This window comes from Thalassospira sp. GB04J01, assembly GCF_000751115.1.
Taxonomy (GTDB): domain Bacteria; phylum Pseudomonadota; class Alphaproteobacteria; order Rhodospirillales; family Thalassospiraceae; genus Thalassospira; species Thalassospira lucentensis.
The window spans coordinates 403,700-519,042 of the sequence record NZ_CCDX020000012.1 but is presented as its reverse complement, the minus strand read 5'-3'; the positions used below and the strand labels follow the sequence as shown (position 1 = coordinate 519,042).

The window sequence follows — 115,343 nt, the reverse complement described above, 5'->3', positions numbered from 1 at the left end:
AACCCCGCGATAACGTTTGAGACAACATATGGTCTCAAACCGCAGTGGGTCCACAGCAGGTTTTATTATTTTGGGATGTTTTCCGCATTATGGAATGCTGTCCATAAGATGCGGGAGTGGCGAAAGAACGTTGATTTTCCTGACATTGGCCCAAAAAGGCCGACCTGTTCTCGCGCAAAAAGCACGGGCACGGCGCTGTGGCGCGCCATGATCGAACGGCAGCCGGGCACGTATTAAACATGCCATTACATATGGTTATGTAAACACCGAATAGCGGTGATGTCTCAATTATAATTCAGGCTGCATCCCGATTTGGGACTGCAGCCTGATAAATCTCGTTCTTATTTCGTTTCTGGTTTCGCGCTTTCGTCATCCTCATCGACTGCGACATGCCCATAGTCGTCGGGATGTGCTGTGCCATCCGGCGTCAAAAGGTCGCTGACTTCATCGGTCTCTTGCGAAGAGTCCTTTGTGGAGCCGTCCGCGCCGTCTTCGGGAACTTCATCGGTAATCGATGACAGCTCAAACGCCATAGGGGTTGTGCGCGGAACCGCAACGAACTGACCTTGCTCCTCGAGAGAGATGCGACGACCAAACCCAGCACGGTAAATGGCAAATCCGGCAACCAGAATCCCGATCACGGAAAACAGGAATGGCAGTGCCCAAGGGCCAAAGTACCCGATTGCGCTCGACCCTAGCAATGGACCCGCTGCGGCTGAGCCGCCATAAATAATCAAAAGGCCGCCCGATGCAGGCACGATGTCTTCGGGTTCGAGGTAATCATTCACATAGGCCACAGCCAATCCATAGATTGGCATGATGAAGACCCCGGTGATCCCGCCCCAAAGTGTCAGGTTGTCTTTGATCACGTCGGGAATGACAAGCGGGATCAGCCCGCAAACAGCAAGACCAAGTAAGACAACAATCATCACGTATTGGCGCGGCACAATGTCAGAAAGCTTGCCGATCGGGAACTGCATAATCATGCCGCCCAGAATGACAAAAAACATGAAATAGGCGACGTTTTGCGTGCTTAAACCCAGTTCGGCGGCAAAGACCGGCCCAACACCGTAAATCGCCCCGGATAAGACCCCGGCACCGGATGCCGCGACAAATCCCAGTGGTGATATCTTGTAAAGACGACGAAACGTCATGCGTTCGCCACTAACCGCAGAAGGCGGTGGCTGACGGGTCAAAGCAAGTGGAACAAGAGACAGCGACAGCAAGACCGAAGCAACGGTAAACAGCTCAAAGCTGCTGATCGGTGACATGTTCAGCAGCAACTGGCCAATTGCCAGACCACCGAGTGACACCGTCATATAAATCGCAATTGTGCTGCCGCGTGACGTGTTGTCGGACTGCGCATTCAACCAGCTTTCCACCACCAGATAGAGGCCGGAAAGACAAAGACCGGTCATGGCGCGAAACAGCGACCATGTGAGCGGATCAACATACACAGCATGGAGCAACGTGATCGCCGAACCGGCGGATGCAAGGGCGGCAAAGGTCCGGATGTGACCCACCCGGTTCACAAGGCTGGCACCCCAGACAATCCCGGCGACAAAGCCGATATAGTAGGATGCCATGATGATACCAGTATAAACCGGAGAGAATCCTTCTGCCGAGGCGCGTAGCGCCAACAGGGATGATTGCAAAGATGACCCGCTGTTAAGCGCAAAGGCGGCAAACAACGTCGCAGACAATGCAATAATCAGGGCAACCGGCGAACGCGGCATGGAATCCTCAACTGAATTCTGGTGATGCAGGAACTACCCTGCGGCAAGGGTGGGAAAGCTGTCAATCATTACAACGTACTGAGCTAAAACGATTTACAGCCGTTCCCGAGATTAACGCTGCTTTGTGCGTTATGTTCCCTTGGGAATGCTTGTGTCCCTTTAAGCGTGAAGCCTGGCCGCGAATAGCGTCGGTTTTGCACAACTGCCATGTGAAAACGGACCCGTTTGGCGTAAGGTTTACATCTCTGACAGGCTGTGAAATCGCATAAGCAGCTTGACCTTCATGTACTTCATGCTTTCTATGGCCGTGAACTTGGGTCATTTTTGCCAAAACGCTCCTGAAACGGGACTGTATTTTGCGCTTATTGCCACCAACGAAAGGTTCGCTGCCAAGTTCGGCATTCAAAGCCGACAAAGCGGACTGCTCATACAAGGGGAGGAAGCCTTGAATATTCTGCGTACACTTGGCGTAATTACCGCCGGTATTATGGCACTGTCTGCGGCGTCTGCCGCACAGGCCGAAACCCGTGTCACCCTGAAATCAGCCAAAGCTGCGTCATCCTATTACCAGATGGCCGCACAGCTTTCTGAAGCGATGAAAACCGGCACCAATGGTGACGTGATTATTACGGTTGAAGAAAGCCAGGGTTCGGTTCAGAACGTCATGGAAGCCATGGTCCGTTCGGGCAACTATGTGTTTACCTCCCCGCCCGGTTTGGTCGGACTGGCCCAAAACAGCAAAGGCCCGTTTGAAGGGCGCCCGACGGAAAAATTCGAAGCGGTTCGTGCCCTGTTCCCAATCCCGTCCCTGACCATGCATTTTGTGATGCGCAGTGATTCTGGTGCCACGGACTTCGCCGGTCTTGAAGGCAAAACCATCCTTCTGGGCAAGGGATCCTTCGGGGCGAAAGAAGGTGAAAAATACCTCGACCTGTTTGGTCTTGGCGGTAAGGTTGAACTGGCTGATGCCGAACTTTCCAACGCAGTTGCCGCACTTAAAAACGGTCAGATTGATGGTTTTGTTACCGCGGGCTCCTGGCCTGCGCCGAACGTGATCGAAGCAGCGGCCGGAACGGACGTCAACGTCCTGTCACTTTCCGATGAGCAGCTTGCGCTGACCAAACGCGACAAAACGGTTATTCCTGCGGGCACCTATAGCGGTCAGGACGAAGACATCACAACCGCGTCGCTGTCGGTTGTGGCCTTTGCAACGACCGAGATGGATGACGAAACCGCCTACCAGTTGACCAAGACATTCTGGGAGCAAAAAGCCAAAATGGGTGAAAGCTCATCGTGGTGGAATGGTGTTTCCCCAGACATGCTGGGCAATATCGCGGGCAAAATTCATCCCGGTGCATTGCGTTATTATGCCGAGGCCGGTTTCCCGGTCCGCGATGATCAGCGCTAACACCTGATTGCTCATAAAACACAACAGGCCCGGCACATCCGCCGGGCCCGTCTTTATCCAACAAACTGAATAAACATGTCGGCCATTTCTCGCCCCATCTGGATTATGCTTGGTGCAATTTCGATTGCATTTCACCTTTGGCTGATTTTTTCCGGCCTCGTCCCCAATCTTGTCAGCCGTCCGATCCACATGGCGCTGGCTTTGCCATGGGCACTGATCTTTGTTGCCAAAACACGGGCGCAAAATATATCTGGCGCGATCCTGACTGTGATTGGCCTGATCGGGTGTGGCTGGATTGTTTTCAACCATGGCAGTCTTGCTGATCAGTATGGTTTTCTGATGGGCAATACCCAGATCGCCATTGCCGCCGCCCTTTTAGGGATTGTTCTGGAAATGGCGCGCCGCGCCATTGGCTGGCCCTTGCCGATGGTTGCGGGCATTGCCTTGCTTTATGCGCTGTTTGGCGAATATGTTCCGGGCGAATTTGGCCATGCCGGACTTCCGGTTGAAAGCATGTTGGGCACATTGACCATTGCCGAAGGTGGCCTTTGGGGCAGCCTGACGGGTGTATCGGTCAGCATTGTTGCTATTTTTGTGATTTTTGGTGCGGTTCTAAATGCTGGCGAAGCCGGGCAGGGATTCATGAATGTTGCCGGTGCGGCGGCGGGGCGTCTTAAGGGCGGTGCGGCAAAAGTATCGGTTATTTCATCTGCTCTGTTTGGCTCCATTTCGGGATCGGCATCGGCCAACGTGGCGTCAACTGGTGCGATTACTTTGCCCGCGATGACGCGACTTGGTTATCCTAAACGTCTTGCTGCGGCGGTTGAGGCAGTGGCCTCATCTGGTGGGCAGATCATGCCACCTTTGATGGGGGCTGGCGCCTTTGTCATGGTTGAACTCACCGGGCGACCGTATGTCGATATCATGGTTGCCGCGACCTTGCCGGCATTCTTGTATTTCCTTGCGGTATGGGTCGGGATTAACGCCTTTGCCATGCGGTTTGATCTTCCCGGTGTGCCAAAGGAAGACCGACCAACCATGCGCGCGGTTATCATCACGTCGTGCTTTTTCCTTGTCCCCTTCACCATTCTGCTTTGGGGTATGTTTGGTGGGGGGTATACGCCGCAATATTCGGCCTGTCTGGCCCTTGTTGTCGGGGCGGTATTGCTGTTCTTGGATGGCAATCTGTCGTTTGATCTGGCGCGCACGAAGGACCGTTTCACCGATGTCTGTCTGAATGCGGGGCGTCAGGTGGCGATGATCGGCTCGATCATTCTATGTGCATCGATTGTGATTGGTGTGCTTGGGCTAACCGGACTTGGGGTGAAAATCACATCGCTGCTTTTATCCGGTTCGGGCGGGATGCTCTGGCCAGCTTTGCTTCTGACCGCGTTGGCCTGTTTGATTTTGGGCATGGAAGTGCCAACAACAGCGGCCTATGTGATCTGCGTTTCGGTTGCCGGTCCTGCCTTGATCGAGCTTGGCCTTGATCCTTTGCAGGCACATCTGTTTGTTTTCTGGTTCGCACTTTTGTCGACCATCACACCACCGGTTTGTGGCGCGGTTTTCATTGCTGCGGGCATGGTCGAAGAAAACTGGCTCAAGGTTGCGGGCACCGCCATGGCGCTGGGTATTGGACTTTATATCGTGCCCTTGGCGATGGTGGCCAATGCATCCCTGATTGATCTTGGGTCTGAACCTGTATGGGCGATTGCAGCAGGGCTGAAGGTGGCTGTTGGTTTGACCGCCATATCGTATGGACTGATATCACCACGCCCAATGATTGTGCGGATTGGGCTTGCGCTGGCCGGTGCGATTGCGATTTTCGCGGCAGGTATTTGAAAATGAACAAAGCCCGACAGTAAACTGCCGGGCTTTGTCGTTTTAGATGCTGGTTTTAAATTCCAGCTGAAATCTTTCGGGCTTAGGCGCGCCCGCTACGCGGACCGGCAAACAGCCAGATGATCAGGCCCAAGACCGGCAGAACAAGAACAAGTACAATCCAAAGAACTTTTGACCCGGTGCTCGCACCACTGCCCAAAATATTAATGACCGCCCAGATATCGGCGATCAAAATGATTAAACCAAGTATTCCACCATATTCAAACATGTCCAAACCTCATTAATTTGTTGCTGCGGCTATTTGACACCGCGCTTGATCATGAAACGGCCAAGGACTCTATTTGTTCCCCCATAAGGAAACACACGCACTATATATGCGCTCAATGGTTGGGGTGTGTAAACGAATTTCGACCTCAGGCAACCTGCCCGGCAGACCAGCCAGACGACCAGGCCCACTGGAAATTAAATCCGCCAAGATGCCCTGTCACATCAACAACTTCACCGATGAAATACAGGCCCGGCACACTGCGGCATTCCATGGTTTTCGATGACAGTTCGTTGGTATCTACCCCCCCAATCGTCACCTCGGCTGTGCGGTATCCTTCGGTGCCATTTGGCATGACAGCCCACTGATTGACATCCATTGCCAGCTTGCGAAGCGCCTTGTCACCGGTTTCGCCAATCGGACGTTCAAGGTCATGACGTGCCGTGATCATTTGCGCCAAACGGTTGGGCAAAATACGCGACAGCACCGTGTGAACGGCCTGTTTCGGGGTTTCACTTTTGGCCGATTTCAAAAGATCAAAGGCGTCTTCTTCGGGGTTGAGGTTCACTACAATCCCGTCGCCTTCATCGCAATAAGATGAAATCTGTAAAATGGATGGGCCTGAAAGGCCGCGATGGGTGAACAGCAATCCTTCGCGGAATTGCTTTTTATTGCATTGAACCACTGCATCAACCGAAATGCCCGATAGCTGGCCCATTTGCGCGCGCAACTCAGGATCAAACGTCAGCGGCACCAAAGCCGCCCGGGTCGGGATGATGTTTAATCCGAACTGACGTGCAATTTGATAGCCAAATCCGGTTGCCCCGATTTTCGGGATTGAAAGCCCGCCACATGCGACCACAAGCGATGCACACGCCCATTGCGCGCCCGTGCGTGTCGTTACGTCAAACCCGCCATCGTCGCGACGGATGATATTGGAAATTTCCGTGTTCAGGCGAATGGTGACATCTGCAGCGTCACATTCATCAAGCAACATATCGATGATCTGAAACGAACTTTCATCACAGAACAACTGGCCCAGCGTTTTTTCATGCCAGCTGATTTCATGATGGTTCACCATTTCGATGAAATCATGCTGGGTATAGCGTTTCAGGGCGGATACACAGAACCGCTTGTTCTGCGACAGGAAGTTTTCCGGGCTGGTGTGGATGTTTGTGAAATTGCATCGCCCGCCGCCCGAAATACGGATTTTCTCGGCGGGTTTGTCGGAATGGTCGACCACCACAACAGACCGGCCGCGCTTGCCAGCTTCGATGGCGCACATCAGGCCCGCAGCACCCGCACCGATTACAAGAACATCAATATTTTTCACGCAGAACCGACCCGTTTGAATTTTTAAATACCGAACCGCTTATACGGATAAACGTGCCCTTTGTCAGTGCACATACATGCAAGGATGCAATCATGCTGCAACATAGTTTGGTTGTTTGACTACACCTGTTTGCATTTTTGAAACGCTTTCTATGGGATTCTAAGCGTTACGCGGGTAACGTGACCAAATCATAAAAAGAGGAACACGGGGATGGTGACACTGTCTTTACGGCGGGCAACTTTTGTTGCATCACTTTTGATATTGGCAGGCATTTTCGCCGCACAGCCGGGGTTTGCCCAAACGTCGGAGCCTGAAATCCGTCAGGATACTAAGTCGGGTGATGCATTCGATGCGGTGCCAGATGTCGATTTTAGCCCCGTGGATGCCAAAGAACGTACCAACATGCCGCCATTGATGGAACGCTATGTTCTTGATGAACTGAAAAGCCTGCGTACTGAAATGCAGGGCATGCGCGCGGAATTGATGCGTGAAGTCGTCAACCGTCAGCTTGAAGCCATTGACAAGGCGATTTCCTATTCATCCAATACCGTGACCTATTTCTTCTATTTCGTGGCCGCTGTCGGTGCGCTTCTGACCATGCTGGGCTGGCAGTCGCTGCGTGAGTTGAAATCAAGTGTGCGCAATCTTGCCAATACGGAATTGCAACGTTTGTCCGAAGAATTCGAACGACGCCTGACCTCGCTTGAGGATGAGTTGCGTTTGAAATCCAAGGTGATCAACGAGCATCAGCACGAAATCGAACGCACACAGGAAATCCATGCACTGTGGCTGCAAGCCAATCAGGTCACGAACCCGCGTTCAAAAATCGAAACTTATGACAAGATCCTTGAACTGGCACCGGGCGATCCGGAAGTCATGGCCTATAAGGCAGATGCCGCCCTTCAACTTGGTGATCGCGACTGGGCACTAAGCCTGTGCAATCGTTTGCTGGCCGAAGAACCCGGAAGTGCCAATGGCCACTATCAACGTGCTTGCGCAAATGCCGGACTTGGTTTCCGCGAAGGCGCCCTTGCTGATTTGCAGCGTGCGATCGAACTTTCTGAATCCATGCGTCAACCGGCCTGGACAGAAGAAGAATTCGAACCCCTGCGTGACATGCCGGAGTTTAACGAAATTCTTGGCGACAAAAATGACCTGCCGCCTGCTGAATAAACAGCAGTGTGGCACGGCCATCGGACCGACTGAAAACGCAAAAGCCCCGCAAAGAAAAATTGCGGGGCTTTTGTTTGCTTGCTCTATGAGGCGGTCTTACTGCGCAGGCAGTTCATTCCAAAGTGGGTGGATTGGTGCGACGTCTTCTTCGATCTTGGTAAAGCGCGCATCACAATCAAAGAAATAGTTATCGGCAAGATCATCATTAACCTGTGAAACTTCGCCGACAATAACCGGACCTTTGCCAACTTCGCCGTAAAAGCGGTGCACAAGGGTCCGCGGCAGGGTCACGCTTTGCCCCGGTTCGAGCACAACCTTGCCGCCCGCTGGCAGGATGTTGAGCTTACCATCGGTGCGCACCTGTACGTCATTGACTCGGTCCATCTGACCATCTTCGGTCAGGTTGCAAAGCTCAATCACAAGGTTGCCGCCGCCGCGCACAATGATGTCTTCCATTTTGACCTTGTGGTAATGCCATGGGCATTCCTGATCCTCACCGACAATCATGATCTTTTCGGCATAAGGCACCTCGCCGGGCTGACGCAGAATGCCGTTGCGCAGGCAAAACAGGATCAAACCGCGCTTGGCAAAATTACCTTCGCCATAATCCGTCACGTCCCAGCCCATCTGATGCCCGCGGCACCATTTTGCCAGATCGGGTTCTGCGGCCCACTGATCCGGGCCGTAATGGCCCCAAACAGGAAGTTTAAAGGAAATGGACGCGTAAAGTTCTTTTGCATGCTCGATGCAGGCGTTGATTTCCGAACGCAGCATGGGGACCTCTTGTGACGTGTGATTGTGACGGGGCAGTATATCCTACCCCTGACGGTATGCGGGGCTTTTATCATGGGCAATCAAAGAATGCGACAGTTTTTGAATGCATTCAAAGTCTGCTTTGATGATGAATTTCCGGCGAATACACTGCCTCTCTGTTGCCGCTTTTTATGTTGATAGATCATAATTAAAGGTATGATTTGCGCAGATATAAGTCATTTCGGCGCGCATTGGATTAGGAAGAGGCAAAGTCATGGTTCAGTCGTCTGGTTTGGTCAAGGTCGTCGCCGCCGTGATCGTTGGTGTGGCAATTGCCGGGGCGGGGTGGTTTGTTGGTAACGGTATCGCAAACATGCGATCGCTTGATCGCTATGTCACTGTTAAGGGATTGGCGGAACAGGATGTACAGGCCGACCGGGCGGTCTGGCCAATCACCTTTGTTGCAACCGATGATGTATTGCAAACAGCACAGGCCAAAATTGAGGCCGATACCAAGACGCTGCTCGATTTTCTGGCAAGCCACGGCATTTCAAAGGAAATGACCGAACTGCAAAACCTTCAGGTTACCGACCAGCTTGCCCAATCATATCGTTCTGGCCCGATTGAAAGCCGCTATATCGTCAATCAGACCATTCAGGTCCGTACCGACGACGTGAAGGCGGTTGTTGCCGCATCACAGGATATTGGCAAACTGCTTCAGGGCGGGATCGTTCTGGGTGGGCAGGGCTATAACCCCGGCCCAAGTTATATGTTTACCGGGCTTAATGACGTCAAACCCGAAATGATTGCCGCCGCGACCGCCAACGCCCGCGAAGCCGCCGCGCAGTTTGCCGCCGACTCTGGTGGTCAGTTGGGTGGGATCCGCCGCGCGACACAGGGACTGTTTCAGATTTTGGCAGCCGACGGCGCACCCAACATGAACGAAGCCAGCCAGATCAATAAAACCGTTCGAGTTGTGACCACGATGGAATATCTGATCCGCGACTGATGTTTATGCGTCGCGCGGTGGGCTAAAACGCGATCCTTTGCCGACAATTTGGCATTTGGCACGTGGGGATGTGTTGACAGCCGCCGCAAAGCTGGTTTTATGCGCGCCATGGCGCAACTGATCCTTTTGAACAAGCCGTATGGTGTTCTGACCCAGTTTACCGACCGTGAAAACGGTCGGGCGACGCTGGCTGACTATATCAAGCAGCCCGGTGTCTATGCCGCTGGTCGGCTTGACCGCGATAGCGAAGGGTTACTGTTGCTGACGGACAATGGGCCGCTCAATGCGCAGATCGCCCACCCCAAATACAAAAAGTCGAAAACCTATCTGGTGCAGGTCGATGGGGAGCCGACCGATGAGGCGCTTGATGCGCTGCGCGACGGGGTCGAGCTTAAAGATGGCATGACACTTCCGGCAAAGGTGCGCCGGATTGATGAACCGGCAAATCTTTGGGAACGCGATCCACCGGTGCGCTATCGCAAGGAAATCCCGACAAGCTGGATTGAGCTGACCATTACCGAAGGTCGTAATCGGCAAGTGCGCCGCATGACCGCAGCGGTTGGTTTTCCGACCTTGCGCCTGATCCGCCATGCAATTGGCGACTGGACGCTTGAAGGCATTGCGCCGGGCGAACATCGCGTGATCGAGGTTGATGCACCGCCCGCAACCCATCGCCGCCTGTCCCCCGGATCGGCCAAGCCGCCGCGTAAACATCAATCGGGTGCCAAGGCGGATGCCGTGCCAAACAAATCCAAATCCCAGAAACCCGGCCGCCACCGGTCACGTCCGAAGAAAGGATAAGCCGCGATGCTGAGTTATCTGCATGGCTATCACGCCGGAAATTTTGCCGATTTGCACAAGCACGCGGCCCTTTGGTTGATCTTGACGCATCTGCGCAAAAAGAAAAAACCGTTCTGCGTGATTGATACCCATGCCGGTTCGGGATGGTATGACCTTGGCAGCGACCAGGCCGCAAAAACCGGTGAGTGGCATGGTGGTATTGGTGCTGCACAGGCGGGCAAAAACGCGCCTGAAATGCTGCAAGACTACATGGATCACGTCAGCCGCTTTGATCCGATTGCCCACGGGCGCGAGTATGGTGTGCGGGACACGGATGAATATGCCGGTCCGTTCTATCCGGGATCACCGTTTATTGTGCGCGAAATGCTGCGTGATGAAGACGAACTGGTTCTGATGGAACTCCATCCACGTGAAAACGAAACCCTGTATCACCGGGTGAAACGCGATCCGCGCATTCATCTGCATAAACGCGATGGATACGAAGGACTGGTTGCCATGATGCCACCTGCCATCCGGCGTGGTCTGGTTCTGATGGATCCGAGTTACGACGTAAAACAGGATTATCAACGGGCGGCCCATTCCCTGCAAAGCGCATGGGATAAATGGCCGACGGGCACCTTTATGCTGTGGTACCCGATCCTTGAAGATGGCTTTGATGCGGACCTTCGCAAATCGATTGGCGCGATCAAATCGCAAGGCGGTGTTTTATGTGCCGAACTTGCCGCCGACCATGGTGGGGCCAAAGGACGCATGCGCGGGGCCGGACTTTTGGTGATCAATCCGCCGTGGCAGTTCGATCAGGACCTTGATGTCATCGGAAGCTGGCTGGCAAAAACATGCAAACTGCCGGGACCGGGGCATCACACAACACGCTGGCTGGTGCCCGCGGAATAAAATCGCAAACATGCTTTAAAACAAAAGCCCCGTCGGCAAGTTTGCCAACGGGGCTTTCTGCGTTGGGACGCAGTTGGATTTGGTAATCGTGCCTTAAATGCCAAAGAAAGGTTGTAGCAATTTTGGCAAAAACCCGCTGAATTTCATTGGAGCATCGGTGGCAATCAGGCAAATGCATTCTTCGGCAGTATCGGCAATCGGTTGATGATCAACATCATCATCCAGATCGGCCACATCACCCGCCCGGAACCGCCCGATATCATCGATATAGGACCCTTTAAGCAGCAAGGTCATCTCATGACCGTGATGGCCATGGTCGGGGATCGAAACGCCGGGTGCGATTTTCATCAGCCGTACCGTGCCTTTGCTCTCGACCGACTTCAGCTGAAAATGCTTAACACCCGGTGCAAGCGTCTTCCACGGCACATCTTCAAGTGACAGCACGTTGTCAGGCAAAAATTTGACCAACGGAGTGGGGATGGACGGCATGGCACTGCCGGTGATGCTTTCCCCAACGGCAATCCTGCGCGTCATTGGTAATTCTTGCACTGCCGGGTTTTCATTGGCCGTTTCACGTTCGAGCATTGCCATCACGTGATCAAGCGAATGATCGGCCATTTCCATGCGGGTCACATTTTCAAGAACAGCCCCGCCCATGGTTTCAAATTCGGCAACTTTGTCGCGGCAGTGCGGACACACGGTCATGTGCGTTGCCACAAGAAGTTCCATCGCCTGCGACATCGTGCCACTGGCGTAATCCATCAAGGTTTGGTCTGTTGGATGATGTTTAATATTCATGCGAGATCTTCCAGTCCGCCACGCATCTTGCCAAGAGCCAACCGCAATCGGGATTTTACCGTTCCGAGCGGGATATCAAGGCGTTCAGCAATTTCGCTGTGCGAGCAATCTTCAAAAAACGACAATTCAACAACGATCTTTTGGTCGGTTGGTAATTCTTCCATTGCAGCTTTGACAAGGACCGCGTGCTCATCACGGCTGACAACTTCGTCTGCCAGCGGGTCCGTATCAACAATCAATGCCGTGTCAGAATCATCAACCTCGATATGTTTGCGTTGCCGGAACCTGTCAATGCGAAGATTCCTGGCGATTGTGAAGATCCATGTACTTGCGGCGGCCTTTGAAGGATCAAACAGGTGTGCTTTACGCCAAACCTGCATCATTGCTTCCTGAGCCAGTTCTTCGGCGGTTTCGGAATTGCCACCAAACCGGAACATGTACGCTTTCACCCGTGGGGCAAAATGCGCGAACAGACGCGCAAACGCCTCCCGGTCACGTATCGCCGCAACGGAAACGATCCAATCGGCACATTTCTTTGCCTCGGCCGGGTCGGCCGGACCGGGGCGTTTGGTAACGGTGCCGCTCATTCTGGTTTCAGGTCCCCCTTGGGGCCGCGCCAAGATCATGTTCATCATGCAAAATCTTACGGCGGCCGCGAACGATCAGATCACTGCTAATTATACGTTTTTTGCCAGTCACTTACAAACTTGGTTGAGGCAAACGAACAAGTGATCCAGAACTTGGTGTCTTGCGTAGTTATATGTAGTTTTAATCATAACACTGCAAGCGGGCCAAACGCATATGAACAACGTCACGTCGGGGAAACTAAATGTAGCGGTTGTCGGGTCGGGTATATCCGGGCTTTCCGCCGCGTGGCTGCTAAGCCAGTCCCACAATGTGACGTTATATGAAAAGGATGACCGCCCCGGCGGCCATTCCAACACTGTTGATGCCGGGGATACGCCGGTTGATACCGGTTTCATTGTTTATAACACCCGTTGCTACCCCAATCTTTGCGCATTGTTTGATTATCTTGATGTGAAAACGACAGAAACCGATATGTCGTTTGCCGCCTCCATGGATAATGGCGGCCTTGAATATGGCGGGGCAGATTTGGCCGCGCTATTTGCGCAAAAACGCAACATTCTGCGCCCGCGTTTTTGGAAAATGGTGCGTGACATTTTACGGTTTTACCGTGAAGCCCCGGCCGCACTTGAGGATGGCACCGCAGAAACAACCAGTCTTGGCGATTATCTGCGTGACAATAAGTACTCGCAGTCCTTCATCAACGATCACCTTTTGCCCATGGGGGCCGCGATCTGGTCAACCCCGGTTGATACCATGATGGCCTATCCGCTCGCGGCTTTCGTGCGGTTTTGTCAAAATCACGGACTTCTGCAAATCAAGGACCGCCCGCAGTGGCGCACGGTTGTTGGTGGATCACGCGAATATGTAAAACGCATGACTGCTGGTATTTCCGGCGGTGTTGTTCTTGATCGTGCAATTGCAAAGGTCGGGCGCACCGCATCGGGCGGGGCATATGTCGAAGACCGATACGGCAAACGTGATGAATATGACCACGTTGTTCTGGCCTGCCACGGCGATCAGGCACTGGCACTGCAAGATGCCCCGGACCCTCGGGTGCGTGGGTTGCTGTCGGCCTTCAAGTACGAACGCAATCTGGCGATCCTGCATGATGATGAAAGCCTGATGCCAAAGAATCACAAGGTTTGGTCAAGCTGGAACTATCTGGCTGAAGAACAGGATGGTGAACAAAAAGTCTGCGTGACCTATTGGATGAACCGTTTGCAGCACCTTGATGATGCAAAACCGCTTTTCGTCACACTGAACCCGGCCCAGCATCCGCGCGACGGAAGTGTCATCCGGTCCTTCCTGTATGATCATCCGTTGTTTGATGCCGGTGCGATGGCTGCCCAGAAAGACCTGTGGTCGATACAGGGGGTGGATAACATCTGGTATTGTGGCAGTTACTTTGGCTATGGCTTCCATGAAGATGGCCTTCAGTCGGGCCTTGCGGTCGCCGAGGCCCTTGGTAACGTACGCCGACCATGGACGGTCGAAAATGAAAGCGGGCGCATTCACGTTACCGAACGCGCCCCTGTGCAAGGCAGCGAGGCCGCATGACGCAAACATTTGCCTCTGCCTTATATGAGGGTGTCGTCACCCATCACCGCCTGCGCCCCAAAAAGCATAAATTGCGGTATCGGGTGTTTTCCTTCCTGCTTGATCTTGATGAAATCGACGATATCGCGGCACGACTTCGATTGTTCAGCCGCAATCGGTTCAACCTGTTTTCATTTCACGATAGCGATCATGGCAGCATCAAAGGCGGCGGCATAGCAGCATGCGCAAAAACCGATTTGCGCACCCGGCTTGAGACGGTTTTAACCGCTAATAATCTGGGTGACTGTACGCATAAGATCGAACTGCTGTGTTACCCGCGATTGCTGGGGTTCGTGTTTAATCCGCTGTCTGTTTACTTTTGTCACCGGTCTGATGGATCGGTGGGGGCGGTGATCTATGAAGTGTCAAACACCTTTGGTGATCGTCATAGCTATCTGATCCCGGTCGGGGAAAACGATATTGATAAAAAAGGTGTGCTTCGTCAGTCCTGTGCCAAGGGATTTTATGTATCGCCCTTTATCGATATGGAGGCCGATTATCATTTCCGCATTCGTATGCCGGGCGACAATGTTGCCCTTGGCATTCGCGAAACCGATGCCAAGGGTGCGTTTCTAAATGCGGTGTTTGCGGGTGATCGAAATGAATTGTCTGACCGTAAACTATTAGGAGCGTTCATCCGTTATCCGCTGATGACATTAAAAGTTGTCGCGGGAATCCATTGGGAGGCCCTCCTTCTGTGGCGCAAAGGGATGACATTCCACAAACGACCAGCCCCACCATCACATCCGGTGACATACGTGCTGGCAACTGGGACGAAGGCGGCCCAAGCAGGAAAGAGATAACAAGAAATGCCCAACCGCAATCGTACTGCTTCTGTTTTTGGTAATCCCCTGCGTGACCGTCTCGTCCCGATGCTTGGCAGCATGACGGGCAGTCGCAGTATTTTGAAATCGATGCTACGCCATGTTCTTGCGCATCTGCATTACGGTCGACTGACGACCATTTTGCCAGATGGCGAAAGTCTGCATTTTACCGGCGAACAGGAAACCGACCTGCAGGCCGTTATTCAGGTCCACCGTTGGGATGCTCTGCGCCGGTTGGCAACGGGGGGGGACGTTGCCTTTGCCGAAGCTTACATGGATGGTGGCTGGAGCAGCCCGGACATTACCCGTCTGATGCGTGTTGCGATGCTCAATGAAGCCATCGTTCAGGCCCGGCTCGCGGGTGGTTTCTTGTCGCGTACGATTGCCCGCCTAGGCCATTTACGCAACAGCAACACGCTTGAAGGCTCAAAACGCAACATTTCCTATCACTACGATCTGGGCAACCGGTTTTATGAGGCGTGGCTTGATCCGGGCATGACCTATTCGTCTGGCTATTACACGAAATCCGACATGACGCTTGAAGCATCCCAGGATGCGAAATACGAACGTATTTGCGATTTGGCACGTCTTCAACCGGGTGAAACTGTACTTGAAGTTGGCTGTGGCTGGGGTGGGTTTGCCGAACTGGCAGCGGCGAAATACCGCTGCAATGTGACCGGTTTGACCTTATCGAACGAACAGCATGCCTATGCCCGCCGCCGTCTTTTGATGCAGGGGCTTAATGATCGCACAAACATTATCCTGCGCGATTACCGTGAGCAGGACGGAAAATTCGATAAAATCGTTTCGATTGAGATGTTTGAGGCCGTAGGCGAAGAACACTGGCCAAACTATTTCGACATGATCCGAAAACGACTGCGCCCCGGCGGCAAGGCGGTTTTGCAGATCATCACAATTGATGATGACCGGTTTGAAACCTACCGCAAGGGGGCTGATTTCATTCAGCGCTATATCTTCCCCGGCGGCATGTTGCCGTCCCCGACCGCGTTGGTGAAAGCGGTGAATGATGCCGGCCTGTATTTGCAACATTCTGAATTCTTTGGCCTGTCCTATGCCCGCACCTTGGCGGAATGGCAGCGCCGTTTCCAGCATGCATGGCAGGATATTTCAAAACAGGGGTTTGACGAGCGGTTTAAACGCATGTGGGAATATTACCTCGCCTATTGCGAAACCGGGTTCGAGCAGGGTTCGATCAACGTTGGTTTGTTTGTGATTGAGCACCCCAACAATGCCCCATCCTGATACCAGCAGACTTTCATCGGTTTTATATGCACTTCCGGCGATGGCGGCAGCCGTGCCGACAATTCCGGCGTATGTGTTGTTGCCAAGCTACTATGGCGACGATCTTGGTCTTGGGCTTGGCATCACGGGTGCTGTTTTATTGTTGGTGCGCATTATCGACATGATGACAGACCCGCTGGCGGGGTGGCTTTCGGACCGTAGTGGCCAACGCAAAATATGGGTTGGCATCGGTGCGGTGGTTGCGGGCATCGGGCTTTGGTTCCTGTTTACACCGCCGCCAAGCCCGAGTGCGGGTTACTTGTTCTTATGGGCCAGTATCCTGTTTCTTGGCTGGACCTTGTTTCAGGTGCCCTATCTTGCGTGGGGGGCGGATCTTTCTGGTGATTATAAAAAACGGACCTCGATAACCGCCATGCGTGAAGGGGCGGGATTGCTGGGCATTGTCCTCGCGGGCGGAATACCCGTTGTGATGACCCATTCCAGTCGGGCGGGTGAAGTTGAAACGCTTGCCATTGTGACAATCATTCTTGGGGCGATCTTTATTGCCCTTATGATCTGGCGGGTTCCTGACCGTGTTGCGCAGCATAGAACATCTGATGGCGGCAACCCTGACAGCCTTCAGGCTACAGTGCGCCTTGGAATCAGAAGCCTGCGTCAGAACGGTTTGTTCGTACGTCTTTTGTCTGCATGGATGATCAATGGTCTGGCGGCCGGGTTGCCTGCGGTCTGCTTCCCGCTTTTTGTGCGCTATTACCTCAAACTTGACCAGGAAACAGAAAACCTTCTGATCCTGCTTTATTTTGCTGCTGCCATCTTTGCCATTCCGCTGTGGGTGGTCTTGGCCGCCCGGATGGGGAAACACCGCATCTGGTGTGCCGCGATGGTGCTTGCGATCGTTGCGTTTATGTTTGTCCCTGTTCTCAATGCCGGGGATGCGCTTGGCTTTGCCGTGATTTGTATTTTTACCGGGGCGGCATTGGGGGCCGATCTTGCCTTGCCGCCGGCCATTCAGGCGGATGTTGATGACTGGGACCGCTTCCGGTTTGGTAAACGTCGCACAGCCCTTTTGTTCGCACTTTGGAACATGACCAACAAGCTTGCCATGGCGTTGGCTGCGGGCATTGCCTTGCCTATTTTAGGGGCGTTTGGTTTGACCGAGGGGCGTTCTGATAATTCTTCGGCATTGATCGTTCTGGTGCTGATCTATGCGGTGATCCCTATCGTATTGAAAGCAGGAGCAATCGGGATGATGTGGGGTTTTCCGTTGGACGCATCACATCAGGTTGCCATTCGTCGGCGCCTGTTACGCCGCAACGTTTGATCTTGGGTCTTTGAAAACAACAGGAGCAAGCTGATGCTGCGAAATTCTATGGTGCTGTTTTTTATCGTGGTGCTAACCGGATGTGGGTCGATGAAACCGCAGGATTTTGCGCAAAAACAACCCCGCTTCGATGTGTTCGACTATTTCGAAGGCGAAAGCCGGGCCTGGGGGATTTTTGAGGATCGGTTTGGGAAATTGCGCCGTCAATTTACCGTCGACATCACCGGGACCATCGAAAACGATGTTCTGACACTCGACGAGCGGTTTCTCTATGACGACGGCGAAAAAGACCAGCGCGTCTGGACCATTCGCAAAACAGGCGATCATTCCTATCAGGGTCAGGCTGACGACATTATTGGCGATGCCATCGGCAGTCAGTATGGCAATGCGCTTAACTGGTCATATGACATGGATTTAAAAGTAGGTGACGGGTCGTGGCGGGTGAGTTTTGATGACTGGATGTTTTTGCAACCCGACGGCGTTCTGGTGAACCGCGCCCGGGTGAAAAAGTGGGGGTTTGAGATTGGCGAAGTAACGCTTTTCTTTACAAAGCCGCAACCCGCCGTGCAAGCCGCCGAATAAACCAGCCCAGTACCGGGATTTTGGCATAGAAATTTTGCGAGGCATCCCAATGATCGACATGCGATGTTAGTAAGCTCTTGTCTTTATTGAATGTTAGCGCTGTCATTCCGGTGATATCCCACTGACCAATCACCCGCATTCTTGCGCTAAATGTCCAGCGCAGAAAGGCCATGTCGCCGTCAAAGGCCGTGTGCGTGACGTCAAATTTCGGGTTTTCGGTTTCGCTAAAGGTTTTGGCCAAATAGGCACAAACCTTGTCGGGGCCGATCACGGTTGTAAATGGATCTGTGAACGCGAAATCGGCCGTCACCATGCTTGATAACTGATCGACAGTATCAGGCGACAGATTTTCATAATAGGCACTATAGGCCGCGATCAGGTGGCGTTGACGGCCGGTTGTGTCGGTCATTTTTTCACCATTTTGCGCATCAGTTTGAAATACATCCGATAGGGCAAAATACGCGCTAGTTTTAACTGACGCACAAAAGCCGGTGGAAAAGCGATTTCAAAATCATTGCTTTCACAGAGCTCACGATACATGAAATCGGCGGCCTGCTGAGGTGTTTGTAAATGCGGCATGTCGAAATCATTCTTTTCGGTCAGGCGCGTTTTGACAAAACCCGGATTGACCAGACGCAATAAAACGCCACTTCCTTCCAGCTCGGCATGTAGTGTTTCACACAAATTGATCAATGCCGCCTTGGTCGGGCCATAGGCCCCGGCATTTGGCAGCCCGCGATATCCGGCAACAGATGCCATAACCGCGATCTCGCCCGATTTGCGGGCACGCATTTTGGCCAATAACGGCTCCAAACAATTCACGATGCCCATATAGTTGGTTTCAAGGTGATCCTTGATGGTTGCAGCACTAAATGCGCCAACTGCCATTGGTGAATAGATACCCGCTGCCAGAACGACCAAGTCTGGCAGACCAAACTCACCTTCGATTGCCTCCACGGCCGCCTTGACTGCATCGACATCGGTGATGTCTAGCGGCACGGCTTTCATGTCGGGTTTGTCGTCTGCCAGTTTTTGCAAGGAGTCTGCGTTTCGCGCCGAAATAATGACTTTTTGGTCTGCATCTGTTGGGCAACTCTGAAATTTTTCCGCTAAGGTCGCGCCAATGCCGGCAGATGCGCCGACAATCCAGATGGTTTTGAAGCTTTTTATCATCCCCGATCCTTTTGTCCGGTTCTGGTCATACAATTCATGCAGCGATATATGATGGTCGACCCATCACTTGCCTCAAACTGCAACCCGACCCAGCGCCCGTCCTGATCATACCATGCGTTGGTGATGAGATCGCCGCTATAGGTGAAATGCGTTGCCATGAGCATCCCGCTGGTCGTGCGCAGTTGTTCGTGGTCTTTGGCCTCAATTGTCACATCATTGGCATTGCCGGTTAGCGTGTTGAGAACAGATGTGCTGTTTAAAACACCACAGTTCCAGTGGTCTGTTGGGAAAATCCCGGCGGGAAGAGCCTTCTCACCGTCAGGGCCGGTTACAAGCAACTGTCCGTTGTTTTGTTTCGCGTTAATTGTTGTCTGATCACCATCATCGTCAACCTTGACCGAAAGTGCTGCAAGTTTGCCATCCTGCCACAGGCTTTCAGATCGGTAGCGGAAACTGTATGCGTTAAAGCCAAGGAACGAGACATCGATGTTACTTTGGGCGACGACCTGAACGCCGTCGGTGCCGCGATGGAATTGGACGATGTGATTGCCGACCGGGGAATCATTACGCCGGATCTGAAACCGCAGTTCATTGCCGTACCGCTCAATCGGGTCAAAGTTCCGACAGGTCTGTGGACTGTCAAATGCAGACGTCAGTGCTGAGACCTCTGCGACCTTCCCTGTTGCATTTGGCCCGGCAATGTCATCAGCACGGGCATTGGCGCTGATCAGCAGCCCGGTCAGGAGACTGATCGTGGCAACAGTCAAAGAGGCAGGCAAAGTTTTACGGACCGCAATCATGGCGTTTCCCGACAAATGTTGGTGTCACACGGTATTGGTGATCTCTTCTTGTTACGCACATCAGGGGAGTGTGGATCAAACGTCATGATCATTGCTGCAAATGTCTGGATGGGGTAAAGCAGGGGCAGATATGAAAGGCCACGCCATGCTTCACCCGATTGCCGAAGACCTCATCGCGCATGTATTGCATCGTGATTCAAACATCATAGTGCTGAACAAGCCGCCGGGACTGGCGTCTCATGGTGGGCCTAAGACCTATTTCCATGTCGATGCCTATTTGCCTGATTTGAAATTTGGCATTCAGCCCGAACCAACTTTGGCCCATCGGCTGGACCGTGATACGGCGGGCTGCCTGTTGCTGTGCCGTCATCCAAAATCATCGAAAAAAATCACCCGCCTGTTTACCGAGAAACTAATCGGTAAATCCTATTGGGCGGTGGTGCGTGGTGCGATGGCCGATGATCATGGCTTCATTGATGCCCCGATTGGGAAAACCAACGATGAAAGCGGCTGGACCATGCTGGTCCACGAAGACGGTCAACCGTCCAAGACCGAATACAAGGTGCTCGGGCGTGGCAAGGACGCCGATGGGGCCGATATCACATGGCTGGAACTTGTACCCCATACCGGGCGTACCCATCAGCTGCGCGTCCACCTCGACCACATCGGTCATCCGGTGATTGGCGACCCGTTTTATGGTCGTGGTGATGAACCGCCGATTTTTGGTGAACCCCCAACGCTCATGCTGCTATCGCGTCAGATCATCGTGCCGTTCCATGCCGAACGTGATCCGGTGATTGTCGATGCCCCACCGCCGGAACTGATGCGGGCTGGTTTGGCGGCGTGTGGCTATGACGGCGAGTATGCCGCGCATGCCGCCTCAATTGATGCTCAATACACCGGCGATGACAGCAACGCTGAAGGCGGAGAGTAACGTCTCAAGCGTGATAATGGACGCCATGGCATCGGGATCGCCATTCAACTGACGTGCGAGGATATAGGCATTCCCAGCACACGGCATGCCAGCATATAGAACCCCCATGGCCAAAACCATGCCATCGATACCGGCCAGATACAGGCAAACGCCGGTAATCACCGGCAGGACGGCAAGTTTGATGGTGGTGGCCAATGCAATTGCGCCTAATGCCTGCTTGTCCAGCACAAAGCGCAATCCGGCCCCAACTGATAAAAGGCTAAGCGGCAAGGCTGCGGTCTTGAACAGAGCCGCCGTATTTTCGATTGGAACCGGCACGTGAATATCACTGATATTCAGGACGGCCCCAGCCCCGGCAGCCAGAATGATCGGGTTTTTAATGATCCCGCCCAAGATGCGTTTCAGGTTGCTTTTGCCCCCGCTAAACGCGCTTAGAACCACAACACCGAGCATATTGGTGGCAATCACCATCACCGCGATAAAGACAATGGCCAGTGCAAGCCCCGCACTGCCGTAAAACGCATCGGCAACGGCGAGCAGCACATAGCTGTTATAGCGAACTGATCCTTGAAAAATCGACGTGAACAGCGGTGTATTGCGTGTAATCACTGGGCGCAACAGCAACAATACTGCTGACAGACCAAGGGTCGCAAACAGAGTGACGGTAACAGCTGTACCAGCATTACCGCGTGAGAAATCCGCCCGGTAAATCTCGACAATCAAAAGCGACGGCAGCAATAGATAATAGGTCAGCCGGTCAATCCCGGCCCAGATATCCGCCCCGGTGATCAGATAGCGTTTTAATGCGGCCCCGACCAAAATGGCGGCAAAGATCGGAAAGATGGCGGCGATCAGTTCATAGGCGACTTGCATGGGGCGGTCACAGTTGTTTGCTGTTGTGCAGCGGGTGGCGCGGCGCTTTGCGAAAATCTTTTGGGATCAGTCAGACCTTGCGATTGGTGTAATCGGCAAAGGCCTGTTCTGGGGAATGACCGCGATATTGTTCGCAGATTTCTTCAAAATTCGGATTGCTGATCAGAAGGTCGGCTGTACTGCGGTTACACGCAATCGGAACTTCATACATGTTGGCAAGCCGGATCAAGGCGCGTACATCGACATCATGGGGTTGGGGCGTCATCGGGTCGGTGAAAAAGAACATCGCCTGCAATTCGCCATGTGCAATCATCGATCCAAGTTGCTGATCTCCGCCAAAAGGCCCGCTTTTCAAGGCGACAATATCAAGATCGGGAAACCGTTCCTGAAGCACGCGACCCGTGGTGCCGGTTGCAAAAATCCGCGAGCCCGTGAACTGTGCCTTATGGGTTTCCAGCCAATCTGCCATTTCGCGTTTTCGACGGTCGTGGGCAACAAGTCCGATCGATAAAGTCATGGGATGCGATCCTCAGGCTGGAAAAGTTAAATCATCATACAAAATAAGCCGGTGTTTGGCAGGGCCAATTTATCCATCAGACAAAATAAAACGGCCGCCCGCAAGGGCGACCGTTTCGATCATCCGATGACGGATAGATTACATGTGGATTGCGCGTTTGTCCGCGTCCAGCGCCGCTTCCTTGACGGATTCGCCAAGAGCCGGGTGGGCGTGGCAGGTCCGCGCGATGTCTTCGGCGGATGCGCCGTATTCCATCGCCAGAACCACTTCGGCAATCAGGTCACCAGCAGCCGGGCCGACAATATGCGCGCCGACAACACGGTGCGTTTTCTTGTCTTCGAGGATTTTGACGAAACCTTCCGTGCTTTCCATTGCCTTGGCGCGACCATTGGCGGTGAAGGGGAATTTGCCGACTTTATAGTCAACGCCTTCTTCCTTCAGCTGCTCTTCGGTTTTGCCAACAGCTGCAACTTCCGGCCAGGTGTAAACAACACCGGGGACCTTGCCGTAATCGACATGGCCTTCTTCGCCAGCCAGCATTTCGGCAAGGGCAACACCGTCTTCTTCGGCCTTATGGGCCAGCATCGGACCGGCGATTGCATCGCCGATGGCAAAGATGCCACCAACATTGGTCTGGAAGTGTTCATCGGTTTTAACCCGACCACGTTCGTCAAGCTCGACGCCAGCTTTATCAAGACCAAGGCCAGTGATAAACGGACGGCGACCAATCGCGACCAGAACGACATCTGTTTTGATTTCTTCTGCGTCGCCACCCTTGGATGGTTCCACAGTCAAAGTCACACCAGACTTGGTTGATTTCGCACCGGTAACCTTATGGCCCAGTTTGAATTCAAGACCCTGTTTGGCGAAGATGCGCTGTGTCTGTTTGACCAACTCACCATCCATGCCCGGCAGGATACGATCAAGGAATTCGATCACGGTCACTTCGGTACCAAGACGACGCCAGACAGAACCAAGCTCAAGCCCGATCACGCCAGCACCGATGACAACCATCTTTTTCGGCACTTTCGGAAGAACCAGTGCACCGGTCGACGAAACGATGTTTTTCTCATCGATTTCAACACCCGGCAACGGGGTAACTTCCGACCCCGTGGCGATCACGATGTTCTTGGCGGTGATGGTTTCTTCGCCACCATCGAGAAGAGCAACCTTAACGGTGGTCGGCGACGTAATTTCGCCAGCACCTTTGACATAGGTAATCTTGTTCTTTTTGAACAGGAACTCGATGCCTTTGACATTTCCGTCAACAACCTTGTCCTTACGGGCCATCATCTTTTCGATGTTGACCTTCGGCTTGCTGACTTCGATGCCATGGGTATCGAAATGCTCGGTTGCTTCCTCAAACAGGTGCGAGGAATGCAGCAGGGCTTTGGATGGAATGCACCCGACATTCAAGCAGGTGCCGCCAAGGGTGCCGCGTTTTTCAACGCAGGCAACCTTAAGACCAAGCTGTGCGGCGCGGATGGCGCAAACGTAACCGCCAGGACCGCCACCGATCACGACAACGTCGTAGTTCTCACTCATGAGTTCTTTGATCCTTTTGTCTGATCAGATGTCGAGCAGAATGCGTTCTGGGTTCTCGATGCATTCCTTGACGCGTACCAGGAACGAAACCGCTTCGCGGCCGTCAATGACACGGTGGTCATAGGACAGTGCCAGATACATCATCGGGCGAATTTCGACTTTGCCGTCGATTGCGACCGGGCGCATCTGGGTTTTATGCATGCCGAGGATACCTGACTGCGGTGCATTGAGGATCGGGGACGACAGAAGCGATCCAAATACACCACCGTTCGAGATGGTGAACGAACCGCCACTCATTTCATCCATGCCGAGTTTGCCGTCACGCGCACGCTTGCCGAAATCGACAATGGTGCTTTCCAGATCAGCAAAGTTCTTTTCTTCTGCCGAACGGATAACTGGAACAACAAGACCCTGCGGGGTGCCGACAGCAACGCCGATATCGCAGTAGTTTTTATAGATGAAGCTGGTGCCGTCGATTTCGGCATTAACAGCAGGCCATTCTTTGAGTGCCGTGGTGCAGGCTTTGATGAAGAAGGACATGAAGCCAAGCTTCACACCGTGTTTCTTCTCAAAACCTTCTTTGTATTTGTTACGGCATGCCAGAAGGTTGGTCATGTCCACTTCGTTATAAGTGGTCAGCATGGCCGCGGTGTTCTGGGCTTCTTTCAAGCGGCGCGCGATGGTCTGGCGCAACTTGGACATTTTGACACGTTCTTCACCGTCGCGCAGGTCACGCTCAGGCTTCGGTGCTGCCGGGGCAGGAGCCGCCGCCGGGGCTGCAGAACGCGATGCCGATCCGCCGCCTTCAAGGAAGTTCAGAACATCGCCCTTGGTCAGACGACCGTCTTTACCCGAAGCCGGAATTTTTGACGGATCAAGATTTTTGTCTTCGACCAGTTTACGAACAGCAGGGGCCAACGGGTGGTCGCTGTTTGATGCGGTCGTCGAAGCAGGCGCAGCAGCAGGAGCCGGTTTGGCTTCTTCTTTCTTCGCCGGTGCTTCTTCTTTTTTCTCGGCTGGTGCCTCGTCCTTGGCTGGTTCCGCCGCAGCCGAACCTTCAGCGCCTTCGGTGATCATGGCGATCAGGGCGCCAACTTCAACCTCGTCGCCTTCGCCAACAACCAGTTCGGCAATCGCGCCGGCAACCGGTGAGTTGACTTCAACCGTCACTTTGTCGGTTTCAAGTTCGACAATCGGTTCATCGGCTGCAACAGCATCACCAACTTTTTTGTACCATTTCGCCACTGTGGCTTCGGATACAGACTCGCCCAGTGCGGGAACTTTAACTTCAGTCGCCATTTTTTCCTCGACCGTTTTTTCAATCAGGCAGTGTGGGCCTGCCGTGATGCGAATGAATTCTAAATGAACGTATCGGACGGGCGATTGCTCGCCCGTCCGGTAAAGTTATTTGACGCTTAGTGCCGCATCGACAAGTTCGGCCTGTTCACGCAAGTGAGCCTTAAGAAGACCCGTTGCCGGCGAAGCGGATGCTGCACGACCGACATAGACGGGACGACCCGTCTTGTGTTTGATGCTGGCAAGTGTGCCTTCGATACGACGATCGACGTAGTACCACGAACCCATGTTTTCGGATTCTTCCTGGCACCAGACAACATCAGCATTCGGATATTTGGCCAGTTCCGTGGCAAGTTCTTGTTCCGGCCACGGATAAAGCTGTTCGACACGCACAAGCGCAACATCTTCGATGCCACGGTTTTCACGTTCGGCGAGAAGGTCGTAATAGACCTTACCCGACGACAGAACGACGCGTTTGACCTTGCTGTCAGCGACCATTTTTCCGCTTTCGCTGATCACCGGCAGGAATTTGGTCCCCGTGCCGAATTCGGACAGCGAGGATACAGCCTGTTTGTGACGCAGAAGCGATTTCGGCGTCATCAGGATCAACGGTTTACGGAACGAACGGCGGATCTGACGGCGCAGGATGTGGTAATAGTTTGCCGGTGTCGTGACGTTCGCCACCTGCATGTTATTTTCACCACAAAGCTGCAGGTAACGTTCCAGACGTGCAGAACTATGTTCTGGGCCCTGGCCTTCGTAACCGTGCGGCAGAAGCATCACCAGACCCGACATACGCAGCCATTTGGCTTCGCCCGAGCTGATGAACTGGTCAATGATGACCTGTGCGCCGTTGGCAAAATCACCGAACTGGGCTTCCCAGAGAACCAATGAATGCGGTTCTGCAAGGGTGATGCCATATTCAAAGCCAAGAACACCTGCTTCAGACAGCGGCGAGTTGAGAACCTCAAGCTCGGCCTGACCGGTGCGGATGTTATTGAGCGGGGTGTATTTTGCTTCGTTGGTCTGATCAATCAGCTTGGCATGACGTTGCGAGAACGTCCCGCGCTGGCAATCCTGACCAGACAGACGAACCGGTGTGCCTTCGCACATCAAAGTTCCGAATGCCATGGCTTCGGCAGTTGCCCAGTCGATACCTTCGCCGGTTTCAAACATCTTGGCTTTGGCCTTCAACTGACGAAGGATTTTGCGGTTGATGTCGTAATCAGCAGGGGCGGTCGATAATGCACGACCAACTTCGGCCAGCAGATCGTCGGCAACGCCGGTATCACCGGTCCAGTCCGCATCTTCGCCGTGCGAGGATGCAAGACCCGACCATTTACCTTCAAGCCAGTCAGCCTTGTTCGGACGGTAATTTTCCGACGCCTTGAATTCGTCATCAAGATAATCCTGGAACGATTTGTCCAGTTCCTTGATGCGATCTTCGGTCAGAAGACCTTCCTTGATCAGCTGTTTGGCATAGATGTCCTTGGTGGTCGGATGTTTGCCGATCACGTCATACATCTTAGGCTGGGTGAATGCCGGTTCGTCACTTTCGTTATGGCCAAAGCGGCGATAGCAGAACATGTCGATGACGACGTCCTGTTTGAACTCCTGACGGAATTCAGTCGCGATACGTGCCGCATGGACCACTGCTTCGGGATCGTCGCCATTGACGTGCAGGATTGGTGCCTGAACGACTTTGGCAATGTCCGAGCAATAAGGCGAAGAACGGGAATCTGTTGGTTTGGTCGTGAAACCGATCTGGTTGTTGACCACAAAGTGGATCGTACCGCCGGTACGATAGCCTTTGAGGTGCGACAGATCGAAGGTTTCTGCCACAAGGCCCTGACCGGCAAAGGCCGCATCGCCATGCAGGAGGATACCCATAACCTGCTCACGTTCGGTGTCTTTGCGTTGGGACTGTTTGGCACGAACCTTACCAAGGACAACCGTGTTGACCGCCTCAAGGTGTGACGGGTTTGCCGTCAACGAGAGGTGAACAACATTGCCATCAAATTCGCGGTCGGCGGATGTCCCAAGGTGATATTTAACATCCCCCGAGCCCATCACGTCGTCCGGCTTGGACGGATTACCCATGAATTCCGAGAAAATCGCACGGAACGGCTTGCTCATGACGTTGGCAAGAACGTTCAGGCGACCACGGTGCGGCATACCGAACACAACCTCGCGGATGCCAAGCTGGCTCCCGCGTTTAAGGATCTGTTCCATTGCCGGCATCAGGGATTCACCACCATCAATACCAAAACGCTTGGTACCGACATATTTGGTGTGCAGATAGTTTTCGAACCCTTCGGCAGCAATCAGGCGGTCAAGGATGGCTTCCTTGCCACGTGCGGTAAACTGCGTCTGGTTACCGATGCTTTCGATACGCTGCTGAATCCATGCTTTTTGTTCAGGTTCCTGAATGTGCATGAATTCAATACCGATCGACCCGCAATAGGTTTTGCGTGCCATCGATACGATCTGACGGATTGTCGCGGTCTCAAGGCCAAGTACATTGGCAATGAAAATCGGACGGTCCAGATCGGCCTCGGTAAAGCCATAGGTCTTGGGATCAAGTTCCGGATGTGGTTCACGCGGGGCAAGGCCCAGTGGATCAAGATTTGCTTCCAGATGTCCGCGCACACGGAAGGATCGGATCAGCATCAGTGCGCGAATAGAGTCATTGGCTGCCGCACGAATGGCGTCGGAATTAACCGATCCACCAGCAGGTGCGGAATAGGCTGCCGGCGCATAGGCCGCTTGGACCGGACGTTCGGCATACCCTTGTGAGACGTCGTATCCCTCCATGCCGCCAACAACCGTGGTTTCCCGTGGTTGCCAGCTTGGCCCACGCATTTCTGCGAGGAGTGCGGAGGCGTCGTCCTGCAACCCGTCAAAGAACTCTGCCCAGCTTTGGTCAACCGCAGTCGGGCTTTCCGTGTAGCGCGCATAAAGTTCAGCGATGTAGGTTGCGTTCGACTCGTTCAGAATCGTATCGAGATCTTGAGGTTTCATTTGTGGTCTTGGAAGGCATGGTCCCCAAGAAGGACCACGCCCCCCCTTGCCTTTCCTCTGACTACCCAGATTAGCCCTTCAACGCCTTGAGCATGGTCGAACCGAGGCTCGCAGGCGAATCAGCTACAAGTACGCCAGCACTGCGCATTGCTTCCATTTTCGCATCCGCAGTGCCCTGACCGCCGGAGATGATCGCACCAGCATGGCCCATGCGTTTACCCGGAGGTGCAGTCACACCCGCGATGAAGCCAGCAACCGGTTTCTTGACAGCCGAAGCTTTCAGGAACTCACATGCTTCTTCTTCTGCAGTACCACCGATCTCACCAATCATGATGATGCCTTCGGTTTCCGGATCCCGCAGGAACAGGTCGAGGCAATCAATGAAGTTGGTGCCGTTGACCGGGTCACCACCAATACCGATACAGGTCGACTGACCCAGGCCAGCGGCCGTGGTCTGTGCAACTGCTTCGTAGGTGAGGGTCCCTGAACGCGACACGATACCGATTTTACCGCGGCGGTGAATGTGACCGGGCATAATGCCGATTTTGCATTCATCCGGGGTGATGACACCCGGGCAGTTCGGACCGATCAGGCGGGTCGAAGAACCTTCGAGCGCACGCTTGACGCGAACCATGTCGGCAACCGGAATGCCTTCGGTGATGCAGACAGCCAGTTCGATTTTCGCATCGATGGCTTCAAGAATTGCATCAGCAGCAAAGGGCGGCGGAACATAGATGACCGAGGCATTTGCTTCGGTAACGTGTTTCGCTTCGGCAACGGTGTTGAAAACCGGCAGGTCAAGGTGCTTGGTGCCGCCTTTACCCGGGGTAACACCGCCAACCATTTTCGTGCCATAGGCAATAGCCTGTTCGCTGTGGAAGGTACCCTGCGAACCAGTGAAACCCTGGCAGATAACTTTGGTGTTTTTATCGACGAGAACAGCCATAGTTACGCGGCCTCCTTCACAGCTTTGACCACCTTCTCGGCGGCATCGGCAAGGTTATCGGCCGAAACAATCGGCAGACCCGATTCTTCGAGGATCTTCTTGCCAAGTTCGACATTGGTACCTTCGAGGCGAACGACCAGCGGAACGTTCAGGCTGACTTCGCGGGCTGCTGCCACAACGCCGTCTGCAATCACGTCACACCGCATGATGCCACCAAAGATGTTGACCAGAATGCCTTCGACATTCGGATCAGACAAGATCAGTTTGAAGGCCGTGGTAACGCGTTCTTTGGTTGCGCCGCCACCAACGTCGAGGAAGTTTGCCGGTGCACCACCATAAAGTTTGATGATGTCCATGGTTGCCATGGCAAGGCCTGCGCCATTGACCATACAGCCAATGGTGCCATCAAGCTTGATGTAGTTGAGGCTGTGCTTGGCAGCTTCAAGTTCGGCCGGATTTTCTTCGTCTTCGTCGCGCAGGTCTTCGATGTCCTGATGACGGAACAGCGCGTTGTCGTCGAAGCTCATTTTGCAATCAAGCGCAATGATGTCACCATCGCCGGTCACGACCAGCGGGTTGATTTCAACCATTGCAGCATCTGTATCGAGGAAGCACTGGTACATTGCTGACATGAACTTGACAGCTTTGGAAACCTGCTTGCCTTCAAGGCCAAGTGCGAACGCCAGTTTGCGGCCATGGAAGCCCGAGAAGCCAGCAGCCGGGTCGATGTCAACGGTGACGATCTTTTCCGGGGTTGCTTCTGCAACTTCTTCAATGTCCATGCCACCTTCGGTGGATGCCATGAAGATGACGCGTGAGGAGGCGCGGTCAACGAGAACCGAAAGATACAGTTCACGTGCGATATCGCAGCCTTCTTCGATGTAAACGCGTTTGACTTCTTTGCCGTCCGGACCGGTCTGGTGGGTAACCAGGGTCGAACCGAGCATCTGTTCAGCGTTGGTGCCGACTTCTTCGACACTTTTGACAACACGAACACCGCCCTTATCGCCGGCTTTGTCTTCCTTGAAGGTGCCCTTACCGCGGCCACCTGCATGGATCTGGGATTTCACCACATAAACTGGGCCAGCCTGTGACTGTGCAGCTTCAATGGCTTCCTCGGCGGTGTAGGCAACTTTGCCGTTCGGCACAGTCACACCGTATTTGCGAAGAATTTCTTTCGCCTGGTACTCATGAATATTCATGTTAGGTCGCTTTCTTGCCTTCCGTACGATTTCCTGTGGGTCAGAAATCGGGATTTCAATGTCCCCGTAACTTGCGGGAGGGACTTTATTGCGAGGCCCGCGATCATTGAAGTTTGAAAAACAACAATGATTGAAAAACGGGCCGGTCACTGACCAGCCCGTTTCGCGTTCTTAGAGCATGCCCTTGGCAGCTTCGACGAGGCCGCGGACAGCTGCCACGGAACTCTCGAAGTTTGCCTTTTCGGACTCGTCGAGATTGATCTCGACGATGCGTTCGACACCGCCAGCGCCCAGAACAACCGGGACGCCAACGTAAATACCATCAACGCCGTATTCACCGCTCAGATAAGCAGCAACCGGCATGACGCGTTTCTGATCTTTCAGGTAGCTTTCTGCCATCGCGATTGCCGAAGCAGCCGGGGCGTAAAATGCAGAACCTGTTTTCAGAAGGGCAACGATTTCGGCACCACCATCACGGGTACGCTGAACGATCTCGTCGATCTTTTCCTGCGTGGTCCAACCCATTTTGATCAGGTCAGGAACCGGGATGCCTGCAACGGTCGAATAGCGGATCGACGGGACCATGGTGTCGCCGTGACCGCCAAGAACGAACGCGGTGACGTCCTTGACCGATACTTTGAATTCTTCTGCGAGGAAGTAACGGAAGCGTGCTGAATCCAGAACGCCTGCCATGCCAACAACTTTCTTCGGATCGAAGCCAGTTGCCTGCTGCATCACCCAAACCATCGCATCAAGCGGGTTGGTGATGACAATGACGAATGCGTTCGGTGCATGTTCCTTGATGCCCTGACCAACCTGGGTCATGACTTTGGTGTTGATGCCGATGAGATCATCACGGCTCATGCCCGGCTTGCGGGCGACACCTGCGGTGACGATGACGACATCAGCGCCTGCGATATCCTTATAGTCACTGGTACCCTTGAGGTCGGCATCAAACATGTCGACGGGGGAGGATTCAGCAATGTCGAGCGACTTGCCCTGTGGCATGCCATCAACGATGTCGAAAAGGACGACGTCGCCAAGCTCTTTCAGTCCGACGAGGTGAGCAAGCGTGCCACCAATATTGCCAGCACCGACGAGCGCGATCTTGTTGCGGGCCATTCCGTTACCTTCTTCCCTATTGCACTTCCTGGGGGTCGAAACTCAAGTTGGGAGCGCGATTGAAAATTTAAACCTGCGAACGCGAAATATTCGTTCGTAAACATCAAGTGTCGTAAACTGATTTGTCCTGATTTACAAGGGGAAACGCCGCTGTTTTTACGAGGAAAACCGCCGGTTCCCGGTTTGTTGCAACTATGGTCTAAACGCTCAAAAACCGGTCATGCTGCAATTGCGAACAAGTCAGAATATGCAGCAAAACCAAAGCCAGTTTGCGATTGCGCGATGCCTAAAGGAAAGGCAGTGCGCGCTTTTGCCGCGAATTCGGGCGCGAGATGATGTTCTGATCCGCACAGCATTGCATGAAACTGCTATCTGCCATGCGGTGATGCTGTATTCGAAAAATCGCGCGTTCGGTGAATTTTGCGCATTTGTGCGTTTGTGATCGTGCTCACGCAAGAATCGCCGCCCGAAAAGCTACTGCGTGGCGAATAATTGCAATCGTTTTAAACTCAGGTGGGTGGAGTCGTTTTTCCCATACGAAAATATGGTGTCCGATCATGGCGCGGGGCTGGTTAATCCGTTGTGATTTCCCCGTGAAACTGCCCGATGAAAGTATCCGGTAAAGCAAGGGATGCTGCTCATCAACTTTGCACCTGCGCGCATGTGTGATCGACAAGTACGTCAGATCAGGTCAGATGCGCCATATCAAGGTACTCCTGGCTGCGCATTTCGGTCATCCGCGACACAGTGCGCTGAAATTCAAACGAATAATCGCCATCGGTATAAATCTCGGTGGGGTCGCATTCTATCGCACAGATCAATTTTGTTTTATGTTCATACATCGCATCGATCAGGGTACCAAAACGCTTTGCCCAATCACGGCGCGCGTCAGGCAATTTCGGAATGAAGTCGATGACAATGGTATGGAAATGGGTTGCCAGTGCAATGTAGTCGCCCGGCCCAAGCGGGCGCGTGCACAGTTCTTCAAAGCTGAACTTGGCAACACCGGCCCCGACGGCCGAGATTTCGATCTTGCGGCCTTTAACAGTCAGGCTATCAGGGGTGACGCGTGCGCCTTCGGTCAGGGTGGTGAACATCGCGTCGATTTTGGGCAAGGCATCATCGTGCGATATCGGATAGACGAAAACGTCCGCCGCCGTCAGGTTGCGCATGCGATAATCGGTCGCACTCGCCAGTTCAAGAACATCAAGCTTTTGCTTGATCATCTCAATAAACGGCAGGAAATTCTGACGCTGAAGGCCGTCTTTATAAAGGTCATCAGGTTGGCGATTTGATGTGGTGACGATCACCACACCATGTTCGAACAGATGTTCAAACAGACGGCCGAGAATCATCGCATCGGTAATATCGGTGACCTGCATTTCATCGAAACACAATAGCCACGCGTCATTTGCCAGATCTTTTGCGATTGGCGGGATGGGATCGGCGTCGTCTTTTTCCTTTTGCTGACGATACCGGTGCATGCGGTTATGGACGTCTTGCATGAAGTCATGAAAATGAACGCGGCGTTTTTGTTCAATATCGATGGTTTCATAGAACAGATCCATCAGCATGGATTTGCCCCGTCCGACTTCGCCGTAGATATAAAGCCCGGACGGCGGGGTGGGTTCATCGCGGCGGCGCGTCAGGCCAAACCGTTCGCGCCAGCCACCTGATCCGGTTGCCGGTTCATAGTGTGACAGGGCGTTTTTGAGGCTCTGTAGTTTTTCCGCGCAGAGTTCCTGCATCGGGTCATGGGACAGCTCACCATTGGTGATTTTCGCGCGGTAACGTGAAAGCGGGCCGTCAGTCATTAACATATCTCGATTGCAGTGAAAGAAACGCGGGCGTTGGCAAAGTCATAGCGCCAAGCAGTACCGCATTGCAACAAGGTGCTGTGCAATTCAGCCACGGCCCATGCGCAGGCGGGACGGTATCATCTGTTCATATCAGCCGCATTTTTTTGAACAACCAGACTTCCAGCGCGACAAATGCGCTTAAGATAACGACCACACCGACAAATCCCCAAGGGCTGTCGGCGGCCGGGATGCCACCGACATTGATGCCCAGCAGCCCGGTGACAAAACTGATCGGCAGGAAAAGTCCGGCAATGACGGTCAACCAGTACATGGTTCTGTTCATCCGTTCGGTTTCAAGCGCCATCAGGTTTTCATTCACGATCTGAATGCGCTCGCGCAGGGAGTCGAATTCTTCGACCAGACGGATGGTTTTGTCGGCCAGTGCGCGCGCACGTCGTTTAAACCGTTTGTCGGCCCAGCTTGGTTTGTGCTCGACAAACTGGCCCAGTGCGTCGCGTTGTGGGGCAAGATGACGCCGCAAGCGCGACAGCTGGTTGCGAATGTCGGACCCGCGCATGCGCAAGGGCAATGTTTTGCCTTCGGTCACTGTTTCCTGATCATCTTCGATGGCTTCGACGTCTTCTTCAAGGTCACGCACGACATTTTCAACCCGATAGGCCAGCCGTTCGGCAACGGTCAGGATGAAATCATCGGGACTGCGCGGGGCCGTCCCCTGTGCAATGGCATTACGGATATCGTCAAACGCCTTAAGCGGTTGATTGCGCAATGTGATGATGATGTTTTCCGACAGCCAGAAACGAACGGAAATCATGTCGGCCGGATCGTTTTCCGCATTCAGGTTGACCCCGCGCAGGTTCATGGAAAAACCATGATCATAGAAGAACACAGACGGGCGTGTGCCACGGGTGGCAAGGTTGGTGGCAATTGTCGGGTCGATCCCGGCAATATCCATCAGCCAATCGTGGACCCCCTCTGTCATCCAGTCGAGGTGAACCCAAAGATAATGACCGTCGTCAAGGACGGGTATTTTGGTGGCAAGCTCGCCCCAGTCAATGGATTGCGCGGTACCGGTTGGGGCGATGTCGAATGCGTTGATCAGTCCCGATGTCGTCATCTTTGGTTCCCTTTGTGGCTGTGGCGCACAAATTTGAATGGTGGTTGGCGTGTTGTCGGGAACGAAACGTTGCGTGATTCGTTGTGGGCTTCAGTGTAACCTGTTTACAAATCGGGAAAAACGGTCAAATGCCGTTCCTCAAGGATCATGATGGAACATCAACTATGAATTCAGTGCGTCGTTTTCTTATCGGGTTTGCAGTCTGTTTTGTCTGGCTGGCTGCGAGTGCGCCCTTGCAGGCACAAGACGCCGACGAAGGTCAGTCCGCAACCCAGCGGTTTGAGGTCAAATACGCACAAGACCGCATTGCTGACTGGACCAAACAGCTTGACGATATCGAAAAAGAACTCGATGACAACGATGTGCCAAGCCGCTTACTGGTGGATGGACGGAGTATCACAGAACGCATTCTTGAAGCGGCCCGAACGCTTCAGGGCCGCGCAAGCGAACGGCTTGAACGCATAAAAGCCGCCAAAAGCAAACTGGGGGAAGCTCCGGCAGAAGGCCAGTCCGAAGTGCCGGCCGTTGCCGAAGAGCGTGATCGCCTCAACAGGGACATTGCCAATGTCAGTGGGGTCATCAAACAGATTGAGCTTTCCAATTTTCGGGCGACCGAAATTTCCGATCAGTTGAGCAGTCTGGCACGCGAACGGTTTACCCGTCGCATTCTGGGCCGGGTCGGTGTGCCGACAGACGCCAAGGTCTGGGTGGAGGGCTGGGACCAGCTTTTCCACATTCCCAGCATGGTTCAGGCCCGATACGCCAACCTCGCAATTGACGGCAAGGTCGAAGACCAGCTTGGCGAAATTGCGCCGGGGTTGGTTTTGCTGGCGTTTGTTGTTATCGCGGCCCTGATTGGCGGCGAGGTCATCGTCCTGCGCTATATTCCGTCGCGCTGGAAATCAATGCCGACAGAGGACCGGGTGGCGTTGGTGTCGGGAACGCGGTTCCTGTTTACCGCAATGGTGCCGGGAATTGCGCTTTTGATTGCCTATCAGATGGTTGATGGACAGCCCGATTTGTTAAGCGGAAGCATTGGTGATTTCATCCATCAATGTTTTGGGGCAGCTCTGTTTCTTTTGTTTGTTGGGGCGGCAATTCGCAGCATTCATTCGCCCTTTGCACCGTCCATGCGCCGGTCGGGCACGACGGATCACGGGGCGCGGGTTGTCGGTTTGTGTTCTCTTGCGGTCGCTTTGATCTTTGCCTGGGACATGATCCTGTTGCAAGGGGCGACCACGCTTGGTACCTCGCTTGATCTGGCGTTGGTGCAAAGCGTTTCAAATGTCATGATCATCTCGATCCTGTTGTTTGTATCCTCGCTCGGGGTTTTCTGGATACATGACGAGCGTGACCGACACGAATTCTGGGCCAAGCTTGAGCGCCGCAGCCGCCGGGGTCTGAAAATGATTTCGATTGCCTTGCCGCTTTTGATGGTGCTCGGCTATGTGGCGCTTGCGCGTTTTATCCTCGAAAACCTGATGATGGCAGGCGCGTTTCTGACGTCTTACTGGTTGCTGCGCGGTTATGCCCGTGCGTTGATGCATACCTATCTTGTCACCCCCGAAACCAGTGATGACAGTGCAAGTGCCAATGCGGTGCACGGCACGCTTTATTTCTGGCTGCGGGTGACGATTGATGTGGTGATGGTCGTCATTGCGGTGCCGATCGCGGTCATGATCTTTACCGACATTGCCTGGGTGGATCTGATTGATGTTGCCGGGCAGGCCTTTATCGGAATTCAAGTGGGTGGCTTCAATATTTCGCTGCGCACGATCCTGATTGCGGTGATGATGTTTGTCATTGTGCTGGGGTTGATGCGATTTTTCCAGCGCATGCTCAGTACCCGCGTTTTGCCCAATACCAAGCTTGACGAAGGTTTGCAGCATTCGGTTTCGGCAATTTTCGGGTATGTCGGGATTTGCCTTGCAGTGCTTCTGGCGATTTCGGCGGCTGGTCTGGATTTGTCCAACCTTGCGATCATTGCCGGTGCTATTTCGGTCGGTATCGGTTTTGGGATGCAAAGTATCGTGAATAACTTTGTGTCTGGCTTGATCTTGTTGGTCGAACGCCCGATCAAGGTCGGTGACTGGATTGTGGTTGGCGCAGATCAGGGGTTTGTCAAAGACATCCGGGTGCGCGCGACCGAGATCGAGACCTTTGACCGGTCCTCCATCGTGATCCCGAACTCGGAACTGATTTCCAATAGGGTTCTGAACTGGACGCTTAAGGAGCGCTCGGGACGTGGCATCATCAAAATTGGCGTATCCTATGGGTCGGACGTGGAAAAGGTCCGCGAAATCCTGATTGAGATGGCCGACAAGCGCCGGGAAATCCTGAGCTACCCGGCGCCACAGGTCGTGTTTATGGATTTCGGCGCCAGTTCGCTTGATTTCGAATTACGCTATTTCCTGCGCGATATCGGGGATGTTTTGGCGGTTGCCAGTTCGATCCGTTTTGAATTGGTGCAGCGGTTCCGCGACGAGGGTGTCGAAGTCCCATTCCCGCAGCGTGATCTCAATTTGCGTGATATCGACAAATTAACCGATGCCATCCGCGAAGCTGGTCAAGGACGCAAGAAGCCCGAACCTGAGGCTCCAAAAGGTGATGATTCTGCGCCGTCGACGCCATCATCGGATGACGGCAATGATACGGGTGAGATTGGCGAAGGGGCCGAAAAGAAGGCCACCCCGCCATCTGCGGCAAAGGATGTTTCGCGCGATGCAGATGCCGCAGGCCGGTCGATCCCCGATGCGGGCGGAGACCCCGACGGTGACGCACCGCGTTAGTGGGGGCGTTTGGGATTGTCTGGTTGGAAACCTAGATATCAAACAGTGCAGCGGTGATCTTTTGGCCCATGGGCGCCATGAGGTTCCGTTCGCGCGGGGTGAGCCAGCGCAGCTCGGCAATTTCGCGTGCCGGGGAAAGTGTGCCGCGATAGTCGGCGACAAAGCACGTCATGCGCACAATTGCGCCGTCGGGCTGCTTATGCCCCTGTCCGGCAAAGGTGCCCAACTCGCGGATGCTGTCAGGGATCAGATCAACGCCAAGTTCTTCGTTGATTTCGCGCATGATTGCGTCATGGGCAGTTTCGCCCGGATCAATTTTGCCACCCGGCAGGTAAAACCGATCCCGACCATGGCTGCGCACTGACAGGATTTTTGCTCCGTCGCGCAAAATCCAGTTTGCCGTTTCGATGACTTTAATGATGTCCGGTTTTGTCATTCCAGCATCTCGCGTGATTTACAGGATCGCGACATCAAGTCCGATATCAACCGCCGGGGCCGATTGGGTGATCCGACCGACCGACACATAATCAACGCCGGTGGCAGCAATGGCGCCAATGGTCTGAAGGTTTACACCGCCCGATGCCTCGGTTTTGCAACGGCCATCGACGATGGCAACCGCTTCGCGCAGCATCTCCGGACCCATATTATCAAGCAGGATGATATCTGCCCCGGCACTTGCTGCTTCGTGGACTTGATCAAGGGTATCGCATTCGACTTCGATTTTCGGCAGGTTAGCTGCCCGTGCGGCCTCAACACATTTGGTGATCGATCCGACAACGCCGATATGGTTGTCCTTGATCATCACCCCGTCATAAAGCCCCATGCGGTGGTTTTGGGCCCCACCCATGCGGGTTGCGTATTTTTCCAGTTTGCGCCAGCCCGGTAATGTTTTGCGGGTATCAAGCAGCTTTGTCGTCGTATCACCCATAGCAGCAACATAGGTTCGCGTGGTGGTGGCAATCCCCGAAAGGTGTTGCAGTGTATTAAGGGCTGTGCGCTCTGCCGTCAGGATGCCGCGCGCATTGCCCTCAACCACGGCCAAAACGTCTTTTGCCTTGATGGCGTGGCCGTCTTCGCAGTGCTTTGTGATTTTGGCATCCGGGACCAGTTTACGAAAACAATCCAGCGCAATATCAAGCCCGGCGACGACGATATCCTCGCGGGTTTCAAGCGCGACACGCAGGCGCGCATTTTCGGGGACGACATTATCCGATGTGATGTCACCGGGGCCGATGTCTTCGGCAAAGGCGCGGTCGATGAATTCTGAAATTTCAGCTTGGGTCAGGACGGTCATGATGGGCAGCCGTTTTGAAGTCGTGTGGGAATGAAAACAGCCCCGCAAAATGTGCGGGGCTGTTAAATGGTTCGGCTTAGGCCGCGTCGTCTTTTTTCAGTGGAATGCCTTTTGACATTTCCAGCATCCGTTCAAGCGGTTTGACGGCTGCGACGCGCAAATCTTCCGGCATGACGATCTGCGGGCCATTGTTGACCAAGCACAGATACAGTTTTTCAAGCGTGTTAAGCTCCATGAACGGGCAATTGTTGCACGCGCACGATCCGTCGGCACCCGGTACGGGAATGAATTCCTTGTGCGGGGCGGCTTTTTCCATTTGGTGGATGATGTGTGGTTCAGTCGCGATCAGATATTTTTGATCCGGACCGTTGATCACATATTCCAGAATGGCACGGGTGGACCCGATATGATCGGCATGTTTGAGAATGCCGTCATGGCATTCCGGATGGGCGGCAACCTTGGCGTCCGGGTTTTGCGTTTGCAAACGGATCAACTCACGTTCTGAAAACTGTTCATGCACGATGCATGAACCATTCCACAACGTCATGTCACGCCCGGTCTTCTTGGCAAGATATGCCCCAAGATGGCGGTCAGGCGCCCAAAGGATCGGTTTGTCTGCCGGGATCTGATCAATGATCTCGGCGGCATTGGACGATGTTACGATAATGTCCGATGCTGCCTTTACCTCGGCCGAGCAGTTGATATAGGTGATCGATACGTGATCAGGATGCTGTTCGCGGAATTTGCGAAACGGTTCAGGCTGACACGAATCTTCGAGCGAGCAACCCGCTTTGGAATCGGGCAGCAGAACGGTTTTGTTCGGGCTGAGAATCTTGGCAACCTCGGCCATGAAGCGCACGCCACAAAACACGATGACATCGGCATCGGTTTCGGCCGCCTTGCGCGACAGATCAAGGCTATCGCCGACAAAATCGGCAAGATCCTGAATTTCCCCATCCTGATAGTAATGGGCCAGAATAATCGCGTTCTTTTCTTTCTTAAGGCGGGCTATTTCCGCCTCAAGATCCAAAGTCGGATCAATCTGCATTTCCGACATTGCGTCCACCGAAGCTTCGGCAATTGTAATCATTTCATTCATGGCGTCGTCTCATCTCGCCTGTTGCAAGCCGGAGATAAGAAGCGGGGCCCAGCATTGCAAGTTAATGACAGTTTGAAACCTGAATATCGCCATTAGACCGCGATAGCAAGGAAATGGGGCGTCGTGCACGGATTCCCGAACTTTAAAAGGTGCATGGCCCTGTTTGCATTGTTTTGGTGCTTGGGAGGTATTCGGACTTTTCGGCAGAAACGTTGGTAAATTTCGCAACGCAGCAAAATATAAAAATATGTTCGTTGTAAAATATCGATAAATATTCATATAGTGAATACTGGATATGTTTTTAGTATTTCACATGTGAGCAGATATTTTTATTTTGATCGTCGCGGAATAAAGCATCCTTTTTAAAGCACCTAAAAGGTGACGCGGACTTGCACATGGCTGAAATGAAATCCCGCCTGATTAATGACGGAAATAATTATTTTCGTTTTTTCTAACCAACGCGCTTTTGCGCGGTAGGAGCTACTTTGACAAACCGTACAACATCTAAAATTCTGAATTTTGTAAGACCGTTTAGCTTGCGCGGTCTGGCCGAAGTTCTGCCTGCCGGGTCTTATAAAGTCATGACCGAAGAAATGCAGGACGAAAAAGTCACATATCCGACGTGGCAGTGGGTTTCCACTCAGATGCATTTGAACACCAATTCGGATCGCTCCGACGACGCACGTCTTATGACCGTCGATCCTCGCGATCTGGAAGTGGCGTATTTGCGTGATCAGAAAATGATCGATGCCCGCCCCAAAGTCGCCTTTTCCGCCAGAGGATCAAACACCCGGGCCAAGCGCGTCTTTTAATCGGTTTTCCCGATGATCCTGTTCCCGGTCAGGGCACCCTGACCGGAACGGTGGTCAAATCGTAAAGTCGTAATATTTCCACTCCCCCCTCCAGCCTTCAGTCCCCATTTCTCGTTCCCCCTGGCCTTTCGGGATCGGCCCTAAGCGGTCATTCCCGAACCAAAGATACAGGTCAGAAAACTGCCTCCTGCTGTTACATATCAGCGTTGCAGAATGAGAAATATACGTTTGCCCAAGATGAGATCATAACGCATCAAGCTGATGCAAATGAGAGTCTTTAATATGGATTGGATCCCTATCGTCTTTGGTACGTTTAAAGTTGTCGCACTGCTGACGGCCATGTTCTTCGCCATCAAGTGGCATTACGATCAAGGCGAAAAGGGCGGGACGCGCGCGGTAATGCTCGCGGGTGCCAAAGTTGCCGCAATCTTCGTGCTAGCGCTACTATGCCTGGGGTTCGTTACATTCTTCCTTAGCAGGTCGCTCGGTTTGAACCTGAGCTACTGATGATGGCATAGCAAAGACACCCAAAAGGGGAAATGGGGACAGATTTATCTTTCTGGGAACATAGGTTAGATCGAAAATCCGTAATATTCCCATTCTGCGGCTGATACCTTAAGCGCCATATGTTCATATTCCGCCTGCTTGATTTTGGTAAAGGCCTTATGGAATCTTGGGCCAAGCGTACGCTTGTTGAAGTCAGAGGCGCCAAACTGGTCAATCGCGTCCAGCCAGTGGCGCGGCAGGTCATTTGGGGCTTTGGCCTGACCGATTTCATCGGTACATGGCGTGCCCGGATCGATTTTACTTTCAATACCGTCAAGGGCTGCGCCCAGCGTGACGGCGGCCACCAGATACGGGTTGGCATCCACACCGGCAATGCGATGTTCAAAATGGCGGGTTTTGCCCGGCGTGCCGGGGACTCGCAATGCCACAGTACGGTTTTCAACACCCCAGTCATCGGATGCTGGTGAATACATCGCCGACGCAAACCGGCGCCATGAATTCATGAACGGGGCCAAAAGCAACATCGTCTCGCCAATCGTGCCGCGAATGCCGCCAATCGCATTCAGCATAAGTGGGCTTAACGATCCATCTGCCTGATCGGCAAACAGGTTGTTGCCCGCATCATCGGCCAGTGACAGATGCAAATGCATGCCCGATCCGGCTTCAGTGCCAAACGGTTTTGGCATAAACACGGCTTCTGTGCCAAAACGGCGTGCGACGGTGCGGATCAGGCGTTTGGCAATGATGACGTCATCAGCCGCCCGCATCAGATTGCGATAGCGGATCGTCATTTCATACTGGCCGGGGCCATATTCCGAAATCAGGGTTTCGAGCGTCAGATCAAGATGCTTGGCACCTTCATAGATCGCATCAAACAGCGGTGACATCTCATCAATTTCATCGACTGACATCGTGTTGCGCAAGGTGCTGCGGCGTTTGGTCAGGGCATAGGGCGCCGGGTGATAAAGCCCGCCTGCGTCGGCTTCGCGATCGACCAAATAAAATTCAAGCTCAAACGCCCCCATCGGGGTGAAGCCGAGTTTCCGGGCACGGGTTACCTGTGTGACAAACACATTGCGCGGGTCCACATCATGCGGCGTGCGGTCTTCGTCATACATGCTGATCAAAAGTTGCCCGCGCCCCGTATGAGGTAAATAACCCAGCGTTCCGGGTACAGGCCAGCACCGACCGTCACCGCCCCCACCAGTTTGCACCAACCCGCAATCATCAACGTCCTCGCCGGTCACATCCTGTCCAAAGATTGAACTTGGCAATCCGCGCCCGGATTTATAAATGGATTCAAGTTCATGACGCCGGATTGTCTTGCCCCGGCCAATCCCATGAAAGTCGGTCAGGATAATATCGATGGCTTCGACATCCGGGTATTTCGCAAGGAAGGCCTCGGCTTCGGAAATTTGTGAACCGCTTGGCGAAAGTGTTTCTGGTGTGCTCATTGTTTGCCTTGAACGCTATGCCCCGTGTCGAGGAAGGGGTTATTCAATTTTTGGGTGGGGTAAATATGTATTTTTCAGCTTCTGACGAAGACAGCGCATCTTTGGCGTAAGTAAAAGTTCCATGGTCTTTTACCTCGCGCGCGGCACGCATGAGGCCGCCAAGTGCCGCCCGGGCAAACGACCCGCCAACACTGATGCGTTTGACGCCTGCCTGTTCTAATTCGCTGACGCTGTAGGTCGGACCGGAAAGCCCCATCACAACATTAACCGGGCGGGTGACAGATGCACAAACCGTGCGTATTGCCGCGATATCAGGCAGCCCCGGTGCATAAAGAACATCTGCACCGGCCTTTTCGAATGCCTGAAGACGAAGAATTGTATCATCCAGATCGCGTTTACCATGCAGGAAGTTTTCAGCGCGCGCGGTTAACATAAAAGGATGTTTACGGGATTCTTCGACGGCGGCGGCAATGCGTTCTACAGCAAGGTTGAAATCAAAAATCGGGTTGTTGGGATCACCTGTTGCGTCTTCGATTGAGCCACCGACAAGTCCGGTTTTTGCTGCGAGTGAAATCGTCATTACGCAGGATTCTGGATCAGCGCCAAAACCGTTTTCCAAGTCGGCGGAAACAGGCAAGTTGGTTGCGTTGACGATATCTTGTGCATTCTGCAAGATGGCTTCGCGTGAAATACATGCCGCAGAATCTTGTTGGCCAATGGAAAAGGCCAGCCCGGCGCTGGAGGTTGCCAATGCTTCATACCCAAGTGCGGCAAGGATGCGGGCGGACCCTGCATCCCATGGGTTGGGGATGACAAACGCCCCGGTACGCAGATGCAATTGCTGAAAGAGCTGATACTTGTCCATTTGATCTGTCATGCCCCCATTAAAGGATTAACCTTGATACCGGCGGAAGAAATAGCGGTCTTTCGGGACCCCTTCGGGCAGCGGTTCTGCGATGGTGTTGGGCACGTCAATTTTCTGATCAGACGCAACAATGGCACCAGTCATAAGGGCCGTCGGCAGGGTCTGACCGATAAAGGCTGCGATCTTGGCGTTCAGGTCTTCGTCCCCGGTGCCAACATCGGAATGCACAAGTGCGACTTTACCTTTGAAACGCTCCGCGGCCATTGGCAGGGTTTCGAAAATATCGCCAAGGAACAGATGGTCATCATCGGGAATGCATTTCGGGTGAGCGGCAATTTGCCGGTCAAACACATAGATTTCCCGATCCGGCATGATTTCGCGCAAATGATCGAACGTGCGACCATTGCCAAGGCCAACTTCCAGCACGATCCCGTCCTGATCCTTGATCATTTCAGCCGCAGCATTCAGGCAATCGCGTTGGGCCTGCAGGCGGCGAATAACACTGTTTAAACGTGACATATCATTGGGTCTCCGGGGCTTGTTGGATCAAGATGGTCAATGGGTCGTATTTGGCACTAAAAACGCCGAACGCCATGACGCCCGGCGTTGATTTGCAAAATCAGCCTTTGAACTGGGTCGCATCGAATGCAGGCACGCGCGACCGGAATTCATCCAGCCATGTGACGAGGTTGCCGTATGTTTGTCGCCATTTTCCGTCAAACCGCAGGTCAAGATACCCCAATGCGCAGGCAATGCCGACATGGCCGATATGAAGATCAGCACCAAATGCCGGTGGGTTTGCGTCAATTTGATCTAGTGAGCGTTTGACCTTGTCCGCCTGATAGGACATCCAGCCGTCATCGCGTTTGTCCTCAGTGCGCATGCGGGTTTCATAGACCTGCAGGATTGAGGCATCAATAATGCCGTCGCCCAGTGCCTGTAAGGTAAGGGCATCCCAGCGGGCATCACTTTCGGTCGGATGCAGGGTCACGCCATCGGTCTGCGCATCCAAGTATTCACAAATCACGCGTGAATCAAAAATCTTGCGACCATCATCAAGAATAAGGATCGGGATTTTCCCCAGCGGGTTCTGCGTGCGAAGGCTGTCGGCCGGATCGTTGGTGTTTGACAGTTCGACCGACAGTTGGTCGTAAACACCAAGCATCTTGGCAACAATTTTGACTTTCCGGCCAAAAGGCGACGGGTCACTGGATCGCAGGATCATGATTTTTCTCCGGGTATTTTAACTGTTTGCGCGCAGTGTAAGGGGGAAAGAACGGCAAGACGAAGTGAATTTTTCCCAAATCAGATCGTCCAACGTCTTCATCCTTCTACCCGGCGGGGGGGCGGGCCTGATCCGTCGCGGTTTTGGCAGGAATGTTTTTATGGGAGCCTTGGCTTTCATCGTTATCATCGAGCCCGGCAAGATGAAGTTCGCGCGCCAGCCTTACGGCTGGACGTGCGGCAAAAAACACCGAACCAATGATAAATAGCCACGTGCCGGCGTAAACCGTTGCGTCATCCAAAAATAGGATACTGCCAACAATGAATAAAACCGCAGCCAGAAGGTCGATCACTGAATAGGCTATCTCATAGGCGCTGTAGACCGACCGGTGTTTGGGACTGGCATCAAAGCGGCGAGTTCGAAACAGTTTCATCGGGTTTAGGGCCATAAGATTTCCTTGCTGCTTTGTGTGATGATTGTCCCAACGCATCGCAAGCAGGATGGTTTCCATTCGACGATAATGTGCCGAAATTATCGCCGGGCGCGTGGATGGGTGCCGTTGTACACCGCCATCAATTGTTCACTATCCACGGCCGTATAGCGTTGGGTCGTTGAAAGCGATGCGTGACCCAAAAGGTCCTGAATGGTGCGTAAATCACCGCCGCCAGCCAAAAGATGGGTGGCAAAGGAATGGCGCAGCGCATGCGGAGTTGCAGTATCAGGAAGTTGTAAAAGATCGCGGACCTTGCGCATTTCGCGTTGGGCGACCTGGGCGACCAATCGTTTGCCACGCGCGCCGACAAAAAGTGCGTCATTGCCATGCGGTGCATAGGGACAGGCGCGCAGGTAATCTTCAATCGCATCGCGGATAATCGGCAAAACCGGCACAAGACGCTGTTTGTTGCCTTTGCCCGTGATGACCATCGAGTCCCCTGTCGGGCTTTGATTGGCGTTCAGATCAAGGGCCTCGGAAATACGAAGGCCACAGCCGTATAGAAGCGTGAAAAGTGCAAGGTTACGCTTGGCAAGCCAAGGTTCATCTTGCCAGACACCCGCATTTTCAAGAACGGCCAACGCATCGACGGGCGAAAGCGGCTTGGGGGCGGTTTGGGGCAGGCGTGGATTGCGAATGGAACTGACGGCGGCATTTTGTCCGCGTCCTGACCGATCAAGAAAACGATAGAAATTGCGTAGCGATGACAGCGCGCGGGCAGTGGATGTTTTGGCCATGCCATCCATGCTGCGCCGGGCCAGCCAGCTTCGAAAATCACGCGGGTTTAAGCGCAGAAGCGCGTTCAGGTCCGGGACACCATCAAGATGGCCATTGATAAAACCGAGAAAAGCATAAAGATCGGCCAGATAGTTTTCGGTGGTGTGATTGGACGCACGTCGCTCATCAGAAAGCCACGTGCGCCAATCGGCGATGGCTTCGCGCACATCGCTCGGAAGGGTGAGGGCGGTTAAACCGTTTGGGTGAGCCATCGACGCACACCAAATTCAATCACGGAGGCCAAAAACATGATCAGGTCATTGGCCTGTGCCGGACTGAAATATCCCGGCTCCTTGACGCCAAAGGCAACAATACCAACCGGATCACCATAAAATGGCGCAAGTCGGACGATGGCAGCCGACCGGATTTCGGATGCTTTCGGGCCAAAAATGGCCTCATCCCCGGCATCGTCGGGCAAAAGCCAGACGTCCTGCTCGTCGCCCAGAACCTGATCAACCGCCCCTTTAACAAGGCGGCGCACGCGGCCATCACAGCTTGGCACCGGCGCTTCGTCGCATTCTTCAAAGCACAATGCGATGGCATCAAGATCAAGCAGTTCGGGCACAAGGTCCTGAAGTGCTTCGACAAAGGTTTCAAACCCGCGTGCATTTAAAATGGCCAAAACAGCGCGGTGGATGCGGCTTTGGGTTTCAAGGTTGGATTTGGAAATATTGATCAGTTCGCTGGTGGCACCACGCAACTTTTCACGTTCATCGCGCAACCGCGCGACGACATATTGCTGCATGTCGGCGACACCTGATCCCATTTCCCGGACAGGCAACGCAAGACTTTCAAGCAAGTCAGGGCGCGAAGTGAAGAAATCAGGATGTTCGGCGAGAAAGGTCGCGACATCGTCGGCGCGCAGTACTGTCTTTTCCATCGGTTCCGGCTTGTACAGTGAGAAATAAAAAACCCGGCTGCCACAATGCGGGCAGCCGGGTTAAATGCATGTTAAAAACCGAACGCAATGTCGGCTTTTATCCGCCCATCAGGACAATGACCTGATAACAGGGGGATGACAGGCCAGATTACAGAATCGACTGGCCAGTTTTTTCCCAGTCAGCAAGGAACGTTTCAAGGCCCTTGTCGGTCAGCGGATGCTTGGTCAACTGGGTCAGAACCTGCGGCGGGATGGTGACAACGTCGGCACCAAGACGGGCCGAGTCGACAACATGTTGCGGGCCACGTGCCGAAGCAACGAGGACTTCGGTGGTCCAGTTCGGGTAGTTGCCATAAACGTCAACGATGTCAGCAATCAGCTGCATACCATCGGACGAAATATCATCCAGACGGCCAACGAACGGCGAAACGTAGGTTGCACCGGCTTTGGCCGCCAGAATGGCCTGACCAACCGAGAAGCAAAGTGTAACGTTGGTTTTAATGCCTTCGTCGGTAAAGGTGCGGCAAGCTTTAAGGCCATCAGAGGTCAGCGGCAGTTTGACGACGACATTGTCGGCGATCTTTGCCAGCTTGCGGCCTTCTGCGACCATGGTGTCGTAATCGGTCGCAGCAACTTCTGCGCTGACCGGGCCGTCAACGACGTCACAAATTTCCTTGATCAGTTCGAGAAACGGTCGGCCTGTTTTTGCTACCAGCGAGGGGTTGGTGGTGACACCATCCACGAGGCCAGACATGGCGATTTCGCGGATTGCGTCAATGTCAGCAGTATCGATGAAAAACTTCATTGGATTTCCTATTCGGACCTTTTGAAGATCGTCGTTTGAAGATCGTTGTTCGATGATGCGGTTAGCTGCTAGGTTCGGGCTCCATCCAATGGACGGTTCCAGATCCAAGCTGTGGGACCGTTTTCTATTATGCCATGGGCCATCGAGGGTGTTTTTTCGAGCAGCCCGAAAGGCATTCCGACGGGGTTTATAATATATGAGCGCGGCAAAGGCCACATCTGGAAATCTGTTTGCTGATGATCCGGCCTTTCAGGTAACTGCACAGACCATAAGCGTGCTTCCGCCGTTGCCGCTTGCTGGACCGTATGACTACATCGTGCCCGAAGGCATATCGGTGCAATTTGGCGATTTTGTGGAAATCCCACTGGGGCGACAAACCCAGCGCGGGGTGGTCTGGGGCGATGCCAAGGGCGACGTCGAGTCGAGCAAGTTGCGCGAGATTTATGGTGTTCTTCCCGCTGAGCCCATGCCCGAGGTCACCCGCAAATTTATCGATTGGGTGTCGGCCTATACCATGGCGCCACAGGGCGCGGTGTTGCGCATGGCCATGAGCGTGCCTGACGCGCTTGAGCAACCAAAACCGATTTTCCGGTTTACCTTGAATGCGGATTTCGACGCATCGACGTTGCGCATGACCCCGCCGCGCAAACGAGTTCTGGCGTTTCTGGGGGAAAATCCGGCGATGGAGCAAGGGGATATCCTGCGCGAAACAGGGGCCGGGGCAAGCGTGATCAAGGGGCTGGTTGAAGCCGGGGCGGTGCGACGCCTGATGGTCAAACCACCATCGCCATTTGATCTGCCTGATTTGACCATCCCGCGCCCGAACCTGTCAGATGAACAAACGATCGCAGCCGATGCATTATGTGACCGGGTCGATACAGGTGGATTTTCCTGCACATTGCTCGATGGCATCACGGGGTCGGGCAAGACAGAAGTTTATTTTGAGCCGATCCGTGCGGCCTTGGCCGAAGGTAAGCAGGTGGTTGTTCTGCTGCCGGAAATTGCCCTGTCGGCCCAATGGTTGCAGCGTTTCCGCGACCGGTTTGGTGTTGTCCCGGCCCTTTGGCATTCCGAAGTCGGGCAGGCGCGCCGTCGTGATACATGGCGCGCGGTGGCAGATGGTTCTGTGCAACTGGTTGTTGGCGCGCGGTCGGCACTTTTCCTGCCCTTTCGTGATCTTGCCCTTATTGTGGTCGACGAAGAACACGAACATGCGTTTAAGCAGGAAGACGGCGTGATTTATCACGCCCGCGACATGGCAGTCACCCGTGCGCATCTGGGCAATATTCCGATTGTACTGGCATCGGCAACCCCGTCGCTTGAAACCTTGGCCAATGTTGATGCGGGGCGCTACTACCGGGTCGAACTGGGCAGCCGTCATGGGGCGGCCGTCTTGCCAAGTGTTGAAGTTATCGACATTCGCCAAGACAAACCTGAGCGCCTGCGCTGGATTACGCCAACCTTGAAAAAACGGCTGGCGGAAACATTCGCCAATGGCGAACAGGCGATGCTGTTTTTAAACCGGCGTGGCTATGCGCCGCTGACCCTGTGCCGGGCTTGTGGTCATCGGTTCCAATGCCCCAACTGCACCGCTTGGCTCGTGGAGCACCGCGCATGGGGCAAATTGCAATGTCACCATTGCGGATATCAGGCAAAGGCACCTGATGCCTGCCCCGCCTGTGGCGAGGAAGGCAAGCTTGCCCCCTGTGGGCCGGGGGTCGAACGGCTTTATGAAGAAGCGGTCGAAACATTCCCCAATATCCGGATTGAGGTTGCGACATCCGACAATATCATGGGACCAAAGGCGGCTGCCGAGCTGGTCCAAAGGGTCCATAATCACGATGTCGATCTTTTGATCGGCACCCAGATTTTGGCCAAGGGCTATCACTTTCCTATGCTGACCCTGGTTGGGGTGGTTGATGCGGATCTTGGCTTGGCGGGTGGGGATTTGCGCGCAGCCGAACGCAGTTATCAGTTGCTAACCCAGGTAGCCGGGCGTGCTGGGCGTGGTGATCGTCCGGGTACGGTGATGCTGCAAACCGCCGATCCGGCCAACCGCGTGATCAAGGCAATTGCCGCAGGTGATCGCAATGCCTTTAACGAGGTCGAGCTATCGCAACGCATGACCCATGGCATGCCGCCACATGGGCGACTGGCAGCCCTTATTATAAGTGGCAAAAAAGAAAACGAAGTCGATGAAGCCGCATGGCGGATCGGGCGGGCGGCCCCGCGCGGGGATGGTTTGATGGTGCTGGGGCCTGCGCCCGCACCATTGTCCTTGCTGCGTGGACGCTATCGTCGGCGCTTTTTGATCCGTGCGGATAAAACGGTGAAAATGCAGGCCCTGATCCATGAGTGGCTGTCAAAGGTCAAAACACCGGGCAGCGTGCGCGTGCAGGTCGATATCGACCCCTATAGCTTCATGTAGCCGGGGCTTACTGTGGGGGGCTATCTTCTATTACGGTTGCCTAGTTGCCGTACTGCGATTTCCACCAGTCGACCCCGTCCGGGCCAAGATAGCGACGAAAAATTGTAAGCAGCCTGCCATCATGGCGCATGTCACGCAGGATTTTGTCATACTGGGCCAGAAAGACCTCTTTGTCCGGATAGTCGGATGCGCGCGAAAATGGATTGTAATAAGCAGCCCGCCGAAGTGGATTGTTCAAAAAGGCGATTTTGGCGCGGGATCCATTTTGGATCGTCTCATAGATAGTGCTGAGATAATTGACCGGGACAATATCAAACCGGTTTTCGAGCAGCATGGGAATCAAAAGATCATTTCGGGCAACCGTTTCGATATCCAGATCTGAATTCCAAAATGTCGGGGTATATGAATAGCCCGCAGCGGCCCCAACCCGATAGGCGCGCAAATCGGAATATTGATCAAAGTGAATGGTGCGCACGTCGTCGGCGCGAATGGCAAAGCGCCAATCCAGCAGCAGATGATTTTCATCAGGGTACAGCAGATAGGCTGACCGTTCGTCATTCTGTGACAGTGTCAGAACGATGTCGGAGTAACCGAGCCTGGCATTGTGAAGCAGTCGTTTGCCGCTATCGACAAAGCGGAACTCGTAATCCTTGATGTCCATTTCGCGCAAGACTTCGCGCATGATATCGACATCGATGCCGCGCGGGTTCTTACCCGAAAGCCATTTAAGCGGCGGCTCCGACAGTCCTTCAATCAGCAGCGTGCGGGCGTGTGCGGGTGCTTGGGCCATGATCAACCCTGCAATGACGGCAAGCAGCTGCACCGCCCGGCGAAGCGGCCAATGGGTTTTGCTGTCCTGCCTATGGATCATGTGCTTCTCATTAATTATGCTAAAAGCATCGTCAGCCAACTTACTTTATATGGGATGAATTCTTGTGAATAATTACAAAACAAATTCATCGAAGGCAGAAACGCAGCGCAGCATGTGCGACTGGGCCGAGGCAACGTTTGGGCCGGTCAGCGCACCGGTCTCACTGGTTGATCGTGCAATGCTTGAGATGGAAGAGCTTAAAGAAGCCGTTGTCGCGCAAGATCACGCCGAGATTGGCAAGGAAGCTGCCGACGTCTTAATTCTACTCTATCGGCTTGCCGATCAGTTTGGCCTTGATCTTGATCAGGAGGTCGCCGGAAAAATGGCGATCAATCGGTCGCGGACATGGGTGCAAAAGGGCGACGGTACCGGGTCACATATCTGAGCCTAACCTCCCATTCACTTTCAGGCAGACATTATGAGTTACACGCTTTTTTATGCGCCAGGTGCTGCGAGCATGGCAGTGCATTGGATGTTAATTGAGCTGGATGTGCCGTTTGAGGCGGTACTGGTAGACATTGACGGCAATCAGCAACGCAATCAGGACTATCTGCGCCTCAATCCGACGGGGCGAGTACCGACCCTTGTCGTAGATGATACACCATACGGTGAATCTGTTGCTTTGATGATGTTGCTGGCCGAACGGCATCCGGGGTCGGGCTTGTTGCCAGAACCAGAAACCGCGCAACGCGTCGAATGGTTGCAATATTGCCAATACATTGATGCCAGCGATGCGTGACTGGCTATATGCGGCCAAGGATGGCGACCCCAAAGGTGCCGCTGCGGTCAAAGCATTGGCTGAAAAGCGGATCAGCTCGGTGTGGGACGATTTCGAAGCACGGCTTTTGCGGGGCAAAACATATTTGATGGGCCCGACATTTGGCACGGTCGACATGTTCGCGATCATGTTAATGCGGTGGTCGCGTCATATGGGATGTGCCGCGACTGCCCGACCGGTGTTGCGCAGCTACATCAATCACATCTGCGCGCTGCCGTCTTATATTGAGGTGAATGAACGCGAAGGTCTTTCGGGATGGCCAAGCTAACGGCATTTGCATTTCCGTGGACGCGGTCGGCAAGGTCGCAAACCAGTTTGCTTATTCGTCTGGGCGTCTTCATTTTGATCCCAGAGCAAGTGCCTTGATCCGCAAAACAGACGCTTTGCCCGTTAAAATGTGAAGTCGATTACACATTTTTTGGGGAATCTGACCTTTTAAGGAAGGCGGATGTCGGAAGCCCCCATCAGAAAGTCGGGGGAATCGTACCTAAAAAGCGATTTTGCTAAGAGGAAATCCACGGAGTGCGGGAAACCGCTTGTTATAAAATAGTCGTAAGAAGTCGCGAAACGTCAGTGATTAGGCGCGGTTTTGCCACAACTTTAGGCAAGAATGAGAAAGTCCGTCCAAATGGGGTTGCGCGGGGGTTGCCCATGCAAAGGACATGTGATACCAAACGCTCGCTTCTCGGAAGGAAACCCTTTCGTGGAACCATTTTTTTATACGTATCCGAGTCGTTCTCATAACCAGAATTGAGGGCTTTCACCGGTGTCCCAAAATACTGCCGCGACCGGGCTCCAAGGGCGCTATGCCACAGCACTATTTGACTTGGCCAAATCGGCCAAGCAGCTTGATGCTGTCAAAAGTGATCTTGAATTGCTCGACCAAGCCATCGCAACAAGCGATGAGCTCCGGAATGTTCTCCGTAGTCCCGTGATTTCCCGGGATATGCAGGCCAAGGCGATGGCTGCTCTTCTTGATAAGCTCGGTGTTTCCGAGGTGACCAAGAAGACAGTTGGGCTTCTATGTCAGAAGCGTCGTCTGTTTGTCCTGCCGGGCGTAATCAATTCCTACCTTTCCATGCTCTCAGCTCATAATGGCGAAGTGACCGCTCAGGTGACCTCGGCAGCCGAGCTGAAGAAAGAGCAAATCGAAGCCGTTACCGGCGCTCTCAAAGAAGTTGTCGGCGCCACTGTAAAAGTGGACCTTAAAATTGATCCGGCGGTTCTTGGCGGTCTTATCGTCAAGGTCGGCTCCCGGGTTTTTGATGCCTCGCTTCGGACTAAACTTCAGAAGCTCGAGCTCGCTATGAAAGGGGTTGCGTGATGGAAATCCGCGCCGCGGAAATCTCCGCTATTCTTAAGGATCAGATTGCCAATTTTGGTGCTGATGCCGAAGTCGCCGAAGTCGGTCAGGTTCTGTCCGTCGGTGATGGTATTGCCCGTGTTTACGGTCTGGACAATGTTCAGGCTGGTGAGCTTGTTGACTTCCCAGGTGGTATTAAGGGCATGGCCCTTAACCTCGAAGAAGACAACGTTGGTGTCGTGATCTTCGGTTCTGACCGTACGATCAAGGAAGGTGACCAGGTTAAACGTACTGGCGCCATCGTTGACGTTCCGGTTGGTAAAGAACTTCTCGGTCGCGTCGTTGACGCACTGGGTAACCCGATCGACGGCAAAGGTGATCTGGGTGCAAAAGAACGTCGCCTTGCTGACGTCAAAGCACCGGGCATCATCCCGCGTAAATCGGTTCATGAGCCAGTACAGACCGGTATCAAGTCAATTGACTCCCTGATCCCGATTGGCCGTGGCCAGCGTGAGCTGATCATTGGTGACCGTCAGACCGGTAAAACTGCCATCATCATCGACACCATTCTGAACCAGAAGCCGGTGAACGATGCTGCGAAGAACGACAGCGAAAAGATGTTCTGCATCTATGTTGCTGTTGGTCAGAAACGTTCGACCGTTGCACAGGTTGTTAAGGTCCTTGAAGAACGTGGCGCGATGGAAAACACCATCATTGTTGCTGCGACCGCTTCTGATCCGGCACCGATGCAGTTCCTTGCACCGTTTGTTGCTTGCGCAATGGGCGAGTACTTCCGTGATAACGGCATGCACGCAACGATCTTCTACGATGATCTGTCCAAACAGGCAGTCGCATATCGTCAGATGTCGCTCCTGCTTCGCCGTCCGCCGGGACGTGAAGCATTCCCGGGTGACGTTTTCTATCTGCACTCTCGTTTGCTCGAACGTGCTGCGAAAATGAACGACGAAAACGGCGCTGGCTCGCTGACCGCACTTCCGGTTATTGAAACCCAGGGCAACGACGTTTCAGCGTTTATTCCGACCAACGTGATTTCGATCACCGATGGTCAGATCTTCCTTGAAACCGACCTGTTCTATAAGGGTGTACGCCCGGCTGTGAACGTTGGTCTGTCGGTTTCGCGTGTTGGTTCGTCCGCACAGATCAAAGCGATGAAGCAGGTTGCTGGCTCGATTAAGCTGGAACTCGCTCAGTATCGTGAGATGGAAGCATTCGCACAGTTCGCATCGGATCTTGATCCGGCAACCCAGAAACTTCTGGCCCGTGGCGCACGTCTGACCGAGCTGCTCAAGCAGCCGCAGTACTCGCCGCTTAAAGTCGAAGAGCAGGTTGTTGTGATCTACGCTGGTGTTAAAGGCTACCTTGACGGTGTTGCAATCAACAAGATTCGCGCCTTCGAAGAGCAGTTCCTGTCGGACATCCGTTCGAGTGGCGCTGACATCCTTGATGCGATCCGCACCGAGAAGGTTCTGTCTGATGACAGCGAAACCAAGCTTAAAGCGTTCCTCAGCAAGTTCGCGAAAACCTTCGCGTAAGTTTGAACTTTAGGCGAAGGAGGAAACGCAATGGCTAGTTTGAAGGATCTGCGCTCGCGCATTGCCAGCGTCAAATCGACGAAGAAAATTACTTCGGCGATGAAGATGGTGGCTGCCTCCAAGCTCCGCCGTTCGCAGGATGCAGCGGAAGCAGCGCGTCCCTATGCTGATCGCATGGGGACGATGCTGGGCCGCCTCGCAGCTGCGGTAGGTGGAGTGCAAGGGGCACCAAAGCTTCTGGCCGGTACTGGTAAGGATGACGTGCATCTGCTCGTCGTCTTCACCGCGGACCGCGGCCTTTGCGGTGGTTTTAACGCATCGATCGTAAAAGCATCACGTCTTAAAATTCGTGCCCTTAAGGCCGAAGGCAAGACCGTGAAGCTGATCTGTGTTGGCCGTAAAGGCGCAGATGCGCTTAAGCGTGAATTTGGTGGCGACATCGTCGCCCGGTATATCGGCATCGAAGGTAAGAAGGGGATTAATTTCTCTTCGGCTTCCGAAGTTGCTGACAAGGTTCTGGCGCTTTACGAAGAAGGCGAATTTGACGTCTGCACGATCTTCTACAACAAGTTCGTGTCGGCTATTTCGCAAGTTGTTACAGCGCAGCAGCTGGTTCCGTTCGCGGGAGCAGATGTTGAAGAGCAGGAAGAAGAAGTCACTGGTTCTTCTGCGGTTTATGAGTATGAGCCGTCTGAAGAAGCAATCTTGGCTGACTTGCTGCCGCGTAATGTTGGCGTCCAGATTTTCGGTGCCATGCTGGAAAGCAGTGCATCCGAGCACGGTGCGCGTATGTCCGCGATGGATAACGCAACCCGCAATGCCGGCGACATGATCGACCGACTGAGCATCCAATACAACCGCTCACGTCAGGCTCAGATCACCAATGAACTGATTGAAATCATTTCCGGCGCCGAGGCTTTGTAAGCGGGTCGCAGGAAGTTAACGGATAGTTTTGTCCGAGCAGGAGACAATACCTATGGCGAACAAGAAGGCGGGGAAAATTTCCCAGGTAATGGGCGCCGTCGTCGACGTTAAATTCGACGGCGAACTGCCTCCCATTCTGAATGCGCTGCATGTTGACAACAACGGTCAGCGTCTGGTTCTTGAAGTTGCACAGCATCTTGGTGAAAGCGCGGTCCGTACGATCGCGATGGACACCACTGAAGGTCTGCAGCGCGGTCAGGAAGTCACCGATACCGGTGACGCGATCTCGGTTCCGGTTGGTCCGGAAACCCTGGGTCGTATCCTGAACGTGATCGGCGAGCCGGTTGATGAACGTGGTCCAGTGAACACCAAGAAACGGTCCCCGATCCACCGCGAAGCTCCGGCTTTCATCGATCAGTCAACCGACACCGAAATCTTGGTTACCGGCATTAAGGTCATCGACCTTATCGCACCGTACACCAAGGGTGGTAAAATTGGTCTGTTCGGTGGTGCGGGCGTTGGTAAAACCGTCCTTATCATGGAACTGATCAACAACGTGGCCAAAGGCCACGGTGGTTATTCGGTCTTTGCCGGTGTTGGTGAACGTACCCGTGAAGGTAACGACCTCTATCACGAGATGATGGAATCAGGCGTTATCAATCTCGAAGGCGATTCAAAAGCTGCACTGGTCTATGGCCAGATGAACGAACCCCCGGGAGCACGTGCACGTGTTGCTTTGACCGGTCTGACTTTGGCGGAATACTTCCGTGACGAAGAAGGTCAGGACGTTCTGTTCTTCGTCGATAACATCTTCCGCTTTACCCAGGCTGGTTCGGAAGTGTCAGCCCTTCTCGGCCGTATCCCGTCTGCTGTGGGTTATCAGCCGACGCTGGCAACCGACATGGGTGCGCTGCAGGAACGTATTACCTCGACCAAAAAAGGTTCTATTACCTCGGTTCAGGCAATTTACGTTCCGGCCGATGACTTGACCGATCCGGCACCTGCAACTTCGTTTGCTCACCTTGACGCGACCACGACGCTCAACCGTCAGATTGCCGAGCTCGGCATCTATCCGGCAGTTGATCCGCTCGATTCTACCTCGCGTGCACTCGATCCGGGTGTCATCGGCAAGGAACACTACGAAACCGCACGTGAAGTTCAGCGTATTCTGCAGACCTACAAAGGTCTTCAGGACATCATCGCCATCCTTGGCATGGACGAGCTTTCGGAAGAAGACAAACTGGTCGTGGCACGTGCCCGTAAAATCCAGCGTTTCCTTTCGCAGCCTTTCCACGTTGCAGAAGTCTTTACTGGTAGCCCGGGCGTGTTTGTTCAGCTCGAAGACACCATCAAAGCTTTCGCGGCGATCTGCGCTGGTGAATACGACCATATGCCTGAACAGGCATTCTACATGGTCGGCACCATCGAAGAAGCCATCGAAAAAGCCAAGAAGATGGCCGAAGCTGCCTAAGGCAGTTTCGGTCCCCCTCCGGCTAAGGAGCGAGGATTGTCATGACTGATACGACTGTACTGGAACTTGTTTCGCCGTCTGCCCTGCTCAAATCCGAGCCGGTCGAGATGGTCGTTGTTCCGGGCATGGAAGGGAATTTTGGTGTGCTGCCAAAGCATGCACCAATGATCTCGACCATTCGTCCGGGTGTCATCGACATCTATGCAGGTGGTAAGGTTTCCGAGCGTATCTTCGTCGCCGGTGGTGTTGCAGAGGTTAATCCCGAGCGTTGCACCATTCTGGCGGAAGAAGCGGTTGCGGTTTCCGATTTGAAAGCCGACGACGCGCAGGCACGTCTTGAAGCAGCAGATGCTGCTCTTAAGGCCGCCAGCACGGCACACGACAAAGCCAATGCCGAGCGTGAGCTCGAAATTGCGCGGGCACAGATTTCCGCCCTGTCGAACTAAGAGTCGGTTCTACGATTTTAAAAAGGCCGCCTGTTTTTGCAGGCGGCCTTTTTGTTTGTTGGTGCTCGTAATGAGCATTGCAAGATAAGCGGGCGGTTGATTAACCGCGCCAACCTTGTTGCCTGCGTAGCGCCAAACGTTGCAAAAGTCCCCCTGCACCAAAGCCAAGCAGTGTGACCATCAGCATAGCACCCCCTGCCGCCATGCCCGGAAACGCAATGACCTCTGCCCCAATGGCATGTGCAGCCAAAGTCGCGATCCCCCCGCCCAGAAAAATGCCAACAAAGCCACTGCCAGCCACCGCAATGCCGGTTTCCCAGGCGGCAATACTGTTTATTTGACGCGGTCGCACGCCAAGGGCACGCAACATTGCAAGTTCCTGTGCCGTGCCTTGGCGTAGCGCAATAAGGCCACTGACCACCACCAGACATGCCCCCGCCGTTGCGAGTAGGGTCAACGCCATCATCGCGATGACCACCTGATCAAAAAGCGTTTCAAGCTTAACCAGAACGTCTTGCACTCGGATCGTCGGCACATTTGGAAACTGTTGCTGTAGCGTGCTTTGAACAGATGCGATTGTCTTGGCTTTGTCTAGCCCGGTATCGGCATCCCCTCCGAGGTCAAGGGTACTGATCAACCCGTGCGGTATTGGTTCCGTCGGTGGCGACAGGACGATCGGGAAATCAAGCGCAAGGCGTGTCCAGTCGATCTTGCGAAGATTTGCAATCGTGACCTGCTGCGGGTTGCCCAGCATATTAAGGGTGATTTGATCGCCGATTGTAATGCCAAGGGCATGCGCTATATCCGCATCCAGTGATGCGAGACGCCCTGCATCATGCCCCGTGCGCCACCACTCACCTGTGACTATGCGATTGTCCTGGGTTGCCTTATGCGGATGATCCGTCCATGAAAGGCCACGGTCGCCCCGTACGAACCACTGGTATCGCCGGGGAACATTAATCTGGCTGATCGGGGTTTGATTGATATGGGTGACCCGTCCATGCATAAACGGCATTTGATCAATGTCGGTGACTGCTGCCATGGCTTCTGCCGTCGCGCGAAAAGACGGGCTGTCTTCTGGCGGCAGATCAAAAAACACCAGATCAGGTGTGTCACTTGGCAATGTCGACGTCAGATGATGTCCAGCCTGAATAGCAAATAAAACGACCGCCATAAGGCAGGTCACGGACAGCCCGATTGATGTCATGACGGTCAATGTTGGCGCGCCGGGCCTGGCAATATTGCGCAACGCCAAACGAACTGACGGCGGCAGGTTGTAAGATCGGGTCGAAAGATATCGGCAGCCCCGACGTAGCCCGACGGCGATGACCGCAAAAAGCATCAGGCAACAGATCAGTCCGACAATCAGGACAACTGAAAACCAGCCAAACCCGATTAGTTTACTGGAAACCGACAGCAGTGCGGTGATGATGGCGCCATAAAGGAATGTTCTGATCGCCGTTTGACGGGGGTTGGCACCGGTTTGGGCCCGCGCCACCTGATGGCGAAACAATGCGCTTGGCGATGTGATGCTGGCCTTGGTTAGCGGGCTGATGGATATCAGGGCGATGAGAAGGACAACAAACAACGCCACTGCGCCAAAGCGGCTTAGGGATGCGGGGACAGAAACCGCAATATCAAGCCCCGCTATATTTGCAAAAACAGGTACAGCAAAATATTCAATCATCAGCGAAAGCACGCCGCCAGTGACCAAGGCGAGAAGGGTAACGCACCCGATTTGGGCGGCAATGGCGCCTAAAACCTGTTGGCGTGTGGCACCCATGCTGCGCAATACGGCAAAGCGCGGCTGGCGTTGGTCAATATCTGCGCGCAGGGCATTTTGCATCGCTGTTGCGCAAATTACAAAGATGGCAATGCCAATCAAACTGACAAACGCCATGGCGAAATCATTGATGCGCTCAATCCCCGGAATTCCATTGGTGGCATTGACGATTCGCCATCCTGCATCGGGGAACTTTGTTTCTATTGCCTCAATGATCTGACCGCTTTGGGCGTGTTTGTTTGGATCAAGGCGCAGCCGCGCATACCAGTAAACCTGGCTTTGTGTCGTGCCAAGGTTGGTAGTCTGAAAGGCGTTACTTGAAATGATGATCCGAGGGCCGAGTGAGAAAAGCCGGAAGCTGCGTTCAGGTTCGGTTTTGATCACATCGCGAATGATGAAAGCCTGCCCGCCAAGTGTAACCTGATCACCAAGGCGCAGATGCAATGCGTCCAGAAAGTTGCTGGCGACGATCGTACCGGGCATACCATCTTGCACCGCGAGTGCCGTCTTGATTGATGAATTTGACGACAGCACCAGATCACCATACAGCGGATATGTGCCGTCAACTGCCTTCATCTCGGCAAGGATTGAGGTGCCTTCGTTTTCGGAGGCAACCATGATCCGTTGTTCTGCCGTCAGGCTAAGCTGACCAAACCGTTCAAGAAAGGCGATTTCTTCCGGGGTTGGGGTGCGGTGAAACAACCGCAGTGAAATATCCCCGCCGATGGTTTGCTGAGCCGATTGCAAGGTGGCATCGCGGATGGTCTGGGTCAGGTTGGTGCAAACAGCAAGAACCGTGATGGCAAAGACCAATGTCGCGAATAACGACCAAAGCCCGATGCCGGGTTGGCGCAACTCGCGAAAGCAAAAGCGTAAGCTTGCCGGGATATGTCTGGAATATCGAGAAGTCTGCAGGGACAAGGCAGTCTCGCTGGCACGCGTGGTTTACGGCGTGGGGGTTAAGGCAAGTCCCAGCCAGAATGATTCGATCATTTTCATAAGATCAATGAACTCTGTCACATCGACAGGTTTGCGCAAATAACAGTTTGCACCAGCAGCGTAACATAGGTCGACATCGTGTTCCGCTCCGGATGTTGTGAGTACGATCACAGGGATGGACGCAGAGTTTGGATCATTGCGGATATCGTGCAGCATCTCGCGCCCGTCTTTACGCGGCATATTCAGATCAAGCAGGATCAGCCGTGGGCGCGGGGCATTGCGATAAGGGCCGTCTTGTTGCAGGAACTGCAGCGCTGTCATTGCATCCTTAACGTGGTGCAATTCGACCGGGTGTTTGAATTCCCTTAGTGCTTCGCGAACAAGCCGTGCGTCGCCCGGATTGTCTTCAATCAGAAGCAGGTTATTTGCCTTACCGCTTGTCGCAGGTGACATTGTCCCGATTATCCTTTTGGAGGGGTTTTTTCAAAGAAAATCCCATCTCTACGGCATATTACGATTGTTTTTTTAGTCAATGAAACAACTAAAAACCACCAGTTTCTGGTAATAATTGGCTCATGTATGCGTTGTACCTAATTTAGGTTGGGGCTGGAGTTAAGTGTCATTCTCACATTTTTACGCGAAAATCAATGCGCTTGGGTGCTGTATGGGTATAAATCCCTATTCGTGAGTATGATACATAATATCCATTAAGGGCGGTTAGAAGGGGGATTTGAAAATTTTTATGATCAAATTGCACCCCCTCATAAACCCCTAGTTGACGCGAAGACCAAGCTCGTCAGCCAGTGTTGTGAAGCGTGCAACCAGTTCCGAACGGTCCGCAAATTGGGTGGTCGCGCGGGTATAGGCGGCCTGCGCTGCGTCCATGTCCCCGATCACGCTATAGGCCCGTATCAGACGCGCCCAGCCTTCCGGATTTTCTGGCTCGGCTTCAAGGCGCTCGGCCAGATTGTTGACCATGGAGGCGATCATTTCCTGACGTTCTTGTGGCGTCATTTCCTCAGCAGCTTTGACGTCATCTTCGGTTGGCCCGGCCATCATCGGGGGAGATGGTTTGACATGAAGTCGCCCTTCAATATCAATGCCTTGCGCCAATGCGGCATCTTGTATGCGCGATACCACCATTGGAAGCCATCCCGCATCGGCCGGTGCGTTGTTGGCAAGGACGACCCACCGGTCAATGGCCGCGGGGTAATTGCCGTCCTGAATATCGCCAAGGCCAAGATAATACTGAATTCGGGGGTCGATACTTTCCGTCTGTGCCGCCTCGGTCAGCGCGCCGCGTGCGATGGCATTAATCTGGCCGTTATCGGCGCGAATGACACTTTCGGCATACATCGCCAGATAATCACCATCCCGACCTGACAGCTTGACCGCTTCAAGAAAGGCGGTTTGGGCCTCCGCCGGTCGGCCAAGCGCCATCAGGCTGGCACCGAGCAATTCCCATCCTTGAATGTTGTCGGGGTTTTCCAGAAGCTTTTGCGAAAGATCGCTTACGGCCCGGTTCAGGACGTCATTTCTGTCCTGGTCCATGGCTTCGGCCTGACGGGCGGCATTGATTTCTGCCGTTCGACTGGCAATCGGGCGATCGGGCAAGGCAGGGCTGCCAAGATCAAGATAAAGTCCAACCCCACCGATCAAAAACAGCGCGACGAGCCCGGCAATCAATGGGCGCAGGCGGGGCGATCCTTTGATGTTTATCTGGGCGGCCGATTGTTCTTTGATGCGCAGATCTGCGTTCAGGATACGTCGTTGCACTTCGATGCGTGCGGCACTGGCCTGCTCGGTCGTGAGAACACCACGATCAATATCACGATCAATTTCAGACAGCTGGTCCTGATAAACTGCAAGATCACGCAGAATCTCATCATCAGCCCCGAGTATATCGGGTGCAGTATCCGGTTTGCTGTCGGTGTTCGTGTCGCTCGGATTTTCTTTCGCGTCACTGCGAACAGACTGAGCTTGTTTTCTGTTTATCCAGATCGGCCACAAGACAAAACCCGCCACCAGCAGGGTAACTGCGCCAAGAACAATTGCGATGGTCATAAATATTTCCTGTCGTGACGCTTATTCTGCGGGGGCTGGTTTGGCGGATGCTTTGTGGGATCGGACCGGCGCACCAATGCGATAGCGCCGATCAGACAATGACATTAAACCGCCAAATACCATGACAAGGCCACCGGCCCACATCCATGGGATCATTGGTTTGACGTAAAAGCGCGTGATCCATTTGCCACTTTCATCCTGATCGCCGATGACGGCATAGATATCACCAGTAAAGCCCGAACGGATTCCGGCCTCGGTGGTTGGCATGCCTTCGACCGTGTAGACACGTTTTTCCGGTGTCAAAACAATGGTGCGTTCGCCCGGGGTGGTAATGGTCACTGTGGCTTCACGGGCAACAAAGTTCGGTCCCTGATATTCGCGAATATCAGACAGTGTAAAGCGATGATCGGCAATATGGGCACTTTCCCCAATGCCAAGCGATTGCACCGATTCTTGCGTCCATGCCTGTGATCCGGTGATCCCCGCAACCACAATCGCCACGCCAGCATGAGCCAGCATGGTGCCATGGGCAGAGCGCGGCAAATCGCGCATGCGGCGCAGACTGGTGGCAAAAGGTGCCCGGAACAGTTTGATCCGTCCCGCCCATTCAAGGATGGAGCCGATAAACAGCCACGCAGCCAGCCCCATGCCAAACAGCGCAAAGGCCGGACCACCCGAAAGCCAAAGCGTAACCAGTACGACCACGGCGGCAACCGACAGCGCAATCTTGAGTTTGCCCATCACGGCAAACAGATCGGCCCGTTTCCATGGCATCATCGGACCAAATGCCATGGCAATAATCACCGGCGTCATGATCGGAACGAATGTCGCATTAAAGAACGGCGCGCCAACCGAAATCTTTTCACCCGTAAGGGTTTCGAGCAACAGCGGATACAACGTGCCAAGCAACACCATAGCTGCGGCAATCGACAGCAACACGTTGTTGAAAATCAAGGCCCCTTCGCGCGAAATTGGCTGGAACAACCCTCCGCCCTTAAGGGTCGGTGCCCGCCACGCATAAAGCGTTAACGACCCACCAACGGCGATACACAGCAAGAACAGGATAAACACGCCGCGCGTTGGATCGGTGGCAAAGGCATGCACCGATGTCAGCGCACCCGACCGCACAAGGAAGGTGCCAAGCAATGAGAAGGAAAACGCCAGAATCGCCAGAAAGATCGTCCAGCTTTTCAACGCATCGCGCTTTTCAACAACGATAGCGGAATGCAGCAACGCAGTTCCAGCCAACCATGGCATGAAGGATGCGTTTTCGACCGGGTCCCAGAACCACCAGCCGCCCCAGCCAAGCTCGTAATAGGCCCACCACGATCCAAGACCGATACCTGCGGTCAGGAAGACCCATGCCGCCAGTGTCCATGGCCGTACCCAGCGCGCCCACGCCGGATCAACCCGGCCTTCAATCAGGGCGGCAACGGCAAAGGCAAAGGCAACAGAAAACCCGACATAGCCGAGATACAGGAAGGGCGGATGGATGGCGATGCCCGGATCTTGCAAAAGCGGGTTCATACCTTCCCCGTCAAGCGGCGGGTTCAAAACGCGCTCAAACGGGTTGGAGGTCAGAACGATGAATAAAATAAACCCGGCCGCGATCAGCCCCATAACGCCCAGAACACGCGCAAGCAATGTCGGCGGTAAATTGCGGCCAAAGGCGGCAACCGCCCCACCAAACAGGGTCAGGATCATCACCCAAAGCAACATGGACCCTTCGTGATTGGCCCAGACACCGGTGATTTTATAGATCATTGGTTTGGACGTGTGGCTGTTGGCCAGAACGTTCAAAACAGAAAAGTCAGACGTCACATAAGCATAGGTCAGTGCAACGAAGCTTGCCGCGACGAGTGCAAAACATGTGATGGCCAGACGCGGGGCAACCAGTAACAACACCGGATCACGGCGCGATGCCGCGATAAACGGAATGGTCGACTGGGCAACTGCCATTACAAGGGACAGTATCAACGCGTAATGTCCGATCTCTACAATCATCAGTTGGCCTATGGTTGTGTTTTATGTGCCTGAACGCGAGATATAATCGCTTGAATGTGGCTTGGAAACCTTGCGGAATATCAAATATGCGCTATTTGCGGCACAGTGACCTCGGAAAATATGGCAATAGACATTACATATTGCGTCCAAACAGGCTATAAAATGCCTGTTAGGCTGCGGAAATTGAATGCTAAAGGTCAGTTTATATGAGTCAATGTCCCGTCATTGACATTGCACAAAAAGAAATGTGGGCGCGTCGTGCAACGACGGCCTCCATTGTCATTGCTGCAACACTGATCGGGATTAAGGCCGTTGGCTGGTTCCTGACCGATTCTGTTAGCCTCCTGTCATCAATGGTCGACAGCATGCTTGACGTTGGCACCGCTGTTGTCAACTTTATGGCTGTGCGATCCGCATGGCGTCCGGCCGACCATGATCATCGCTTTGGTCATGGCAAGGCCGAACCGCTTGCCGGACTTTTCCAATGTGCCTTTATGATCGGGGCGGCGGTTTTTGTCGTTGCCGAAGCATCTTCGCGCGTGTTCGAACCCCAACCGATTCGCTTTGCTACCGAAGGCATCTGGATGATGGCGGTATCGATGGTCATGACTTTTGGGCTGGTATTGCTCCAGCGCAAAGCAGCCCGCGTTTCGGGCTCGGTCGCGGTTGAAGCCGATTCGTTGCAATATACCAGCGATATTCTGGCCAATGCGGCGGTGATCCTTGCCCTTGTTCTTGGCATGTCGGGCTTCCTGTGGGCCGACCCGGTGATTGGTGTTCTGGTTGCCGGGTTCCTTGTCGTATCGGCGATCAAGGTGGGCAGACATTCGATCAAGGTTCTGATGGATGCGGAACTGCCCGAATCCGATAGTCAGCGGATCATTGATCTGACGATGAAAAATGCATCCGTGATCGGCATTCACCGTCTGCGGACACGGTCATCGGGCGTGCATCGCTTTGCCGAGATTGAGTTGATCATGGATGGCGGCATGTTGATGCGCGAATCGCACACCATTTGCCATCAGGTGATGGACAGCATCCGGGCGGAATATCCCGATCTTGATATCACCATTCACCCGGAACCCCCCGAAGACATCCACCTTGATGAGTTCAGCGGATATACCGAAGACCCTGAATTTTGGCACACCGGTCGGGCAAAACGCGCCGGGCAGGATGGCATTCCGGTATCAAACAGCGGTGAAATTGCTGCGATGGGCCGGTAAAGCCGATCTGATATTCCCCAAAAAAAGTGGCGGACCCCCTCGGGCCCGCCTTTTCTTCTTTGGTTTGCTGCGTCGGATCTTGTTAAAGAACGGTCAACATGCTTGCGACCAGTGGGTGACGGACGATATCCTTGTCACGTAGTCGGACGCAGGCAATGTCTTCGACATTTTCCAGACGATCTGACATTTCCGACAGGCCCGACATTTCTGGCAGAAGGTCGGTCTGGTCCGGGTCGCCGGTCAGGATCATGGTTGCATTCCAGCCAAGGCGGGTCACCAGCATCTTAAGCTGCCCGTATGTGCAGTTTTGCGCCTCATCAATCACGACGAAGGCATTGTTGAGTGTCCGGCCACGCATATAGCCAATCGGGGCGATTTCAATCGTGCCGTCCGAGATATAGGTGCGAAGCCGTTTGGTGCCGAGACGATCATTCAGCGCGTCATAAAGCGGGCGCAGATACGGGGCCATTTTGGCTTCAACATCACCGGGCAGGAACCCGATGTTTTCGCCCGCCTCAACTGCCGGGCGGGCCAGAACGATGCGGCCAATTTCGCCTTTATCAAGCGCTTCAACTGCTTTGGATACCGCGATATAGGTTTTGCCCGTTCCCGCAGGGCCAAGTGCCAGCACAAGGTTAAAGTCATCGATTGCCGTCATCAGGGCTGCTTGGTTTTCACTTTTTGGCCGGATGTGACGACGGAAACTTTGGTCGCGTTGTCCTTTCTCTTCGGAAGTTTCGAGAGGGTGCCAATCGGCGTTTTTTTCATCAAACAGGTCATGGACATTGTTGTCTGACTGTTGCGGACGATTACGACGGCGTGCTGCGCGTTTACCCATTACGATCACCTCATCAATTGTGCCAAAAAAGCAAAACGCGCCGTTCCATCATGGAAGGGCGCGCAATCAATTTTCATATTCAGATGGAAGTGGCGGTAGGAGTTTCCGCCGGACACATCATGTTGCATGTGCGATCCGGGGGGCGAAAATTCTCGTTTTAAGACGCTTTCTCGCGGCACTCGGGAACTCCTCCTGCGGTCTAGTTATTGACCGTTAATTGGAATCGTACCCCTATATGCAGTGTCTTGTCACGGGTTTTTGTATGATGAAATTTCGATGAATTTGGAAAATGAGTCTTTTCATATGCTTATCTTGCATCTGCGAAGAAGATTTTTATTCAACTCTGCGGTGCGGGTGTCTGATGGTTCGGTAGAGCCACACTGATGATCCAACTGATGGTTAAAAACGCAATTGAGGTCACAAGACATCCAACCAGCCCGCCATAAAAGTAAGCCACCCCGGAAAGGATCGTTCCGGCAAGGCGTCCCATGGCATTGGACATGTAGTAAAACCCGACATTCATCGCGACCTTGTCGCCATCGGCATAGGCCAGTATTAAATAGGAATGCAGCGATGAATTTATCGCAAAGACAACCCCGAAGACCAAGAGCCCGGCCAGAACCGCAAATTCTTGAGCGAAACCTTGTTGAACGGCACTTGCAATTGCGACCGTGACAGCGATCAGGGCAACAATCCACAGCCTTGCGGTTCGGCCATCGGGTTCATGGCTTTGTGCGCGGAGCATTTTGGGGGCAATTGCTTGGATGAAACCATACCCGATCACCCACGCTGCCATATAGGTGCCAACTTCAATGTGGCTCCAGCCAAGTTCAGCCGCCAAAAATACAGGCAAACCGACAACGAACCAGATATCGCGTGAGCCAAATAAAAACAAACGTGCAGCTGAAAGAATGTTGATCTTGCAGTCCGGGGAAAAGACGTCGCGAAATTTGGGTTTGAGGGCGTTGGTCGGACCCGACATTTCCGCGCCAAGAGATAGAGCGACGGCAATCAGCGTGATGCCAAGTCCGGCAGCCATGGCCAAAAGGGCCCCCGAAAATCCCAACCACGATAAAAGCGCGCCGCCCAAAAAGAAGCCAACGCCCTTCAACGCGTTTTTCGATCCGGTCAAAAGTGCTACCCAGCGAAACAGCGCACCTTTTGCCTCGGTCGGGACAAGAACCTTGATTGCCGACTTGCTCGACATTTTGGTTAGGTCCTTGGCAACACCCGATGCCGCCTGAAGTCCCATGACATAGGCGACCGAAACAGCAGGAAGCCAATCAGGGTTGGTAAACGACAGTGCGGTTAGCGATGCGATTTGCAAGATTAATCCGGCAAATAGTGTAAATCGCAATCCACGCGCCTGTGCCAGCCACCCACCCACCAGATTGGTGATGATTCCGGCAAATTCATAGAGAACAAACAAAAGCGCGATCTCGAATGCCGAATAGCCCAGTGCGTAAAAATGCAACAGAACCAGCATCCGCAATGCACCGTCGGTTAGGGTGAAACCCCAATAGGCACCCGTAACCAGTGCATAATTTCGGATCGCGGATGACATTTTATGCTCCACTGGTGCTATGGCTGGGCATGCTTTGGGCAACTTTGGCGGCAAGATCGACCATGCGGCAGACATATCCCCATTCATTGTCATACCACGCCAGAACTTTGACCTGACGTTTGTCGATCACCATGGTTGATCCGGCATCAATGATCGAAGACCGGGAATCATTGAGGTAATCCGCACTAACAAGCGGGCGTTCTTCATAGCCTAGAATACCCGCCAGATAGGTTTCCGATGCGTCGCGCATCAGACGGTTGACCGTTTGGGCATCGGTATCTTGGGCCACTTCAAACACGCAATCGGTCAGTGACGCATTCAAAAGTGGTACGCGCACCGCAATACCGTTCAGTTTTCCGGCGAGTTCCGGGTAAATCATGGTGATGGCGGTTGCTGATCCGGTGCTGGTCGGAATCAGTGACTGCAGGCAGGATCGCGCACGGCGCAAATCCTTGTGCGGTAAATCGACAATGGTCTGGGTGTTGGTGACATCATGAATGGTGGTGATTGAACCATGCACAATGCCAAGATTTTCGTGAATGACCTTGACCACCGGTGCAAGACAGTTGGTCGTGCAACTTGCCGCGGTCAAAAGGTCATGCTGTGCCGGATCATACAGATCGTCATTCACGCCATAGACAATATTAAGCGCACCTTCCTTGACCGGCGCGGCCACGATGACCTTTTTGATCCCCTGATCGAAATAGGGCTGGATGGTCTCTGGTGTTTTGAACTTTCCGGTGCATTCCAAAACAATGTCACAGCCAAATGCAGCCCAGTCGGTCTCGCCCGGTGTCGGGTTGTCGCTAAACGAGATTTTATGCGTCTGGTCAATCACGACCTGATCGTCAATACATTCAACGCCTTTGGTCCAGCGGCCATGCACGGAATCAAATTCCAAAAGGTGGGCTGCGGTTTTTGCCCCGCCATTGATTTCGTTGATATGGACAAATTCAAGGTCAGGATGCCCGAAACCAGCGCGCAGAGCCAAGCGTCCCATACGGCCAAACCCATTGATACCAATGCGCATTTTTCCGGTCATTTTGAAACCTCGGAAGTTTGGGATGTGGTGGTTTTTGCATCCGCAAACCAATGACGTGACCGGTTGGCAATCGCGACAAGCGACAGCATCACCGGTACTTCGACAAGCACGCCAACCACGGTTGCCAATGCCGCACCCGATGAGAACCCGAACAAACCAATGGCGGTGGCAACAGCCAGTTCAAAGAAATTGGATGCGCCAATCATCGCTGATGGGGCCGCAATTTTATGCTCAACGCCCAGAACCTTGTTGGCGACATAGGCAATTGCAGCAATGAAATAGGTTTGTAGAATGATCGGCACCGCCAGCAGCACAATAATCATCGGCTGGGCAAGGATTTGCTGTCCCTGAAAGGCAAACAGCAAGACCAGCGTCGCCAGCAGAGCTGCCATGGAAACCGGTTTGAGTTTGGCATCAAAATGCGCAAAGGCCGTTTGCCCCCGTGCCATGAAGAGCTGGCGGAGGAATTGCCCGACAATGACCGGGATCACGATGAAAGCAACAACAGAGATGGTCAACGTTTCCCACGGAATGGTAATCGCCGAAATCCCCAGCAAAAGTGCGACAATCGGTGCAAAGGCAAAAATCATGATGGTATCGTTCAGCGCAACCTGGCTGAGCGTGAAATTCGCGTCCCCCTTGGTCAGGTTGGACCAGACAAACACCATGGCCGTACAGGGAGCCGCGCCCAAAAGGATCAAGCCAGCGATATAGCTTTCAATTTCGGCCTCTGGCAGAAGCGGGCGAAACAGGACCCCGATAAATAACCAGCCAAGAGCGGCCATGGTAAAGGGCTTGATCAGCCAGTTCACCCCAAGTGTAACCCCAATGCCGCGCCACTGTTTGCCGACTTCATGAAGGGCCTTGAAATCAACCTTCATCAACATCGGTACAATCATCAACCAGATCAGGATGGTGACCGGTAAATTGATTTCATAGGCGGTCAGATTGCCAATGGTCTGAAACAGGCCCGGGAGCATTTCACCAAGGGCAATGCCAACCACGATGCTGGCCGCGACCCAGACGGTTAAGTAGCGTTCAAACAGGTTCATCGGGGCATCTTCTTTGGTGGTCATGCGTCCTCGCTTGATGTGATCTGGCCGATTTCATCGAGCTTGTGCTGCAATGACAGCCGATCGAGTGACTGGGACGGAAGACTGGTGAAAATCGAAATACGATTGCGCAGCATCCGATAGGCGTCGGCAAAGGCCAGACGTTTTTCGGCTTCGGTGCCGGTAACGGCTGCCGGGTCAGGAACGCCCCAGTGGGCAGTCATCGGCGATCCCGGAAAGATCGGGCAATCCTCGTTGTTCATGGTGTCACACACGGTAAAAACGAAATCGAATTTGACTTCGTTTTTCTGGGAATAAACTTCCATTTCCTTGGATGAAAATTCTGACGGGTCATGATCAAGCGATTGCAGAAGATCTGCTGTATAGGGATGAATTTCACCGCGCGGGTGGGAACCTGCGCTAAACCCGAAAAAGTGGTCATGCCCTTCTTTTTTCAGGATGGCTTCGGCCATGATGCTGCGCGCGGAATTAGCTCGGCACAGAAAAAGCACGTTATAGGTTCCACCAGACATGTCGCTTTGTCCTTTGCAGGGAAAGAATGAATTAACAGCAGTCCTTGGAGGGGGCGGTCAGTCCACATAATTCCGGACGACCATGGCAGCAATCATCTGTCAGGAACCCAAGAAGACCGCGCATCACTTCGGGCACGATGCGATAGATCATGGATCGACCGTCACGGGTTGCGCTGATTAATCCTGCATTGCTCAATGTTGCCAGATGCGACGACATGGTGTTGTGCGGAATGCCGACCTTGCGGGCAAGTTCGCCTGCAGCCATGCCGGTTTCACCCATTTGGGCAAGCAAGCGAAAAGCCGAAAGTCTGTGTTCCTGTGCCAGAGCCCCAAGGGCGGCAATTGCATTGTTTGTGTCCATATGTCGAGAAGTATCGACACAACTGTTGTTTGACAAGTGACAATTCTGTTTCAAAGCGGGTTCTGGGACGTGATCCTTCAGAATGTTCAGTATTATCAGCATCTTGATGGAGAGGGAAAAACGTCTTTAAATAACTAGAAATATAGTTATAATTGGCGGCATGAAGGAAACAGACATTGCCCCTCTCCTGGCCGCATTGGGCCATTCGGCCCGTCTGGGCATTTTCCGTCTGCTGGTGCGGGCGGGAGAAACCGGATTGAATATCGGTGAAATCGGTCGCCATACTGGTCTTCCGGCCTCGACACTGGCCCACCATTTGGGTGCGCTTGTTCAGGTTGGGCTGGTTCGGCAGGAAAAACACGGTCGCGAGGTCGTTAATCACGCCGAGATCCTGGCGGTGCGCAACGTGCTGGGAACACTGATTGATGAATGCTGCATCGGGGTTGATGTCGGGCAGGCGAAAGAGATGGTCTGAGCCATCCCTTTTTTTGCCTAAACATAACTATTATACTAGGGATATGGATATGTCAAATATTGCATTGAAACTTCGCCGGTTTGCCGAAACCGGCAGGTCCCTTGACCGGGTTTGGGTCACCATTGTCGCAATATTGTTGGCATTGGCCGTGGTCGTGCCTGCTCAATTAGCCGGCAGTCTGGTCTTTACCGGGCAGCAGCTTGCGTCGGTCGCACCATTCCTGCTGTTGTCGGTGATGATTGCCGCTTGGGCCGGGGCAACCGGGGCAGATAGCCTGATTGCGCGCGCTTTCAGTGGTCATCCTGTGAAGATGGTCCTGATGGCGTCTGCATTTGGCGCATTGTCGCCTTTCTGCTCGTGCGGCGTGATCCCGCTGATTGCTGCCCTGTTGTCGATGGGCGTTCCATTGGCGCCGGTGATGGCGTTCTGGTTGGCGTCCCCGGTGATTGATCCGGCAATGTTCATGCTGACTGTCGGCACCATTGGGATGGAATTTGCGGTCGGTAAATTGCTTGCCGCGATTGCACTTGGTTTGATTGGCGGTTTTGCCACGCTTTGGCTGACCCGGCTTGGTTTCCTGACCGACCCTTTGCGCGAAGGGATTGGAAACGGCGGCTGCGGCGGGGGTAAGATGCGGTCCCCAAAGCCGCCGGTATGGCGTTTCTGGCAGGAACCGGACCGTACGGACAGATTTCGCCGGGATGCCATCAAAACCACCCTGTTTCTGGGTAAGTGGCTGGCCTTGGCGTTTTTGTTGGAAAGCCTGATGGTTACCTATATTCCAGCTGAAACAGTTTCGGCTGCTGTTGGCGGGGATGGCGTTTTGCCCGTCCTGATCGCGACCCTTGTCGGTGTTCCTGCTTACCTGAACGGGTATGCCGCTCTGCCGCTGGTCGGTGGACTGATCGGTCAGGGTATGCAGGCTGGTGCCGGTATGGCATTTCTGGTTGCGGGTGGTGTATCGTCCCTTCCTGCTGCGATTGCGGTCTTCGCACTCGTCAAGAAACCGGTTTTCGCGCTGTATCTTGCCTATGCCCTGATCGGGTCATTCGCTGTCGGGCTGGTGTTCCAGATTGTGCACTGAACCGGTCGTGACGGGCAGAATTCATACCCGTCATGACGATTTCGGGATGGCGCGCAGCTTAAAAATCGTTACAGTGCGCGCCAAATCGAAATCAGTGTTAATGGATCAAGAATGTCGACGATTGACCAGCAGGTATCGCGTCGCCGTACCTTCGCCATCATTTCGCACCCGGATGCGGGTAAAACGACCCTGACGGAAAAGCTGTTGCTTTTCGGGGGTGCGATTCAGATGGCCGGTGCGGTTAAGGCGAAAAAGGAACAGCGCGGCGCACGTTCGGACTTTATGAAGATCGAACAGGACCGTGGTATTTCTGTATCTTCGGCTGTGATGACGTTCGAGTTTGAAGATAACATCTACAATCTGCTTGATACGCCGGGCCACGAAGACTTTTCCGAAGATACCTACCGCGTTTTGACCGCGGTTGATTCCGCTGTCATGGTGATTGATGCCGCCAAGGGGATTGAAACCCAGACGCGCAAACTGTTTGAAGTTTGCCGGATGCGCGATGTGCCAATCACGACGTTTGTGAACAAAATCGACCGTGAAACCCGTGATTTCTTTGAGCTGATCGATCAAATCGAACAGGATCTCGCCCTTGATGTGTCGCCGGTCACTTGGCCGATTGGCTCTGGCCGTGATTTTAAGGGCTGCTATGATCTGATCAACGACCGCATCCTGTTCATGGAAAAGGGCGGTAATGTTGTTAAGGATTCGATTCAGATCAATGGTCTGAATGATCCGAAACTTGATGAGTTGGTCCCAGATTACCTCGTCGCACAGCTGCGCGAAGACATCGAAATGGTCCGCGCGATGTGCCCTGAATTTGATCTTGAAAGCTACCGCGAAGGGCACCTGACCCCGGTGTTCTTTGGCTCGGCGATTAATAACTTTGGTGTGCGTGAATTGTTGCGCGGTATTGGCGAAAACGCGCCGACCCCGCGCCCGCAAGAAGCCGCCACGCGAACGGTTGAGTCGTCTGAAACCAAGGTGTCTGGCTTTGTGTTTAAGGTGCAGGCCAATATTGACCCGAACCACCGCGACCGCATTGCCTTCATCCGTCTGTGTTCCGGTCATTTCAAACGCGGCATGAAATTGAAACATGTGCGTGCAGGCAAACAGATGGCGGTGCATAACCCGATGCTGTTCTTTGCCAATGAACGTGACATTGCCGAAGAAGCCTGGCCGGGCGATATCATTGGTATCCCTAACCATGGCACCCTGCGCATTGGCGATACCCTGACCGAAGGCGAAGATTTGCGGTTCCGCGGTGTTCCGGCCTTTGCACCAGAATTGCTGCAAAAAGTCCGTCTTGATGATCCGCTGAAGGGCAAACATCTTCAGCGCGCCCTTGAACAGCTCGCCGAAGAAGGCGCATCGCAGGTGTTTAAGCCGATGATGGGGGCCGATTGGATTGTCGGCGTGGTTGGGCAACTTCAGTTTGAAGTTCTCAAGGAACGCATTTCGGCGGAATACGGCATCAAGGTGCATTTCGAACAAACCCCGGCCTATGCCGCACGTTGGGTGATGGGTGATGATCCGCTCGAAATCAAAAAATTCCGCGATACCAATCAGTCCGCCTTGTTTGAAGATCACGACGAAACGCTTGTTTTCATCGCGCGCAACGCTTGGCATCTTGAAACCGCACAACGCGACTGGCCGAACCTTCGGTTCGAATCCACCCGCGAACAGAATATGGTCGTGTCGTAAATTCCCATCTGCTCCTAGCACTGCCCTAGCGATTGGGGCAGTGCTAATGGGTGCCTTTGGTTGTTTTAGTATGGTAGATATTGTATCTTGAGCCGAGCTTTCTCTACAGAGGAAAGGCTTGATGAGTAAGGTAAAGAAGTATCTCAAAATTACTGGTTATGAGAGTCTAAGCATCATCTACGAGAGAGAGATTCTTGCTGGTACAATCGGTGATAAGAAGCTGGAAGAATTGCTAAGGTGTCTCGCAAGTAAGTACCTTGAAGAAGACGAAGTGGTGGAATCCTTGTTAAAGAAAAACTCAAGAGGCAAGCGCGATCTTCTCGACATTCGAAAGAACAACAAAAAATTTATGCTCGAGTGTGGGGAAAATCCGTACTTCGTGGCCGAAATAGTCACAAAATAATCGATCAGTCTCACACGGCATCGCTTCCATATTATGGGCAGTTGTTCGTCTTCTAATTAGCAATAAAATACCGGCCAACCCCCACCAACACCATACCAACCGCCATGGCGGCAAACAGATTGCGCGCCAGTGCCATGGTGATCACGGTGGCGGCGGCCCCGGCAATGCCAATCGCACCGGCCGAAAGCGCACTGGGCACCCAGACGGAAATCAAAACCGCACCGGGCAACCGTTCAAGCACATGCGCCCAACGGCCATGTTGTGGCAAACGATCAGCCATCATAAGGCCGCCCAGACGCATGCCATATGTGACGGCGGCCATGCCAAGGATGGTCAGAACGGCTTCAAGGCTAAAGCTGGTCAAATCAGGAAAACTGTTCATTTGCCGACCTCCGGGGTGGGCGTGCCTTCGGGCGCGCCATAGGCTTGTCGGCCATCAACGGCATATTCGGCCTCGGGGCTGGTGTCGTCCATATCGTCGCGCCATGTCAGGGCGGCGGTGACGACCCCGGCCCCGGCACCAGCCAAAATCGACCATGTGCCGGGCAGGGTATAATGTCCGATGATGGATCCGATGGCGGCTGCTACCCATGGCAGTAAATCGACCTTGCCTTTCCACATGCCAATGGTCAGGGCTGCAAAAACAGCGGTGAAAGCAAAATCAAGCGCATAAACTTCCGGGTCGGGAATGCCGCCGCCCAAAAGGTAGCCCACACTGTTGCCCGTCGCCCAAACGACCCCAAGGAAGATACCACCACCCAGCAAAAAGCCCGGATTGGCAAGGTTTTCCTGTGTCATGGTGACAGCCCAGTTTTCATCGGCGACCATATGCATGCCGCACACCTTGACCCAAAGAGGGCGGCCGCGAAACACCGGGCGCAGCGACGCGCCGATCAGGATATAGCGCATATTGATCACCGCCGTTGCGATGATGATGGTGGCCGCAGGCACCGTTTCGCGCCAAAGATCGACCGACACAAATTGTGCTGATCCGGCAAACACCGTCAGGCTCATGAACAGAAGTTCACCAAGTGACAATCCGCGCTGGGACGCAAGCACACCAAGCACCGCACCAAAAATAATGGTGCTGGGTAGAAGCGGCAAACAGGCGATTGCACCGCGCCTTATGGTTTCCGGGGCAAAATGCCCCATCGTTGTTGGGGTTGGGGCAGGTGTGGGGCGTGACATTTCCAACGTTTCCAAATCTTGTTCATTTGTGTGTCAGTTGACCTGACGCTTGTGTGGTGGGCGAGGAGCCTGCACCGATCATGGCGGAAATCAAACGGGGAATATTGGACAATATTGCTGTTGCGCAATGCTCAGTCGCGTTTGGCACCAAAATCATCAATCAGGATATCAAGGAACAGCTCGGCCACCGGATCAAGTTGCTTGCTGTCGTCAAAGCTGGCCTGAAAGGTTGCCTCGACATAAAACTGATCCGGGCGGATCGCGCGCATGCGGCCCGCCTCAACGAACTGTTTGGCATAATGTTCGGGCAGATATCCCAAAAAGGCACCTGACAGGATCAGGCGTGCTTCGGCCTCCATGTCCGAAACCATGGCATGTGGCTTGGCGATGGCAAAATCCTTAAGGTCCCGACCGAGCCAGAATTTGCGCCCAACAATCCGATAGCGCCGAACTTCGTCGATATCAATCCCATCATCGGATTGGTCAAATAACGGATGGTCGGAACTGCAATAAAACCGGTGCATTTCTGGATAGAGTGAGACGTAACTTAACCCCAGTACGGTTTTGGGAAACGCACAAATACCGACCTGAACCGCACCGGTGACAATTTCACGCAACAGATCATTGGGCGGATAGGTCACAACATTCAACGTCACATCCGGGGCCTGCTTCACAAAACGCGCAATGGTTTGTTCAATTTTGCGCGCACCGGGATCGGTGATGGTGTTGTCGGTCAGGCCAATGGTCAATGTTCCGTTCAGCTTATCGCGAAGTGACCGCATCTTGGTTTCATATTGGCCAACCGATTTAAAAAGGCGGTGGGCTTCCTCAAAGACAATCTGACCTTCACGGGTTAGCGAAAACCCACTGCGCCCGCGTTTGCAAAGTGTGAAGCCAAGCCGGGTTTCAAGGGTGGTGACGTAACTTGAAATCGTTGAAAGCGACAGGTTGAGTTCACTCTGTGCGGCGGCAAATCCCCCCACTTCGACAATCGTTAGGAAAATCCGAAGCAGCTTCAGATCTGTTTGGTCCATCGCCATGTGATGGGTGCTCCCTGTGCATTACTTTGAAGATTCCCAAAGTAAGTTTCAGCAATACGTGATTTTTCAATCCGCCGCAATTTGATCTGCTGCTGATACGACGTCGCCGCACTGGAAAACGACGACGGGAAAAAATCAAAAACGGACGCCCAAACAGCGTTCAAAGTATCAGAGGTGGATCACATGGACGACATCAAGAAGGGCATCAGTCGCCGTTCTGTTTTAGCCGGGATTGCAGGCGGCTCTGCGGTGGCGATGGCGGGTATTGCCGGTTTCCCCGGCATTGTGCGCGCACAGGAAAAAAGCCTGAAAATCGGTGCGTATGGCGGCTATTTCAAAGACAGTTTCGATAAACACATCTTCCCGGAATTCACCAAGGTGACCGGTATTTCAGTTGAATCAATTGCCCAACCGACAGGTGAGGCATGGTTGGTTCAGCTCGAACAGGCGGCCCGTGCAGGTCAGGCGCCTGCTGATGTGTCGATGATTTCGCAAGTTAGTATGCTGCGTGGTTCGGCCGCAGGCATCTGGGCAAAACTTGATCCGGCAAAAATGCCGAATGTCGAAAATGTCATGCCGTCCTTCATTAATAAATATGACGATGGCAGCGTTTGTGGCGTTGGTGCGGTAACCTGGTACATCACCCTTGTTTCCAACTCCGATGTGATTGCACAGGCACCATCCAGCTGGGAAGAGCTTTGGAAGCCCGACCGCGCCGGTCAGCTTGGCTTGCTCGCACTGGTGACAAACTCCTTCCTGCTTGATGTGACGGCCAAAACCTATTTCGGGAGTCAGGAAATCCTCGATACCGAAGAAGGCATCATGAAAGTCATGGACAAGCTGGCCGAGCTCAAGGACAACGTCCAACTCTGGTACCGGGACGAAGCCCAGTTTGAACAGGCACTTAAATCGGGTGAAATCCCGATGGGTCAGTATTACCACGACGTTGCCGGTCTTGCCGCAGCGGATGGGTATCCGGTGCGGTCGACCTTCCCCAAAGAAGGTGGCATCAACGATTCCGGCAGTTGGGCCGTTTCCAAGGCATCCGAAAAGCTTGATCTGGCACATGTCTTTATCGACTTCATGAGCCAGCCTGAAATTCAAACACTTCTGTCACGCAAGGTCGGGACCTCTCCAACCGTGGCGCGGGCGAAAACCAGCCTTACCGATGCTGAATTCGCATCTGTTTCCTCGGAAATCGAACCGATCATTCCACGGTACGACATGTACCAGCAGCGCGCTGACTGGCTGTCGCAGAAATGGACCGAACTGATCGTAAGCTGAACCTGACACAGGTTTCGCGCACGTATCGCTGATTTTGTCAGGCAGCATGTCACCTGTTGCACTGTGCATGGTCTTGCACCGACATGCTGTCTGACATTTTCCTTGTTTCGGCAATCTAGTTGCCCTGTCTTTCGTCACATACAGGATCGCCAATGTCTGGTCTGGTCTTTGAGTCCATTGTTAAAAAGTTCGGCGAATTCACCGCCGTTCATGAAACCAGCCTTACAATCCCGCAGGGCAAGTTTGTTTGTCTGTTGGGCCCGTCGGGCTGTGGCAAGACAACTTTGCTTCGCATGATTGCCGGGCTCGAAGCCGCGACAGCGGGTCGTATCTTGCTGGATGGGGATGATGTAACGCGCATTCCAACCCACAAACGCGATTTCGGGATGGTGTTCCAGAACTTGGCTCTTTTCCCGCATCTGACGGTTGGCGAAAACATCGCCTATCCGCTGCGCATTCGGGGGGTATCCAAGGCCGACTGCTTGGCAGCGGTCAAGCGATTGCTTGATCTGGTTCAACTGCCTGATATGGCGGGTCGTCCGGTTTCAAAACTGTCTGGCGGACAAAAACAACGGGTGGCCATTGCCCGGGCTTTGGCGCTGGAGCCAAAATTGTTCCTGCTTGATGAGCCGCTCTCGGCCCTTGACGCCAAGCTGCGCGAAAGCATGCAGATTGAGCTTAAACAACTGCAACAAAAACTGGGTATCACGACCATTGTTGTCACCCATGACCAGCGCGAAGCCATGACCATGGCCGATCTTGTTGTTGTCATGTCTCAGGGCAAGGTCCATCAGGTTGCCCCGCCGGTCGAAATTTATCGCAAACCGAAGGACGCCTTCGTCGCCGATTTCATCGGCTCAACCAATTTAATCTCCGGGCGCATCAGTGGTTCGGGGAAACTCGCCGTCCCCGGGGGCACATTGCTGGCCGATGACCTACCCGACACGGGGGATGTGACAGTGTCGGTGCGACCGGAAAATATCCGGGTAACAGCTGGCAGTGGTGACAATACACCGGGATGTTTGGCTGGTGAGGTGTCTTACATCCGTGACCTCGGCGCGAGTATCGAGATGTATTTGTCGGTCGCCGGTCAGCAGATCACCGCGATAACCACCCCGTCGGACCGTCCCGACATTGTCGCGGGAGACACCGTTTCGGTGCATTTCCCCAAAGACGCCTGTGTGGTGTTGGGGGACGCATGAAAATCAAACCACGCATGTTTTCCGATTACGCCACCATCGGCTTTCCGGCCGGGATGTTGATGGTTTTCTTTGTGATCCCGTTTGGCATCATGATCGCGGTGTCCTTTTTCCAACGCGTTCAGGGGGCTTTTTATGAACCGGCATTCGTGTTTGATAACTATGCCCGGTTCCTGACATCGTTCTTTGGCGGGATTTTGGGGTTTTCCATCGGGTTGGCGGCATTGGTTGCGGTCGTTTCCGTTCTGCTGGCCTTCCCGTTTACCTATATCCTGACCCGGATGGCCCGCCGCACTCAGGTGGTCTGGCTGGTGTTTTTGCTGTCGGTCCTATCGCTTTCAGAAGTTCTGATCGGCTTTGGCTGGTCAACGCTTTTGTCGCGCACAGCGGGCATAAGCAACCTGTTGGTCGTGGTTGGGGTTCTCGATAAACCCATGTCGTTATCGCCCAGTTTCGGTGCTGTCATGACCGGCATGGTGTATCAAACGTTTCCCTACACCGTTCTTGTGCTGTTTCCGGCCCTGTCGCGTCTTGACCCATCCTTGGTCGAAGTCGCCCGGACACTGGGGTCGGGGCCGGTGCGCAGCTTTCTCAATGTGGTTGTGCCTGCCTTGCGCAACAGCATCGTCTCGACACTGATCATGGTGTTTGTCTTTGCACTTGGCTGTTATCTGTTACCGCAATTGTTGGGTAAACCGTCGCACTGGACGCTTTCGGTTCTGATCACTGATCAGGCGATCTATCAATCGAACATGCCGTTTGCGGCGGCCATGGCGGTGTTTCTTGTACTGGTCAGCCTGTCGCTGGTGGCGATCTCGCTTCTTTATGGCAAGAAGGAGAACGCCGCATGATCAACACTTTCATCCTGCGGCTGTTCCTTGGGGCGATTGCACTGTTTATGGCCGCCCCCTTGGCGGTGGTGGCCGGGGTTTCGTTTAACGAACGCAAATCGCTGTCGTTCCCGCCAGAAGGCTTCTCGCTTGACTGGTACGCGCAGATTTTCACAGAAGACAGTTGGCGCAGCGCGCTTTTCAACAGTGTCGGTGTTGCGGTTGGGGCGTCCAGTCTGGCGGTGGTGGTTGCCTTTCCGCTGGCGTGGTTCCTGTGGCGGTTTCATGCCCCGTGGGCCCGGATTGTTCAGGTTCTTGGGCTGGCGCCCTTTATCTTGCCGCCGGTGATTACCGCCCTTGGGTTTTTAAGTTTCTGGACCACGGCCGGCGCCTATGGTCAGGCATGGACGGTCGTGATCAGCCACGGGATTTTCTTTGTGACCTTGCCGCTGGTGACCCTGACGCTGGGGTTTGAGGCCGTCGATGACAGTCTGGTCGAAGCCGCCGCAACCATGGGGGCCGATGACCGTACTATTTTGCGCACCATCATCCTGCCATTGATCCTGCCGTACATCATATCGGGCATGGCGTTTGCGTTCGTGCTGTCGCTCAATGAATACATTGTTGCCTATATGGCGGTCGGCTTCACGGTCGAAACCCTGCCGATCAAGATTTTCAATTCCCTACGGTATGGCTACACGCCAACCATGGCGTCGGTCACCGTTCTGTTTGTCGCCATCGCGGTGGTGGTGTTTGGCCTGATTGCCCGGTTTGGTGATTTGCCGCGTCTGCTTGGCGCGTGGCGCCATGACGATGACAGTTAATATGCACGCATCCCAAGAAACAATAACGTCCGACACGGATCAAGGAGGCCACCATGGTCAACACTGAAAAACTCGCAAAACTGCGCGAAAAATACGGAAATGCCAAAGGCGGCGATATGTTCGACCCGCACTTCAAGGAAGTGGCCGAAACCCAGTTTTCCGCCAGTGGCGAACGCAAATGGCCGTTTGCCGGTGTGCCGACATTTCTTGATGCACCCTTTGCGCCGGACGCGGCCAAGACTGATTTTGCCGGTCTTGATGTTGCGCTTGTCGGGGTGCCGATGGATTTGGGAGTGACCAACCGGGCAGGGGCGCGGCTTGGCCCGCGTGCGGTGCGTAATATCGAACGCATTGGCCCGTATGAACATGTGTTGCGCATGGTGCCCGGTGCCCAATGCAAGGTTGCCGATATTGGGGATGTACCGTTTCGCAGCCGTTTTTCGCTGGAAAGCTGCCATCAGGATATCGAGGATTACTTTACCAAAATCGTTGATGCCGGTGTGATCCCGATTGCCATTGGCGGCGATCATTCCATCACCTATTCCATCCAGCGTGCGGTGGGCAAGGATCGCCCGGTTGGCATGATCCATCTGGATGCCCATTGCGACACCAGCGGCGAATACGAAGGCGCCAAATTCCATCATGGCGGCCCGTTCCGCCAATCGGTCATGGATGGCGTGCTTGATCCCGAACGCACGATCCAGATCGGCATTCGCGGTGGGGCGGAATATCTGTGGGAATTTTCCTATGACAGCGGCATGACCGTGATCCACGCCGAAGAAGTGCCGCAAATGGGGGTTGAGGCCGTCATTGCCAAGGCCCGCGAAGTTGTTGGTGATGGTCCGGTCTATCTGTCCTTTGATGTCGATTGCCTTGATCCATCCTTTGCGCCGGGGACTGGTACGCCGGAAATCGGTGGTCTGACATCACGTGAAGCATTGGCGATTTTGCGCGGTCTTCGGGGGCTTGATTTTGTCGGGGCCGACGTGGTCGAAGTCGCCCCGCAATATGACGCCACCACCAATACCGCCCATGCTGGCGCACAAGTTCTGTTTGAGGAACTTTGCCTTGTCACCGATGCGCTCAAACGGCGTAAGGCGGGGGCGTGATCAATGAAAATCGCGGTTTATCAGTCAGGCTCTGACGCAGTCATTGATAAACCGACCCGGATTGCGTGCCTTGCGCAACGTGCGCGTGAGGCACGCGATGCCGGTGCCGAGATGATCATTGCGCCGGAAATGTATCTGACCGGCTATAACATTGGACGTGACCGGATCGTCGAGCAATCCGAACGGTTGTCGGGCGAAAGCCTGTCGGCGGTTGCCGATATGGCCCGTGACATTGGCATTGCGATTGTGGTTGGCTTTGGCGAGTTGGGCGAGGACGGGCGCAATTACAATGCCTGTGCCCTGTTTGACAAAACCGGCAAACGGCGGTTGCTGCATCGGAAAATTCAGTTGTTCGGTGACCTTGACCGTACCTGTTTTGCGCCGGGTAACAACATGCCGCTGGTGATTGACTGGAATGGCATCAAAGTCGCGATGCTGATCTGCTATGACGTTGAATTTCCTGAATTGGTGCGCAGCATTGCACTTAAGGGATGTGATCTTTTACTGGTGCCAACCGCCCAGATGGCGCCGTTTGACCGGATTGCTGAAATGATGGTGCCGGTCCGTGCCATGGAAAATCAGCTGTTTCTGGCCTATGCCAACCGCTGTGATCAGGAAGCTGAGCTGCGTTATGTCGGCAAAAGTGTGATTTGTGCGCCGTGGTCCGATCTGGCCCGTGCGGGCGACCAGGATTGCCTGATTATTGCCGATCTCGACTTTGATGCACTTGAAAAATCACGCAAGGAATTTCCGTATTTGCGCGATCGCCGACCCGAAAGCTATTTCGGAATTTTGGGCGATGTTTGATCAAGATTGGCGATAAACGCCCCCGGACTAACCCCCCACATGCCTTTGAAATGCCGGTTCAAATGGCTTTGGTCGGCAAATCCGGTGGCGGCTGCCGCATCGGCAATGGATGATCCGTCAAACAGCATCCGTTTGGCGCGGCGCAACCGCATGTGGTTGAAATACGCATGCGGTGGCAGGCCAGTGGCCGCGCGAAACACCCGCAACAGATGAAACCGGCTCAGTCCGGTCAAGGTGGCCAGTTCATCAAGTGATATGTTGGCATCAAGATGGGCAGCCATATAGTCAATCACCGCCGTGATGCGTTTGTCTTCTGATCCGGGGTGATAGGTATAGGGCGGCGCATCCGCATGGCGAAGCGCCAAACGTGCCGCACTATAAAGCAACCGGCTGTCGCGCTCCAAAAGACTGCTGGTCTGTTCAAATTCGGGCCGGAACATGCGATGGAGCCCCTGAAGCTGCAAATGCAAATCCGGGTCGTTGGCCACGCAATTGCCAAAAAATGGCAGACCAACATCCTTGGGCGAAATCTCACCGACCAGATTGCCAAAGATTTCCGGGGCGATAAACATGATCTGGTAGTTATAACCGTCATCTGACGCCGGGCCACCATCATGGACCTGCATCGGGTTCATCATCAAAAGCTGCCCGCGTGATGCGACATAGTTTGTCCCGCGCGTCATGAACCGTTCCGCCCCGTTCAGGATGGTGCCAAACGCATAGTAATCATGGCTGTGCTTGGGAAAGGTGAAGTGCTTGTAATCAGCTTCAAACAAATCAATGCCATCAGCCACCCGCCAGTGACGGGCAGTCTCGGGGGCTGTTTTGCGCGGGCGCGTCGTGACCGTTGATAAACGGCCTGCTGCCCGGCCATGTTGCGGAGCCTGATGCATTTGCCAACTATACCGCTAAAACAACATTCCAGCTTGGACAATATTGTCATGGCGACAATCAGCCGCCTGTTAGGGCCCTTGATCTGTCTTGTCGCATCATATGTCGCGTGCGCGATCATCATCCGTATCTGGCATTTCAAATCGCCGATTCGCACCATTGGGCGGAATGTCGTGGCAAGTTGGTGTGATTATGGCTTTTCCAAATGGTCAGGAAGACCTCATATCTCTGTATAGGAAAGGTTCATTTGAACATTTTATCGGGCAATTATTGTTGATGTGAGTTTGCAAAACCATCGTCACGACCAAAAAGCACTGGATGAATGCTGATTTCATCTAAGTGTTACAAAACGGCCCGGCTGCACGGGGTAAGGATCGCGCCAAACGCTTCATCTATCTGTTTGGATATCTCATGTTCCTTGATCGTATTCGCATCGGATCGCGCATCTTTGCCGGTTTCTTTGTTCTGGTTGTCCTGCTTGTGGGCTTAAGCGCGCTGTCCTCAACCTATCTTCTGGGGTTTGGCGGTCATGCTGATCGCATCGCCAAAAGCACAAACCTTGTCGGCCTTGCCAATGACTACGCCCTCAAACTTGAACGCCTGTCTAATCAGGTCCTGCTGTTTGCCCAGACGGTGGATATTCAGGACCGTGAAGGCATCGCCACGATCCGCGCTGCTGCAGAACAAAGCGGCGCGACACTGGTTGATGCCCTGCGTGATGCCGGGGATGGGGATCGTGCCGACGCGCTCGAAAGCCTGACGGCTGATTACATCGCGACGCTTGAACCCCTTGTCCTGCGTGCTGAAAACCTGACTGCGGCGTCCGATACCATGTTGCTGGGTGCAAATCAGCTTGGACAATCGGCTGCCAAACTCGAAGAATTCATCGCCAAGCGCGATCCGGTAATGGCTGAAAAATATGGCGATAAACTGGGCGCCTTTAATCTGGCCGCGATTGTGAACAGTCTGCAATACCCCATTGTGCGCACGCCCGAGGCCCTTGAGGCCGCACGCGCCAAAACCTCCGAGCTCACCGACCTTCAGGAAGAAATCAAATCGGCCTTTGACGGGCTTAAGCGCAACGAGAAAAAGCTGTTCTCCTATGCTGTGCGTGACAATGATTTGCTCAAACAAGGGGCCAATCAGCTTGAAGGCTCCATCGGCGGTTTCCGTCAATCAATGGATGACTTTAAAACGGCCGTGCGCGGTGTACAGGCCATCACCCAAAACATCCGCCAAGAAGCCATGGCAAACCAAACCGCACTTGTTGATGCCGCCCATGCGGACTCAACCAATTCGGCACTGACCAACATCATTGTTGCGGCGATTGGCGTGCTGATCGCGCTGACACTGGCCTTTGGCATCACCATGAGCATCCTGCGCCCGCTTAAGCGTGTGAACGGCGATATGACCCGCTTAAGTGAAAACGACACCGATATTGATCTTGTCGATATCAACCGGCGTGATGAATTTGGCGCCATGGCCCGCACCGTTTCGATCTTCCGCGAAAACGCGCTCAAGATCGAAACCATGGCCGAAGAACGCATTACCCTGCAACGCATCGAAGAAGAAAAACGCAGATCCTCGCTCGGTGCGATGGCCAACACCATCGAAGGCGAAACCACCGGTCTGGTCCAGTCGGTCAGCCATCAGGTCACCCGCATGCGCGAAGCCGTGACCGAGGTCGCCGCCGCCGCCGAACGTGTCACCACCCAGACCGAAACCGCAACTGGTGCCGCCGAACAAAGCCAGTCGCATGCAACCGCGATTGGCGATGCTGCCGTGCGGCTGACCAATGCCATCGGCTCGATCGCCAACCGGGTTGAACGTCAACGCGGTATTGCCCAGAACGCGGTTGGGTCGACCCAGCAATCGGCAAAGGCGGTCGATGATCTGCGCGAAGTCGCCACCAGCATCGAACAGATTGTCGATCTGATCCGCGGTATTGCCGGTCAAACCAATCTTCTGGCCCTCAATGCCACGATTGAGGCTGCCCGTGCCGGCGATGCAGGCAAAGGGTTCGCGGTGGTCGCCGCCGAGGTCAAAAACCTTGCCGGGCAAACCGAAAAGGCCACCGAGCAGATCACCGAACACGTCAATGCCATGGGCGCTGTAACCGATCGGTGTGTGGCATCCATGGAAGACGTCGGTGTGACCGTGCGCGACATGATGTCGATTTCCGATGAGGTCGCCGGTGATGTTGAACAACAACGCCTTGAAACCGAAGAAATCACAGGCGCGATCGCCCTTGCCGGGGATGCGGCCCATAACGTCAGTTCGGCCATCTTTGAAGTCTCGAACGACATCGAAGCCACCCGCAAACTCAGCGTCGATCTAACCCGCCGTGCTGACGAGGTTGAACGAAATGTCACGGAACTGACCGCATCGCTGGATCGGGCGGTGGCCTCGGCCGGAAGTGACGAGGATGCGACCGAAGACGGACCGGACAAGGACCAAACGTCATCAGATCCGCAGAACTGGGACGCGGGCAACCTTGTGCGGTTTCCACAATCGAGCATGTTAGGGGCTGCTTGAACACCCCTACAATTTCTGGCGATTTGATCGTTTCTTTGTGAACGAAACCGGCCTGCATACCGTACCGTGTATGCAGGCCGGTTTGCGTTTGCAAATTGAATGGCTGTGAAACGTCTGGTTTTGTTGGTGTCTTGATACAAGCTGCGACGTTTCTGATACACTTTTTGTGTGGTTCTGGCCGACGGGTTGCAGTAGCTTTTGCCCCATAATGTATTTCACCAAAAAACAATCACCCTTGCCGGGTAAAGAATTGAAATACAAAATGTTTCCCGGACGGGAACAGGCCTCTCAGGGTGGTGGGTGAAACCTGCCCCGACTTGGAAGTATGGATGTGATGACGCGTAAGACAACGCTTCTGATCGCAGGTGTGGCAATCATCGCGATGGCAGCAACTGCGTATATTTTTGCCAAAGACGACATCATGGCGCTTGTCACCCCCGGTGAGAAAGCCCCGCAGGCGCGCGAAAACGGCGGGGATCGCGGCCTTCCGGTGATTGCCGAATATGCCAGTCTGATGGATGAAACAACCGTTGTTCAGGCCGTCGGAACAGGCAAATCAGCACTGGGTGTGACGATCTATCCTGCGGTGTCGGGCGAAGTGTCAGACGTTCTGTTTCGCGCTGGTGACAAAGTGACAAAGGATCAGGTTCTTGTCATCCTTGATTCGGATCGCGAACGCCTTGCGCGCGATCTTGCCGCCGTGCAGGTCAAAGACGCCAAGCAGCTTCTTGGCCGTTACGAACAGGCCCGCCCCCTTGGGGCTGTCGCCGACAGCGAGGTCGATACGGCGCGCACTGCATTGGCCGAAGCCAAAATTCAACTCGATCAGGCCGAAGTCAATCTGGCTGATCGCACCATTTTGGCCCCGTTCGATGGCATCGTCGGCATTTCTGAAATTGAGGCAGGCGACCGCGTTGACAGTTCAACCGTGATCGTCACCCTTGATAACATCGAAAGCATTCTGGTTGATTTCGAAGTCGCCGAAACCCGGTTTGACAATGTAAGGCCGGGCCAAAAGGTCCGGGTTGAAACGTGGAGCCTGCCGGGCGAGCTGTTCGAAGGAACCGTTGAGTCCATCGGCAGCCGCATTGACCCGGTCAGCCGGACGTTTAGTGTCCGTGCTCGTGTGCCCAACCCAAAAGGCCGTCTTTTGGCCGGGATGTCGTTTGCGGTTTATGTCGATATCGAAGGCAAAAGATACCCGTCCGTGCCCGAAATCTCGGTCCTTTGGGGGGACGAGGGAACCTACATCTGGCGGATCAAGGATGATGCGGTGTCGCGCGTACCCGTCCGCGTTGTCAAACGGACCAGTGGGCGCATTCTTGTGGATGGCGATATCGAAAAAGGCGATCTGATCGTTGTCGAAGGCGTCCTTCGCCTGCGTCCCGGTCGCAAGGTTGCAACTGTCATCCGCGACAACAACGATACGGGTGTTGCCACCCGCGATGGCATTGGTGAAGGTTCCTGACCATGACGATGGAAACCGGCAATCAAAACCATAATGATCTTGCGTCGCTCAGCATCCGGCGCCCGGTTTTAATCATCGTCGCGGCGATGTTGATCATTCTGGCCGGACTTGCCGCCATGCTGGGCGTTGAAATCCGTGAATTGCCAAATGTCGATCAACCAACTGTAACCGTCTATGCCACGTACGACGGGGCATCCCCCGAAACGGTGGACTCGGAAGTCACTGGCATCCTCGAAGCTGCCGCATCACGGGTCAGCGGTGTTAAGGAAATCAGCTCCAACAGCGAAGAAGGCAGCGCGCGCGTCCGCGTGCGGTTCTATCCCGATGTTGAGGTCAATGATGCGGCCAATGACATCCGCGAAGCGGTCAGTCGCGCCTCACGCAGTCTGCCTGATAACGTCGAAGACGTCCGTGTCGTCAAGGCCGACGCCGATGCCAGTGCCATCATGCGCCTTGCCGTGGTCAGCAAAAGTCTGACCGAGGAAGAACTGGCCAATATCGTCGAAGACCAGATCGAGCCTGCTTTGCTGGCTGTGCCTGGCGTTGCCGAAATTTCGATTAACGGTGATCGTGAACGTGTCCTTCATGTCCGGGTCGATCCGCTGCGTCTGGCAAGCTATGGTCTGTCGGTGCAGGACGTGGCCGATGTTTTGGAAACGGCACAGTTCGATATTCCAGCAGGCAGTTTTGAATCAAATGATCAAAAGCTGTTTGTCCGTGCCGACGCCTCTGTCTGGGAAGTTGGACGCCTGAACCAGATGATGGTCCGCGACAGCATCCGGCTTGGTGATGTTGCCGATGTCTATTACGGCCCGGATGATGCGACTTCCTATGTCCGCCTTGATGGACGCACCGTTATCGGTCTGGGTGTCACCCGTCAGGCCCAATCAAACACCATCGCAATTTCAAACGGTATCCGCGGAGCAGCAGAAAAACTGAACGCGCAGTATGATGATGTCGATGTCTTCGTGAATTCTGATGATGCGGTGTTTATCGAAGGTGCCTTAAGCGAGGTGATCTACAGTCTCGCCCTTGCCATCGTGATTGTGATTGGGGTGCTGTATCTGTTTTTGCGCTCCTTTACCGCAACCCTGATCCCGACGGTGACCATTCCAATCGCCCTAATTGGCACTGTTGCGGCCATCTGGGCGATGGGCTTTTCGATCAATATCCTGACCTTGCTGGCCCTTGTTCTGGCCACTGGCATGATTGTTGATGATGCGATTGTGGTGCTTGAAAACATTCAACGCCGCCGACATCAGGGACTGGGGTCTATGGCGGCGGCTGTTCTTGGCTCACGTCAGGTTTTCTTTGCGGTGATTGCCACCACATTGACCCTGATCTCGGTTTTCCTGCCGATTTCCTTCCTGCCAAGCACCGCCGGTAGTCTGTTCCGAGAATTTGGTTTTGTGTTGGCTTTTTCGGTGGCGGTGTCTTCTTTTGTCGCCTTGACCCTGTGTCCCATGCTGGCGTCGCGCCTGAAACATATTGATCCGCATGACGGGGATGCGAATGCCAAACCGAATATGCTGGAAAGGGTCGGTTATTTCTTTGCCGATATTTACAAAAGCATTCTCGAATGGGTTTTGCGGTTTCCCTATATCACGCTGATCGGCTGTATTCTTGTCGGGACAATGGCATTTGGTGTCTATAACAGCGTCACCAAGGAATTGCTGCCTGATGAAGACCGTGGGCGTATTCTTGTGTCGCTGCGCGGGCCCGACGGGGTCGGTATTGATTATATGGACCGTCAGGTTGAGACGGTCGAAAGTATTTTGCGTCCGGTCGTTGAGTCCGGGGATGCCTATAATATTTACACCATTGTCGGGTTATGGGACCCCAATCGGGCCTTGGTCATTGCGCCATTGATCCCGTGGGATGAACGCGACCGTAGTCAGCAGGACATTACCGCCACCATTCAGGATCAGCTAAACGCTCTTCCCGGTGTGCAGGCCTTTGTCTATCAGCCCAACAGCCTTGGTCTGCGCGGCGGCAGTGGCGAGGGGCTGGAATTTGCCCTGACCGGAACCAGCTATCGCGTCCTTGCCGCACAGGCGCGCGACATGCAGCGCGAATTCGAAGAAAACTATCCCAACTTGCTGGGGATACGGATCTCCTATCAGACGACCCAGCCACAGCTTCTGGTCAATATCGACCGCGAACGGGCATTTGACCTTGGCATTCCGGTTGAAAGCCTCAATGTGACGCTGCGCACGATGATCGAGGGATATGAAGTTACCGAAATCAACGTCGACGACCAAAACGTCCCGGTTAAACTGCGTTCAAGCCTTGGCAGCATCAATGATCCGTCCGATCTTGAAAATCTGTTTGTGACCGGGACGGACGGACGGGTATTGCCGCTATCGTCCGTGATCAGTCTAAGCGAAGAAGCGGTTGCATCGGAGCTCGAACGCGAAGGTCAGCAGCGCGCTGTGATGGTCTCGGCCAATCTTGCACCCGGCTATACCTTGCAACAGGCGGTCGATGATGTGAACGCAGCCGCCGACAAGGTTCTCTCCCCCGGGATCGGGGTGTTGATGACCGGCGATGCTGCGACCCTTGGCGAAACCAACAATGATGTACAGCTGACCTTCCTGATTGCTGTGCTGGTGGTGTTGCTGGTGCTTGCTGCCCAGTTTGAAAGTTTCATGTCCGCTTTGGTGGTTGTCCTGACAGTTCCATTTGGTCTGGCAGCCGCGATCTTTGCGCTGGGCTTAAGTGGGACATCAATCAATATTTACAGCCAGATCGGGCTTGTGATGCTGGTCGGCCTGATGGCCAAAAACGGTATTTTGGTCGTCGAATTTGCCGATCAGCTCCGCGATTCCGGGAAATCGGTCCGTGATGCTGTGCACGATGCGGCCATGGTACGGTTACGTCCAATCATGATGACAATGATTTCAACGGTCCTTGGCGGGTTGCCACTGGTGCTGGGGTCGGGGGCTGGGGCCGAGGCCCGGGCGGCAATTGGCTGGGTTGTGTTTGGCGGGCTTGGGTTTGCCACGGTCTTTACGCTGTTTTTGACCCCGGTTTTGTATCTGTTGCTGGCACCACTGGTGTCGGCGCGTGCGGACGGCGGGTTTAAATTGCAAAGTCAGTTGCGTGCGGCCGAAGCCATTCCTGATACCGGCGAAATGGACGACAGCAAGATTCAGGGAAGTGCGAAATAACATGCAGGTGAAACGACTTTCGGCACTCTCTTGCGCTGTCATGCTGATCGGTTTGGCCGGCTGTCAATCGGTGGGGCCAGATTATGCCGCACCGAAATTTGATCTGATCGCCGCCTATACCCCGGAAATTCCGGTTATCGCCAATAATCCTGCCGATCAGGCCCGCTGGTGGGAAACCACAACCGATCCGGTTTTGGACGCCCTGATCAAGGAAGGTATCACCAACAATATTGATCTTAAGATCGCGATCAGCCGCATTCGTGCAGCGGCAGCAACCGCGCGTGGTGTGCGCGGGGAAAATGGTCTTGAAGTCGGTGCCAGCGTCGATGGTTCGGCTGAACGCAGAACGTCCAGCCGGGTAGATGGCAATCGGGTTGATGATCTTGGATACGGGGCGGGGATTGATCTTTCCTGGACGGCGGATGTTTGGGGCGGGGAAGCCCGTGAAGAACAGGCTGCCGAGGCCGATTATCTTGAACAGGTTTATTTGCGCGAGGATGTCTATCGCGTGATGATCGGCGATATTATCCGTAACTATATCGAACTGCGCGGCAGCCAAAAACGTCAGGAACTGTTGCGAAGCTCACTTGATCTGCAACGCCAGACCAGCAACATCGTGCAGGTTCGCCAGCAAACCGGTCTTGCGTCCGAACTTGATCTATCGCGTGCGCGTGCCGAAGTGTCCGATATTGAATCAAGTTTGCCCGCCCTTCAAACCGACATAGACCGGTCGATCAATGCAATTTCCATTCTGGTTGGTGCGCAGCCGGGAACCCATCGTGATGTGTTACTCGATGTGTCACCCTTGCCGGAATTTCAAAGTGCGCCACCAATTGGTATTCCAGCCGATCTTTTGCGCCGGCGTCCCGATGTGCGTGCCGCCGAACTGGCCTTGATTTCCGCCACGGCGCAAATCGGGGTCGAAACCGCGACCCTTTATCCTGAACTCTCACTCGATGGGTCTTTGGCCTTTGGCGTGACGGGCTATGGCACTGGGCCGATTATTCGTACCGCAATGGCTGCCATTGGCGCGCTGATTGATGCGACGCTGTATGATGGTGGGCTGCGCCGGTCCAACATCACGGTGGCCGAAGAAGAAGCTGAGCAGGCCTTTCTGACCTATCGCAAGACGCTGTTGGCCGCGATTGAAGAAGTCGAAAGTGCGATTTACGGTTATGTCGGTGCCGTGCAGCAACGTGATTCGCTGATTGCATCGGTGCGCTATCACAGCGATGCGTTTGAACAATCGCGGGTACGCTACGTTCAGGGGCTTTCGAACTTTCTTGATGTGCTTGATTCTCAACGCAGCCTGACAACGTCACAGCAATCCCTTGCCGATGCCGAGACCGATCTCGAACTTGAAACCATCAATCTTTATAGCGCGGTTGGCCTAAGCGTTGAGGATGTCGAACGTTATGCCGATCAGGAAGGGATAGCTCTGGTCAACGGCTAGGGGCAGAACTGATGTGTGCCAAGTCACTGTGGAAACAACTATATCAGTGAACTGTGTCTTGAGTTTCACGCACGTTCGTCCTAGGTGTTTGTCAGAATGACTTCCGGGGATGATCATGACTGGCGATCTGTTTGCCAACGAGCCACCTCGCAATCTGCTGCCCTTTGACGGGCAGGTTTTGTTGTTGCGTGGCATTATGTCTGATGATGATGCTGACCGGACCTTTGACCGGCTGCTCAGTGGCATTGTCTGGCAACAGGAAACCGCCCGGATGGCTGGTAAGGAAATCCCCGTTCCGCGCCTGACCGCATGGTTTGGGGAGGTTGCCTATCGTTATAGCGGTGTGTATCACCCTGCATCCCCTTTTCCGGCAAAGGTCGCCCCGTTGCGCGATCTGGCCGAAAACCTTGCCGGTGTGGCCTTTAATACGGTGCTGCTCAACCAGTATCGCGATGGCCGCGACAGTGTATCCTGGCATGCTGATGACGAAGATGTTCTTGGTCAGAACCCGGTCATCGCCAGCCTGTCCTTTGGCGAGGAACGCCGTTTTCATCTGCGTCACAAGACAACCGGGGATCGCATCAGCATCGATCTGCCCCATAATTCAGCCCTGATCATGGGCGGTGAAACCCAGCATTGCTGGCTGCATCAACTGCCCAAAACCGCCAAACAAGTTGGGCCACGGATTAATCTGACCTTCCGCAATACCAGTCCCGAAATCCGTTAAAACCAAGGGCGGTTTTCTGTAACGTCAATGTCTTGTGGCAAGACAGTGTTGGTTCTGGCTATAGTGGTTCTAAGGAAAAAACATCTGCCGTCGCCGCCGCTGGGCGGGGCAGTTTAAAAACGCACGGACTGGGAGAGCAAAACGCAATGGCTGCAAAACGCGTAAAACTTCTGGATGTCGCCAAGGCGGCCGGGGTTTCGCAAGGAACGGCGTCCAATGCGTTTGGCAAACCTGATCTTGTCCGTCGCGAAGTCCGCGACCGCATTTTTGCTGCGGCCAAGGATCTTGGCTATCGCGGGCCGCATGTCATGGCGCGGATGTTGCGCACGGGTAAGGCCGGGGCGCTTGGCGTTGTGTTTCCCGACAATCTTGAATATGCCTTTTCCGATCCGGTGGCGATTGAATTGCTGCGCGGGATCGGGCGCGAATGTGCGCGTCACGGGGTTAATGTCATGATCATTTCGGCCGAAAACCCGCAGCAGGCGATTGCTGCGGTCAATAATGCCGCGGTCGATGCCTTTTTGGTGCATTGCTATTCGGACAATAATGACATTATTTCCGCCATCCAGCGCCGCAACCAGCCGCTGATCAGCATTGATACCGACATCGCCGGTGCGGCGGGAACGGTATTGCTCGACGATTATGCGGCGGCGAAAACGGCTGCTGCGCATTTGCTCGATTGCGGGGCGCGCAAATTTGCCATTCTGTCGTTACAGGCAACAGAACATGATCATTTCGGCCCGATGAATGCCAACCGTGTCGGTGCGGCAAGCCACCGTGTCGTGCGTGAACGGATGGCGGGCTATCACGATGCCCTGCAATCGGCGGGCATTGCCCCGACCGACATCATCCATGTCGAATGTGACAACCATTCCGAACACAGTGCCAAAATGACGATTGAGATGCTGGTTCAGCATCCTGAAATTGACGGCATCCTCGCCATGTCCGATGTGATCGCGATTGGGGCGCTGGATGCGGCGCGCGAGTTGGGCCGCAAGGTACCTGATGACCTTAAGGTCATTGGCATTGACGGCATTGTGGCCGGCGAACGCACCGACCCACCGTTATCGTCAGTACGTCAGGATTCGGTCGAAAAGGGCCGCCTGGCCGCCGAAATGGCGCTTGGCGAAGACGCCGGTCGCACCATCATCCTCGAAACCGGCCTTCTGGTGCGCGGCTCAACCAAGACGACCTAACCGCCTTGGGACATCCGAACAGAGGACTATTTTACCAGTTCTTTGTAACGGTAGCAGTCAACCGTATGGTCCATGACAAGGCCGGTGGCTTGCAGGAATGCATAGATGATGGTGGTGCCGACGAATTTCATGCCGCGTTTTTTAAGGTCTTTGGACAGCGCGTCGCTGAGATCGGTGGAGACTGGAACGTCGCCCATGGTCGGCCAATGGTTGATGATCGGGGTGCCGCCGACGAAATTCCAGACGTAGGAATCGAAGCTGCCGAACTCTTTCTGGATGGCGATGAATATTCGCGCATTTTGAATAGTCGCGGCTATTTTTAATTTATTTCGAATAATCCCCGGATCGGCCAGAAGCGTTTGTTGCTTTTCCGCGTCATAAGCCGCGACCTTATGGACATCGAAATCATCGAATGCGGCCCGGTATGTTTCACGCCGGGCCAAAATGGTCAGCCAGCTTAACCCGGCCTGCGCCCCTTCAAGGATCAGCATTTCAAAAAACAGCCGGTCGTCATGCACGGGCACACCCCATTCGGTGTCGTGATACTCGACGTAAAACGGCTTGTCGACATGGCTTAACGCCCAACCGCATCGTTTTTTTTCGCTGTTTTGCACGCTGTTGGTCATGTTTTGCCTTTCCCGATGATCCAGTGATCTGTTGTGACGCGAAGTGACGGCATGGGCAAGGAATGATCACGGGCAGACTGACATCTCCTGACAGTTTTTTGTATGAACAGGTATCGTTTTGGGCGTTTTAAATAGTATGAGGAATAGGTTGCGGCGGAAATTTGGGGTGTGCCGCGTCGTGATTGGGATCACAAACCGGGTAAAATCGGCCCAATAGGCGGTTAAATCAATGCTCTGCGCTTGCGTTGTCGGGCATTGCCGACTAGGTTTTGCTGCGTAAAAACATAATTTCGGGGCCGATTTTGCACATCAACCCCGGCGGCAGGTAAGGAGCAGCAATGCTGGCGATTTTTTGGCTTATTGATACGGTTGTGGGTATCTACATTTTCATGCTGATCGGGTCGGCAATTCTGTCGTGGCTTGTCGCGTTTAATGTGATCAATACCAGCAACAAGTTTGTCTATATGGTCGGTGATTTCCTGTACCGGGTGACCGAGCCCGCATTGCGGCCGATCCGGCGCATCATTCCCGATCTTGGCGGCATTGATATTTCGCCGATCATCCTGATTTTGGTGCTGCAATTTGCCAATATGCTGATCCAGACCGATGTCCGCATGGCGCTTGTCGGCTATTGATGTCTCATTTCGCCTATTCATTCGTCTCATTTAGACAATGTCTGATGCTGTCTGCGTGATAGGTTCTGATCAAACAGGGATAAGTCTGTTTGTCCGCTTGACACCCAAGGCATCGCGCAATGCGATTGGCGATGTGGTGGCCGACGCCAGCGGACAAATGCAGCTTAGGGTGTCTGTGACCGCCGTGCCGGAAAACGGCAAAGCCAATCAGGCGCTGATAAAACTTTTGGCAAAAGCGGCCAAATGTCCTAAGTCCTCGATCAGGATCGTCTCCGGGCTGACTGATCGCAACAAAAAGCTGCTGATAGACGGCGATCCCGACGAGCTGATGGTGCAAATATCCCAACTTACGGGGCGGACAGACAGATGAGTGACGCAAAAATCATCGACGGCAAAGCCTTCGCAGCCAAACTGCGCGAAGACATCACTTCCGAAGTAACCAAGCTGAAAGCCGATCACGGCGTTACCCCCGGTCTGGCCGTGATTTTGGTCGGCGAAGACCCGGCCAGTCAGGTCTATGTGCGCAACAAGGGCAAGCAAACCCTTGAATGCGGCATGAATTCCTATGAGCATAAACTGTCCCCCGATACCCCGCAGGCAGACTTGCTGGCACTGATTGCCAAAGTGAATGCCGATCCGAATGTGCATGGCATCCTGTGCCAACTCCCCGTCCCCGACCATATTGACGAGCAGGCCATTCTGGCCGCGATTGATCCGGCCAAGGATGTCGACGGGTTTCATGTGGTCAATGCCGGGGCGCTGGCAACGGGCGGCGAAGGTTTTGCGCCCTGCACGCCGTATGGCTGCCTGATGTTGCTCAAAGATACGCTGGGCGATCTGTCAGGCAAGCGGGCCGTGGTTGTCGGACGATCAAACATCGTTGGCAAACCGATGGCGCAACTTCTGCTCAAAGAAAGCTGCACGGTGACCATTGCCCATTCGCGCACCCGCGATCTGCCCGATGAAGTCCGCCGGGCCGATATCGTGATTGCGGCTGTTGGCCGCCCGAACATGATCAAGGGCGACTGGATTGCACCGGGGGCTACGGTGATTGATGTTGGCATCAACCGGGTTGAAGGCGATGCGGGAAAAATGAAACTGGTCGGCGATGTCGAGTTTGCAACCGCGTCCAAGGTGGCCGGTGCGATTACCCCGGTGCCGGGCGGTGTCGGCCCGATGACCATCGCGTGCTTGCTGAACAATACCCTGATTTCGGCCTGCCGTGCGAATGGCGTTGCGGTGCCGAAGCTTGGTTTTGACAGCTAAGCAAACTGCTAAGCGAAATATGCAACAAGGCGGTCCAGTGGGTCGCCTTCTTTATTTGTTGCTTATAAATATAAATCTACTTCAGCATGGCGCATCAACCTGAGATTACTTGCCGTGATCGCAAAAGCGAGAGCCACTGTGACTGATAGGTGCTTCGTCTTAAGGCACGAGGAAAGAGAGTGGTTCTCTCTTTCCTGTATTATGGAACAACAATATTATCGTCTGCGATGAATGGATAATCATTCCGGCCAACCTGATATATAGTCTCGAGAGCTTCAACAACGACATCGAGTGTTAGGCCTCGCACGACATCTTGCGTAGGGAATTCCTCGGCACAAAGCTTATTTATAAACATGCCAATATCACGAACAATGGGTTCGGCAAGTTCAACGCGTCGGTTTGCAGGAATCAGAGCCAGCAGACGAATAATATCAGCCCGATGCTTATTGATATCCTTGCTCTTTACTGCGGGATCTCCGTTGGCCCTTTTTCGCTCAAGATCGATATGCGCCCTTGCCTTGAAGGGGATCAAGAGATCTTCATTTAAAATAGGGAGTCCGCGCATGAGCGTTTTGTTCGTAATCAGAGCAGCATAGTAATCATCGTCAAGCAAAATGGCCGAAAGGCTCATTAAATCGCTTTCCACAACCAGTCGACATTTGATTTTCTCGTCTGTTAAAGGAAGGCTATTGGGGCGCCTGGAAAAGAATTCGAGCATAACCGGATACCCCTCGACCTTTGGTGATTCAAACCGGTAGTATTCTTGTTTTCCTGTGGCGCGGGTTCTTGCTTCATATTCACCTGCTTCAATGAATTCAAGCAGAGCGGTCGCGAAATTTTCATCGACCCGGTTTGTAGTATCAAGGCAAAGAACGATATCAAGGTCCTTTGTCGTCCGAGCGGTCACAGCGTTTTCGTCGAGGATTATCCGGCACGCTGTTCCTCCAATAATGACAAACCGATCAAGATATTCAGCGAAATGATCTGCGAAGCGGTTAAGTCCAACGACCAAATCTTCCAAAGAAGTTACCACAAGCTTTTCTCCAATAGCACTTCTGCTTCTCCTCGCAGACGGGGATCATCTGATGAATTAAACTGAGCATACAATGAAAGTGGATCTACAGTGCGGTCGTCGGATAACAATGTCGGATTGTAATGCCAAACCTCAACTATGTGTGTCGCTCCTTCGGGATCGACGGCATCATGCCAAACTTGTCTGGCTGTTCCTCGTTTCCAACGCTGTGTATCAATTGCCCAAACAGGGACCGAAGGTGGGGACAGCATTGTATATTCTGCCATTGCGGACTCACCCGCGAGATGTAAGTGAGGGACAAGCTCTCTAAATTTATCTAGGTAAAGTGTTTTGCGCACTGGTGAAATCAAATAGGGACGGGCACGGTCGATTATATTGCTCTTCGACTTTACTAGGTGGAGGTGTTTTTCTCGCCCTTGACGATGAATTTCACAAAGGTCATGAGCTGCGAGCTCTTGATAAGCTCTTCCAATTGACATTGGCGAATAACCAAGTCTGTCCGCAAGACGTGATGGTGTCGAATCCTGTACAGTATCCGGAGAACATCTCAATAAAAGATAGAACAGAACGAGCTGTGCGACCGGCGAGAATCGAACCTCTTGTGGCCGAAGCAAGCGTTTCCGGAAATGCTCCCTAAGGTCCATTGCTAACTGTGGAATGTAGCATTGCTGCCCGACTTGGATGAAGGCTGTAAGCTTTGAAATTAGCTGTTCACGCCAATATGCACTCATCGCATCGGTCACAAAAATGGCCAGTCTTTCGGTGATGTCCTGAACTTTCTTAATATCTAGTGCGATGGCGGCAGGTGTTTTCTCGCTGTGCGGCTTTTCGATTAGAAGAACGCACTCTCTGGAAACAATTTTACAGCCAGCAATGTTATAATCTGCAGTGATGCCAAGTGGTAAACTGCCACTATCCACCGGACTGTGTGAAATGTGGACGTGCAAAGTTTTTGAAAGATAAATGTCAAGGTTGTAAAGCAGTACTCCCGTTTCGGACATAGTGGCACCTATCGCTAACATTAATATCTAAACACTAACATTTATTATGTTATCTTTCAAATCCAATGTTAGTATCTAAGTTACCAAATTTCTCGATGCTCTCAATTAGCCCCAAGTCCCAGAAAAGCTGGGCTAGTTCTTAATATTGCTACACGCTTTGACACTGTTGGTGTTGATAAGGTGACTATAACGGCCAAACCCACAACAACATCGGCACACCCACCGCCACCACGATGATTTCAATCGGAAGGCCAAGTTTCCAGTAGTCGCCAAAGCGGAAGCCGCCGGGGCCGAGGATGAGCGTGTTGTTCTGGTGCCCGATTGGGGTGAGGAAGGCGCAGGATGCGCCAATCGCGACCGCCATCAGGAACGGGTCGGAGCTGGCCTCAAGCTGGGCGGCACTGCCAATCGCAATCGGGCACATCACGGCTGCGGTGGCGGCGTTGTTCATGAAGTCCGACAGGGTCATGGTGACGACAAGGATCAGGCCAACGGCAATGGTCGCATTGCCCTGTGCCACCGATTGTAGCAGGAAGCGCGCGATCAGATCGGCACTGCCGGTACTTTCCATGGCATTGGCCACGGGTATGAGGGCCGCGAGCAGGACGACAACCGGCCAGTCGACAGCATCATACAGGGTTCGGGGCGAGACCACGCGTATCAGCAATGCGGCCAGAACACCAAGGGCAAAGGAAATGGCGGCGGGTAAAATGCCAAAGGCGGCCAGCAGGATGGCGATGGCCATGATCATGGTGGTTTTAAGCGCCTGTGCCTTGTCCGCCAGATGGAGGGACCGTTCGGCAAGTGGCACACAGCCAAGCCGGTTGCCAAAGTCATAGATGGCTTCTGGTGGGCCTTGCATCAAAAGGACGTCGCCGGCCTGCATTGTCATGGTGCGCAAGCGCGCCATCGAACGGCGGCCTTGGCGTGAAACGGCCAGCAGGTTGATGCCATAGCGGTTGCGCAGGCGTATGTCGGTCGCAGACCGGCCAATAAAGGCGGCATTTGGCAGAACAGCCAGTTCAATCAGCGAAATATCATCCGACTGCAGGGCGGTTTTATCGGCATCCGTTGGCGCGTCGTTCTGATCCGGATCAGAGGGGGCTTCTGTATCGCCGCTGGTCTCGGTTTTTGTGCTGTCGGCAGCCTTGGTATCGGAAAGGGTTTTTTCGTCGCTGTCCTGTGCCTTGAGTTTGGCCTGCGCATCATTCCATTCGGCCTCAAGGGTGAGCTCAACCGCAGAAAGGGCGGCGGCGAGGCCTTCGGGTTCGGTTTCGATCAGAAGAACGTCGTTCTGATGCAATTCGCGAAAGGGGTTTGGCGCGGGGATACGGCGTTCATTGCGGATCAGGCCAATGACCTGTGCGTCGGTTTTTTCCAGTTCATTGTTGATGTCGCGCAACAGCATGCCGATGGCCTTGCTGCCCTCGGTAATACGCGCCTCGGTCAGGTATGAGCCGGTTTCAAATCCCTCGGCCCCGGCACGTTCGCGGGTGGGGACCAGAAATCGACCCAGCAGAATGACAAACACCAGTCCGGATGCGGCAATCGCGACCCCGACCGGGCTGAAATCAAACATCGAAAAGCCCGAGCCGTTTAGTTCGGCGCGAAAGCCCGAAACAATCAGGTTGGGCGGTGTCCCGATCAGGGTGGTCATGCCGCCCAAGATTGAGCCAAAGGCCAGTGGCATCAGGATTTTCCCGGGGGGCAAATTCTGCTTTCGGGCAATTTGAAGCGCAACTGGCATCAGCAAAGCCAAGGCGCCGACATTGTTCATAAAAGCCGACAGGATGGCAGCCAGCAGACTAAGGGCGGCCATGGTGACAAAGGGACCGGCTGATTGCGGCAGGACCGTTCGGGTTAATGTATCGACCGCCCCGGATTTTTGCAGGGCCGATGACAGGATCAGAATACAAGCCACGGTAATGACCGCCGGATGACCAAACCCGATAAAGGCATCGCCGGTCGGCACCAGCCCCAAGACGACACAGGCCAATAACGATGCCATCGCCACCATGTCATGACGCCAGCGCCCCCATAAAAACAGCGCAACCGTCCCGACAAGGACCGTCAGGATCATGATCTGTTCGATTTCCATCTTGCGTTCGTGTCCTGTGTTGCGGTGTGCGCGATGATCATCCGGGCAAAGGCCCTTGGCTGACGGTGTGACCCGTCAAGAAACCATACACGAAAACATATGGAATCCTCCTGCCGTATTTGTCAGGGGGATATGCTAACATCGTGCTGTTTTTATTTGCCAATTTGAATGTTTAACCATGCCAGATGACAGTGTTCATATCCCGATGCGATCCGTTGCCGTTTCCATCAAGCAGGCGCGCAACCTTGCGCTTGTCGGGCAGGGGTTTGATTGCGACGACAATCGCCCGGTGACCAAACGCCGGATCATCAAGGCGATCCGACAAACCAATATGTTGCAGGTCGATAGTGTCAACGTTTTGACACGTGCGCATTACATGCCGATTTTCAGCCGATTGGGGGTGTATGACCCGACGTTGCTTGATCAGGTTGTCTGGGGCACGGACCGGCAGCGTAAATTGTTTGAATATTGGGGCCATGAAGCATCCATGATCCCGGTTGAGGATTACCCGCTGTATCGCTGGCGGATGGAGGATGCGCGCAATGGCAAAGGAACCTGGGGGCGGATTGCGCGGATGCAGCGCGAACAGCCCGATCTGATCAATGGCATTCTGGCCCGGATTGAGCGCGAGGGTGCGATTGGTGCGAGTGACCTTGAAGACAAGCGTGCCAACAGTTCGGCATGGTGGGGATGGTCGGATACCAAAACCGCGATGGAATATCTGTTCTGGAGCGGTCAGGTCATGTCGCGCAAACGCCGCAGCAGTTTTGAGCGGGTTTATGATTTGCCCGAACGGATCATTGGCGATGCGGCCAATCTTGCGGCACCCGACAGGCAGGATGCGCAATGTGATCTGATCTGCAAGGGGATTGCCGCCATGGGGGTGGCGACCGAGGCAGATCTGCGCAAATATTTCCGCCTGCCAACGGCGGACGTGAAAGGATGCCTTGTACGTCTTGTCGAAGAAGGACGGTTGTTGGCAGCGGATGTTCAGGGGTGGAAACAACCGGGCTATATGTGCCCGAACGTCAATCCACGGTCACGGGCCAAGCCGACATGCTTGATGGTGCCGTTTGATCCGGTGATGTGGGAACGTGATCGGGTGGAACGTATTTTCGGGTTTAACTATCGGATCGAGATATATGTTCCGGCCGAAAAGCGCCAATACGGCTACTACGTCCTGCCATTTATGTTGAACGGCGAATTTGTTGCGCGTGTCGATTTGAAAGCGGACCGGCAGGCCGGGGTGCTTTTGGTGCAAAGCGCGCATCTTGAAGATGGTTTTGCCGCAGGTGATGTTGCGGGGGCGCTTATGGCCAATCTTGAACGCCTGTCAGCGTTCCTTGGCCTGTCGGGTGTTGTGGTGATGCCCGCGAATGACTTTTCCAAATATCTGGCCAGTGTTTGCGTGGCCTGAAAAGGTAAACGGGGCGCAGGTCCCACAACCGCGCCCCGTTTTAACCATCATTCCAGCCTGACTGTAAATAACTTCAGGAGATTACAGTCAACAGTTCCACCTGGCCTTACCAGCAGGTGTAACCCCCATCAGCCAGAACGATGGATCCGGTCATCAAGCTGGATGCGTCTGAGGCAAGGAACAGCACAACCGACCCGATTTCATCGGTCTCGCCCAAGCGGGCCATCGGGGTGCCATTGATCCATGCGTCATACATTTCCGGCTTGGATTTCACGAACTCATTCAGCGGGGTTGCGATATAGGTCGGTGCAACCGCATTGACGCGCACGCCGCGTCCGCCCCATTCAGCCGCCAGCGATTTGGTCAACTGATGCACAGCCGCCTTGGATGCGTTGTAATAGGCCTGTTCCTGTGGCTTGTTGACAATGACGCCCGACATCGAGCCGACATTGACGATGACGCCATTTTTCTTGGCCAGCATCTGCTTGCCAAATTCGCGGCAGCACCAGAAGGTGCCGTTCAGATTGACGTCAACGACATTGAGCCAATGTTCATCCGCAACTTTTTCGGCCGGGGTTTCCGACCGTGCGATGCCGGCGTTATTGACAAGAATGTCGATGCCGCCCTGCTTGGCCATTTTTTCGGCACTGGCACGGACCTGATCGGTGTTGGTGACATCCATGATGTCGATGTCGGCGGAGTACCCTTTGGATTTCAGGTAATCGCGGCCTTCTTCGGCGACAGCTTCGCTGATATCGCCAATGATGACATGTGCGCCTGCTTCTGCCAGTGCTTCACAGCAGGACAGGCCGATTGCACGACCGCCGCCCGTGACATAGGCACGGCGACCGGTAAGATCGAACTTTTTAAGATACATTTGGGTCTCACAGTTTTCTTGATTTGGTAAGGCGGGATCGCAACGCGTGTGCGGCATTGCGACCCGGTGTGCACGGTTTAGAAACTATCCAAGGGCCAGACCATGGGCGTCAAAACGATGGATGCGGTCCTGTTCCGGGGTGAGGAAGATTTTGTCATTCCCGCTCAGTGGCATTTCGCCGGTTGCCCGCACCGTCATCGCGCCAAATTCATCCGATTGCACATGGAGGTATGTTTCCGCCCCCAAGTGTTCGGCGATTTTGACCGTGGCCGGAATCACACCGCTTTCGGTGCTGACCACGAGGTGTTCAGGGCGAACGCCGATTTCATGACAACCATGTTTTGCCGCCAGTTCGCCGCCCAGGAAGTTCATTTTCGGTGAGCCGATGAAACCGGCGACGAATTTGTTGGCCGGTTTGCTGTAAAGGTCCATCGGTTTGCCGACTTGCTCGACACGGCCAGCCTGCAACACGACGATTTTGTCGGCCATGGTCATGGCTTCGACCTGATCATGGGTGACATAGATCATCGTGGTTTTGAGGTCCTGATGCAGACCGGTGATTTCAAGACGCATGTTGACGCGAAGGGCGGCATCAAGGTTCGATAACGGTTCATCAAACAGGAAGGCGGCCGGGTTACGGACAATCGCACGGCCAATGGCAACGCGTTGACGCTGACCACCCGAAAGGGCACCGGGGCGTCGTTCGAGATAGTCGGTCAGATTGAGGATTTTGGCCGCACTCTGGACTTTCTCGTTGATAACTTCCTTGCTTTCGCCGGCCATTTTCAGGCCAAAGGCAATGTTGTTAAAAACGGTCATATGCGGATAAAGCGCATAGGACTGAAAGACCATCGACAGGCCGCGCTTGGCCGGGGCTTCGTTGGCAACGTCGATACCATCAATCATGATTTTACCGTCGGTGACATCTTCAAGCCCGGCAATCAGGCGCAGCAAGGTTGATTTGCCACAGCCCGACGGGCCGACAAAGACGACAAACTCACCATCATTGATGTCAAGATCGACACCCGGAATCACATCCAGCGTTCCGAAGGTTTTCTTGACTTTCTCCAGTCGGATAGCACCCATTGCGGTGTTCCTTCTTTCTAGATTTCAATAGGGCAGCGGTTACTTGACCGCGCCAAATGTCAGACCACGAACCAGCTGTTTCTGCGAGAACCAGCCAATGACAAGAATTGGTGCAACTGCCAGAGTTGAAGCGGCTGAAAGCTTTGCCCAGAACAGCCCTTCGGGGCTTGAGTACGAGGCAATGAAAGCTGTCAGCGGTGCCGCATCGGACGTTGTCAGATTGAGTGTCCAAAAGGCTTCGTTCCAGGCAAGGATCACATTCAAGAGCATGGTCGATGCAATGCCGGGCAGGGCCATGGGCAACAGCACAAAGATGATTTCCTTGGGCAGGGTTGCGCCATCCATGCGGGCGGCTTCGAGAATGTCGGTCGGGATTTCCTTAAAGTAGGTGTAGAGCATCCAGACCATGATCGGCAGGTTCATCAAAAACAGAACCATGATCAGACCAAACCGGGTATCAAGCAGCCCCCAGTCGCGAAACATCAGATAGATCGGCACAAGAACGCCAACGGGTGGCATCATCTTGGTCGACAGCATCCAGAGCAGCGCGTCCTTGGTGCGTTTGGTCGGGTTAAAGGCCATGGCCCATGCGCAGGTGACAGCAAAGACCAAGCCAACCAATGTGGAGCCGACCGCAAGAATGACGGAGTTCATGGCGAACTTGAAATAGTTCGATCGTTCCTGAACCTCGACATAGTTTTCAAGCGTCCAGTCAAAGGAGATGAAGCTTGGCGGAATGCTGACGGCTTCAAGTTCGCTTTTGAAACTGGTTAAAACCATCCAGAAGATCGGGAAGAAAATCAAAAGGCCGACAACCCAGGCAAAGGCCGAGAAGCTGATATAGCCAAGAGGTGTTTGTTTCTTTTCCATATCGCGCCCCTAATTATCCAGGTTCTTGCCGATGAGGCGGATCAGGAAGATCGCCACGATATTGGCCAGAATGACCGCGACAATGCCGCCGGCTGATGCGCCGCCAACGTCGTACTGCAACAGTGCTTGTGTATAGACAAGGAACGCAATGTTGGTCGTTGCCAGACCCGGACCACCACCTGTGGTGACAAAGATTTCGGCAAAGACAGTCAGTAGGAAGATGGTTTCAATCAGCACAACCACGGTAATCGCGCGGCTGAGGTGGGGCAGGGTAATATAGAAAAAGATCGATACCGGACCGGCCCCATCCATCTGGGCGGCTTCCTTTTGGTCGCGGTCAAGCGACTGAAGTGCTGTCAGAAGGATCAGCACGGCAAAGGGCAGCCATTGCCATGACACCATGATGATGATGGATGTCAGCGGCGCATTGGTAAACCAGTCAATTGCAGGCAGGCCAAGTAAACTGGCAAGCCAGGCAAACATCCCCGAAACCGGGTCCATCAAAAGGTTTTTCCAGACCAGTGCATTGACGGTCGGCATGATGAAGAACGGCGCAATCACCAGAAGTCGCAGGATGCCGCGCCCAAAAATCGGTTGATCGAGCAGCAATCCCAGCAGGATGCCACCAATCACGGTGATGACCAGAACCGAACCGACAAGCAGCAGCGTGTTTGCAAGGGAGGCAAAGAACGCCGGGTCGGTCAGGAAAAATTCGTAATTGAGAGTGCCGATCCATTCTTCCGTGCCTGGCGACAACAGATTGTAGCGCAGGAAGGAAAAGTAAATTGTCATGCCCAGCGGGACGGCCATCCATAAGAACAGGACGATGATCGATGGCGCGGACATGATGCGCCCGGTAAGGGTCGAGGCACGTGTCGACATGATGTGCTCCCCGAAATTGATGTTGATGTCCCGATCCGGATGGAAAGAGGGTGGCGGTGTTAGAGCAAGTTGCTCTGTGGCCGCCACCCCAAGTTCATCAGGTCAAGGAGGTCAGGCCGGATGTCATTTCATGATGTGCGATGATCTGAAATCCGACCTGTAGTGCATCAGTAGTAACCGGCTTTGCGCATGGTGCGGTCGGTGCTGGCTTGTGCGGCCGAAAGGGCCTCTTCAACCGTGGACTGACCGGCAAGAGCTGCCGAGAACTGCTGGCCTACAGTGGTACCGATACCCTGGAATTCCGGGATCGCGGCGAACTGAACACCAACATAGGGTTTCGGTTTGAGGGTCGAGTTGATCGGATCTGCGCTGTCGATGGCGAGAAGCGTCTCGTCTGCAAAGGGTGCAGCCTCAAGATATTTCGGGTTTTCGTACAGCGAAATACGGGTTCCCGGGGGAACGTTTGCCCAACCTTCTTTGGAGGCAACCAGTTCGAGATATTCTTTGGACGTGGCCCAGGCGATGAATTTCTGAGCCGCTTCGACGTTCTGGGATCCCATCGGAATGCCAAGGTTCCAAGCCCAGAGCCAGTTGGCACCGGTGCAGGTTACAGCACAAGGAGCTTCGGTGAAGGCAACCTGGTCGGCAACTTTGGATTCTTTGGGGTTGGTGACAAAGGATGCTGCAACGGTTGCATCAATCCACATGCCACATTTGCCGGAGTTGAACAGCGACAGGTTTTCGTTAAACCCGTTCGATGTTGCCCCCGGAGGACCATAGTTACCAAGGATGTTGGTATACATGTCCAGGGCGGCTTTCCATTCCGGCCCGTCGAAGGTCGGGTTCCATTCTTCGTCAAACCAGCGTGCGCCATAGGCATTGCCCATGGTCGAGATCAGCGCCATGTTTTCGCCCCAGCCGGCTTTGCCACGCAGGCAGATGCCATAGACGCCGTTGTCCGGGTCATGCAGCTTTTTGGCGATATCAAGGGTCTGATCCCAGGTCAGGCGACCGTTGACTTCAATACCGGCTTTTTCGAACAGATCCTTGCGGTACATCATCATCGAGCTTTCGCCGTAGAACGGTGCAGCATAAAGCGCATCATCCTTGGAGACGGCAGCCCGGATAGCAGGCATCAGATCGTCGACGTCATAGTCGGCGCCGAGATTATCAAGCGGTGCCAGCCAGCCTTTTTCAGCCCAGATCGGCACTTCGTAGGTGCCAATGGTCATGATGTCATACTGACCGCCCTTGGTGGCGATGTCGGTGGTGACGCGCTGACGCAGGGTGTTTTCTTCGAGGGTGACCCACTCAAGCGAAATATCAGGATTCTGTGAGGTGAAGTCATCCGTCAGCTTCTGCATGCGGATCATGTCACCGTTGTTGACGGTTGCGATGGTCAGTTTGGTTTCGGCATTGGCGGTGAATGCAACACCGCCTGCTAGTAGCGCGCAAAGCGCGGCTCCCATAACGCGTTTCATGTTTCCTCCCTAAAGGACTATGTACCCGGTAAGCAAATTCTTGCTCGTATTGATCATTTGTTCAGGTGATGAGCATTCACTCAATTACGAGGTCTCTTGTCAAATTAAATCGTTCTTGCGGTGCACAAAAACAACCCCTGCCAAACGGGTTGACAGGGGGAATGGGGCTTGGTTCTTCGAGGGTTGTTGCAGATGCTACTGCAATAAAGATTCTGCGGTGGCTTCGTCGGTGATCAGGGTCGAGATCAGTTTGCCACGCATCGCACCGCGAATCGCTTTTATCTTTTTCGTGCCCTTGGCAACCGCGATGGTGTTGGTGGTCGGCGACTGGGCCGGGGCACTGGTGACGCAATGATTGACCGCATGATCAAGGATGGTGCCATCCTGATCAAACGACCAACTGATGACTTCGCCAATGCCGCCACTTTTGCGAAGCGACATCAGTTCGTCCTTGCTGATGAAGCCGTCAATATGAAGCGGCGCGTCATCGCCAAGATGCCCGACCCCGATAAAACGAATGTCGGCCTCTGCGGCGAGTTTGAGGATATTATCCATCGGGGGTTGTTGCTGCATACGTTGACGCATTTGCGGATCTTCGATGATGACCGGAATCGGCAAGGGATAATGCGGTGCGCGGGTGCGGTCGGCAAGGTCGATCACCGCGTCATAGAAACTGGCAGCACCATCATGGGCAATGGTGCCGACAAGCGAGACGATCTTATGGTGGCGGCCATCAATCCGGCCAACCTCATCGACCATGGCGCGCATGGCACGCCCGGTGCCCAGTGCTATGATTTGCGGATCGGGTGATTGCAGAGCGCGTTCAAGGTAGGTGGCCGCGGCCTGCGCCATGCCAAACATCGCCTCGGGGGCGGCAGGGTCGGTCGGGACAACATCACAGGCGGCAAGATCGTATTTTTCACAAATCGCCTTGCCCAGTTCCATACAATGCGCAATCGGATGATCAAGGCGGACCTTGACCAGTCCTTCGCTGACGGCTGCCGACACAAGACGCTGTGCGGTCGGGCGCGAGACGCCAAGTTTGGTGGCGATTTCGTCCTGTGTATTGCCAGCACAATAGTACAGCCAACCCGCGCGGGCGGCTTCGTCCAGACGTGCGGCTTCCTTGCGTGTGCGTTTAACCATCCGATTTCCCCGAAATTATTTTTCTTCGTAACGTGCCGGGCAGGCGGTGGAATTTTCCATCCCTTAGACTGATTGCCTAGCGCCTTTTTGCGCATCTGACCAGCATGTTTGATTTCATAAACGACAAAACCCGCCTTCGAGAAGGCGGGTTTTGCATCGTGGAAAGACGTGAAACGTTATTTCTTTGGCAGGTATTCCGCGACCAGTGCTTCGGCAATCTGAACCGCGTTAAGGGCCGCCCCTTTGCGCAGGTTATCCCCGACACACCACAGCGACAGACCGTTTTCAACCGTCGGGTCCTTGCGCACGCGTGAGATAAAGACATTGTCCTCGCCCTGCACTTCTTGCGGTGTGACATATCCTTCGTCCTGACGGTAATCGACCACCGAAACGCCGGGGAAGGCTTTCATTGCCTTGCGGGCTTCTTCGACGGTGATCGGGCCATCAAATTCGATGTTGACCGCTTCGCCATGACCAACAAAGACCGGAACACGGACACAGGTTGCATGCACGGCAATTTCGGCCGGGGCCATGATTTTGCGCGTCTCAACCGCCATTTTCCATTCTTCGCGGGTCGCACCATCATCCATGAAGGTATCGATATGGGGGATGACGTTAAAGGCGATCTGCTTGGTGAATTCTTCCTTTTGCGGAAGATCGTTCACATAGATGCCCTTGGTCTGGTTGAACAGTTCGTCCATTGCCGCCCGGCCCGCACCCGATACCGACTGATAGGTCGACACCACGATGCGTTTGATCGGGGCGATGTCCTGCAGCGGCTTAAGCGCCATGACCATCTGGATGGTTGAGCAGTTCGGGTTGGCAATGATGTTCTTTTTGGCGTAGCCCGAAAGTGCTGCGCCATTGACCTCGGGCACGATGAGTGGCACGCCCGGTTCCATGCGCCAGTAGCTGGAATTGTCAATCACGACACACCCGGCTTCGGCAGCCTTTGGCGCCAGTTTCTTGGCCGCTTCGCCACCAGCGGAAAACAGCGCGATATCAACCTTGGAAAAATCAAAGGTCGCAGAATCCAGAACGCTGAGATCGGTATCATCGCCATAGGAAACCGTGCGGCCGATTGATTTTGAAGATGCCAGCGCAAAGATTTCGTCAGCCGGGAAGTTGCGCTCGGCAAGGGTGTTGAGCATTTCACGCCCGACATTACCAGTCGCACCGACAACAGCGATTTTATAGCCCATCAGATGCCTCTTTTCAGTCTGTATGGTATGTCGCGCCCCCAATATTAGACCCTATGGGACCCATAAGACCCGACAAACGGCGCGAGAAACATACCTGTGGATAGTTTGCGATGATCTGCGGCGAGATGTAAGGCTTTCGGGGCAATTGCGCAAGCGTATCCTTGGCAGGGCAGCTACGATTACTACTTGAGATCGTAGAAAATTCTGGCAGAATTATTACGGGGTTCACGTACTGACCCCGAGATCAGAATCGTTCGGCGTCCTGCTTGGTTGATTTCTGCTTTTGGCATGGGCGTAACGCGGTGTGCCTGTCATGTGGTGTCATGTTCTGGCTTCCTTCCGAACGTCTTTAAGACATGATCCTGATTTAGGATTTTGCCTAATTTAGGGTCGGGCCTGATTTCGGGGCTGGTATGTATGCGCGGGTGGCACTGCGCATGGGGCGATCAATTTTCCGACTTTTACAGAAGGAAGGGCGATGACGTACCCGATGAGTTTGGATTGGACACAAAAAAAGGTTCTCGATTTCTTTCGGGAACATGTGACGCGCGGAACATTGATATTCCGCGTTGATGACAGACACGAAGTGGTTCTGGGTGACGGCCAGGAACCAAAAGCCGCCATGACCATACCTGACTGGGGCAATACGCTGAAAATGGCGTTAACTCCCGATCCCGGTTTTGGCGAAGCGTTCATGCGCAGTGGGTTTGATCTTGTTTCGGGCGAACTGGAAGACCTGATCAAAGTGTTGCGCCTGAATTTCGAAGGCGGTCATTCCGCCAACGGGTTTGGCAGTTTCATTGAAAAACTGCAGGCCCTGAAATTCCAGATTGCCCAGTTTACCAGCATCAAGGCGGCATCACGCCGGGTGCGTCATCATTATGACATTGGCAATGACCTTTATACCCGTTTCCTTGACCCGGACATGCAGTATTCCTGTGCGTTCTGGGATGATGGCGCGCAAACACTTGAAGAAGCCCAACACCGGAAAATGAGCCTGACGACCCAGCGTTTGAAGATCAACGAACCGGGATTGCGGGTGGTTGATATCGGCTGTGGCTGGGGCGGCTTAAGCCGTTTCATTCGTCGTGAAACCGGGGCCGAAGTGCATGGCATTACGTTGTCGACCGAGCAATTTAACTGGGCGCAACAAAAACGACTGGAGATGGACGACAATGCCAGCAGCGGCCTTGATTACCATCTTCTTGATTATCGGGTCTTTGCCGATGCCAATGCCGGAAAATACGACCGGGTGGTATCGGTAGGCATGTTTGAGCATGTTGGCCGCCATCAGTTCAAAACCTATTTCGAGAAGGTTGGTGAGCTTCTGAAAACGGGTGGTCGGGCGGTGATCCACACGATTATCAAGCCACGTGCCGAATTTACCTCGCCGTGGATTGATCGATATATTTTCCCCGGCGGATATATCCCGGCGGTACATGAAGTGATCGAAGCGGCCGAACATGCCAGTCTGAGGGTGGACGCATCGCATTTCCATCCCGGGCGCAACTATGCCCAGACGTTGATGGCATGGCGCGACCGGTTTCGCGATGTGGCCGATCAGCTTGATCCGGAAAAATACGACACAGAGTTCAAACGGATGTGGGAGTTTTATCTGGCAGGTTGCATCAATGCCTTTGACGAGGCAGAGGGCGGCGGTGGCATGCGGGTCGGCCAGTTCGTCTTTACCAAACCGGGCTTTGACTACGCGTAATATCACGGGGCGGGGAGCAAAAGTTCCCCGCCCCGTTTGATTTTAATCCCCATATGCAAAATGTCGGTAATGAACCCCGACACATTGGGGAACACCAAAGGCGATAAAATAAGAAATGGCATTGTTGCCCAAAAGATACACATCGGCGTGATCGACCGGCACGTCAGATGTGACGCATGCAAACGGTTCTAAACCGGTCATTTTGTCGGGAGGAAACGACATGTTGAAAGTCTTGAACTGGGACGACGGCACGGACCGCACTGCTGATATCAATGCCGGTGATGCGCCCCATATTGGTCAGGTGGAAGATTACGTCAACGCACTTGCATCTATCGAGATATCGAGCTGTGAGCGCGATATGCTGCGGGTCCATGCCAATGCACCGGGCCGTGAGATTAGCGGATTGAAGTTGGCCCAGACGGTGGGGCATTTTGGCGCGCGGATTGGCAATAAGAAATATGGCCGGTTGGCGCGCAAGATATCCGAGGCCGCAGGACTTCCAATGTGTGACAGCGATGTCAGTGATTATCTGGCCGCGATCTTTACCCTTGCAGATGGGAAGCCGACGGACGGTGAAGACTGGACATGGGTGATGCATGGAGCGGTGGCCGATGGGCTGAAAGAAGCTGGCGTTGTCTAGGTTTCGAAAAAATCGATCCTTTTGAAAATAATCGGGCGGGCTGTGTAACACGGCCCGTCCTTGTTTCGTCCTTGTTTGCAGAAAGGGCATTTTGCCCGGTGAATTCACCGCTGTTTTCAAGGAGCACCATCATGAGCCGTTTCGCATTTCCCAAGACCAGCCCGAAACTGTTTGAGGCCATGTTTGAGCTTGCGAGCAAACTTGCGGAAGACGCGAAAGTTTCGCCCGCACTGCGCAGCTTGATCGAATGCCGTGTATCGCACATCAACGAATGTGCCCATTGCCTCAGGATGCATTCAAAAAGCTATGGCGAGCAAGGTGGCGACCCGGTCAAACTTGCGATGCTGCCACTGTGGCGCAGTTCAAAGGGCTTTGATGATGGGGAGCGTGCGGCGCTTGACTGGGCAGAATGCCTGACCAAGGTCGAGAGCCAGTCGCGTATTTCGCAAAGCCACCGTGCGTTGCTTGAACATTTCGAAGAAGACGAAGTTTCGGAACTTACCTGCATCATATCAACCATGAATGCCTGGAACCGGTTGGGCATTGCGCAGCATGAGTTTGCGTAAATCCGTTTGCGCAAATCCTGAGGACGGGGGTGACCCTGCGCCTTTGCATCCCCGTCCCCTTTCGGGCAAAATGACATTCAGATCGGCGATGCGGGATTTTCCCGTATCGCTTCATGCGTTTGATGGACCCAAAATGGCAGATCAGATTTTCGAGGCGCATCGACCCCGTTTAATGGCCCTGTCGTATCGCATGCTGGGCAGTCATGCCGATGCCGAGGACGCGGTGCAGGACGTCTGGTTGCGGTGGCGCGTACAGGATCATGACGTGATCAGGGATGCTACCGGATGGCTGGTGCGGGTCTGCAGCAATATCTGTCTGGACGTTTTGAAGTCTGCCCGACGGCAACGCGAAAACTATGTCGGACAATGGCTGCCCGAACCGTGGTTGCCGCCCGAACAACCCCAAGCCGAAAAAATGCTGATCGAACAGGATGGTCTGGGTCAGGCGTATTTGCTGATGCTCGAACGGCTGGCACCGGTTGAACGGATTGCGCTTGTTTTACACGAAGTATTTGACTGGACCCATGACGATATTGCCCCGGTGATTGAACGCACAGCCAACAATACCCGTCAGATCCTGTTTCGTGCCCGGCGCAAGATGGCGCGTGAAAATGATCGGGATCCGACACCCTTTGTTGCGGCAAAAGCCTGTGACCAGTCGAAAATCGAAGCGTTTATCAATGCCCTTAGTCTGGGGGATGTTGGGCAATTGGTGAGCCAGTTGGCCCCGGATGTGATCATGCATTCCGATGGCGGGGGCAAGGCATCAGCCGCGCTTAATCCTGTCTTTGGCAATGATAACGTTGCGCGCTTCTTTGCCGGTGTTTGGGGTAAACGCAGCCCGGACGCTCAAATTTGTTATGTGACCAATCAACGCGAATGCTGGCTTTTGATGTATGAAGGGGACGAGGTTGTCACCGCAATCAGCGCATCAGAACGCGATGGTTTGCTTGTTGATGTTTTTGTGCATCGAAACCCTGACAAACTTGCGCTTTTTGCCCCGATGATACGTCATGAGGAAGCCGTTGCCGTTCCAAGTACAAAGGCCGGGATTTAACCCGGCCTTTGCAAAAGTCTCTTTTTCGAAACGCCTATTTTGCGTTCTCATTGGCCTGAATGGTCAGTCCCAAAAGGTCTGCTGTCGCAGGTGGTTGCATGCCGCCCGCGGCCAGAACACCAAACGGAACAGGTGCATCGGGTGCCAATGTGATGATCAGGTGCTGTGGATTGCTAAACCAATCGACAAGTTCGGTCAGTGCATTTGACAGGCGAGGATACTGTGCGAATTTTTCCTGCGTTTGCATCAGGACCATTGCGCCAACCAATTGCAAGTCCTCGGCGGTTTGGCCATTGCCCTGTGCCGCCAGCCTGAGGAATATTTTCACCAGTTTTTCACCTTGAACCTCAAGACGGGCACCGTTGAAGCTTGTTTTGGTCAAAGCGATTTGGCGTAGCTTTTCGGTCTGATCAAGGCGGGTTGAATTCAATTCGCCCATGATTTCAGGTGTCAGATTACCAACACTTGCCGAAAGACTTATGCTGCCAATATCGTCGATGGATGTTTCTTCGATGTCGTAGGTATAGACACCGCTTTGATCATCCCACGTGACATTGATTTTGCCATTGAGACTGAGACGGTCAAAGTTTTCGAGGCCGGTCATGCTGGCGATCAGATCTTTCACCGGGGAGGTGTTGGGAAGTTCGATATACATTCCCTGAACGGCGCTGCGGCCCTTTTTGGCAAAGGTGGTGCCGTTTCCGTCAAAACGGACGGGATCACCGATGCTGGCCGACGCACGATCAATGCCAAACTTAAGGTTCTTGTTGGCATCAGTGTTGCCTGATAGCGAAAGGTCGGACACCAGGAAGCTTTCATAGACCATCGGTGACAGCAGAATGCCAAGATCGCCAAGTGTCTGGTTTTGAGCCTTTTCGATCTGTGCCATCGGATCGTTGCTTGTCGGGGTGCCGTACATTTCAACAATTTGTTGCATACGGCTTAAAGACACTTTCGATATTTCGAAATGGCCAAGTTTGAAAACCGGCTTGTCTTCATGGTCCATCAGGTCGAACTGAAAATCTGAAACTGCCAGTTTAGCAACCTCGCCGTCTTTCAGGCCGTTGACGGCAACGCTGCCAAGTTTGGTGGTAAATTCGTCCTGAGAACTCGACATTTCGGTGACAGAGAAAGCATCGACCGACAGGTTATCAATCAGATGCTGCCATTCGCGGGCATCCAATTTATTGTTGCTATCAAATGCGTCAGAGCGAATGGACTGTTTCAAATTGGTCAGCGCAATTTCGCCAAAGCTGATTTGCGGTTTGTCGTCTTTGGAGGCTGTCACTTCGGTCAGGCTTATGGCCTGTGCGCCAGATGAACTCAAACCATCAAAGCCAAAGCTGGCAAGGGTGATTTTTTCTTTGTTAGCCCGTTCAAGCAGCACGCCGGTTCCCGACAGGGCCGAGCAAAGATCGAAAGGCTTTTCAGATAAGTCGAAGGCTGTTTCGAACGATTGGGTGACGTCGCAATCTGAAAAAGAAGCCGTTTCAACAGAAAGGCTTTGTTTTTTAGACGGACGCACCAGACTAAGGTTTTGTAAGGTTAATCCCCCAAGTCGGTTTTCGGTAATGTCCTCAAGCGCGATCAGATCGGCCTTTGCCGTGCGGCCTAAACCGTCTTCGACGTG

Annotated in this window: 107 protein-coding genes (2 of these 107 running past the window's edge); 50 read left to right on the top strand and 57 right to left on the bottom strand. The window is 53.8% G+C overall.

The window, feature by feature from the left end:
* Nucleotides 1-237, top strand: the 3' portion of a protein-coding gene (locus AMM48_RS13670; RefSeq protein ID WP_102784468.1) for a hypothetical protein. 54 nt of this gene lie to the left of the window's left edge; the window shows 237 of its 291 coding nt (coding positions 55-291); the start codon falls outside the window, past its left edge; it ends in the stop codon at nt 235-237.
* 104 nt (nt 238-341) lie between these two features.
* On the opposite strand, the gene AMM48_RS13665 is transcribed toward AMM48_RS13670, so the two are convergent.
* Complete coding sequence (locus AMM48_RS13665) at nt 342-1,736, bottom strand: MFS transporter (RefSeq protein ID WP_102784467.1); 1,395 nt, start codon at nt 1,734-1,736, stop codon at nt 342-344.
* A gap of 445 nt (nt 1,737-2,181) precedes the next feature.
* Between AMM48_RS13665 and AMM48_RS13660 the strand changes: the two genes are divergently transcribed.
* A complete protein-coding gene (locus AMM48_RS13660) occupies nt 2,182-3,144 on the top strand; it encodes a TAXI family TRAP transporter solute-binding subunit (RefSeq protein WP_102784522.1) in 963 nt (320 codons plus the stop codon).
* Nucleotides 3,145-3,219: 75 nt separating this feature from the next.
* Nucleotides 3,220-4,986, top strand: a complete 1,767-nt coding sequence (locus AMM48_RS13655) for a TRAP transporter fused permease subunit (protein WP_102784466.1) — start codon at nt 3,220-3,222, stop codon at nt 4,984-4,986.
* 82 nt (nt 4,987-5,068) lie between these two features.
* Here the strand turns inward: AMM48_RS13655 and AMM48_RS13650 are convergent, their stop codons facing one another.
* Together AMM48_RS13650 and AMM48_RS13645 are read right to left on the bottom strand one after the other, a co-directional pair.
* Nucleotides 5,069-5,254 (bottom strand): PLDc N-terminal domain-containing protein, encoded by a 186-nt coding sequence (locus AMM48_RS13650; protein WP_022731766.1) that lies wholly within the window; start codon nt 5,252-5,254, stop codon nt 5,069-5,071.
* Between the two features lie 145 nt (nt 5,255-5,399).
* Nucleotides 5,400-6,584, bottom strand: coding sequence for an NAD(P)/FAD-dependent oxidoreductase (locus AMM48_RS13645; protein ID WP_102784465.1), 1,185 nt, complete (start codon nt 6,582-6,584; stop codon nt 5,400-5,402).
* A 210-nt stretch (nt 6,585-6,794) separates the two neighbouring features.
* On the opposite strand from AMM48_RS13645, the gene AMM48_RS13640 reads away from it, so the two are divergent.
* Nucleotides 6,795-7,757, top strand: a complete 963-nt coding sequence (locus AMM48_RS13640; RefSeq protein ID WP_244271230.1) for a tetratricopeptide repeat protein — start codon at nt 6,795-6,797, stop codon at nt 7,755-7,757.
* A gap of 96 nt (nt 7,758-7,853) precedes the next feature.
* On the opposite strand, the gene AMM48_RS13635 is transcribed toward AMM48_RS13640, so the two are convergent.
* The gene (locus AMM48_RS13635; protein ID WP_102784464.1) at nt 7,854-8,531 is read right to left on the bottom strand and encodes a D-lyxose/D-mannose family sugar isomerase; all 678 of its coding nucleotides are present in this window, start codon (nt 8,529-8,531) and stop codon (nt 7,854-7,856) included.
* A 253-nt stretch (nt 8,532-8,784) separates the two neighbouring features.
* On the opposite strand from AMM48_RS13635, the gene AMM48_RS13630 reads away from it, so the two are divergent.
* From AMM48_RS13630 to rlmJ, 3 genes are all read left to right on the top strand, one after another.
* Complete coding sequence (locus tag AMM48_RS13630; protein WP_102784463.1) at nt 8,785-9,519, top strand: SIMPL domain-containing protein; 735 nt, start codon at nt 8,785-8,787, stop codon at nt 9,517-9,519.
* 108 nt (nt 9,520-9,627) lie between these two features.
* Entirely contained in the window at nt 9,628-10,320 is a 693-nt protein-coding gene (locus AMM48_RS13625) for an rRNA large subunit pseudouridine synthase E (RefSeq protein ID WP_102784521.1), read from the top strand.
* 6 nt (nt 10,321-10,326) lie between these two features.
* Nucleotides 10,327-11,214 carry a 23S rRNA (adenine(2030)-N(6))-methyltransferase RlmJ gene (rlmJ, locus tag AMM48_RS13620; protein WP_102784462.1) on the top strand — a complete coding sequence of 296 codons (888 nt, stop codon included), beginning with the start codon at nt 10,327-10,329 and terminating at the stop codon, nt 11,212-11,214.
* Between the two features lie 93 nt (nt 11,215-11,307).
* Here rlmJ and AMM48_RS13615 read toward each other — a convergent pair whose 3' ends face one another.
* The gene (locus AMM48_RS13615) at nt 11,308-12,012 is read right to left on the bottom strand and encodes a ChrR family anti-sigma-E factor (protein WP_022731759.1); all 705 of its coding nucleotides are present in this window, start codon (nt 12,010-12,012) and stop codon (nt 11,308-11,310) included.
* On the bottom strand, nt 12,009-12,599 hold the full coding sequence (locus tag AMM48_RS13610) for a sigma-70 family RNA polymerase sigma factor (protein ID WP_240626451.1): 591 nt from the start codon (nt 12,597-12,599) through the stop codon (nt 12,009-12,011). Before AMM48_RS13610 ends, AMM48_RS13615 begins: the two co-directional genes overlap by 4 nt.
* Nucleotides 12,600-12,813: 214 nt before the next feature.
* Between AMM48_RS13610 and AMM48_RS13605 the strand changes: the two genes are divergently transcribed.
* Genes AMM48_RS13605 through AMM48_RS13585 form a run of 5 tightly spaced genes read left to right on the top strand, consistent with a single transcriptional unit; the run spans nt 12,814 to nt 18,186 of the window.
* Entirely contained in the window at nt 12,814-14,157 is a 1,344-nt protein-coding gene (locus tag AMM48_RS13605) for an FAD-dependent oxidoreductase (protein ID WP_102784461.1), read from the top strand.
* Entirely contained in the window at nt 14,154-14,999 is an 846-nt protein-coding gene (locus AMM48_RS13600) for a DUF1365 family protein (RefSeq protein ID WP_102784460.1), read from the top strand. Before AMM48_RS13605 ends, AMM48_RS13600 begins: the two co-directional genes overlap by 4 nt.
* A gap of 6 nt (nt 15,000-15,005) precedes the next feature.
* Nucleotides 15,006-16,283 (top strand): cyclopropane-fatty-acyl-phospholipid synthase family protein, encoded by a 1,278-nt coding sequence (locus tag AMM48_RS13595; protein WP_102784459.1) that lies wholly within the window; start codon nt 15,006-15,008, stop codon nt 16,281-16,283.
* A complete protein-coding gene (locus AMM48_RS13590; RefSeq protein ID WP_102784458.1) occupies nt 16,270-17,604 on the top strand; it encodes an MFS transporter in 1,335 nt (444 codons plus the stop codon). The genes AMM48_RS13595 and AMM48_RS13590 overlap by 14 nt, the downstream gene beginning before the upstream one ends.
* A 33-nt stretch (nt 17,605-17,637) precedes the next feature.
* A complete protein-coding gene (locus AMM48_RS13585; protein WP_022731753.1) occupies nt 17,638-18,186 on the top strand; it encodes a DUF3833 domain-containing protein in 549 nt (182 codons plus the stop codon).
* Here the strand turns inward: AMM48_RS13585 and AMM48_RS13580 are convergent.
* From AMM48_RS13580 to AMM48_RS13570, 3 genes are read right to left on the bottom strand one after another with little or no spacing between them, the layout of a single operon-like run.
* Nucleotides 18,149-18,595 carry a nuclear transport factor 2 family protein gene (locus AMM48_RS13580; protein WP_102784457.1) on the bottom strand — a complete coding sequence of 149 codons (447 nt, stop codon included), beginning with the start codon at nt 18,593-18,595 and terminating at the stop codon, nt 18,149-18,151. The genes AMM48_RS13585 and AMM48_RS13580 overlap by 38 nt on opposite strands.
* Nucleotides 18,592-19,359, bottom strand: a complete 768-nt coding sequence (locus AMM48_RS13575) for an SDR family NAD(P)-dependent oxidoreductase (RefSeq protein WP_102784456.1) — start codon at nt 19,357-19,359, stop codon at nt 18,592-18,594. The genes AMM48_RS13580 and AMM48_RS13575 overlap by 4 nt, the downstream gene beginning before the upstream one ends.
* Complete coding sequence (locus AMM48_RS13570; protein WP_102784455.1) at nt 19,356-20,159, bottom strand: DUF6134 family protein; 804 nt, start codon at nt 20,157-20,159, stop codon at nt 19,356-19,358. The genes AMM48_RS13575 and AMM48_RS13570 overlap by 4 nt, the downstream gene beginning before the upstream one ends.
* A 130-nt stretch (nt 20,160-20,289) precedes the next feature.
* Between AMM48_RS13570 and AMM48_RS13565 the strand changes: the two genes are divergently transcribed.
* The gene (locus AMM48_RS13565) at nt 20,290-21,093 is read left to right on the top strand and encodes an RluA family pseudouridine synthase (RefSeq protein WP_102784454.1); all 804 of its coding nucleotides are present in this window, start codon (nt 20,290-20,292) and stop codon (nt 21,091-21,093) included.
* Here AMM48_RS13565 and AMM48_RS13560 read toward each other — a convergent pair.
* The 10 genes from AMM48_RS13560 to AMM48_RS13515 all read right to left on the bottom strand — a co-directional run bounded on the left by AMM48_RS13560 (nt 21,040) and on the right by AMM48_RS13515 (nt 34,549).
* Nucleotides 21,040-21,966 (bottom strand): AEC family transporter, encoded by a 927-nt coding sequence (locus AMM48_RS13560; RefSeq protein ID WP_102784453.1) that lies wholly within the window; start codon nt 21,964-21,966, stop codon nt 21,040-21,042. The two genes, AMM48_RS13565 and AMM48_RS13560, sit on opposite strands and share 54 nt — an antisense overlap.
* Nucleotides 21,967-22,036: 70 nt before the next feature.
* Nucleotides 22,037-22,483, bottom strand: coding sequence for a methylglyoxal synthase (locus tag AMM48_RS13555; RefSeq protein ID WP_022731745.1), 447 nt, complete (start codon nt 22,481-22,483; stop codon nt 22,037-22,039).
* A 138-nt stretch (nt 22,484-22,621) separates the two neighbouring features.
* Nucleotides 22,622-24,028, bottom strand: a complete 1,407-nt coding sequence (gene lpdA / locus AMM48_RS13550) for a dihydrolipoyl dehydrogenase (RefSeq protein ID WP_102784452.1) — start codon at nt 24,026-24,028, stop codon at nt 22,622-22,624.
* A 24-nt stretch (nt 24,029-24,052) separates the two neighbouring features.
* On the bottom strand, nt 24,053-25,327 hold the full coding sequence (gene odhB / locus AMM48_RS13545) for a 2-oxoglutarate dehydrogenase complex dihydrolipoyllysine-residue succinyltransferase (RefSeq protein WP_022731743.1): 1,275 nt from the start codon (nt 25,325-25,327) through the stop codon (nt 24,053-24,055).
* 105 nt (nt 25,328-25,432) lie between these two features.
* Complete coding sequence (locus AMM48_RS13540; protein ID WP_102784451.1) at nt 25,433-28,345, bottom strand: 2-oxoglutarate dehydrogenase E1 component; 2,913 nt, start codon at nt 28,343-28,345, stop codon at nt 25,433-25,435.
* A 70-nt stretch (nt 28,346-28,415) separates the two neighbouring features.
* Entirely contained in the window at nt 28,416-29,291 is an 876-nt protein-coding gene (gene sucD, locus AMM48_RS13535) for a succinate--CoA ligase subunit alpha (RefSeq protein WP_022731741.1), read from the bottom strand.
* 2 nt (nt 29,292-29,293) lie between these two features.
* Nucleotides 29,294-30,523, bottom strand: coding sequence for an ADP-forming succinate--CoA ligase subunit beta (sucC, locus tag AMM48_RS13530; RefSeq protein WP_258548867.1), 1,230 nt, complete (start codon nt 30,521-30,523; stop codon nt 29,294-29,296).
* A gap of 141 nt (nt 30,524-30,664) precedes the next feature.
* Nucleotides 30,665-31,615, bottom strand: a complete 951-nt coding sequence (gene mdh / locus AMM48_RS13525) for a malate dehydrogenase (protein ID WP_102784450.1) — start codon at nt 31,613-31,615, stop codon at nt 30,665-30,667.
* Nucleotides 31,616-32,301: 686 nt separating this feature from the next.
* A complete protein-coding gene (zapE, locus tag AMM48_RS13520; RefSeq protein ID WP_102784449.1) occupies nt 32,302-33,429 on the bottom strand; it encodes a cell division protein ZapE in 1,128 nt (375 codons plus the stop codon).
* A 130-nt stretch (nt 33,430-33,559) separates the two neighbouring features.
* Nucleotides 33,560-34,549 carry a zinc transporter ZntB gene (locus tag AMM48_RS13515; protein ID WP_102784448.1) on the bottom strand — a complete coding sequence of 330 codons (990 nt, stop codon included), beginning with the start codon at nt 34,547-34,549 and terminating at the stop codon, nt 33,560-33,562.
* A 164-nt stretch (nt 34,550-34,713) separates the two neighbouring features.
* On the opposite strand from AMM48_RS13515, the gene AMM48_RS13510 reads away from it, so the two are divergent.
* Nucleotides 34,714-37,338, top strand: coding sequence for a DUF3772 domain-containing protein (locus tag AMM48_RS13510; protein ID WP_102784447.1), 2,625 nt, complete (start codon nt 34,714-34,716; stop codon nt 37,336-37,338).
* A gap of 31 nt (nt 37,339-37,369) precedes the next feature.
* Here the strand turns inward: AMM48_RS13510 and AMM48_RS13505 are convergent, their stop codons facing one another.
* The 3 genes from AMM48_RS13505 to nadA form a co-directional block, all read right to left on the bottom strand.
* The gene (locus tag AMM48_RS13505) at nt 37,370-37,774 is read right to left on the bottom strand and encodes an NUDIX domain-containing protein (RefSeq protein ID WP_102784446.1); all 405 of its coding nucleotides are present in this window, start codon (nt 37,772-37,774) and stop codon (nt 37,370-37,372) included.
* Between the two features lie 18 nt (nt 37,775-37,792).
* Nucleotides 37,793-38,632 carry a carboxylating nicotinate-nucleotide diphosphorylase gene (nadC, locus tag AMM48_RS13500; protein WP_102784445.1) on the bottom strand — a complete coding sequence of 280 codons (840 nt, stop codon included), beginning with the start codon at nt 38,630-38,632 and terminating at the stop codon, nt 37,793-37,795.
* Nucleotides 38,633-38,708: 76 nt separating this feature from the next.
* The gene (gene nadA / locus AMM48_RS13495) at nt 38,709-39,731 is read right to left on the bottom strand and encodes a quinolinate synthase NadA (protein ID WP_022731732.1); all 1,023 of its coding nucleotides are present in this window, start codon (nt 39,729-39,731) and stop codon (nt 38,709-38,711) included.
* Nucleotides 39,732-40,216: 485 nt separating this feature from the next.
* On the opposite strand from nadA, the gene AMM48_RS13490 reads away from it, so the two are divergent.
* Together AMM48_RS13490 and AMM48_RS13485 are read left to right on the top strand one after the other, a co-directional pair.
* Nucleotides 40,217-40,543 carry a hypothetical protein gene (locus AMM48_RS13490; RefSeq protein WP_022731731.1) on the top strand — a complete coding sequence of 109 codons (327 nt, stop codon included), beginning with the start codon at nt 40,217-40,219 and terminating at the stop codon, nt 40,541-40,543.
* Nucleotides 40,544-40,825: 282 nt separating this feature from the next.
* A complete protein-coding gene (locus AMM48_RS13485) occupies nt 40,826-41,050 on the top strand; it encodes a hypothetical protein (RefSeq protein ID WP_102784520.1) in 225 nt (74 codons plus the stop codon).
* Between the two features lie 65 nt (nt 41,051-41,115).
* Here AMM48_RS13485 and AMM48_RS13480 read toward each other — a convergent pair whose 3' ends face one another.
* The 8 genes from AMM48_RS13480 to fsa all read right to left on the bottom strand — a co-directional run bounded on the left by AMM48_RS13480 (nt 41,116) and on the right by fsa (nt 47,549).
* Nucleotides 41,116-42,504 carry a glutamine synthetase family protein gene (locus tag AMM48_RS13480; protein WP_102784444.1) on the bottom strand — a complete coding sequence of 463 codons (1,389 nt, stop codon included), beginning with the start codon at nt 42,502-42,504 and terminating at the stop codon, nt 41,116-41,118.
* A 43-nt stretch (nt 42,505-42,547) separates the two neighbouring features.
* Nucleotides 42,548-43,369, bottom strand: coding sequence for an isocitrate lyase/phosphoenolpyruvate mutase family protein (locus AMM48_RS13475; protein ID WP_244271229.1), 822 nt, complete (start codon nt 43,367-43,369; stop codon nt 42,548-42,550).
* 27 nt (nt 43,370-43,396) lie between these two features.
* Nucleotides 43,397-43,888, bottom strand: a complete 492-nt coding sequence (locus AMM48_RS13470; RefSeq protein ID WP_022731727.1) for a class I SAM-dependent methyltransferase — start codon at nt 43,886-43,888, stop codon at nt 43,397-43,399.
* 100 nt (nt 43,889-43,988) lie between these two features.
* Nucleotides 43,989-44,594 (bottom strand): glutathione S-transferase family protein, encoded by a 606-nt coding sequence (locus tag AMM48_RS13465; protein ID WP_181951570.1) that lies wholly within the window; start codon nt 44,592-44,594, stop codon nt 43,989-43,991.
* A gap of 106 nt (nt 44,595-44,700) precedes the next feature.
* Nucleotides 44,701-45,042, bottom strand: coding sequence for a YrhK family protein (locus AMM48_RS13460; RefSeq protein WP_244271228.1), 342 nt, complete (start codon nt 45,040-45,042; stop codon nt 44,701-44,703).
* An 83-nt stretch (nt 45,043-45,125) separates the two neighbouring features.
* Nucleotides 45,126-46,076: a tyrosine recombinase XerC gene (locus AMM48_RS13455; protein WP_102784441.1), complete on the bottom strand. Its 951-nt coding sequence runs from the start codon at nt 46,074-46,076 to the stop codon at nt 45,126-45,128.
* Nucleotides 46,055-46,744 (bottom strand): DUF484 family protein, encoded by a 690-nt coding sequence (locus tag AMM48_RS13450; RefSeq protein ID WP_102784440.1) that lies wholly within the window; start codon nt 46,742-46,744, stop codon nt 46,055-46,057. Before AMM48_RS13450 ends, AMM48_RS13455 begins: the two co-directional genes overlap by 22 nt.
* A 148-nt stretch (nt 46,745-46,892) precedes the next feature.
* A complete protein-coding gene (gene fsa / locus AMM48_RS13445; RefSeq protein WP_022731722.1) occupies nt 46,893-47,549 on the bottom strand; it encodes a fructose-6-phosphate aldolase in 657 nt (218 codons plus the stop codon).
* Nucleotides 47,550-47,745: 196 nt separating this feature from the next.
* Between fsa and AMM48_RS13440 the strand changes: the two genes are divergently transcribed.
* The gene (locus AMM48_RS13440) at nt 47,746-49,977 is read left to right on the top strand and encodes a primosomal protein N' (protein ID WP_102784439.1); all 2,232 of its coding nucleotides are present in this window, start codon (nt 47,746-47,748) and stop codon (nt 49,975-49,977) included.
* 40 nt (nt 49,978-50,017) lie between these two features.
* Here the strand turns inward: AMM48_RS13440 and AMM48_RS13435 are convergent, their stop codons facing one another.
* Nucleotides 50,018-50,848 carry an ABC transporter substrate-binding protein gene (locus tag AMM48_RS13435; protein ID WP_102784438.1) on the bottom strand — a complete coding sequence of 277 codons (831 nt, stop codon included), beginning with the start codon at nt 50,846-50,848 and terminating at the stop codon, nt 50,018-50,020.
* 64 nt (nt 50,849-50,912) lie between these two features.
* On the opposite strand from AMM48_RS13435, the gene AMM48_RS13430 reads away from it, so the two are divergent.
* From AMM48_RS13430 to atpC, 8 genes are all read left to right on the top strand, one after another.
* The gene (locus AMM48_RS13430) at nt 50,913-51,233 is read left to right on the top strand and encodes a dATP/dGTP pyrophosphohydrolase domain-containing protein (protein WP_022731719.1); all 321 of its coding nucleotides are present in this window, start codon (nt 50,913-50,915) and stop codon (nt 51,231-51,233) included.
* Nucleotides 51,234-51,266: 33 nt separating this feature from the next.
* Entirely contained in the window at nt 51,267-51,587 is a 321-nt protein-coding gene (locus AMM48_RS22310; RefSeq protein WP_198413534.1) for a glutathione S-transferase N-terminal domain-containing protein, read from the top strand.
* On the top strand, nt 51,580-51,894 hold the full coding sequence (locus AMM48_RS22305; RefSeq protein ID WP_198413533.1) for a glutathione binding-like protein: 315 nt from the start codon (nt 51,580-51,582) through the stop codon (nt 51,892-51,894). The genes AMM48_RS22310 and AMM48_RS22305 overlap by 8 nt, the downstream gene beginning before the upstream one ends.
* Before the next feature lie 498 nt (nt 51,895-52,392).
* Complete coding sequence (locus AMM48_RS13420; protein WP_022731717.1) at nt 52,393-52,950, top strand: F0F1 ATP synthase subunit delta; 558 nt, start codon at nt 52,393-52,395, stop codon at nt 52,948-52,950.
* The gene (gene atpA, locus AMM48_RS13415) at nt 52,950-54,482 is read left to right on the top strand and encodes a F0F1 ATP synthase subunit alpha (RefSeq protein ID WP_101303197.1); all 1,533 of its coding nucleotides are present in this window, start codon (nt 52,950-52,952) and stop codon (nt 54,480-54,482) included. Before AMM48_RS13420 ends, atpA begins: the two co-directional genes overlap by 1 nt.
* Nucleotides 54,483-54,512: 30 nt before the next feature.
* The gene (locus AMM48_RS13410) at nt 54,513-55,406 is read left to right on the top strand and encodes a F0F1 ATP synthase subunit gamma (protein ID WP_022731715.1); all 894 of its coding nucleotides are present in this window, start codon (nt 54,513-54,515) and stop codon (nt 55,404-55,406) included.
* Nucleotides 55,407-55,458: 52 nt separating this feature from the next.
* A complete protein-coding gene (gene atpD, locus AMM48_RS13405) occupies nt 55,459-56,877 on the top strand; it encodes a F0F1 ATP synthase subunit beta (protein ID WP_102784437.1) in 1,419 nt (472 codons plus the stop codon).
* Nucleotides 56,878-56,918: 41 nt separating this feature from the next.
* Nucleotides 56,919-57,323, top strand: coding sequence for an ATP synthase F1 subunit epsilon (gene atpC, locus AMM48_RS13400; protein ID WP_022731713.1), 405 nt, complete (start codon nt 56,919-56,921; stop codon nt 57,321-57,323).
* A gap of 100 nt (nt 57,324-57,423) precedes the next feature.
* Here atpC and AMM48_RS13395 read toward each other — a convergent pair whose 3' ends face one another.
* From AMM48_RS13395 to AMM48_RS13380, 4 genes are all read right to left on the bottom strand, one after another.
* Nucleotides 57,424-60,027: an FtsX-like permease family protein gene (locus AMM48_RS13395; protein WP_146030411.1), complete on the bottom strand. Its 2,604-nt coding sequence runs from the start codon at nt 60,025-60,027 to the stop codon at nt 57,424-57,426.
* Between the two features lie 24 nt (nt 60,028-60,051).
* Nucleotides 60,052-60,498, bottom strand: a complete 447-nt coding sequence (locus AMM48_RS13390) for a response regulator (RefSeq protein ID WP_022731711.1) — start codon at nt 60,496-60,498, stop codon at nt 60,052-60,054.
* Nucleotides 60,499-60,816: 318 nt separating this feature from the next.
* Nucleotides 60,817-62,109, bottom strand: a complete 1,293-nt coding sequence (gene ccmI, locus AMM48_RS13385) for a c-type cytochrome biogenesis protein CcmI (protein WP_102784435.1) — start codon at nt 62,107-62,109, stop codon at nt 60,817-60,819.
* 21 nt (nt 62,110-62,130) lie between these two features.
* Nucleotides 62,131-64,113 (bottom strand): heme lyase CcmF/NrfE family subunit, encoded by a 1,983-nt coding sequence (locus AMM48_RS13380; protein WP_102784434.1) that lies wholly within the window; start codon nt 64,111-64,113, stop codon nt 62,131-62,133.
* Nucleotides 64,114-64,319: 206 nt separating this feature from the next.
* On the opposite strand from AMM48_RS13380, the gene AMM48_RS13375 reads away from it, so the two are divergent.
* Nucleotides 64,320-65,336: a cation diffusion facilitator family transporter gene (locus tag AMM48_RS13375; protein ID WP_022731708.1), complete on the top strand. Its 1,017-nt coding sequence runs from the start codon at nt 64,320-64,322 to the stop codon at nt 65,334-65,336.
* Between the two features lie 82 nt (nt 65,337-65,418).
* Here AMM48_RS13375 and AMM48_RS13370 read toward each other — a convergent pair whose 3' ends face one another.
* From AMM48_RS13370 to AMM48_RS13345, 6 genes are all read right to left on the bottom strand, one after another.
* On the bottom strand, nt 65,419-66,174 hold the full coding sequence (locus tag AMM48_RS13370; RefSeq protein WP_022731705.1) for a PhoH family protein: 756 nt from the start codon (nt 66,172-66,174) through the stop codon (nt 65,419-65,421).
* A gap of 337 nt (nt 66,175-66,511) precedes the next feature.
* Entirely contained in the window at nt 66,512-67,738 is a 1,227-nt protein-coding gene (arsJ, locus tag AMM48_RS13365; protein ID WP_102784433.1) for an organoarsenical effux MFS transporter ArsJ, read from the bottom strand.
* A gap of 1 nt (nt 67,739) precedes the next feature.
* On the bottom strand, nt 67,740-68,780 hold the full coding sequence (locus AMM48_RS13360) for an ArsJ-associated glyceraldehyde-3-phosphate dehydrogenase (RefSeq protein WP_102784432.1): 1,041 nt from the start codon (nt 68,778-68,780) through the stop codon (nt 67,740-67,742).
* Nucleotides 68,777-69,832, bottom strand: coding sequence for an ACR3 family arsenite efflux transporter (arsB, locus tag AMM48_RS13355; protein ID WP_102784519.1), 1,056 nt, complete (start codon nt 69,830-69,832; stop codon nt 68,777-68,779). Before arsB ends, AMM48_RS13360 begins: the two co-directional genes overlap by 4 nt.
* Before the next feature lie 20 nt (nt 69,833-69,852).
* Nucleotides 69,853-70,365, bottom strand: coding sequence for an arsenate reductase ArsC (locus tag AMM48_RS13350; RefSeq protein WP_102784431.1), 513 nt, complete (start codon nt 70,363-70,365; stop codon nt 69,853-69,855).
* 31 nt (nt 70,366-70,396) lie between these two features.
* Complete coding sequence (locus AMM48_RS13345) at nt 70,397-70,726, bottom strand: metalloregulator ArsR/SmtB family transcription factor (protein WP_022731700.1); 330 nt, start codon at nt 70,724-70,726, stop codon at nt 70,397-70,399.
* A gap of 160 nt (nt 70,727-70,886) precedes the next feature.
* Between AMM48_RS13345 and AMM48_RS13340 the strand changes: the two genes are divergently transcribed.
* From AMM48_RS13340 to AMM48_RS13325, 4 genes are all read left to right on the top strand, one after another.
* On the top strand, nt 70,887-71,201 hold the full coding sequence (locus tag AMM48_RS13340) for a helix-turn-helix domain-containing protein (protein ID WP_102784430.1): 315 nt from the start codon (nt 70,887-70,889) through the stop codon (nt 71,199-71,201).
* Between the two features lie 49 nt (nt 71,202-71,250).
* Entirely contained in the window at nt 71,251-72,285 is a 1,035-nt protein-coding gene (locus AMM48_RS13335) for a permease (RefSeq protein WP_102784429.1), read from the top strand.
* 111 nt (nt 72,286-72,396) lie between these two features.
* On the top strand, nt 72,397-73,992 hold the full coding sequence (locus AMM48_RS13330) for a peptide chain release factor 3 (RefSeq protein ID WP_102784428.1): 1,596 nt from the start codon (nt 72,397-72,399) through the stop codon (nt 73,990-73,992).
* A 121-nt stretch (nt 73,993-74,113) separates the two neighbouring features.
* On the top strand, nt 74,114-74,395 hold the full coding sequence (locus AMM48_RS13325) for a hypothetical protein (protein WP_102784427.1): 282 nt from the start codon (nt 74,114-74,116) through the stop codon (nt 74,393-74,395).
* Between the two features lie 52 nt (nt 74,396-74,447).
* Here AMM48_RS13325 and AMM48_RS13320 read toward each other — a convergent pair whose 3' ends face one another.
* The 3 genes from AMM48_RS13320 to AMM48_RS13310 all read right to left on the bottom strand — a co-directional run bounded on the left by AMM48_RS13320 (nt 74,448) and on the right by AMM48_RS13310 (nt 76,623).
* The gene (locus tag AMM48_RS13320; RefSeq protein ID WP_102784426.1) at nt 74,448-74,777 is read right to left on the bottom strand and encodes an AzlD domain-containing protein; all 330 of its coding nucleotides are present in this window, start codon (nt 74,775-74,777) and stop codon (nt 74,448-74,450) included.
* Nucleotides 74,774-75,583, bottom strand: coding sequence for an AzlC family ABC transporter permease (locus AMM48_RS13315; RefSeq protein WP_102784425.1), 810 nt, complete (start codon nt 75,581-75,583; stop codon nt 74,774-74,776). The genes AMM48_RS13320 and AMM48_RS13315 overlap by 4 nt, the downstream gene beginning before the upstream one ends.
* A gap of 131 nt (nt 75,584-75,714) precedes the next feature.
* A complete protein-coding gene (locus AMM48_RS13310; RefSeq protein ID WP_102784424.1) occupies nt 75,715-76,623 on the bottom strand; it encodes a LysR family transcriptional regulator in 909 nt (302 codons plus the stop codon).
* 183 nt (nt 76,624-76,806) lie between these two features.
* Here AMM48_RS13310 and AMM48_RS13305 point away from each other — a divergent pair, with 183 nt between their 5' ends.
* From AMM48_RS13305 to AMM48_RS13280, 6 genes are all read left to right on the top strand, one after another.
* On the top strand, nt 76,807-77,907 hold the full coding sequence (locus tag AMM48_RS13305; RefSeq protein WP_102784423.1) for an extracellular solute-binding protein: 1,101 nt from the start codon (nt 76,807-76,809) through the stop codon (nt 77,905-77,907).
* Nucleotides 77,908-78,059: 152 nt separating this feature from the next.
* The gene (locus AMM48_RS13300) at nt 78,060-79,109 is read left to right on the top strand and encodes an ABC transporter ATP-binding protein (protein WP_102784422.1); all 1,050 of its coding nucleotides are present in this window, start codon (nt 78,060-78,062) and stop codon (nt 79,107-79,109) included.
* On the top strand, nt 79,106-79,957 hold the full coding sequence (locus tag AMM48_RS13295) for an ABC transporter permease (protein WP_102784421.1): 852 nt from the start codon (nt 79,106-79,108) through the stop codon (nt 79,955-79,957). The genes AMM48_RS13300 and AMM48_RS13295 overlap by 4 nt, the downstream gene beginning before the upstream one ends.
* The gene (locus AMM48_RS13290) at nt 79,954-80,760 is read left to right on the top strand and encodes an ABC transporter permease (protein ID WP_102784420.1); all 807 of its coding nucleotides are present in this window, start codon (nt 79,954-79,956) and stop codon (nt 80,758-80,760) included. Before AMM48_RS13295 ends, AMM48_RS13290 begins: the two co-directional genes overlap by 4 nt.
* 53 nt (nt 80,761-80,813) lie before the next feature.
* On the top strand, nt 80,814-81,869 hold the full coding sequence (gene speB / locus AMM48_RS13285; protein ID WP_102784419.1) for an agmatinase: 1,056 nt from the start codon (nt 80,814-80,816) through the stop codon (nt 81,867-81,869).
* Between the two features lie 3 nt (nt 81,870-81,872).
* The gene (locus AMM48_RS13280) at nt 81,873-82,676 is read left to right on the top strand and encodes a carbon-nitrogen hydrolase family protein (RefSeq protein ID WP_102784418.1); all 804 of its coding nucleotides are present in this window, start codon (nt 81,873-81,875) and stop codon (nt 82,674-82,676) included.
* Here AMM48_RS13280 and AMM48_RS13275 read toward each other — a convergent pair.
* On the bottom strand, nt 82,649-83,569 hold the full coding sequence (locus tag AMM48_RS13275) for an AraC family transcriptional regulator (RefSeq protein ID WP_102784417.1): 921 nt from the start codon (nt 83,567-83,569) through the stop codon (nt 82,649-82,651). The genes AMM48_RS13280 and AMM48_RS13275 overlap by 28 nt on opposite strands.
* Nucleotides 83,570-83,906: 337 nt before the next feature.
* Between AMM48_RS13275 and AMM48_RS13270 the strand changes: the two genes are divergently transcribed.
* The 6 genes from AMM48_RS13270 to AMM48_RS13245 all read left to right on the top strand — a co-directional run bounded on the left by AMM48_RS13270 (nt 83,907) and on the right by AMM48_RS13245 (nt 94,116).
* Nucleotides 83,907-86,102: a methyl-accepting chemotaxis protein gene (locus AMM48_RS13270; RefSeq protein WP_244271227.1), complete on the top strand. Its 2,196-nt coding sequence runs from the start codon at nt 83,907-83,909 to the stop codon at nt 86,100-86,102.
* Nucleotides 86,103-86,436: 334 nt separating this feature from the next.
* Complete coding sequence (locus tag AMM48_RS13265) at nt 86,437-87,570, top strand: efflux RND transporter periplasmic adaptor subunit (RefSeq protein WP_102784517.1); 1,134 nt, start codon at nt 86,437-86,439, stop codon at nt 87,568-87,570.
* Between the two features lie 2 nt (nt 87,571-87,572).
* A complete protein-coding gene (locus AMM48_RS13260; RefSeq protein WP_102784416.1) occupies nt 87,573-90,740 on the top strand; it encodes an efflux RND transporter permease subunit in 3,168 nt (1,055 codons plus the stop codon).
* A 1-nt stretch (nt 90,741) separates the two neighbouring features.
* Entirely contained in the window at nt 90,742-92,193 is a 1,452-nt protein-coding gene (locus AMM48_RS13255; RefSeq protein WP_102784415.1) for a TolC family protein, read from the top strand.
* Between the two features lie 115 nt (nt 92,194-92,308).
* The gene (locus tag AMM48_RS13250; protein WP_102784516.1) at nt 92,309-92,920 is read left to right on the top strand and encodes an alpha-ketoglutarate-dependent dioxygenase AlkB; all 612 of its coding nucleotides are present in this window, start codon (nt 92,309-92,311) and stop codon (nt 92,918-92,920) included.
* Nucleotides 92,921-93,066: 146 nt separating this feature from the next.
* Nucleotides 93,067-94,116, top strand: coding sequence for a LacI family DNA-binding transcriptional regulator (locus AMM48_RS13245; protein ID WP_102784414.1), 1,050 nt, complete (start codon nt 93,067-93,069; stop codon nt 94,114-94,116).
* A gap of 26 nt (nt 94,117-94,142) precedes the next feature.
* Here AMM48_RS13245 and AMM48_RS13240 read toward each other — a convergent pair whose 3' ends face one another.
* Entirely contained in the window at nt 94,143-94,742 is a 600-nt protein-coding gene (locus AMM48_RS13240) for a DNA-3-methyladenine glycosylase I (RefSeq protein ID WP_102784413.1), read from the bottom strand.
* Between the two features lie 338 nt (nt 94,743-95,080).
* Between AMM48_RS13240 and AMM48_RS13235 the strand changes: the two genes are divergently transcribed.
* The 3 genes from AMM48_RS13235 to folD are packed head-to-tail and all read left to right on the top strand — an operon-like array spanning nt 95,081 to nt 96,643.
* A complete protein-coding gene (locus AMM48_RS13235; protein ID WP_022731678.1) occupies nt 95,081-95,377 on the top strand; it encodes a YggT family protein in 297 nt (98 codons plus the stop codon).
* Between the two features lie 37 nt (nt 95,378-95,414).
* Nucleotides 95,415-95,747: a DUF167 family protein gene (locus AMM48_RS13230; RefSeq protein ID WP_028791452.1), complete on the top strand. Its 333-nt coding sequence runs from the start codon at nt 95,415-95,417 to the stop codon at nt 95,745-95,747.
* Nucleotides 95,744-96,643 (top strand): bifunctional methylenetetrahydrofolate dehydrogenase/methenyltetrahydrofolate cyclohydrolase FolD, encoded by a 900-nt coding sequence (folD, locus tag AMM48_RS13225; protein WP_102784412.1) that lies wholly within the window; start codon nt 95,744-95,746, stop codon nt 96,641-96,643. Before AMM48_RS13230 ends, folD begins: the two co-directional genes overlap by 4 nt.
* Nucleotides 96,644-96,842: 199 nt before the next feature.
* Here the strand turns inward: folD and AMM48_RS13220 are convergent, their stop codons facing one another.
* The 3 genes from AMM48_RS13220 to AMM48_RS13210 form a co-directional block, all read right to left on the bottom strand.
* Complete coding sequence (locus AMM48_RS13220) at nt 96,843-97,676, bottom strand: hypothetical protein (RefSeq protein ID WP_102784411.1); 834 nt, start codon at nt 97,674-97,676, stop codon at nt 96,843-96,845.
* On the bottom strand, nt 97,670-98,677 hold the full coding sequence (locus AMM48_RS13215; protein ID WP_146030410.1) for a hypothetical protein: 1,008 nt from the start codon (nt 98,675-98,677) through the stop codon (nt 97,670-97,672). The genes AMM48_RS13220 and AMM48_RS13215 overlap by 7 nt, the downstream gene beginning before the upstream one ends.
* Nucleotides 98,678-98,861: 184 nt before the next feature.
* A complete protein-coding gene (locus tag AMM48_RS13210; protein WP_102784409.1) occupies nt 98,862-100,775 on the bottom strand; it encodes an SLC13 family permease in 1,914 nt (637 codons plus the stop codon).
* A 178-nt stretch (nt 100,776-100,953) separates the two neighbouring features.
* Here AMM48_RS13210 and AMM48_RS13205 point away from each other — a divergent pair, with 178 nt between their 5' ends.
* Nucleotides 100,954-102,192, top strand: coding sequence for a crosslink repair DNA glycosylase YcaQ family protein (locus tag AMM48_RS13205; RefSeq protein WP_102784408.1), 1,239 nt, complete (start codon nt 100,954-100,956; stop codon nt 102,190-102,192).
* A gap of 106 nt (nt 102,193-102,298) precedes the next feature.
* On the opposite strand, the gene AMM48_RS13200 is transcribed toward AMM48_RS13205, so the two are convergent.
* From AMM48_RS13200 to AMM48_RS13170, 7 genes are all read right to left on the bottom strand, one after another.
* On the bottom strand, nt 102,299-103,069 hold the full coding sequence (locus AMM48_RS13200; protein WP_101303134.1) for an SDR family oxidoreductase: 771 nt from the start codon (nt 103,067-103,069) through the stop codon (nt 102,299-102,301).
* An 84-nt stretch (nt 103,070-103,153) separates the two neighbouring features.
* The gene (locus AMM48_RS13195; protein ID WP_022731670.1) at nt 103,154-104,155 is read right to left on the bottom strand and encodes an ABC transporter ATP-binding protein; all 1,002 of its coding nucleotides are present in this window, start codon (nt 104,153-104,155) and stop codon (nt 103,154-103,156) included.
* A 39-nt stretch (nt 104,156-104,194) separates the two neighbouring features.
* Nucleotides 104,195-105,025, bottom strand: a complete 831-nt coding sequence (locus AMM48_RS13190) for a carbohydrate ABC transporter permease (protein ID WP_022731669.1) — start codon at nt 105,023-105,025, stop codon at nt 104,195-104,197.
* A 9-nt stretch (nt 105,026-105,034) separates the two neighbouring features.
* A complete protein-coding gene (locus AMM48_RS13185; RefSeq protein WP_022731668.1) occupies nt 105,035-105,907 on the bottom strand; it encodes a sugar ABC transporter permease in 873 nt (290 codons plus the stop codon).
* Between the two features lie 167 nt (nt 105,908-106,074).
* Complete coding sequence (locus tag AMM48_RS13180; protein WP_102784407.1) at nt 106,075-107,388, bottom strand: sugar ABC transporter substrate-binding protein; 1,314 nt, start codon at nt 107,386-107,388, stop codon at nt 106,075-106,077.
* Nucleotides 107,389-107,583: 195 nt separating this feature from the next.
* The gene (locus AMM48_RS13175; RefSeq protein WP_102784406.1) at nt 107,584-108,534 is read right to left on the bottom strand and encodes a sugar-binding transcriptional regulator; all 951 of its coding nucleotides are present in this window, start codon (nt 108,532-108,534) and stop codon (nt 107,584-107,586) included.
* Between the two features lie 176 nt (nt 108,535-108,710).
* Nucleotides 108,711-109,736, bottom strand: coding sequence for an aspartate-semialdehyde dehydrogenase (locus AMM48_RS13170; RefSeq protein WP_102784405.1), 1,026 nt, complete (start codon nt 109,734-109,736; stop codon nt 108,711-108,713).
* A 490-nt stretch (nt 109,737-110,226) separates the two neighbouring features.
* Here AMM48_RS13170 and AMM48_RS13165 point away from each other — a divergent pair, with 490 nt between their 5' ends.
* The 4 genes from AMM48_RS13165 (at nt 110,227) to sigJ (ending at nt 113,713) form a co-directional block, all read left to right on the top strand.
* Nucleotides 110,227-111,450 carry a cyclopropane-fatty-acyl-phospholipid synthase family protein gene (locus AMM48_RS13165; RefSeq protein WP_102784404.1) on the top strand — a complete coding sequence of 408 codons (1,224 nt, stop codon included), beginning with the start codon at nt 110,227-110,229 and terminating at the stop codon, nt 111,448-111,450.
* 220 nt (nt 111,451-111,670) lie between these two features.
* Entirely contained in the window at nt 111,671-112,090 is a 420-nt protein-coding gene (locus tag AMM48_RS13155; RefSeq protein WP_102784402.1) for a hypothetical protein, read from the top strand.
* Between the two features lie 131 nt (nt 112,091-112,221).
* Nucleotides 112,222-112,656 (top strand): carboxymuconolactone decarboxylase family protein, encoded by a 435-nt coding sequence (locus tag AMM48_RS13150; protein ID WP_102784401.1) that lies wholly within the window; start codon nt 112,222-112,224, stop codon nt 112,654-112,656.
* Between the two features lie 133 nt (nt 112,657-112,789).
* Nucleotides 112,790-113,713, top strand: a complete 924-nt coding sequence (gene sigJ / locus AMM48_RS13145) for an RNA polymerase sigma factor SigJ (RefSeq protein ID WP_244271226.1) — start codon at nt 112,790-112,792, stop codon at nt 113,711-113,713.
* 34 nt (nt 113,714-113,747) lie between these two features.
* Here sigJ and AMM48_RS13140 read toward each other — a convergent pair whose 3' ends face one another.
* Nucleotides 113,748-115,343 carry the 3' portion of a hypothetical protein gene (locus AMM48_RS13140; protein WP_102784400.1) on the bottom strand. It continues 447 nt past the right edge of the window, so the window shows 1,596 of its 2,043 coding nt (coding positions 448-2,043); its start codon lies off the right edge, out of view — the gene reads right to left on this strand; its stop codon occupies nt 113,748-113,750.

Bases quoted from the DNA above. Each gene is read 5' to 3' on its own strand.
- AMM48_RS13440 (WP_102784439.1), top strand. From the start codon at position 47,746: ATGAGCGCGGCAAAGGCCACATCTGGAAATCTGTTTGCTGATGATCCG.
- AMM48_RS13600 (WP_102784460.1), top strand. From the start codon at position 14,154: ATGACGCAAACATTTGCCTCTGCCTTATATGAGGGTGTCGTCACCCAT.
- AMM48_RS13470 (WP_022731727.1), bottom strand. From the start codon at position 43,888: ATGTCACGTTTAAACAGTGTTATTCGCCGCCTGCAGGCCCAACGCGAT.
- AMM48_RS13295 (WP_102784421.1), top strand. From the start codon at position 79,106: ATGAAAATCAAACCACGCATGTTTTCCGATTACGCCACCATCGGCTTT.
- AMM48_RS13505 (WP_102784446.1), bottom strand. From the start codon at position 37,774: ATGACAAAACCGGACATCATTAAAGTCATCGAAACGGCAAACTGGATT.
- AMM48_RS13570 (WP_102784455.1), bottom strand. From the start codon at position 20,159: ATGATTGCGGTCCGTAAAACTTTGCCTGCCTCTTTGACTGTTGCCACG.
- lpdA (WP_102784452.1), bottom strand. From the start codon at position 24,028: ATGAGTGAGAACTACGACGTTGTCGTGATCGGTGGCGGTCCTGGCGGT.
- AMM48_RS13315 (WP_102784425.1), bottom strand. From the start codon at position 75,583: ATGTCACGCCCCACACCTGCCCCAACCCCAACAACGATGGGGCATTTT.
- AMM48_RS13290 (WP_102784420.1), top strand. From the start codon at position 79,954: ATGATCAACACTTTCATCCTGCGGCTGTTCCTTGGGGCGATTGCACTG.
- nadC (WP_102784445.1), bottom strand. From the start codon at position 38,632: ATGACCGTCCTGACCCAAGCTGAAATTTCAGAATTCATCGACCGCGCC.
- atpC (WP_022731713.1), top strand. From the start codon at position 56,919: ATGACTGATACGACTGTACTGGAACTTGTTTCGCCGTCTGCCCTGCTC.
- AMM48_RS13625 (WP_102784521.1), top strand. From the start codon at position 9,628: ATGGCGCAACTGATCCTTTTGAACAAGCCGTATGGTGTTCTGACCCAG.
- AMM48_RS22310 (WP_198413534.1), top strand. From the start codon at position 51,267: ATGAGTTACACGCTTTTTTATGCGCCAGGTGCTGCGAGCATGGCAGTG.
- atpD (WP_102784437.1), top strand. From the start codon at position 55,459: ATGGCGAACAAGAAGGCGGGGAAAATTTCCCAGGTAATGGGCGCCGTC.
- AMM48_RS13630 (WP_102784463.1), top strand. From the start codon at position 8,785: ATGGTTCAGTCGTCTGGTTTGGTCAAGGTCGTCGCCGCCGTGATCGTT.
- AMM48_RS13240 (WP_102784413.1), bottom strand. From the start codon at position 94,742: ATGACCAACAGCGTGCAAAACAGCGAAAAAAAACGATGCGGTTGGGCG.
- AMM48_RS13485 (WP_102784520.1), top strand. From the start codon at position 40,826: ATGGATTGGATCCCTATCGTCTTTGGTACGTTTAAAGTTGTCGCACTG.
- AMM48_RS13585 (WP_022731753.1), top strand. From the start codon at position 17,638: ATGCTGCGAAATTCTATGGTGCTGTTTTTTATCGTGGTGCTAACCGGA.
- AMM48_RS13350 (WP_102784431.1), bottom strand. From the start codon at position 70,365: ATGTCTGGTGGAACCTATAACGTGCTTTTTCTGTGCCGAGCTAATTCC.
- AMM48_RS13410 (WP_022731715.1), top strand. From the start codon at position 54,513: ATGGCTAGTTTGAAGGATCTGCGCTCGCGCATTGCCAGCGTCAAATCG.
- sucD (WP_022731741.1), bottom strand. From the start codon at position 29,291: ATGGCTGTTCTCGTCGATAAAAACACCAAAGTTATCTGCCAGGGTTTC.
- AMM48_RS13275 (WP_102784417.1), bottom strand. From the start codon at position 83,569: ATGCATCAGGCTCCGCAACATGGCCGGGCAGCAGGCCGTTTATCAACG.
- AMM48_RS13215 (WP_146030410.1), bottom strand. From the start codon at position 98,677: ATGTCCGAAACGGGAGTACTGCTTTACAACCTTGACATTTATCTTTCA.
- AMM48_RS13580 (WP_102784457.1), bottom strand. From the start codon at position 18,595: ATGACCGACACAACCGGCCGTCAACGCCACCTGATCGCGGCCTATAGT.
- AMM48_RS13590 (WP_102784458.1), top strand. From the start codon at position 16,270: ATGCCCCATCCTGATACCAGCAGACTTTCATCGGTTTTATATGCACTT.
- AMM48_RS13180 (WP_102784407.1), bottom strand. From the start codon at position 107,388: ATGAAACGCGTTATGGGAGCCGCGCTTTGCGCGCTACTAGCAGGCGGT.
- AMM48_RS13340 (WP_102784430.1), top strand. From the start codon at position 70,887: ATGAAGGAAACAGACATTGCCCCTCTCCTGGCCGCATTGGGCCATTCG.
- AMM48_RS13235 (WP_022731678.1), top strand. From the start codon at position 95,081: ATGCTGGCGATTTTTTGGCTTATTGATACGGTTGTGGGTATCTACATT.
- AMM48_RS13345 (WP_022731700.1), bottom strand. From the start codon at position 70,726: ATGGACACAAACAATGCAATTGCCGCCCTTGGGGCTCTGGCACAGGAA.
- AMM48_RS13475 (WP_244271229.1), bottom strand. From the start codon at position 43,369: ATGGACAAGTATCAGCTCTTTCAGCAATTGCATCTGCGTACCGGGGCG.
- AMM48_RS13305 (WP_102784423.1), top strand. From the start codon at position 76,807: ATGGACGACATCAAGAAGGGCATCAGTCGCCGTTCTGTTTTAGCCGGG.
- AMM48_RS13380 (WP_102784434.1), bottom strand. From the start codon at position 64,113: ATGATTGTAGAGATCGGACATTACGCGTTGATACTGTCCCTTGTAATG.
- AMM48_RS13335 (WP_102784429.1), top strand. From the start codon at position 71,251: ATGTCAAATATTGCATTGAAACTTCGCCGGTTTGCCGAAACCGGCAGG.
- AMM48_RS13300 (WP_102784422.1), top strand. From the start codon at position 78,060: ATGTCTGGTCTGGTCTTTGAGTCCATTGTTAAAAAGTTCGGCGAATTC.
- AMM48_RS13515 (WP_102784448.1), bottom strand. From the start codon at position 34,549: ATGACGACATCGGGACTGATCAACGCATTCGACATCGCCCCAACCGGT.
- AMM48_RS13360 (WP_102784432.1), bottom strand. From the start codon at position 68,780: ATGACCGGAAAAATGCGCATTGGTATCAATGGGTTTGGCCGTATGGGA.
- AMM48_RS13245 (WP_102784414.1), top strand. From the start codon at position 93,067: ATGGCTGCAAAACGCGTAAAACTTCTGGATGTCGCCAAGGCGGCCGGG.
- AMM48_RS13565 (WP_102784454.1), top strand. From the start codon at position 20,290: ATGAAAGGCCACGCCATGCTTCACCCGATTGCCGAAGACCTCATCGCG.
- zapE (WP_102784449.1), bottom strand. From the start codon at position 33,429: ATGACTGACGGCCCGCTTTCACGTTACCGCGCGAAAATCACCAATGGT.
- AMM48_RS13250 (WP_102784516.1), top strand. From the start codon at position 92,309: ATGACTGGCGATCTGTTTGCCAACGAGCCACCTCGCAATCTGCTGCCC.
- AMM48_RS13450 (WP_102784440.1), bottom strand. From the start codon at position 46,744: ATGGAAAAGACAGTACTGCGCGCCGACGATGTCGCGACCTTTCTCGCC.
- AMM48_RS13435 (WP_102784438.1), bottom strand. From the start codon at position 50,848: ATGATCCATAGGCAGGACAGCAAAACCCATTGGCCGCTTCGCCGGGCG.
- AMM48_RS13595 (WP_102784459.1), top strand. From the start codon at position 15,006: ATGCCCAACCGCAATCGTACTGCTTCTGTTTTTGGTAATCCCCTGCGT.
- AMM48_RS22305 (WP_198413533.1), top strand. From the start codon at position 51,580: ATGCGTGACTGGCTATATGCGGCCAAGGATGGCGACCCCAAAGGTGCC.
- atpA (WP_101303197.1), top strand. From the start codon at position 52,950: ATGGAAATCCGCGCCGCGGAAATCTCCGCTATTCTTAAGGATCAGATT.
- AMM48_RS13510 (WP_102784447.1), top strand. From the start codon at position 34,714: ATGAATTCAGTGCGTCGTTTTCTTATCGGGTTTGCAGTCTGTTTTGTC.
- AMM48_RS13460 (WP_244271228.1), bottom strand. From the start codon at position 45,042: ATGGCCCTAAACCCGATGAAACTGTTTCGAACTCGCCGCTTTGATGCC.
- AMM48_RS13665 (WP_102784467.1), bottom strand. From the start codon at position 1,736: ATGCCGCGTTCGCCGGTTGCCCTGATTATTGCATTGTCTGCGACGTTG.
- ccmI (WP_102784435.1), bottom strand. From the start codon at position 62,109: ATGACCATCGCAATTGTTCTTGGCGCAGTTACCCTGCTGGTGGCGGGT.
- AMM48_RS13165 (WP_102784404.1), top strand. From the start codon at position 110,227: ATGAGTTTGGATTGGACACAAAAAAAGGTTCTCGATTTCTTTCGGGAA.
- AMM48_RS13635 (WP_102784464.1), bottom strand. From the start codon at position 8,531: ATGCTGCGTTCGGAAATCAACGCCTGCATCGAGCATGCAAAAGAACTT.
- AMM48_RS13260 (WP_102784416.1), top strand. From the start codon at position 87,573: ATGACGATGGAAACCGGCAATCAAAACCATAATGATCTTGCGTCGCTC.
- AMM48_RS13310 (WP_102784424.1), bottom strand. From the start codon at position 76,623: ATGGCGATGGACCAAACAGATCTGAAGCTGCTTCGGATTTTCCTAACG.
- AMM48_RS13210 (WP_102784409.1), bottom strand. From the start codon at position 100,775: ATGGAAATCGAACAGATCATGATCCTGACGGTCCTTGTCGGGACGGTT.
- rlmJ (WP_102784462.1), top strand. From the start codon at position 10,327: ATGCTGAGTTATCTGCATGGCTATCACGCCGGAAATTTTGCCGATTTG.
- AMM48_RS13390 (WP_022731711.1), bottom strand. From the start codon at position 60,498: ATGTCACCTGCGACAAGCGGTAAGGCAAATAACCTGCTTCTGATTGAA.
- AMM48_RS13175 (WP_102784406.1), bottom strand. From the start codon at position 108,534: ATGGTTAAACGCACACGCAAGGAAGCCGCACGTCTGGACGAAGCCGCC.
- AMM48_RS13480 (WP_102784444.1), bottom strand. From the start codon at position 42,504: ATGAGCACACCAGAAACACTTTCGCCAAGCGGTTCACAAATTTCCGAA.
- arsJ (WP_102784433.1), bottom strand. From the start codon at position 67,738: ATGTCATCCGCGATCCGAAATTATGCACTGGTTACGGGTGCCTATTGG.
- fsa (WP_022731722.1), bottom strand. From the start codon at position 47,549: ATGAAGTTTTTCATCGATACTGCTGACATTGACGCAATCCGCGAAATC.
- AMM48_RS13555 (WP_022731745.1), bottom strand. From the start codon at position 22,483: ATGACTTTATCGATCGGACTTGTTGCCCACGACCGTCGAAAACGCGAA.
- AMM48_RS13255 (WP_102784415.1), top strand. From the start codon at position 90,742: ATGCAGGTGAAACGACTTTCGGCACTCTCTTGCGCTGTCATGCTGATC.
- AMM48_RS13655 (WP_102784466.1), top strand. From the start codon at position 3,220: ATGTCGGCCATTTCTCGCCCCATCTGGATTATGCTTGGTGCAATTTCG.
- AMM48_RS13280 (WP_102784418.1), top strand. From the start codon at position 81,873: ATGAAAATCGCGGTTTATCAGTCAGGCTCTGACGCAGTCATTGATAAA.
- AMM48_RS13155 (WP_102784402.1), top strand. From the start codon at position 111,671: ATGTTGAAAGTCTTGAACTGGGACGACGGCACGGACCGCACTGCTGAT.
- odhB (WP_022731743.1), bottom strand. From the start codon at position 25,327: ATGGCGACTGAAGTTAAAGTTCCCGCACTGGGCGAGTCTGTATCCGAA.
- AMM48_RS13375 (WP_022731708.1), top strand. From the start codon at position 64,320: ATGAGTCAATGTCCCGTCATTGACATTGCACAAAAAGAAATGTGGGCG.
- AMM48_RS13325 (WP_102784427.1), top strand. From the start codon at position 74,114: ATGAGTAAGGTAAAGAAGTATCTCAAAATTACTGGTTATGAGAGTCTA.
- AMM48_RS13150 (WP_102784401.1), top strand. From the start codon at position 112,222: ATGAGCCGTTTCGCATTTCCCAAGACCAGCCCGAAACTGTTTGAGGCC.
- AMM48_RS13185 (WP_022731668.1), bottom strand. From the start codon at position 105,907: ATGTCGACACGTGCCTCGACCCTTACCGGGCGCATCATGTCCGCGCCA.
- AMM48_RS13540 (WP_102784451.1), bottom strand. From the start codon at position 28,345: ATGAAACCTCAAGATCTCGATACGATTCTGAACGAGTCGAACGCAACC.
- AMM48_RS13605 (WP_102784461.1), top strand. From the start codon at position 12,814: ATGAACAACGTCACGTCGGGGAAACTAAATGTAGCGGTTGTCGGGTCG.
- AMM48_RS13330 (WP_102784428.1), top strand. From the start codon at position 72,397: ATGTCGACGATTGACCAGCAGGTATCGCGTCGCCGTACCTTCGCCATC.
- AMM48_RS13615 (WP_022731759.1), bottom strand. From the start codon at position 12,012: ATGAATATTAAACATCATCCAACAGACCAAACCTTGATGGATTACGCC.
- AMM48_RS13465 (WP_181951570.1), bottom strand. From the start codon at position 44,594: ATGATCCTGCGATCCAGTGACCCGTCGCCTTTTGGCCGGAAAGTCAAA.
- AMM48_RS13205 (WP_102784408.1), top strand. From the start codon at position 100,954: ATGCCAGATGACAGTGTTCATATCCCGATGCGATCCGTTGCCGTTTCC.
- nadA (WP_022731732.1), bottom strand. From the start codon at position 39,731: ATGAATGAAATGATTACAATTGCCGAAGCTTCGGTGGACGCAATGTCG.
- mdh (WP_102784450.1), bottom strand. From the start codon at position 31,615: ATGGCCCGCAACAAGATCGCGCTCGTCGGTGCTGGCAATATTGGTGGC.
- speB (WP_102784419.1), top strand. From the start codon at position 80,814: ATGGTCAACACTGAAAAACTCGCAAAACTGCGCGAAAAATACGGAAAT.
- AMM48_RS13320 (WP_102784426.1), bottom strand. From the start codon at position 74,777: ATGAACAGTTTTCCTGATTTGACCAGCTTTAGCCTTGAAGCCGTTCTG.
- AMM48_RS13190 (WP_022731669.1), bottom strand. From the start codon at position 105,025: ATGGAAAAGAAACAAACACCTCTTGGCTATATCAGCTTCTCGGCCTTT.
- AMM48_RS13610 (WP_240626451.1), bottom strand. From the start codon at position 12,599: ATGAGCGGCACCGTTACCAAACGCCCCGGTCCGGCCGACCCGGCCGAG.
- AMM48_RS13640 (WP_244271230.1), top strand. From the start codon at position 6,795: ATGGTGACACTGTCTTTACGGCGGGCAACTTTTGTTGCATCACTTTTG.
- arsB (WP_102784519.1), bottom strand. From the start codon at position 69,832: ATGAACCTGTTTGAACGCTACTTAACCGTCTGGGTCGCGGCCAGCATC.
- AMM48_RS13370 (WP_022731705.1), bottom strand. From the start codon at position 66,174: ATGGGTAAACGCGCAGCACGCCGTCGTAATCGTCCGCAACAGTCAGAC.
- AMM48_RS13455 (WP_102784441.1), bottom strand. From the start codon at position 46,076: ATGGCTCACCCAAACGGTTTAACCGCCCTCACCCTTCCGAGCGATGTG.
- AMM48_RS13650 (WP_022731766.1), bottom strand. From the start codon at position 5,254: ATGTTTGAATATGGTGGAATACTTGGTTTAATCATTTTGATCGCCGAT.
- AMM48_RS13170 (WP_102784405.1), bottom strand. From the start codon at position 109,736: ATGGGCTATAAAATCGCTGTTGTCGGTGCGACTGGTAATGTCGGGCGT.
- folD (WP_102784412.1), top strand. From the start codon at position 95,744: ATGAGTGACGCAAAAATCATCGACGGCAAAGCCTTCGCAGCCAAACTG.
- AMM48_RS13230 (WP_028791452.1), top strand. From the start codon at position 95,415: ATGTCTGATGCTGTCTGCGTGATAGGTTCTGATCAAACAGGGATAAGT.
- AMM48_RS13265 (WP_102784517.1), top strand. From the start codon at position 86,437: ATGACGCGTAAGACAACGCTTCTGATCGCAGGTGTGGCAATCATCGCG.
- AMM48_RS13560 (WP_102784453.1), bottom strand. From the start codon at position 21,966: ATGCAAGTCGCCTATGAACTGATCGCCGCCATCTTTCCGATCTTTGCC.
- AMM48_RS13200 (WP_101303134.1), bottom strand. From the start codon at position 103,069: ATGTATCTTAAAAAGTTCGATCTTACCGGTCGCCGTGCCTATGTCACG.
- sigJ (WP_244271226.1), top strand. From the start codon at position 112,790: ATGGCAGATCAGATTTTCGAGGCGCATCGACCCCGTTTAATGGCCCTG.
- AMM48_RS13575 (WP_102784456.1), bottom strand. From the start codon at position 19,359: ATGATAAAAAGCTTCAAAACCATCTGGATTGTCGGCGCATCTGCCGGC.
- AMM48_RS13195 (WP_022731670.1), bottom strand. From the start codon at position 104,155: ATGGGTGCTATCCGACTGGAGAAAGTCAAGAAAACCTTCGGAACGCTG.